Here is a 112,484-nt window from a genome sequence, read left to right as displayed (position 1 = left end):
TGGCCCGGCTCGGTTAAGCCTGAAAATGAATGGATCGGCCGGCGAGGGTGCCGATCTCGAGGCGAGGGGACGTGTCGCCGGCATCGATTTCGGCTTTGACGGGCGCGGCGAGTTCGGTGGCGATACGCCCTCTCTTGCGGGTCCGCTGACGCTTTCGGCCGACGATGTCGATCCTACCCTCCTTCTTGCCGGTGTGGCGCTGCCCGGGATCGGCGAAGGCCACGCTCTGGCGGCGAGCGGGCCGTTCAAGCTCTCGGGCGGCACGGCCGAGCTCGATCTCGAGAATGCGTCTTTCGATGGGCAGTCGATTGGCGGTGTTCTGACCGCTCAAGCGGATGGCGGCCTGGCGATCGGCGGCGATCTTCGTCTGCAGAACGTCTCTTTGCCATTTCTCCTGGCTGCGCCATTCGGGATCACGCCCACCTATGTGGAGGAGGCGTGGCCGACTCAGGCTTTCGCCCCGGCTCTGCCCAGTGGGATTTCTCTCGATCTCGCCGTCAAGGCGCAGGAGGGGGCGACGGGGCTCGCAATGCCTCTGCGCAATCCGGCCTTCAAGCTTCGTTACGATGGGGGACGTCTGCGCCTCGATCAACTCACCGGCGGTTTTGCCGGCGGCGAGCTCAGCGGCGCTCTGTCGGCAGGCGGCGGCGAGGGTGCCCAGCCGCTGACGTTGCAGCTGTCTCTCAAGGATGCGGTTCTCGCCGAACTCGTCTGGCACGAAGACGGCCGTCCTGTTGCCGCGGGGCGGCTTTCCTCGTCGCTCGAGCTGATGGGGCGCGGCCGGTCTTTCTCCGGCATGGTCTCCGCCTTGAACGGGAGCGGCTCCTTCACCCTGCGCGACGGTCTACTGCGGTATCTGAACCCGCAGGCTTTCGGCTCCGTCATTCGCGCCGCCGATGCCGGACTGAAGCTTGAACGTCAACCGGTTGCGGCCGCGTTTTCTGGCCATCTCGATGCCGGCACGCTTTTCTTCGATGAGGCGACGGGCTCGTTCTCGGTCACCTCCGGGACGGCGCGTCTGTCGACGCTGCAGGTGGAGGGGAGCGAAAGCGCGACCGTTCTCGGCAACGCTTCGATCGACTTGAACCGGATGCAGCTCGCCTCCGACTGGTCCTTGAAGGTCGATCCCGGCCAGGATGCGGTGACGGGCGCGCAGCCCGAAGTCGGGATCGTCTTTTCCGGGCCTCTTGCCGATCCGGGCCGTCATATCGACATCACGCCCTTCCTCGGCTTTCTGACGGTGCGCGCCTTCGAACAGGAGGTGGAGCGGGTCGAGAAGCTTCAGAACGAAATCCTGGAAGGCGAGAGGTTGCGTCGCGAGCTAAAGCGCCAGCGCGAAGAGAAACAGCGCCAGGAGCGCGAGAAGGCGGCCCAGGCTGCAGCAGAGAAGGAGGCGGCCGAGAAGGCGGCTGCAGAGAGGGCGGCGGAGGAGGCGGCTGAGCGGGCCGAAGAGGCGGCTGAGAAAACAGCTCCCGGCGTGCAGCAAGGCGAGGCGGACGCGGCCCGGCCCGACGCTCCATCAGGGGATGGAACGCAAGGGAATGGCACCCAAGAGCGCCCGGAAAAGCCCGAAGCGAGAAGTTCGGCGCCGCAGCCGCAGGGCTCAGAAACAGATCAGGAGACGTTCGGGCGTCGGCTCGGCCGCATTCTGGATGAGCCTGTTCCGGAGGCCCCCACCGTGATCACACCGGAACGTGGCGGCAGCGGCGCGCCGCTCGACCTCCTGCCGTCGCTGTCGGAATAAGCTTCAGCCGTTCTCTTCCAGCCGGTGCTGGAGATCCTCAAGAACGGCAATGCGCAGCGCGGAGGAGAGGTTGTCGGTCTCCCGCCGCGCATCGATTTCCTCGATCAGAGCGGCAAGCGGCATGTCGCGCGTTGCGGCCATCGCCTTCAGCTCGGTCCAGAAGGGATCCTCCAGACTGACGCTCGTGCGATGTCCGGCGATGACGACGGAGCGCTTTTTCACATCGTGACGACGGGCAGGGCCGTGCTCCGTTCAGTTCCCGGAGCCGGGCAGAGGCAGAAGGGCCTCAGGCGGGGGCGGCGGGGTGATGCGGATCGTCGGGTTCGGCTCCACCGAACTGTCGGGTTGCAGGGGTGCCGGGTCTTCCGAGGACGGCGGCACAGGCGTGGATGCCGGCTTCGTGCAGGCGGAGCGCATCGTACGCAATGCCGCTGCCGATCCCTTTAAGGTGAGATCGAGGCGCTGTTGACCGACCGCGACGTTGAGGCTGTCGCCGACGGACAGCGCGTAGAGGAGAGGGTCGCTCTCCTTGATCGTCACTTCCGGGACGAAGCCGCCATAGAGCTCGCTCTGGTGCAGGCGCCCGTCGCGGCGGAAGATATCCCGATCGACCTCGAACGCGACTTCGACGAGATCGCCTTCCAGCGCGCTCTCGATGGCAATGGTCGGGCGAACTGTGATGTCGCCGCCCGCAAGCGTGCAGCTGATGTCGAGCGGCACGTCATCGCACTGATCGCAACCCGCGATGAAGGCGGCGGCCCCACTGTCGGTAAGAGAGGAGCGCCAGGAATAAGAACCGCCACTCGGCTCAGTGGACTCTGATGCCGTCGGCGCCTGTGTGCCGCTCTGATCCGGGGTTCCGGTCTGAGGCTGCGCTTGCGGCTGCTGGCTGGGTGAAGGCTCTGTCTGAGGCGGCACCTGCATCGGGATTTGCCGGATGGTGCCGGGCGCCTGATCCTGCGCGAGCGCCGTCGACGGCGTGGCGAGAAGCGACAAAGCGAGAAGGCGAGACATCATCTGCATGGCAACCTCATGGTTTCTCCTCGCCCTCAGGCGGTCTGCTGCGGAAATGGCCGTCCAGACGATGCGCCTCCTGGGCGAGCTCGTCACGCTCTCTCTGCCGTTCGGCCGTGCTTAGCCCGTGCCGCCGGCGGTTTTCCGCAGCGTCTTTTTCCTTGGCCTGACGCGCCGCCCGTTTGCGGGCGGTGCGCAGATTGACGATCTCGGCCATGGGCTCCTGCTCAGCGCGGCCCGATCATGTTTTCCGGGCGGACGATCTGGTCGAATTCCTCCGGCGTGACGAAGCCGAGGCCGACGGCCTCTTCCTTCAAGGTCGTGCCGTTCTTGTGCGCCGTCTTGGCGACCTTGGTGGCGTTGTCGTAGCCGATCTTCGGCGCGAGTGCCGTCACCAGCATCAAGGAGCGCTGCATCAATTCCGAAATGCGCTCTTCATTCGCCTGAATGCCCACCACGCATTTGTCGGCGAAGGACCGGCAGGCGCCGGCGAGGAGATCGATCGACTGCAGCATGTTGTAGGCGAGGACCGGCTTGTAGACGTTGAGCTCGAAATGCCCCTGGCTGCCGGCAATGCCGATCGTGGTGTTGTTGCCCATCACCTGAGCGCAGACCATGGTCATCGCTTCGCACTGGGTCGGATTGACCTTGCCCGGCATGATCGAGGAGCCCGGCTCATTTTCCGGCAGGATCAGTTCGCCAAGACCGGAGCGCGGGCCCGAACCGAGAAAACGAATGTCGTTGGCGATCTTGAAGAGCGACACGGCGAGCGTGTTGATCGCGCCATGGGCCGAGACATAGGCGTCGTGGGTCGCAAGCGCCTCGAATTTGTTGGGCGCGGTACGGAAGGGCAGGCCCGTCGATTCGGCGACAGCGGCTGCGAATTTCTCGGCGAATTCCGGCTTGGTGTTGAGCCCGGTGCCGACCGCCGTCCCGCCCTGGGCGAGTTCGAAGAGATAGTCGACGCCTTCGCGCACACGGCGCAGACCGTAATCGAGCTGGGCGACGTAGCCGGAGAATTCCTGGCCGAGCGTGACGGGCGTCGCGTCCTGCGTATGGGTGCGGCCGATCTTGATGATGTCGGCGAAGGCGCGCTTGCGGTCGCGCAGAGCCTCGCGCAGATGTTCGACCGCCGGAATGAGGTGGTGCACGATCTCTTCCGCCGCCGCAATATGCATCGCCGTAGGGAAGGTGTCGTTGGAGGACTGGCTGCGGTTGACGTGGTCGTTCGGGTGGACCGGGTCTTTCGAGCCGAGCGTGCCGCCGAGCATCTCGATCGCACGATTGGCGATGACCTCGTTGGCGTTCATGTTGCTCTGGGTGCCCGAGCCCGTCTGCCAGATGACGAGCGGGAAATTGTCATCGAACTTGCCAGAGGCGACTTCCTGGCCGGCTGCGGAAATCGCGTCGGCGAGGCGGGGCTCGAGGTTGCCGAGGTCCTTGTTGACCTGCGCGGCCGCGCTCTTGATCAGGCCGAGTGCGCGGATGAGCGGCTTTGGCATCCGCTCATGGCCGATTTCGAAATTCTTGAGCGAGCGCGCGGTCTGTGCGCCCCAGTATTTGTCGGAAGGAACTTCCAGGGGGCCGAAGGAATCGGTCTCGGTACGCGTGCTCTCTGTCATGGTCGGGTCCGCCAGTTTTTCGGCCTTTTCCCATTGGCGGGCGCCGCAGGCAAGAGCCGGAGGCGGGAAAGAGGCTTTCAACCGACGGAGAACAGAAAAAGACGCGGACGCTCAGCCGTTTTTCTTGCGGAATGCGTCGAGAGAGACGACTTCGGCGCCCTCTTTGCCATCCTCGCCTTCGGCAGACGCCTCTGCGGTCTCCGCGCTTCCTTCCTTGCGCTCCATGACCGCCGGCGGAAGAGGGCTCGGCATCAGGCCGGGCTGTTCCTCTTCGCCAGGGAGCAGCCCTGGCATCGCCTCAGCCTCCGCGGCGGCGAGATTTTCGCCCTCCGTCTCCGGCACGTCGAACTTCAGGCCGAAGCTCGCATGCGGATCGACGAAAGCCTTGATCGCGCGGAAGGGGACGAGAAGACGTTCCGGTACGCCGTTGAAGGAGAGGCCGACCTCGAAGGTCGTCTCCGTGACGTTGAGGTCCCAGAACTGGTGCTGGAGGACGATGGTCATCTCTTCGGGGTACTGCGCCCTGAGGCGCGAGGAGATGCGCACGCCGGGATGACGGGTCTCGAAGGTCACGAAGAAATGGTGCTCACCGGGCAATCCGGTTTGCGCCACCTCGCCGATCACCTTGCGGATGACCTGCCTCAGCGCGTCCTGAGTGAGAATGTCGTAACGAATGAGGTCGCTTGCCATTGAGCAAAATTAGGTTGGCCGCGCGCGACGGGCAATATGCGCCAGGACGTTTCGGCCCCTCTGACACCGATTTGCAACGGCATGGAAAACGAAATGGAGGCTTCTGTTGCCAGGTGCCTCCGGACCCCGCCTGACGGGGCTAACCGCCAGGGCTTGAATCGAAGCAGTCAGGCTGCATTACGCAGCGAGACGAGCCTCAGCATAGTTGTCATTCGCAACTACAAGTTTTGGTCCGATAACGGTGGTACCATACCGAGCGAAAGTTCTACCTTTACACCCTCGTCGATCCTATTTCGCCCCCATCAACAGCGGCCCCTTGCAGGGAATCCGGCTTCTCCAGGCTCTCTGCCCTGGGCCGTTGATGGTGGAGGCGCCGGGTACCGCCCCCGGGTCCGATAGGCTTATTCCGTAGACCATTTATCGCCATAGTCGGCTTGCGCCGACGCGAGCCAATATAAGCGGTCCCTGCCGAATTTCAAAGGCTTGCCTGCACCGACTTCTGAGACGCGATAGGATTTCTCTGGAGCCCGGCCTCGCGATCGCCGAGTCTTCTCAGGTGTTTGCGCCTACCGGCTGCGAAAGCGATTCAGGATCTTCATCCGAAATTCGTGACGGTCCGGAAAGAGCGACGAGACAGCCGGCGAGAAGTCCCGCCACATGGGCGCCGAGATGCGGGGGCCAGGCGAGACCTGCTGAGAAGATCGGGCCGAAGGCCGCCTCCCACGCGATCTTCGCGACGTTTGCCGCCAGTGCGAAAAGCCAGATTCTTTCGCGCGTCTCTTTCCACAGGCCGAGGGTGAGCGCCGCATAGAGCGTATTGAGGACGGCCGAGAGGCCGCAATAGCGCAGTGTGTCGGGGAAGACGGCGAGGAGGGTGGCCGTGACCGCCAGACCGCCGAAGCCGAAAATGTGGAGGGCGAGCCGGCGCGGGCCGCCGAAAGGTGCGAGCTCGTAGGCGATGCCGAGCGCCAGAAGGGCACCCAGATTGTAGCCGAGATGGTGCAGGTCGAGATGAACGAGATGGCCGGTGACGAGCCGCCAGACCTCGCCAGCTTCGATCGCAGCCCGATCATAGACGAGGCCGGATGGCGTGCCGCCGGCGAGGGCGTAGAGAGCGGCGGTCAGGGCTGCGAGGCCGAGGGTGAACCACGGCAGGCGAGGCCTGCCGTGGAACGCGTTTGCGGGCGCATGCATCAGGCGGTCTCCCGCCGGCGCAAACGGAGCGTGCCGCAGAGAACGAGGATTGCGAGGATGAGGCCCGGCAGGCCAATGGCGCCGGAGCCGCCTGAGCCACCGCCCGAATGGGAGGGACGCGGGGCGTCGAACATCGGGGCCTGGGTATCGACCCGGGTCGACGGTGCCGGCGCGCTCATGCGCTTCTCGCGTGCCGTCTCCTCGACAGCGAGCCGATCACGGTTGCTGCGATCGATCGCCAGCTCCTCGAACCGCTCGTCGCGCACCACCAGCATGGAGGTGAAGGGGGAGAGGATGCCGTATTCCTTGGAGGTGTCGATGACCGATTGCTTGACGTCGGCGTCGCTGCCCAAGAGGTCGAGCTTGCGAAGCTCCTGCTCGATTTCGGCAAAGGCCCAAAGCCGCTCCAGCTCCGGGTTGAGGTTCGCCGTCTCGGGGAAGGCGAAGCTGGCTTCATAAGAAACCGGCTTGCCGGAAATCTCGCCGGAAAGCGTCAGCTCCGCGTCGCCGGCGCCGCGGTAATGGCCGAAGAGGACCATCTGTTCGCCGCGATAGAGGGTGCGGATGCCTTTGCGGCGGAGATCGTCGATGGTGAGGCCGCTACCGGACGGGTCGAGATCGAGCTTCACGCCATGAAGCGCCTCGTGGGTCACTTTTGCCGTCGCCTGCAAGAGGACGCCGATGATGTCGTCGGAATTGGAGACCGCGCTCGCGAAGCCGCCCGATTCCAATGTCATCGGCTCAAGCAGCGGGCGGTTGGCGCTGTTGCCCATGATGGCGGTGAAGAGACGCACATCCTGCTCTTTCACCAGAGCGAGAAAATCCTTCACCTCCGTGCGGCCGACATTGGCGACGCCGTCGGTGACGAGGACGAGGGCGCTCGTGCGGTCGGCGTCGGCCGCGTCGAGGCCGAGCTTGAGGCCGTCGTAGAGGTTGGTGCCACCCTCAGCGTCGACGTTCCGCACCCATTCGAGAGCCTGCGAAATGCTCTCCTCATTGGCATTCATGAAGCCGTGGGTGAGTTCGCGGGCGCTGTCATTGAAATAGACGATGCGGAAGCGGTCGTCGGGATTGAGCTGGCCGAGGGCGCGCGAGACGCCTTCCGTGAGGCTCGACATCTTGCCGCCCATGGAGCCGGAGCGATCGAGCACAAAGATGAAGTCGCGGCCTTCGGTGATCGGCTTTAAATCCATGCCGGGCGTCAGCGTCAGCATGAAGGTGCCGCGGCCATCGCTCTCCGGTTTGTAGGCGAGCATGTCGACGCGGGCCGGCTCGTTCTCGGCCTGGCGCCAATAAACGACGATGTCGGTGTCGAGTTTGAAGCTCGGTGTGGGCTGTGCGGTCGCCGGCGCGTCCTCGTCGGCAGGCGCGGCGTCGTCGACAGGAGCGGAATCCGCTTTGGGGGTGGCGGCCGCGTTGTCGATATGGACGCGCCAGCCGCCATCCGGATCCTTTGAGATGGCGGCGTCCGGATGGGCCGGGAGGCGCAGGGCCTCGACCGTATAGTCGGTGCGCAGGTGGAGATCGAAGCTGAAGCGGCCCGTGACGGTTTCGTTCGCGGTCCAGAAGGCGAGCTTGTCGTCGTCAACGCCGCCTTCTTCCAGCGGATAGACGAAGCGGCCGATGCCGGTGTCGAGCTTCGCCGGCTGGATGTAGGCGAGGCGGATCTTGACGTCCTTTCCCGCCCGCACGGGCCAGACGGTCATGTCGAAGGTCTTGTAGGCGTCCTGCTCGGCAATTGCCGTTTCACGACCGGCCGCCTTCTCGCCCTCGTAGATCTTTCGGGCCTCCTCCTTCTCCAGGACTTCGGCCGTCACCGGCTTGCCGTCGATCCAGTAGGTGAATTCCGACACGGCCGCGCGTTCCGGAACCGGGAAGGAGTAGATCGCCTCCATGTCTTCGGCGTTCGGATTGGCAAAGGTCTGTTCGACCGTGACGACGGCATAGCCGCCTTCCACCACCACATCGACCGCCTGGTCGCGCAGATCGAGGGCGGGCGTCCCGTCCTTCGGCGTCATCAGACCGGCCGCATCGGCGGCCGGGGCTGTGGCGACGACGCCGAGCGCCAGGCCGGCCGCGAGCGTGAGCCGTTTCAGGGTTTGCGTGATCATCCTCGTCTCCATCCTTGAACAACGTTCATGAACATTGTTCATCTCTAGCTGATATGTGAACATGGTTCAAGCCCGAGTGGCGGCATTGTGCGAACTGCGCTAAGCGGAAGTGCAGGAGGGTCGAATTTGGCCGAGGTTTCTGGCACGCGGCGGCGGAGCGCCGACATCAGGTCCGCCATGATCGACGCGGCGGAGCGCATCGTCAGCGAGGAAGGCGTGTCGGCCGTCACGGCTCGGCGCGTCGCCTCCGAAGTCGGCGTTGCCGTCGGCACCACCTATAACGTCTTCGAAAATCTCGGCGCGCTGATTGCGGCCGTGAATGCCCGCACATTTGCGGCACTTGCCGAGACGATGTCGGAGGTGGAGGTCGAAGGCCGCGCGACGCGCGAGGTGCTGCTCGACTTCGCCGATCGCTACGCCGACTTCGTCCATCGGAACGAGCGCCGCTGGCTCGCCGTCTTCGAGACGGAAATGCCTGCCGACGGAGCCGAGCCGCCGAATCAGCCAACGGTCGACCGTCTCTTCGCCACGCTGGAGCGGGCGATCCGCGCACATGACCGGCGCATCGACGACAAGCTTGCCAGCCAGTCGGCGCGGGGCCTGTGGGCGGCCGTCCACGGGCTTCTCATCCTTTCCGCCGCCGGCCGTCTCGGCGCCATCCGCCTCGACAGCGTGCGGCCGACCATCGAGCATCTCGTCCAATGCCACCTTGCCGGGCTCGAAGAGCTGGTGAAGCGGCGCAAGGACGGCGACCAGCTGCCAATGTTCTGAATTCTCTTGCGAACTGAGCCAATGTGACGGCCCGTGGAAGATCGACGCTCGGACGGGGCCTGAGAATCACGCTAGGTATTCTTGATGCAGCAATATCTCGATCTCCTCCGGCGCGTGCTCGATGAGGGCAGCGTCAAGGGCGACCGCACCGGAACCGGCACGCGCTCCGTCTTCGGCCACCAGATGCGCTTCGACCTCGCGGACGGCTTTCCGTTGCTCACGACGAAGAAGCTGCATCTGAAATCGATCATTCACGAACTTCTGTGGTTCCTCGCCGGCGACACCAACATCCGCTATCTGAATGACAACGGCGTGCGGATCTGGAACGAATGGGCCGACGAGAACGGCGATCTCGGACCGGTCTATGGCCGGCAATGGCGCTCCTGGGCGACCCCAGACGGGCGCCAGATCGACCAGATATCTCAAGTGGTTGAGACCATCCGTTCGAATCCTGATTCACGCCGGATGATCGTCACGGCCTGGAACCCGGCCGATGTCGATCAGATGGCGCTGCCGCCCTGTCATTGCCTGTTCCAGTTCTACGTCGCCGACGGGAAACTTTCCTGTCAGCTCTATCAGCGCTCGGCCGACGTGTTTCTGGGCGTGCCCTTCAACATCGCCTCCTATGCGCTTCTCACCTTGATGATGGCGCAGGTGACGGGGCTCGAGCCGGGCGATTTCATCCACACCTTTGGCGACGCGCATCTCTACGCCAACCATGTGGAGCAGGCGAAGCTGCAGCTGTCGCGCACGCCGCGGTCGCTGCCGCGCATGGACCTCAATCCCGCCGTCGGCTCGATCTTCGATTTCACCTACGACGATTTTCACCTGGAGGGATACGATCCTCATCCGCATATCGCGGCGAAGGTGGCAGTGTGACGGCGCGCAAAATCTCTCTCGTCGTTGCGGTGGCGCGCAACGGCATCATCGGACGAGATGGCGGGCTGCCCTGGCGCGTGCGCGGCGACATGAAGCGTTTTCGGGCCGTCACCATGGGCAAGCCCATCATTATGGGGCGGCGAACCTGGGAGAGCCTGAAGGGGCCGCTTCCCGGCCGCAGCAATCTCGTCGTCACCCGCCAGGAAGTTTATGAGGCGCCGGGCGCGACGACGGCTCGCTCCTTCGAGGACGCGCTTGCGTTGGCCGAAGATGAGGCGGAACGGCTCAACGCCGATGAAATCTGCGTGATCGGCGGGGCCGGGATCTTTGCCGCGGCGCTTCCGCACGCCTCTCTGCTCCACTGGACGGAAATCGCGGCAGAACCCGAGGGAGACGTTGCGTTTCCGCCTTTCGAGCGCACCGAGTGGCATGAGATTTCCTGCGATCGGCTGCCTGCGCATGAGGGCGACACGGCGGAAGCCGTCTACCGGCTGTTGGAACGGAGATGACGCAATTGCCTCGGCGACGCTTGCGCTGGCTTTCCCGCTATCCCATGTGGCCCGCGGCACCAGCATCTCTCTATGGCAAATCGGTTTCGGCGATCGCCCTAGCAGCATGACGGTGGCCAGCGGATTGGCGGTTCGCATCCGCAGACGGGCGGGCGTTGATGGGCGGGCAGGGCTCGCCTATAACCGCGCGCAAGGCGCGGATGGGGTCAAACGAGGAGGCTAAATGCCCTGGAGTAACAACAATAACGGTGGTGGCCCGTGGGGTAATCCCGGCGGTGGCAACCGTGGCGGACCTTGGGGGTCTGGGCCGCAGCCGTCCGGCCCACAGCAGCCGGATCTTGAAGATCTCATTCGACGCGGTCAGGACAAGCTGCGCGGCATGTTTCCGAATGGCGGCCGCGGCAATCTTGCGATCGCAGCGGTCGTTGCGATCATACTGGTCGCCATCTGGCTGACCAACGCGATCTACACGGTACAGCCGGACGAGCTTGGTCAGGAATTGGTGTTCGGCAAGCCGAAGCCGCAGGTCGAGGAACCGGGCCTGCATTTCCATCTGTGGCCGTTCGAGACCGTGGAAATCGTCACCATCCGGCAGCGCCGCGAGACGATCGGCACGAGTTCTGCGCGCAACAACGACCCCAACAGCCTCATGCTGTCGGGCGATCAGAACATCGTCGACGTGGTTTTCACCGTGATCTGGCGGGTGAGCAGCCCCAAGGATTTCCTCTTCAACGTCGCCGATCCCGAGGGCTTCGTACGCCGCGTCGCCGAGAGCGCCATGCGCGAATATGTCGGCCGCTCGCGCGCCGAAGAGGTGCGCACGGAACGTCGCGCGGAAGTCGAGGATCAGGTCCGCGCCCTTTTGCAGGGCACGCTCGACAATTACGGCGCCGGCATCACCATTGTGGGTGTTCAGCTCGAACGCGCCGATCCTCCGTCTGAGGTCGCGGATGCCTTCGAAGAAGTGCAGCGTGCCCAGCAGGATCTCGATCGCTACCAGCGCGAGGCCGAGCAATACGCGAACAAGCGGCTCGGTGAAGCGCGGGGTGAGGCGTCGAAAACCCGCGAGGCCGGCCGCGCCTTCAAGGAATCGACGATCGCCGAAGCTCAGGGTGAGGCTCAACGCTTCATCTCCGTCTTCAACGAATACCGGCTCGCGCCGGAGGTGACGCGCAAGCGCATCTATCTGGAAACGCTGGAGGGCGTGCTGCGGGACTCCAACAAGGTCATCATGGAAACGGACGGAAACGGCTCGGGTGTCGTGCCTTATCTGCCGCTGAACGATCTGCCGGCCAGCAATGCGCGTAGATCCTCATCGTCCAATTCAAGCAGCTCGCGCACGAGCCAGCAGGGGAGCAATCAATGAGGCGTTTGTGGATTCTCCTCGTCGCAGCGATCTTGATCCTGATTCTGGTCTATTCCTCCATCTTCGTCGTCAACGAGCGGCAGCAGGCCCTGGTCCTGCGTTTCGGTGAGATCAACCGGGTGATCAAGGAGCCCGGGCTCTACTTCAAGATCCCGACCAATTTCGTGGAGACGGTGCAGATCATCGAGGATCGGCTCCTGTCGTTCGATCTCGAAAACATCCGCGTGCAGGTGCGCGATGGCCGGCGCTATCTCGTCGATGCGTTCCTCGCCTACAAGATCGTCGATCCGCGCAAATTCCGGGAAAACGTTTCGGGTTCGCTCGAAGTCGCCCAGCAGAACCTGCAGACAAGGCTCGATGCCTCTCTGCGGCGGGTCTACGGTCAGCGCTCCTTCGAGGCTGCCCTGTCGGCAGAACGCGTCGCGATGATGGTGGAAGTACGTGATCAGCTCCGCCCGCTTGCCGTCGATCTCGGTATCGAAATCGTCGACGTGCGCATCAAGCGGACCGATCTTCTTCCCGAGGTGTCGCAGCAGACCTTCGATCGGATGAAGGCGGAACGTCTCGCAGAGGCGGCGGAGCTTCGCGCTCGCGGTACGGAGCAGGCGGCCCGCATCAGGGCCGAGGCCGATCGCGAGGCGCAGGTGACGGTCGCCGAGGCGAGCCGCGATGCCGATATCCTCCGCGGTGAGGGCGAAGCGCAGCGCAACTCAATCTTCGCGAACGCCTATGGTCAGGACGAAAACTTCTTCGAGTTCTATCGCTCGATGAGGGCCTACCAGAACGCGATCCAGGGCACCGGCACGACGATGCTCTTGAAGCCGGATTCGGAGTTCTTCCGCTATTTCCAGGATGCGGTGCCGAGCGGTTCATTGCCCGCACCCCAGCCTGGACCGGCGCAACCCGCCGCCACCCCGAATGGGGCCGGCGGGGCGGATGCGACCGGAACGGACGGGCCTCAGGATTCGGGGGCTGCCTCGGCTGATGACGAGAGCGGTGCCCAGAGCGAAGGCGAGGGGAGCAACACCTCGCCTTCGGGCGCGTCTGCGGGTGCCGCGGATGGGGCGTCTTCGTCTCCGTCCGACGGTACGTCCGGCACCGACGGGACGAGCCCCGCCAGCCCTGATTCCAATGGCGACGCCGGCGAGCCGGGTGTGCCGACGGGCGAACCGACGCCGACCGCCATCCCGCAATGAGCGACCTGTTCGCCGCCTTCGGCCTCGTTCTTGCCCTGGAAGGTGCGTTATACGCGCTATTTCCTGACTTCATGAAGCGAGTGGCCGAACAGGCGGTGGCTAGTCCGAGCGACATGCTCAGAACCGTCGGCCTGGTTTCGGCGGGTTTCGGAGTTGCCCTCGTCTGGTTGGCTCGAGGTTGAGCAAGCGAGGCGGGGGCATAACGTCGGCTTGAGGAGGTTGTTTGATGGGTGAGCGCAATTCGGTCAGCATGGTCGCGCGGACCGGCATCGGCCTTGTCCTTGCGGCGATGGTGACGCTGACAGCCAGCCTCGCCGCCGCCCGACCCGTGCCGGAGAGTTTTGCCGATCTGGCGGAAAGCCTCCTCGATTCCGTCGTCAACATATCGACTTCGCAACGGGTGCGCGCCTCACGCGGCATTCCGGTTCCGGAGGTCCCCGAAGGCTCACCCTTCCAGGAGTTCTTCGAAGATTTCTTCAATCGCAATCAGAGCGAGGGCGAGCAGCCCTCGCGACGGGTGCAGTCTTTGGGCTCCGGCTTCGTGCTGGATTCCTCGGGGCTCATCGTCACCAACAACCACGTCATCGCCGACGCCGACGAGATCGTCGCGAACTTCGCCGACGGCACGAAGCTCGAAGCCGAGGTCGTCGGACGTGACACCAAGACCGATCTCGCGCTTCTCAAGGTGAACCCGCCGCATCCGCTCAAGGCGGTCGAATTCGGCGATTCGGAGCATCTGCGCATCGGTGATTGGGTGATGGCGATCGGCAATCCGTTTGGATTCGGCGGCACCGTCACGGTGGGTATCGTCTCGGCGCTCGAACGCGACATCAATTCAGGGCCATACGACAAATTCATTCAGACCGATGCCTCGATCAACCGCGGCAATTCGGGCGGTCCCCTGTTCAACCTCGACGGCAAGGTCGTCGGCATCAACACGGCGATCATTTCGCCGACCGGCGGATCGATCGGCATCGGATTTGCCGTTCCGGCCGAAATCGCCATGCCGGTCATCGAGCAGCTTCGCGAATTCGGCGAAACGCGCCGCGGCTGGCTCGGCGTGCGGATCCAGGAAGTCACGGACGAAATCGCCGAAAGCCTCGGCATGGACAAGGCCGAAGGTGCGCTGATCGCCGGCGTGACCGATGGCGGGCCGGCGGCGGAAGCGGGCATTCAGCCCGGCGACGTCATCATCAATTTCGACGGACGTCAGGTTGCGTCGATGCGCGAATTGCCGGGCATCGTGGCCGATACGCCGGTCGGCAAGGACGTTGAGGTCACGCTTCTGCGCAAGGGCGAGAAACTGACGGTCACCGCGCGCCTGGGCCGGCTCGAGGAAGAGCAGACGGTTTCGACGCTTTCCGGTGACGACACGCCCGGCTCCGATATGGACACCGACGAAGCGGTCCAGACGCTCGGCCTGACGCTCGAGGTTTTGAGCGACGACGCGCGGAGCGAATACGGGATTGCCGACGATATCGAAGGGGTTCTCATCTCTGCGGTGGAGCCCGGGAGTGTCGCGGAGGAAAACCAGATCGCAGCCGGAGACGTCATCGTCGAAGTGAGCCAGGAGGCCGTCACCGAGCCCGAAGACGTTACGGCGCGCATCGAGCGGCTGCGGGCTCAGGACCGGCAGTCGGCTCTCTTTCTGATCGCCAGTCCAGACGGCGACCTGCGTTTCGTGGCGATCCGGCTCGACGATCAGCCGTCAGAAGATACCCCGGCCGAGGAGAGCCCTGAGCAATAATCTCAGGCTCTCTGGCGCTGCCGAGCCTCCCACGCGTCGCGCGTGATCGAATAGGCCACGTGCGGCCGCAGAGCGGAGTTCTCGCGCAAAAGCGGGTGGTCGAAATCCTTGGCGCGGTCGCGCAACATGCCGATCCGCTCCATGACGCGGCGCGATTTGACATTGGCCGGGACGGTGAAAGAGATCACCTCGTTGAGGGCAAGCGGACCGAAGGCATAGGCGAGGCTTTCGGTCGCCGCTTCCGTGGCATAGCCCTTGCCCCATTCGGCGCGTTTCAGCCGCCAGCCCACTTCCACGGCGGGCGTGAAAGGCGCCTCGAAATCCGTGTGCTGCAGCCCCGCGAAGCCGACCGGCTCTCCGTCCGTCTTCCGCTCCAGCACCCAGAAGCCGAAGGTATGGACCAAAAAATGGCCCTTCAGGTTCTCGAAGATGGCGTCGGATTCCGCCCGGCTGCGGGTCGTCTCGAAGAAGCGCATCACCTCCGGGTCGGCGTTGAGATCGGCCCAGAAATCGCGGTCGCTCTCTTGCCAGGGGCGCAGGATCAGGCGCTCTGTTTCAAGTCTGGTCATGCCTCACCCGCCTCTGCCTCATGGAATTCCTCACGCGTATAGCCCTGGAGATAAAGAAGGGCGGTGAGGTCGCCATGGCGAATGTCGGCATCCGCTTCGCGCACCAGGGCCGGCTTGCCGTGCAGGGCGACACCCAGACCTGCGAGCGCAATCATTCCGACATCGTTGGCTCCGTCACCGACGGCGATGACATCCTCTGCCGCGAGGTCGTGACGGGCGAGGGTCGCCTTCAGCGTTTCGACCTTGGCGTTGCGGCCGAGGATCGGTTCGGCGACCTTGCCGGTGAAACGGCCGTCTTCGTGGAGAAGGCGGTTGGCGTGGAATTCTTGGATGCCGAGCATTTTGGCGATTTTCTCGGCAAAAATGGTGAAGCCGCCGGAGACCAGAACGGTGTGAGCGCCCGCGGCGCGCATGGTGGCGACCAGCGTCCGCCCGCCTGTCTTCAAAGTGATGCGTTCCGCCAGAACGCGGTCTGCCACGTCGACCGGAAGATTTTTGAGAAGGCCGACCCGCTCTTTGAGTGCCGGCTCGAAAGCGAGTTCGCCGGCCATCGCGCGGGCTGTGATGTCGGCCACATGTTCTCCAATGCCCGCCTCGGCCGCCAACTCGTCGATGCATTCCTGGTCGATGAGGGTGGAATCCATGTCGGCGATCAAAAGCCGCTTGCGCCGGTTCGCCGCCGGCATGGCGGCCACATCGATGGCGCCCGGGCCGATCACCTGCCGTGCCGCGGCGAGGGCCGATGCGCTCATGCCGGCAAACGGCAGGTCGCAGGCTTCACCTTCACACAGCCATTTCGGGTTGCCCGCCGCAAGGCCGGCCCGGCCGAGCTCGGCCGTCACTGCGACGATCAGCTCCTCGGTGACAGGCGCTTTCCGTTTCGAGCCGATCAGCGTTAGGACGGACTGCATGAGAATTGATCCTGAACATGTGGCGGAAGGCGAGGTCGTGCTGATAGCGGGGCCTACGGCGAGCGGCAAGACACAGCTTGCGCTCGATTTGGCCGAGGGGCTTCACGCGCGGGGCCGCCGAGCCGTGGTCGTCAACGCCGATGCCATGCAGGTTTACCGCGATCTCCGGGTGTTGACGGCACGTCCGCAGCCTTCCGAGATGCGCGATCTGGAGCATCGACTTTTCGGGCATGTCGATGCGGCGGACCGCTATTCTGTCGGTCGCTGGCTGTCGGAGGTCGGTGCCGTCCTCTCTGCCGTGCAGGAGGAGGGAGCGACCGCCATATTCGTGGGCGGGACCGGCCTTTATCTAAAGGCTCTGACGGAAGGCCTTTCTCCGATCCCGGAGATTGCGCCCGAAATTCGCGACGAGGTGCGGGCGCGCGCCGAGCGGGAAGGCAGCGATGCCATGCTCCGCTGGCTAGAGACGCTCGACCCGCGGGCGGCGGGGACCGTCAGGCCCGGCGACACCCAAAGGGCCGTGCGGGCGGTCGAAGTGAAGCTTTCGACAGGACGCTCGCTCCTCGATTGGCAGAACGAGACGCGCGAGCCGGCGCTCGTGAGCGAGGCGAAACGCTTCATCCTGCTGCCGCAGCGCGAGGCGGTCTACCGGGCGATCGACAGGCGCTTCGGCGTGATGATCGACGAAGGTGCGCTTGAAGAAGTCCAGGCGTTGATGGCGCGCGATCTTGCGGCCGATCTGCCGGCGATGAAGGCGATCGGCGTGCGGCCGCTTTCCGCCTATCTGCGGGGCGAGATCGCTCTCACGGCTGCGGTCGAGCGGGGAAAGACGGAAAGCCGTCGCTATGCCAAACGGCAGCTGACCTGGCTGCGCCACCAATGCGGCGAGGGCTGGTGCGAGATCCACGCCTGATGGCGCTCCTCTGGTGGCAGCCGGTGCTCAGGCTGTCGCCGGCGGTGTGGCTTTCCGTGGAACGAACAGCCGATGTTTTGCGCCCGGGCGCGCTTCTCCCGGCGCCGCCGGCGTCGCCTCCATTTCGGCGCCGAGGCTGCGCGACATCGAGGAAACGATGACACGACCGAGGCCCGGCCCCTCGGTCTCGTCGAGCGCATAGCCGATGCCGTTGTCGACGATTTCGATCACGCAGCCCTTGGCCGGATCTTCGACCGCATAGGAGCGAATGAGGATTTCGCCGCGCTCGCCATCGGGAAACGCGTATTTGATGGCATTGGTGACGAGTTCGTTGACGATGATGCCGATCGACACAGCATCCTTGCTCGGCAATTGGAACGGTTCGGCCTCGAGTTTCAGCGTGATCGGCTTGCCCGCTGACAATTCCTGGAGGTCTTCCACGAGCGGCTCCAGATAGCCGTCGAGGCGAACCCAGTCGCGCCCGGCGAGAAGGTGCAGGCGACGCTGCGCCGAGGCGATGGCACCGATATGCTCGCGTGCGCCGTCGAGCACCGCTTTGGCCTCCTCGTTGTCGCTTTGACGGGCCTGCAAGGCGAGGATGGAGGACACCATCGACAGGTTGTTGCCGACGCGGTGATTGACGTCGCTCAACAAAGCTTCGGCGCGCTGGCGCTCGATTTCGAGCTCTGCCGTTCGTTCACGCACACGCGTCTCGAGCGACGCGTTGGTCTGGTTCAATTCGGCGATGTGCAAGCGCTCGACGCGCTGGATGGCGGTGGCAAGCCCCGCGGTCGCAAGCAGCGAGGCGGTGATGGCGAGAAGGAGCAGATTGCGGTTGCGCCGCTGCAGCGCCTGTCGCTGAGCGAGATGGCGGACTTCCTCCGCATCGAGCTCACGCAGCTGCTGCGCGATGCCATTGGAGATGGTGCGCCCCTGCTGTTCGACCTGGGCGCGGGCAGCGTCCCGCTGACCGGCCGCAAAAAGTTCGATCGTCTCATCCATCTGGTCGAGGCGCTGCCGGATAAGAGTGTTCGCGGCGTCGAGACGGGCGGTCTGGGGCGGATTGTCGGAGAGAAGATCGTGCAGTTTCTGGACCTGATCCGGCAACAGCGCCACGGCCGGCCGATAAGGGTTCAGATATGTCTGGTCGCCGGTGAGGAGATAGCCGCGTTGGGCGCCTTCCGCCTCCCGCAACGAGCCGAGAAGGGATTCGATCTCGCTGCGCACCCGCAAGGTATGTTCGACCCAGTCATCGGTGCGGTCGGCCCGTACGGTCAAAAAGAGAATCGCACCCACCGACAAGAGCAGCAGGCCGAAAAGCGCCATACGCGCGAGCATGATGCGGTTGCGGGCTCGGCCGAGTGCTGCGCGCCATTTGGAGTGGCGCTCGGGCGTCATGGTTACGTCCATCGTTCCGTCGATGCTCATCCGAGCCTGCCATCCCTCATCCTTGTCTGAGGCGGAACTCATCACGCATCGCGCCATTGGCAATAATGACAAGGAAAGATGACAGGGAAGGGGCGAGACAAATTGCGTTGTTTCCTAATGCTTAACCGCAGCAGGGAGGCAAAGGCAATCTCGCCGGTGTTATGATGGTGCAACAGGCTCGTATTCTTCTCGCAGAGAACCAGCCGCTGGTGGCACTCGATTTCGAATTCGCTCTTTGCGACGCGGGCTACGAGGTTCTCGGACCCGTCGGGGAGCTGACGGAAGGGCTGCGGCTCGCCGAGGAAACGAGGCCCGATGCCGCGGTTCTCGACGTTCAGCTTGCGGATGGGCACGTCTTCCCGCTGGCGCGAGCGCTGATGGCCGCGGGCGTGCCGATTATGTTCGTCACGGCACATGTCGCTGAAGAACGCATCTGGCCGGCGACCTTCCGGAATTGCCCGCGCCTTGGAAAGCCGGTCGATCCTGAGGTTTTCCGACGCACGGCAGCGGCGCTTCTCGCGTCCCGGGAGGAGGAGGCGCCGGCAGGCGTGGCTCTGGCATAAGATTCTTCCGCTTGACCTTGCGGTCGCATCACCCTAGAAGCCGCTTCATGTATATCTCGTCGCTTATCGTAATGTTGCGCGCCACCGGGGCGACCTCCTAGGTCGCCGCGATTACGGTGGTGCGTGCCAAGGCTCCTTCGGGGGCCTTTTTTATTGCCTCAAGACACGAGATAACGGTGAGCCCGAGCGGCCAGGCGGAGAGGATTGATGGGCAAGGAAATGACCGGCGCGGAGATGGTCCTGCAGGCGATGAAGGACCACGGGGTCAAGCATATCTTCGGCTACCCCGGCGGCGCTGCGCTACCGATCTACGACGAGATCTTCCAGCAGGAGGACATCCAGCACATCCTCGTTCGCCATGAGCAGGGCGCAGGCCATGCGGCGGAAGGCTATGCGCGTTCCTCCGGCAAGCCCGGCGTCGTTCTGGTGACCTCCGGGCCGGGGGCGACCAATATGGTGACGGCGCTGACCGATGCGATGATGGATTCCATCCCGCTCGTCTGCATCACGGCGCAGGTTCCGACCCATCTCATCGGCTCCGACGGGTTTCAGGAATGCGATACTGTCGGCATCACGCGGCCGTGCACCAAGTACAATTGGCTGGTGCGCGATGTGAACGATCTCTCACGTGTCCTGCATGATGCCTTTCATGTCGCGACGACGGGCCGTCCGGGCCCGGTGGTCGTCGACATCCCGAAGGACGTGCAGTTCGCGACCGGCACTTATCACACGCCCGACCCGGCCGGACGGTCGAGCTATCAGGGCTACGAGCCGCGCATGAAGGGCGACGAGAATGCGATCGCGCATGCCGTCGAACTGATGGCGCATGCCAAGCGCCCGATCCTCTACACGGGCGGTGGCGTCATCAATTCCGGTCCGGAGGCGAGCCAGCTCTTGCGTGAGCTGGTGGCGGCGACGGGCTTCCCGATCACTTCGACCTTGATGGGGCTCGGCGCCTATCCGGCATCGGGGCGAAACTGGCTCGGTATGCTCGGCATGCACGGCACCTACGAAGCCAATATGGCGATGCACGATTGCGACGTGATGGTGTGCATCGGCGCGCGTTTCGACGACCGGATCACCGGGCGCACGGACGCCTTCTCGCCCGGCTCGAAGAAGATCCATGTCGATATCGATCCGTCCTCGGTCAACAAGAACATCCGCGTGGACGTGCCGATCATCGGCGATGTCACCCATGTTTTGAAAGACATGCTCGCCATGTGGAAGGCGCGTGCGCCTGAGCCCGATCTCAAGGCCTGGTGGACGCAGATCGAAACCTGGAAGGGGCGGCGTTCGCTGGCCTATCGGACGAACCGTGACGTGATCATGCCGCAATATGCGATCGAGCGGCTCTATCAGGCGACGAAGGTCCGCGACACCTACATCACGACGGAGGTCGGCCAGCACCAGATGTGGGCTGCGCAGTTCTATCACTTCGACGCGCCCAATCGCTGGATGACCTCCGGCGGGCTCGGCACGATGGGCTACGGCCTGCCGGCGGCTCTCGGCGTGCAGGTCGCGCATCCCGACAGTCTTGTCGTGGATATCGCCGGCGATGCGTCCGTGCTGATGACCATGCAGGAGATGTCGACAGCGGTGCAGCACGACCTGCCGATCAAGATCTTCATCTTGAACAATTGCTATATGGGCATGGTGCGGCAGTGGCAGCAGCTTCTGCACGGCAATCGCCTGTCGAACTCGTACAATGAATCGCTGCCCGATTTCGTGAAGCTCGCCGAGGCCTATGGCTGCGTCGGGCTGCGCGCGGACAAGCCTGACGAGCTCGACGACGCGATCGAAGAGATGATTTCCGTGCGCCGGCCCGTCCTGTTCGACTGTCGCGTGGCCAATCTCGAAAACTGCTTCCCGATGATTCCATCCGGCAAGGCGCACAACGAGATGATCCTGCCGGCTGAATCTGAGGGAGCCGAAGAGGCTTTCGCCGGCGGCAAAGCACTGGTTTGATGGTGTTGGTTGGAGGGGCCCAGCCTCAAAGGCCCCTGGTTTGAGGTGACGGCGGCCCGTCAGAGGACCGCCAGGCGGATGACATTCGGCAGGTGCTTTTGCGAGAAGTGCCTTCGCCGTTCGATGAAGGATACGAAGGACAATGAACGATTCCTCGACCATGACCGGCAAGCCCGCCATGACGCCGCCGGCCTCGACCTATTTCATCGAGGATCGCCAGGACCCGGAGGAGGCGCATACCCTCTCAGTTCTCGTCGACAACGAGCCGGGCGTTCTGGCGCGTGTCATCGGGCTCTTCTCCGGGCGTGGCTACAATATCGAAAGTCTCACCGTCTCGGAGACGGAGCATGAGAAGCACCTGTCGCGCATTACCATCGTGACGCGCGGCAGCGTCACTGTTCTGGAGCAAATCAAGAACCAGCTTGGCCGGCTCGTGCCGGTCCATCGGGTGACGGATCTCACCGACGTGGCGGTGGCACGCAATCAGGAAAAGCCGCTGGAGCGCGAGCTGGCGCTGGTGAAGGTCGCGGGTCACGGGGAGATGCGGGTGGAGGCTTTGCGCCTCGCCGACGCCTTCAAGGCCGAGGTGATCGATGCGACCCGCGAGCATTTCGTCTTCCAGATGACGGGACGGTCCGCCAAAGTGGAGCAATTCATCTCCATCATGCAGCCGATGGGCCTCATCGAAGTCTGCCGCACGGGGCTTGCCGCGCTGTCGCGCGGACCTGAATCCTCTTAATATTGCCCGCGGGCGTAAGGCCCCGGGCACCTTTTGAAATCTGCTCGGGATCTGCGCCATGTCGACGGAAGTCGTCTCCGCCCTCATCGTCTTCGCCGTCGTTGCCTCGGTGACGCCGGGGCCGAACAACCTGATGCTTCTGGCTTCGGGCGTGAATTTCGGCTTCCGCCGGACGCTCCCGCATCTTCTCGGCGTTCTCGTCGGCTTTGCCATTCTTCTGACGGCCGTCGGGCTCGGTGTCGGCGCACTGGTGGAGCGCTTTCCCGCGCTCCACACGCTGCTCAAGGTCGTGGGCGGTGCCTACCTCCTCTATCTCGCCTGGAAGATCGCGATGTCGCGTGCGCTGCACGAGGAGAGCGCCGGGCAGGGGCCTCTCACCTTTCTCGAAGCGGCGCTCTTCCAATGGGTCAATCCGAAGGCCTGGATGATGGGGCTCGCGGCCATGGCCGCGTACACAGATCCGGACCATTATGCGCTGACGCTCGCCATCGTCGTTTCTGTCTTCTGCCTCGTGGGCATTCCGTCGGCGTCGATCTGGGCAGGTTTCGGGTCAGCCCTGAAGGATTGGCTCAATCATCCCGTCCGTATCAAATGGTTCAACATCGCGATGGGGCTCGCGCTCGTCGCCTCGCTCTGGCCGATGCTGAAGTAAGTGCGGTCATGTCACTCTGCAATTAAGTGTCATCCTGCACGCACGTGTCATCTTGAAAGCGGATTTCTTCGGCATCACCCTTGCCGCGATCGGCGCGCCCGACATGGGCGGTGGCTGTGGGGGAATGAGATGCGCAGTTCTTTCGTCAAGATCCTTTCGTCTGCCATGATCACGGGCGCGGTTGCGGCTGGCAGCATCGTTGCTGCCGCTCCCGCGCTTGCGGGCGATCCCTGCCTCGACATCGCTTTCACCTGCCGCGGCGCAGAGCCTTTTTGGAGTTTTACGACGGGTATCGACGCCGAGGGGCGCGAAGTGGTGCGCTTCTCCGATCCGGAGAACTCGGACGACCAGGGGAGCCCGCTGATGATCGAAGGCTGCGTGGAACAGGGCGCGCCGAACGATTTCGAGCTGACGACGGAGGCGCCTCTCGACCTCATCGCCAGTATCGTCGGCCAGAGCTGCACCGAACCGAGCGGCGAGACGACGGACTTTTCCGTGATGGTGTCGTTCAAGCAGGGGGCGCAGACGGCGACGCCGCGAGAGGTGACCGGCAAGGGCTGTTGCGTCCGTGAGAAGTGAGGCGCCGGTCTCTCGTGCCTTGCGCGTTCTTATTGTGTTCTTGTTGATGTCGGGCTAGCGTCTCGCCGTTGGGGTCGTTTTCTGTCCGATGGCATGCGAGTGTCCGCGGCAGAATCCCCCGAGATCCGCGACACCCGAAGGACGATGCAGTTTTCCCCGCAGCAGGAACGGGCGCTGAAGGCCGTTTCGAAATGGCTGAAGAAGCCCGACCAGCAGATTTACCGGCTGTTCGGCTATGCCGGCACCGGCAAGACGACGCTCGCCCAGCATCTCGCCGAAGGCGTCGATGGTGAGGTGCTGTTCGGCGCCTTCACCGGCAAGGCGGCGCAGGTTCTGCGCGCCAAGGGCGCGGAGAATGCGCGCACCATCCATTCGCTGATCTATCGGCCGCGCGGCGAAGAGACGGTCGAGGACGAGGAGAGCGGCAAGACGAAGATCTCGCCGACCTTTTCGTTGAACCGCGGCAGTCCGGTGGCGCAGGCGGCGCTCGTCGTCATCGATGAATGTTCCATGGTCGACGAGGCGCTCGGCCGCGATCTTCTCTCCTTCGGCACGCCGATTCTGGTGCTCGGCGATCCGGGGCAGTTGCCGCCGGTCAAGGCGGGCGAGGGAGGCGGCGGCTTCTTCACCGAGGCGGAGCCGGACATGCTCCTCACCGAGGTGCACCGCCAGGCGCGCGACAACCCGATCATCGATCTCGCGATGCGTGTGCGCGAGGGCGAGCGCATCGATTACGGCTCCTATGGCGAAAGCCGCGTCATCTCCAAAAACGATGTCGATCAGGACATCGTCATGTCGGCCGATCAGGTGCTCGTCGGGCGCAACCGTACGCGCCGCCTCTACAATCATCGCCTGAGGACGCTGAAAGGCTTTTCCGGTTCGCTGCCGGAGGCAGGCGACCGGCTCGTCTGTCTCAGGAACGATCCGAAGAAGGGCCTGTTGAACGGCTCGCTGTGGGACGTTGCCTCCGTCGGCACGCCGCGCGGCCCCGGTCTGCAGTTGATGGTGAAGGCGGTCGATGAAGTGCCGCGCTCGCCTACGGCGAAGATCAAGGTCTTGAAATCGGCTTTCGAAGATCCCGATTCCGATCCCGGCTGGCCGGTGAAGCGACGGTTTGACGATTTCGATTACGGCTATGTCCTGACCGTGCACAAGGCGCAGGGCTCGCAATGGGACGAGCTCGTGCTCTTCGACGAGAGTTTTGCCTTTCCCGATACGCGCGAGCGCTGGCTCTACACCGCGATCACCCGCGCGGCGGAGAAGATCACCATCGTGAAGTGACGGTGGCGGAAAGGGGACGGTGCCCGCCGGTGTGAGAGCTGTCGGCGGGGCGAGAGGTCGCTGCTATTGCGGCACTTTCTCCGAGCATGGCGGCAGACAGAAGCTCGTTTCCTTGTCCACCTTCTGGACGCCTTCGACCTTGGCAAGGCTCGCCAGCAGCGTCTCGTCGCCCGAGCCGTAGATGACGCCGATCTCAGGGACGATCGATTCCACGCGCATGCCCGCCTTGACGGCCGACCGGCTCACCACATCGGTCTTGCCGATATACGCCTCGTCGACAACGACTTTCAAGGCAATGTCCGCCATGGCGACCTCGCATCAGATGGCCGTCTCGCAACCTGTCCTTCGCTCTGCGCTAACATAGGGCGAAGGCGGCTCAGACGCCAGCTTGGCCCTGTGGCGCCTGAACGAGGCCCGCACCGACGTCGCGCGCCGGAGCGTCGAGCCCGCGGGCCGTCATGGTCAGCCTCTCCCACAAAGCCTGGCCGCGCAGTTTCGGGTCTGTCTCCGCCCACAGGGCCGCAACGCCTGCCACATGCGGGCAAGCCATGCTGGTTCCCTGCATCTTCCTGTAGAGCTCGGGCTGTGGAGCCGCGGACAGGATGCCGACGCCAGGGGCGGCGATGTCGACCTCGCCGCCACCCGGGTTGATGGCGCCGCTGGAGAATTCCGCCACGTCCAACGACTGGTCGACGGCTCCCACAGCCATGATCGACGGCGCGTTCGCCGGGGCGCCGACGGGTGCGATGAAGCCATAGCGGCGCGAACTTTCATTGCCCGCCGCGGCGATGAGGAGCGAGCCCTGCTGAAGCGCCAGCCGGCCGATGCGTTCGTATTCGGGTGCCGGTTCTTCGCCGGGCTGGACGGGGCGGCCGAGCGACATGGAAATGACGGCGCAGCGCTGCTGAATGGCCCAGACCATGCCGGCGATGATGTCGCGTTCGCGCCCTGACCCGGAATTGCTGAGCACCTTGCCAACGTAGAGTTCGGCATTGGAGGCAAGGCCATAGCGAAACCGGCTCTGTGCGGCCCGACCACCCGCCGCCGTGCCCGCACAATGCGTGCCGTGGCCATGGCCGTCCTGCACGCTCTGTCCTGGAACGAAGCTCCGCTGGACGATGTTGCGGCCGGCAAAGTCGGGGTGCGTCATATCAAGGCCGGTGTCGAGAACCGCGAGGCGCACATCTTGGCCCGTCTGCGGGCTGTCGAGGGCACCAACCGCGCGAACACCCCAGGTCGCTTCGGCCGTGTCCCCAAAGCTCTCGATTGCGAACATATAGAATTCCGGCCGCACGCTCTGCACGCATTCGGTGTCCATCAGCTTGGCCCGGATCGAGCTCGCCGCCTCCAGTCCGAAGCGCTCGGAGACGAAGGCGACGCCGAGTTCCTCGAAGACAAGGGCAGGCTCGCCGTCGAGTGCCTTGATCTCGGCTGCCTCCGACAGCCCGACGGAACGCACACCGGAGCCGACGGCATTCTCCAGGGCAGTCACCTCCTCGCGGCCGGCGCGCTCGGCAAAGGAGACGACGAGACCGCCCGTCGCCTTCGGTCGCAGAAGTTCGAGGACGGAGTTGCCATCGGTTGCGGGTTCATCCGTAGCTGCCATGTCTGCCCCCCTGGGTTATGGCTCGCGCTTGCTGCGCACAGGTTCACTGAGAGAAGTTTAGGATTATCCAAGCTCCAATCAAAGTATGAATAAAATAAATCCAGCTCCGGGGTGCGTCTTGTTGGGCTGGATATTGTATTTATTGCTATGCTTCGTGCGTGGGTTGGTTCGCCTGTTGGGAACGTCACTGGGGAGAAGATCTTCGGCCTGGGGTGAGGAAAGGCAGTCTCCGATCGGCTCTCCGCGCACCTGGACGTCAAACCCCTTTCACGCCGCCGCAAGGTTTTGATCCGCATGGTCTGAGCCGACCGATGCCGAGAAGGCACGCCGCTTTTTTTTCGTGGCGCTTTGTTCTATCCGGGGAGGGCGGTCGTTGGGCCGTCGCCGGTTCCAGACTCCATCACCGGGCCCCGTCTTGCCTTCGTCCTTTCTGCCAATCCCCCGGATGTCTTTGCCTGCCCTGAGAGGGCAGTGGCCGTGACGACTTTTCTCTTGTCCTGCGTTCTCGTATTTCTGGGGGGCGCTATCGGCGGCATCGGTCGTTTTTTCGTGTCGGGCCTCGTTGCCCGCCGTTTTGGCGAGACCTTTCCGTGGGGCACGCTCACCGTCAACGTGATCGGCTGCGGGGCGATCGGCATCCTCGCCGCGGTCATGTTGGATTCGGCGACACAGGGCCCGTCGAACCTGCCGCTCTGGGCGTTCTTCGTCACCGGCGGGCTAGGCAGCTTTACGACCGTTTCTTCCTTCGCGCTGCAGACCCTGGCGCTGGCGCGGGCGGGCGAGCCGCTCGATGCCGTCCTCAACATCGCGGTATCTCTTGCCGCCTGTCTTCTCGCGGTCGCCTCCGGCTTCGGTGCAGCGCATGCGCTCCTGGGGGCTTGAGACCATGCCGCGGCAGGCGCGTCTCCTCATGGCCGTTGCGCTTGGAGCCGCCAGCGGCTCGCTCCTGCGCTATCTCTCATCCTTGGCCGCGCTCGCGCTTCTCGGCTCTGGCTTTGCCTGGGGCACGCTTTTCGTCAACGTCGCCGGCTCTTTTCTGATCGGGCTTTATTCCACGCTGACGGAGCCTGATGGGCGCATCATGGCGGGGCCGATCCTGCGCCAGGGCGTGCTCACCGGTTTTTGCGGCGGCTTTACCACTTTTTCCGTTTTCAGCCTGGAGACGTTCCTCCTGCTTCAGGCGCATGCTTTCGGAGCTGCCGCGCTCAATGTTGCTGCGTCTGTCCTTCTCTGGCTCGTGGCCGTTTGGGTCGGCTACCGCATCGGCACGCGCCTCAACCGTCTGAAAGGAAGCTGAGCCATGCCTGCCACGAAGGATGCGCGCCTCCTGCGCCTTTTCATCGGCGAAAGCGACGAGCATGAAGGCCGCCCGCTCTATGAGGCGATCGTTTTGAAGGCGCGTGAGATGGGGCTCGCCGGCGCGACGGTCCTGCGCGGGCCGATGGGGTTCGGCCGGTCGAGCCGTCTGCACACGTCGAAGATCCTGCGCCTTTCGGAAGATCTGCCGCTCATCATCGAAATCGTCGACACGGCTGAGAAGATCGAGAGCTTCGTTCGTGCTGCAGAGCCGATGCTGGGCAGCGGTCTCGTCACGCTGGAGAAGGTCGAGGTCGTGCGCTACGGCCACGACGCAGGGCTCGAATAAGCCTCTTCTTTCCGTCATTTTCGGTTTGGCTCGAGCGCCCTTGCGACGTAAGGGAATGTTGGTTTTGCGGGGCTCTTCGCCGGTTTATTCGGCGCAGACCCGGCATCGGGCGCGCGCGTGGTTGCCCGCCGCCCTTCTGCCCGCTAGAACGCCGCGATTATCTTTTTGAGGCTCGCCGCGACGCGAGCCCCTCTCATCTTCAGGAAGGGTGCCGGAAATGCGCGTTTACTACGACCGCGATGCGGACGTGAATCTCATCAAAGACAAGAAGGTCGCCGTCGTCGGTTATGGCAGCCAGGGCCATGCCCATGCGCTCAATCTGCGCGATTCAGGTGTCAAAGACGTGGCCATCGCCCTGCGTGAAGGCTCCTCGTCGGCCAAGAAGGCGGAAGGCGCGGGCCTCAAGGTCATGTCGGTTGCCGATGCCGCCGCCTGGGCCGACCTCATCATGATGTGCACGCCCGATGAGCTGCAGGCCGACATCTACAACGAGCACATCGCCGCCAACATCAAGGACGGTGCTGCGATCGCCTTCGCCCACGGTCTCAACGTGCACTACAATCTGATTGAGCCGAAGGCGAGCCTCGACGTGATCATGATCGCGCCGAAGGGCCCGGGCCACACCGTGCGTTCGGAATATCAGCGCGGCGCCGGCGTTCCGTGCCTCGTCGCCGTTCAGCAGGACGCAACCGGCAATGCGCACGACGTTGCGGTTGCCTATGCGTCGGCGATCGGCGGCGGCCGTGCCGGCATCATCGAGACGACCTTCAAGGAAGAGTGCGAGACCGACCTCTTCGGCGAGCAGGCCGTTCTGTGCGGTGGCGTCGTGGAGCTGATGCGTGCCGGTTTCGAGACGCTGGTGGAAGCCGGCTACGCCCCGGAGATGGCGTATTTCGAATGCGTCCACGAGATGAAGCTCATCGTCGACCTCATCTATGAGGGCGGCATCGCCAACATGAACTACTCGATCTCCAACACCGCCGAATACGGCGAGTACATGTCCGGTCCTCGGGTGATCACCGATGAAGCCCGGCAGGCGATGCGCGCGGTCCTGAAGGACATTCAGACCGGCAAGTTCACCTCCGATTGGATGACGGAGTGCCGCGCCGGGCAGCCCCGCTTCAAGGGCACGCGCCGCATGAACGACGCGCATCAGCTCGAGGCGACCGGCGCCAAGCTGCGTGAGATGATGCCCTGGATCAAAGAGAACCAGCTCGTCGACAAGGCGAAGAACTGAGGCTGCGGCGAGGGGGATACACCTCGCCTTGCGTCACGGTTTCGAGGGGGTCGGCATGCCGGCCCCCTTTTGCTTTGGTCTCTCGTGCCTCAGTCGGCCTGTTCGCGGATGAACTGCACACCGACCTGGTCGCCCTTGCGCCAGATCACTTCGGCCTTCAGCATCACATTGTCCGATTCCAGGAGAAGCTCGAAGCTCTCCGGGACGGCGACCGGGTTGGTCACTTTGAGTTTTGCCCCGCCTTTCGACAGGTCCCGCACCACACAATCGATCGTGGAGTGGCGGTCGTTCAGTACGATTTTCGCGGATTTGAGGGCCCGTGCGCGGTGCTCGGACCGCTTTTCCTGATCTTCCATCCTTGTCAACCCAGGGTTTCTCCGGCCAAAAATACCTTTCACCCGTTCATCAGGCGTAACGCAAGCCCTCTCGCATGACGGTCGGAAAGGGATCTGACTGACCGGACCGGGGGGCGCGACTGCCAGGAAAGCCGATGCTCAGCCTTTTTGATATTTCTGCCCTTCTGCTCGTTCTGTCGGCCCTCTTCGGGTGGGTCAATGTGCGCTTCATTCGCTTGCCGCATACGATCGGAATGCTGCTGATGGCGTTGTTCGCCTCGCTCGCCATCGTCGCCTTCGACGTCGTGATGCCCGGCTCGCATGTGCGCGAAGCCTTTACGGAGACGATCCGCCAGATCGATTTCTTCGACACGCTGATGCACGGCATGCTGGCGTTCCTGCTTTTCGCTGGTGCCCTGCATGTCGATTTCGGGCTTTTGAAGTCGGAACGCTGGGCCGTCGGCCTGATGGCGAGCCTCGGCGTCCTCATCTCAACTGCCATCATCGGCTTCGGCTTCTATTTCGGGGCGAATTTCTTGGGGGTGGACCTTTCGCTTCCCTGGGCGTTGGTCTTCGGCGCGCTGATCAGCCCGACCGATCCGGTCGCGGTTCTCTCGTTGTTGAAGTCCGTACGCGTGCCTGAATCTCTCGAAGTCAAAATCGCCGGCGAGAGCCTCTTCAATGATGGTGTCGGCATCGTCGTCTTTACCGTGCTTCTCGCGATCGCGGCGGGGGGAGGCGAGATCGAGCCTCTCCATATCGGCGAGATCTTCCTTCTGGAGGCGGGCGGGGGTGCGCTTCTCGGCTTCGTCGGCGGATGGATCGCCGTCCGGCTGATGCAGTCGATCGACCATTATCCGGTCGAGATCCTCTTAAGTCTCGCTCTCGTAACCGGGCTTTATGCCGTCGCGCTCGCGCTTCACATGTCGGGACCGATCGCCGTCGTCGTGGCCGGTCTTCTCGTCGGCAATCGCGGTCAGCGCACGGCGATGAGCGAGGAGACGAAGACCTATCTGTTTCATTTTTGGGAGGTGATCGACGAGCTCTTGAACTCGGTCCTGTTCCTCCTCATCGGGCTCGAGGTTCTCATCGTCGCGATCGAGCCGGGGCTTGCGCTTTTCGCCGTGGCCACGATCCCTCTCGTGCTTGTGGCACGTCTCATCTCGGTCTTTCTCCCGATCACGCTTCTGTCCTTGAAACGCACCTTCACCTCCGGGTCGATCGCCGTGCTCACCTGGGGCGGTGTGCGCGGCGGCATTTCCGTCGCGCTTGCGCTGTCATTGCCGGACGTGCCCGCCAAACAGCCGATTCTCCTGACCACTTATGCGGTGGTGATTTTCTCCATCGTGGTGCAGGGTCTGACGATCAGAAGTCTCATACGTCGTGTCGTTTTCACTTAGGAGGGGATGTGGAACGCCGTTATCAGATCTACGACGTCTTTACCGACAAGGCCTTGGCCGGAAATCCGCTGGCGATCGTCCTCGATGCGGACGGGCTGGAGACCGACCGGATGCAGGCGATCGCGCGCGAATTCAATTTGTCGGAGACGGTCTTCATTCTCTCTGCGGACAATCCGGCGCATTCGGCGCGGGCTCGCATTTTTACGCCTTTCAGCGAATTGCCCTTCGCAGGCCATCCGACCGTCGGCGCGGCCGTCTGCCTCGCCTCGGCGCGTTTCGGGGAACAGCCTGCCGGCCAGGATGCCGTCGTCGTTCTGGAAGAGGGGATCGGGCCGGTGCGGTGCGGCGTGAAGCTTTCCGAGCAGGCAGGCTTCGCCGAGTTCGATTGTCCGAAGCTTCCCGTGGAAATGGGGCCTGCCCGTGAGATCGACGAAATCGCTGCGGCCTGCGGGCTGACGACCGCTGAATTGCTGTTCGAAAACCACAAGCCGATGGTGTGGTCGGCGGGACTGCCGTTTCATTTCGTGCCGGTGCAGGACCGCGCTGCGCTCGCGGCGATCGATCCGGCGCATCCGGCCTGGGCCGAAACCTTCAGCCAGGACGGCGTCTATCTCTATTGCCGCGATCCGGAGGGGCGGGACAACCAATTTCGGGCCCGCATGCTCGCGCCCTCGCTCGGGATTGCGGAAGATCCGGCGACCGGCTCAGCCGCAGCGGCCTTTGCCGGTCAGCTTCTGAAGTTCGACCAACTGCCCGATGGCGATCATGCCGTGCGCATCGAGCAGGGTTTCGAGATGAGCCGGCCTTCGATCATTCGCCTCGAAGTCAGCGTCACGCGTTCCACCATCACGGCGGTGCGAATCGGCGGGGCGGCCGTGCAGGTGATGGAAGGTGTGCTCCAGGTTTGACGGGGCCTCGCTTGTCGTACCGAGTGCGCGGCGCCAGGCGCAGCTTTGATGTGGGTGGTGCCGGCGGCGTCACCGGCATTTGCTTTTGCGGCGCGCCGAGGTTAAAAGGCGTGACGTGTTGACGTTGTGGAACGCCGCTCGAATGCGCTCGCCGACGAAGCATTGCGACATTTCTTTCTCCCGTGCCCCTTTGGACGCGGCGCTGTCGCTTACCCTTCTTCCCCTCGATCTTCTTCTCCTTAGGCGCCCCTGAGCGTCGACAGCCCGGGCCGGTTTCGACCGAGCCGCACAGGGCGGGCACTCAGGGGAGACGCGAACAAGCCGAAACGTTCAGCGCCTCGATGAGGCCAGCCGGGAGACCGGCAAGGAGAATTCAAATGACCATTACCGACGAAGTCCGATCCGAAGGCGACCGCGTCGTCATTTTCGACACCACTTTGCGCGACGGCGAGCAATGTCCCGGCGCGACCATGACGTTTGAGGAAAAGCTCGAAGTCGCTGCCTTCCTCGACCAGATGGGCGTCGACATCATCGAAGCGGGCTTTCCGATCGCCTCGCCGGGTGATTTCGAGGCGGTCTCGGAAATTGCCCGCCGCTCGAAGAATTCCGTCATCGCCGGTCTCGCGAGAGCCAATCCGGGCGACATCGACCGGGCCGGCGAGGCCGTGCGGCACGCGAAGCGCGGGCGGATCCATACCTTCATCTCCACCTCACCGGTGCATATGAAATTCAAGCTGCAGAAGGAGCCGGAGCATGTTCTGCAGCTCGTCACCGATTCCGTCGCCCGAGCGCGCAATCTGGTCGACGACGTGGAATGGTCGGCCGAGGACGGGACGCGCACGGAATTCGATTTCCTGTGTCGCTGCGTCGAAGCGGCGATCCGATCCGGCGCCGGGACGATCAACATTCCCGATACCGTCGGCTACACCACGCCCGACGAATACCGCGATCTCTTCATCCGCCTGCGCGAGGCAGTGCCCAATTCCGATCAGGCGGTCTTCTCCGTCCATTGCCACAACGATCTCGGCATGGCGGTGGCGAATTCACTCGCCGGCGTCGTCGGTGGCTGCCGCCAGATCGAGTGCACCGTCAACGGCATCGGCGAACGGGCCGGCAATGCGGCGCTGGAAGAAATCGTCATGGCGATCGAAACGCGCCGGGACGTTCTGCCCTATCACACCGGTATCGATACGAAGATGCTGACGCGCGCCTCGAAGATGGTGTCGTCGGCGACCTCCTTCCCGGTGCAGTTCAACAAGGCGATCGTCGGTCGCAATGCCTTCGCGCATGAAAGCGGCATCCACCAGGACGGCATGCTGAAGCATACCCAGACCTACGAGATCATGACGCCGGAATCGGTCGGCGTTCAGAAGACCTCGCTCGTCATGGGCAAGCATTCCGGCCGCAATGCCTTCCGCTCCAAGCTGAAGGAGCTCGGCTATGACCTGGGCGACAACGCGTTCGAGGATGCCTTTAACCGCTTCAAGGCGCTGGCCGATCGCAAGAAGCATGTCTTTGACGAGGACATCGAGGCGCTGGTCGACGAGAAGCTGGCGAATGCGGCCGATCGTATCCGGCTGGAAGCGCTGACGATCATTGCCGGCACGATGGGCCCGCAGGCCGCGACCCTGACGGTCAGTCAGGATGGCCAGCACCGCACCTTCCAGGCGACGGGCAACGGCCCGGTCGATGCCACCTTCAATGCGATCAAATCGCTCGTTCCGCATGAGGCGAGCCTGGCGCTCTATCAGGTGCATGCGGTGACCGGCGGCACGGACGCGCAGGCGGAGGTTTCTGTGCGCGTCGAAGATCGCGAGGGCCGGGCGGTGACCGGGCGTGCCTCCGATCCCGACACGCTGGTTGCCTCCGCAAAAGCCTATCTCGCCGCGGTCAACAAGCTGATCGCGCGCGGCGAACGGCTGCACGCGCAGGCCGGCTGACGCGGCTGCCCTTGGCACACGAACACACGCACGACAGTATCACCGGTCCGGCGGAAACGCCGGGCCGGAATGTTTTGGACGGGACGGGCGCTCCGCTCGGCGGAAAGGCCGGGCGTCTCGATCCGCCGGCCGCCGGGTCGCGGCTGCCGCGGCTGATCTGGATCGATGTCTTTCGCGGCATCGCGCTCGTGGCGATGGCGGTCTACCATTGCTCCTGGGATCTCGCCTTCTTCGGGTTTTCCGATGCGGGCGTGGCGAGTGCGCCGGGCTGGATCCTGTTTGCACGCATGATCGCCGGATCGTTTCTGTTCCTCGTCGGCGTGAGCCTTGCGCTTGCCCATCATTCCGGGCTTCGCTTTCGGCCCTTCCTCAAACGTCTTGCGATGGTCGCGGGCGGCGCGGCGGCGATTACCGTCGTCACCTATCTGGTCTTCCCGGAGGCCTATATCTTCTTCGGCATTCTGCACGAGATCGCACTGGCGAGCGTGCTCGGCCTCCTCTTCCTGCGGGCGCCGTTATGGCTCGTCGCAGCTGCGGCAGCGTTCTTCCTGTTCGGGGCGGGTTTCCTCGCAGGCCCTGCTTTCAACGGCCGCTATCTGCAGTTTCTCGGGCTGATGACCTACCGCCCGTTCACCAACGATTACGTGCCGCTCTTTCCGTGGTTCGGCGTCGTTCTCACGGGCCTCGTCGGTGGGCGTCTGCTTCTGAAAAATCAGCAGATTCTGAGACTCCTGGCAAATCCCGTGCGCGATCCGATCTCGCAGGCTCTCGCCTTCGGCGGACGCCATTCGCTGGCCTTCTACCTCATCCATCAGCCGGTGCTGTTCGGTCTCGTCTATGCGGCGGCGTGGGTGATGATGCGCTGAGCTCTTGGCCCTGCGCCTTGGACGGGAAGCGGAGCCGAGGCTCGCTTTGGTTTCGCCATCGGGGGCAGCATCACGGGCATCGGCCGAAGGGGATTTATCCGCGCTCCAGCCCCTAGACTTAAGAAGAACGCCCTGAAAAATCGGCGATCACCGCCACGAAGGCGCTGCCGTAGCGATCGAGCTTGGCCTCGCCGACCCCGGGAACATGGGCCATCTCGGCGCGCGAGCGGGGGCGCGCCGCCGCGAGCTCGATCAGCGTCTTGTCGTGAAAGATCACATAGGGTGGCACGTTCTGTTGCCGTGCGATCTCGAGACGTTTTTCTCTGAGCGCCTGAAAGAGATCCCGATCGGCTTCCGGCACGACGGACTGGGTGGTGCTTTGCCCGCCCTTGCCGCGCCGGCTTCGGCGAGGGGGCGGCACGCGCAGCTTGAGCGTCGGCTTGTCGCGAAGGAAGTCGCGACCGGCGGGCGAGATCGACAGGCCCCCGTGGCCCGCAAGGTCGACGTCGACGAGGCGCAGCGCGATCAGCTGGCGCAGGATCGCACGCCACAGGCGGCTGTCGTGCTCCTTGCCGATGCCGAAGGTGGAGATGCGGTCGTGCCCGAACTGCGCGATGCGCTCGCTCTCCACGCCGAGAAGAACATCGACGATATAGGCCTGCCCGAAGCGTTCGCCGGTGCGATAGATGCAGGAGAGCGCCTTCTGCGCCGCGATCGTCCCGTCGAAGAGCTGTGGTGGCGCGGCGCAGGTGTCGCAATTGCCGCAAGGCTCGCAATGGTCGCCGAAATAGGCGAGCAGCACCTGGCGGCGGCAACCCGCCGTCTCGGCCAGCCCCAGGAGCGCATCGAGCTTCTGCCGCTCCGTCCGCTTGCGCTCGTCCGGGGCATCCGATTCCTCGATGAAGCGGTTGCGCAGCGCGACGTCTTCGGGACCGTAGAGCATCAGCGTCTCGGCGGGCAGGCCGTCCCGCCCGGCGCGGCCGGTCTCCTGGTAATAGGCCTCCAGACTGCCCGGCAGATCGATATGGGCGACGAAGCGCACGTCCGGTTTGTCGATGCCCATCCCGAAAGCGATCGTGGCGACCATGACGACCGCCTCGCCATGCTGGAAGCGCTGCTGGTTCGCCTCGCGATCGGCCTTGTCCATGCCCGCGTGATAGGCGAGAGCGTCGTAACCCTCGCCACGAAGCCAGGCGGCCGTTTCCTCGCATTTGCGCTTGGAGAGGCAGTAGACGATGCCGCTCTCGCCTTGATGGCGCTTGAGAAAATCCTTCAGCTGGGCGCGGGGATTGTCCTTTTCGGCGATGGCATAGCGGATGTTGGGGCGGTCGAAACCGGCGATGAAGGCGTCGGCTTCGGCGATCTCGAGATGCGACAGGATCTCGGCGCGCGTCGGCGCATCGGCCGTTGCCGTCAGGGCCATGCGCGGCGTCTTCGGGAACTGGCGCACGAGCACGTCGAGCTGGCGGTAGGAGGGGCGGAAATCGTGGCCCCATTGCGACAGGCAGTGGGCCTCGTCGATGGCGATCAGCGACAGGGTCGTCTGCCCAAGCCGCTGCAAGACCCCACCGCGCAGAAGCGTTTCGGGCGCGACATAGAGGAGATCGAGCGCGCCGGCCTCAATATCGCTCCACAAGGCGCGCCGCTCTTCCGGCGGAAGATCGGAGTTGAGCGCGGCGGCTTTCACCCCCGCCTGGCGCAAGGCCGCGACCTGATCGGCCATCAGCGCCAGAAGCGGGGAGACGATCAGCCCCATGCCGGGGCGGGCGATCGCCGGGATCTGGTAGCAGAGCGATTTTCCGCCGCCGGTCGGCATCAGCACGAAGGCGTTATGCCCGCCGATCACATGCTCGATGATACGAGCCTGCGGGCCACGGAACGCATCATAGCCATAGACGGCCTTGAGGATTTCGACGGCGTTCGTGGGCATGTGAGGTCGCGTGGAGAATCGTGGGAGCGCTCTCCATAGCAGTTTCGCCCGGGTCACGATCAATGGGCCGTGTCGACGGCGGAGGATTCCTAGTAGGGCGCCTCCACCTTTCCGAGATTCACGTAGACGCTCTTCCGCTCGGTGTAGAAATCGAGCGCGGCGAGGCCGTTCTCGCGGCCGATTCCGGATTGCTTGGTGCCGCCAAAGGGCATGGCGATCGGCGTCAGATTGTAGGAATTGACCCAGATCGTGCCCGCCTGCAGCGCGGCCGCGACGCGGTGGGCGCGGGCGAGGTTCTGCGTCATCAGCCCGGCCGCGAGACCGAAGGGCGTCGCATTGGCGCGGGCGACGACGTCTGCCTCCTCGGAGAACGAGAGGACGCTCATGACGGGGCCGAAAATCTCTTCGCAGACGATCGTCATGTCGTCGCGTGTCTCGGCGAAGATCGCCGGGCGCATGAAGAAGCCGTCCTTGAACTCGCCTGTCGTCAGCCGCTCGCCGCCGGTGACGAGCTTTGCGCCTTCCGCGACGCCCTTTTCGACATAGGCGAGGACTTTTTGAAGATGCGCCTCGGAGATGAGCGGGCCCATCTGAGTGTCCGGATCGAGCGGATCGCCGAGACGGATTTTTTCCGTGCGCTCCGTGAGCCTTGCGAGGAATTCCTCGCGAACTGATTCATGCACGAAGACACGCGTGCCATTGGAGCAGATTTCGCCCTGCGTGTAGAAGTTTGCAAGGAGCGCCGCAGAAACCGAATCATCGATGTCGGCGTCCTCGAAGACGATGAGTGCCGACTTGCCGCCGAGCTCCATCGTGACGTGTTTGAGCGTCTCGGCCGCGGCCGCCATGATGCGCTTTCCCGTCGGTACGGAGCCGGTCAGCGACACTTTTGCGATGCCGGTATGGGCCGTCATGGCGGCGCCCGTTTCGCCGGCGCCGAGGACGACATTGAAGAGGCCTTTCGGGGCGCCGGCCTCTTCGACGATCTCGGCGAGTTTGAGCGCGGTGATCGGCGTCAGCTCGCTCGGCTTGAAGATCATGGCGTTGCCGGCGGCAAGCGCCGGCGCCGTCTTCCAGGAGGCGATCTGGATCGGGTAGTTCCAGGCCCCGATACCGGCGCAGACGCCGAGCGCCTCGCGGCGCGTATAGGCGAAGGCATCCTCGCCAAGCGGCATATGCTCGCCATGCACGATCTGGGTGAGGCCTGCGAAGAACTCGAAACAATCGGCGGCTGAGCCGATATCGGCCTCGGGGGCCTCCTGGATGGGCTTTCCGGTGTCGAGGACTTCGAGACGCGCGAGTTCGTCCGTACGGGCGCGCAGGAGATGGGCGACACGGTTGAGGATGCGACCGCGTTCGGCCGGCGGCATAGCCAGCCATTCGCGCTGTGCGGCTTTGGCTGCGGCGACGGCGTGGTCGATTGTCGCGCTGTCGGCGGCCGCGAAGCGGGCGAGGATCGTGCCGTTCGCGGGATTGATCGTGGCGATCTTCTCGCCCCCGCCGGCCACCTTTTCTCCGGCGATATGGGAGGCGAGGTCGGGCATAAGCGTATCGGGCGCGGTCATCGGCATCACATGGTCTTGGGGGTGGAAGGGCGCGAGCCGGCGCCGTCATCGTTCGGGCGGGTACCGGCAGGGGACGAATATCCTGACGAAAATCGATGCGTTGTGCAATTCTGCACCGATGCCGCGTCTGATGGCTTGCACAGCGCGTCTGGCGCCACTATACAGCGCCCACGCTTCGGGTGTGTAGCTCAGTTGGTAGAGCAGCTGACTCTTAATCAGCGGGTCCAGGGTTCGAGTCCCTGCTCACCCACCAATCTTTCAAAAACGACAGAGCGCGCTGTGGAGAGCCTTCTCCGGCTGGCGCGCCTCGGCACAAAAAACCCGGCCTCGCGGCCGGGTTTTCGCTTTTTGGGGTGTGAGCGACGCCGATCAGCTTGAGCGGGCAGGCGCCATCTCGCTGCGCAGCGCGCGTCCGTCGTCGAGCTTTGTGTAGATATTTGCCACGATCGCCCCGGCGATGTTGTGCCAGACGCTGAAGATCGCGCTCGGCACGGCGGCGAGGGGCGAGAAATGGGCGCTGGCGAGCGCCGCCCCCAGGCCGGAATTCTGCATGCCGACCTCGATCGAGATCGCCTTGCGCTTGGCCACCGGCATGCCGCTCATGCGCGCGAGCCAATAGCCGAGCGCCAGTCCGATGCCGTTGTGGAGGGCGACGACGGCGAAGATGAGAAGACCGGTCGTGGCGATTTTCTCCTGATTGACCGCAACCACGGCCGCGATAATGAGAACGATGCCGGTGACGCTGACGAGCGGCAGCGCGGGAATCGCGGCGCGCACCAGTGCCGGCGCCAGCTTCTGCATGGCGAAGCCGAGGCCGAGCGGTAGAAGAATCATCTTCACGATTGAGATGAACATGCTCACGGCATCGACCGGCAGATACTGGCTGGCGAAAAGCCAGACGAGGAAGGGCGTGACGATCGGTGCTGCCAAGGTCGTGACGCTGGTGCAGGCGACGCTCAACGCCACGTCGCCGCGGCACAGATAGGTCATCACGTTGCTGGCCGTGCCGCCCGGGCAGCAGCCGACCAGGATGACGCCGGCCGCCACTTCCGGCGACATCGGAATGATCGATGTGAGGACGACCGCAACGAGCGGCATGATGAGGAATTGCGCGCCGACCCCGATCGCCACGTCCTTCGGCCGGCGGACGACCTCGCGGAAATCCTTCAGCGAGATCGTCAGCCCCATGCCGAACATGATCATGCCGAGGAGCGGGACGATATAGGGGACAAGGGTTCGGAATACGTCGGGAAGGACGAATCCGAGGACCGCGAAGGCAATGACCCACAAGGCAAAGGTGCGCCCAAAGAACGCGGACACAAGCGCAATAGCTCTCACTTTTTCCTCCTGATGGCAGCGAATGCTGCGGGAGCTGCCAATGGCTTGCTTCTAAAAGCAAAATCCGGTGAGGAGCGGTCATGCACCCGCGCATGTGGTGCTGTCTACCGACGGGGCGAATTAGGCCGGATTCTGCCGGATCTCCGAAAAATCTGTTCTCCTGATGCCTGCAATTCCGCTCGCGACGGTGAAAATTTTTACAGATTGATGTCCTTCAGAAAAAGAATTGTCTTCGCCTTCGTCTCAGTGCGTGCGTTTCGGCCTCTCTGCAGAAAAACGCCTCTCTACAGGGGCTTCTGAAGTCTTCCTGCGTCTGGCACGGAATATGCAAAGAAGATCTGTAGAATGGCTCTATGGAAGACGCATGGCTCTTATGCAAAGCCTGTTTTCGCGGTTTTCTTTAGGGTCCGACAAAAGTCGAACCTGTGCGAGCCTTCGCATTGGTCTAACTATTTAGCAGATGCAACATAGGTAGGCGGAATCTTGGAAGGTTTGGGGGCCTTTCAGCCTGCGTATTCGATGCATGCGCATCGAGATCGTCATGGAGGGCGGAGACCGTGACAGTGCACAGCCCCGGCAACGGTACACATGGGCGGACAAGCCGCGCCGATATCGAGCTTATTGGGATCTATGAGATTTCAAAGCTCCTCAGCGCGCCGAACCGGCTGGAGACGACGCTCGCTGGCGTGCTCACGCTGCTCTCCAGCTTTCTCGATATGCGCCATGGTTTGATTGCGCTTCTGGACGGCGATGGGGAGCCGGAGATCGTCGTCGGTTCGGGATGGAGCGAGGAAAACGCCAAGCGCTATTTCAAGCGCCTGCCTGAGCAGGCGATCGGTCAGATCGTGGCCACCTGCATGCCCCTCGTGGTGCCGGATGTGCGCAGCGACCAGCTATTCGCCGGGACGGATCTCGACGGCTGGGGGTCGGAGGATGGAAAGCCGTTTTCGCTGATCGGTGTGCCGATCAAAAACGGCGAGGCGGTCGTCGGCACGCTGACGATCGACCGCAGCTACGAATTCGCCGATCAGACACCGTTCGATCAGGATGTCCGTTTTCTGACACTTGTCGCCAATCTCCTCGGCCAGACGTTGCGGTTGCACAAGGCGGTGGCGCGCGACCGCGAGCGACTGATGGCCGAACAACGGCGGCTCGAAAAGCAATTGTCGGCGGGGCGAGACGACGGCGTGGCCTCCGGCAAGATCGAAGGCATCGTCGGCGAGAGCCCGGCCTTGCGTGCGGCCCTCGACAAGGTGCGGATCGTGGCGCGCAGTCGTTCGACCGTGCTGCTGCGTGGGGAATCGGGCACCGGCAAAGAGCTCTTCGCCTCGGCGATCCACGATCTGTCGCCGCGCAGTTCCGGCCCTTTCGTCAAACTCAATTGTGCGGCACTGCCGGAAAGCGTGCTCGAATCGGAGCTCTTCGGCCACGAGAAGGGGGCCTTCACCGGGGCCATCCAGCAGCGCAAAGGCCGCTTCGAACTCGCCCATGGCGGCACGCTCTTTCTCGACGAAATCGGCGAGATTTCCGCCGCCTTTCAAGCGAAGCTCTTGCGGGTGCTGCAGGAGGGCGAGTTTGAACGTGTCGGTGGCACGCGCTCGCTCAAGGTCGATGTGCGGCTCGTATGTGCTACCAACCGGGATCTGGAGGCCGCCGTCAGCAAGGGCGAATTCCGCGCTGATCTCTATTATCGCATCAGCGTCGTGCCGATTTTCCTGCCGCCATTGCGCGAGCGGACCGGCGATATCCCGCTTCTCGCGCAGGAGATCCTGCAACGCTTCAACAAGGAGCACAGCACCGATCTCACCCTGACGAGCGAAGCGCTTCGCGCGCTCTCCGGCTGCTTCTTCCCCGGCAATGTGCGGGAATTGGAAAACTGCATCCGGCGCACGGCGACACTGGCGCGCGACCAGCAGATCGTGGCGCATGATCTTGCCTGTCAGAATGACGGATGCCTTTCCTCCGTTCTCTGGCAGGGAAGCCAGAGGGCTGCCCCTTCGCCCGGATTCCAGCCGCTGCCAGTCATCCAACCGCAGCCGCAGATGGGCGGGACGGTTTTTGCCGAGGGGGAAAGCCCTGCTTCGCCGCAATCCTGCCCGTCGCCCGGCGCCTGCCCGGTGCCCGGAGGAGATACGCGCTCGGAGCGTGACCGGTTGGTCGAGGCGATGGAGACGGCGGGCTGGGTGCAGGCGAAGGCAGCGCGCATTCTCGGCATGACGCCGCGCCAGATCGGATACGCCCTTCGCAAGCATTCGATTCCGATCAAGCGCTTCTGAGTAGGATGGCAGGCCCGCCAATGTCGGAGACCCGACACGATGTCGGAGCCGCGACAGGGTTTTGTCTCTGGCTGGATGATGCCAACCCCTTGTAAATACGCCATTTTCGTTTTGGCATGGGGCTTGCTGCACGGTTCCTGAAAGACGCTTTGGATGTGTGTCGCGGAGGGATCGATTGGCTCAGCTCATCTCGCTTGGCAGCCTGAAGGCGCCGACATCTGCCGCCAAAATGCGGGCCTCGCTCGCCAAGTCCGGCTGCGCCTCATCGAGCTGCGGCTCTTCTGACGGACCCGCCGATATGTCTCCGGAATTGTGGGAGCGGGTGAAGGATCACCCCTGCTATTCGGAAGAGGCGCATCATTATTTCGCGCGCATGCATGTCGCCGTCGCGCCCGCCTGCAACATCCAGTGCAATTACTGCAATCGGAAGTACGATTGCGCCAATGAAAGCCGGCCGGGCGTCGTCTCCGAGCGGCTAGACCCCGATCAGGCGTTCAAGAAAGTCATCGCGGTCGCCAACGAGGTGCCGCAGCTTTCCGTCCTCGGCATCGCCGGCCCCGGCGATGCCTGCTACGACTGGCGCAAGACGAAAGAGACGTTTGAGCGGGTTTCCAAGGAAATCCCGGACCTCAAGCTCTGCCTGTCGACCAACGGTCTGGCGCTGCCGGATTACGTCGACGAGATCGCCGAGATGGCGATCGATCATGTGACGATCACCATCAATGCGATCGATCCGGAGATCGGTGCAAAGATCTATCCCTGGGTCTTCTACGATCACCGGCGCTGGACGGGCGTGGAGGCCTCTCGGATCCTGCTGGAGCGGCAGATGCTCGGCCTGGAGATGCTCGTGGCCCGCGACATCCTGGTGAAGGTCAATTCCGTCATGATCCCCGGGATCAACGACGAACATTTGATCGAGGTGAACAAGGCGGTGAAGGCGAAGGGCGCCTTCCTCCACAACATCATGCCGCTCATTTCCGACCCCGCCCACGGCACGCATTTCGGGCTGACGGGGCAGCGTGGACCCACGCCGATGGAGGTGAAGGCGCTGCAGGACAAGGTGGAGGGCGGCACCAAGCTGATGCGCCATTGCCGCCAGTGCCGCGCCGATGCCGTCGGTATCCTTGGCGAAGATCGCGGCCAGGAATTCACCATGGATCAGCTGCCCGAGACGGTGTCCTACGATCCGGCGCGACGCGAGGAATATCGCTCGGTGGTCGCGACGGTGCGCGGCGAGCACGCGGCGACCAAAGAGGCGGCCAAAGCAGATCTTGCCGAAGTGCGGGATGCGCCGGCGCTTCTTGTCGCGGTGGCAACAAGAGGTGGCGGGCGTATCAATCTACACTTCGGTCATGCACAGGAATTCCAGGTCTTCGAAGTTTCACCTGGTGGCGTGACCTTCGTGGGGCATCGCAAAGTCGAGCAATATTGCCATGGTGGACACGGCGAGGAGAGGGCCTTCGACGGCATTGTCGAAACGCTGCAAGGCGTCTCCACGGTTTTGTGCGCGAAGATTGGCGAAGCCCCAAAAGATCGACTGGAGAAGGTCGGCATCAAGGCGAGCGACGCCCATGCTTTTGACTGGATCGAGGCAGGGATTGCTGCCTGGTACGCCGCCGAATACGGCACCCAGCCTGCAATGCTGACAGCCTAACCGAGAGGAGAAATCAAATGGCTTACAAGATCATCAAGTCCCAGTGCACCGTTTGCGGGGCCTGTGAATTCGAGTGCCCGAACGCGGCGATCAAGTTCAAAGGCGACACCTACATCATCGATCAGGACAAGTGCACGGAATGCGAGGGACATTTCGATGCCCCGCAATGCGTCGCCGTCTGCCCGGTCCCGGACACCTGCGTCCCGGCCTGAGTTGAATTGGCCGCCGGCGGGTCGGGTTCGGCCCGCCGGCGCTGTCTTTTGCGCCCCGGACGGATCAACCCCGACCTGACATTCGCCATGTCGTGAAGGAGACTGCGATGGGACTTGCCCGCGAAGAAGAGGTGGAGATCTACGATCAGCCTCTCTTCATGCCCGGCGCCAAGGTGCGTGCCCGCAAGGCCGTCAAGAACGACGGGACGATGCCCGGCTGCGAAATCGGCGAGATCGTCGTGCGCAAAGGTGACGAAGGATATGTGCGCGACGTCGGCACCTATCTGCAGCGGTTTTACATCTACGCGGTCGAGTTTTTCGATTGCGGCAGGATCGTCGGCATGCGTGGGCGCGAGCTGATCGCGGTCGACGGAGCAGTCGGCGACATTTCGGACGAGCAGGAGACAGCAGCATGAAGGTGATGATCCGCAGCACGCCCAAGGGGCTTTCCGCCTATGTCGCCAAGAAGGATCTCGAAGAGCCGATCGTCGAATGCGAGCACGAGGCGCTGTGGGGCGGCTGGGTGAAGCTGAAGAACGGCTGGATCCTCGAGCTGCCGGAGATGGAGGCCGACACCAAGCTCCCGATCACGGTCGAAGCGCGGCGCCGTCCGGAAAGCGTTTCATGAGTGCTGCTGCGGCTTTGGACGAGGTGGTTGTCCGCAACGCCGAGCCGATTCTTGACGATATCGTCCGTCGCCTGAAGGGCGGTGGCCTCATTCCTTATCTCGGTCCCGGTGTGTTGCCCGCCGATGCGGGCGTCCCGACAAGCTATGCGGCATTGGCCGAGTTCTTCTCCGCAAAAGTCGCCCTGCCGAGACGCGCCCGGGGCAATCCCTGGGCCTCCGCGCAGTTCATCGAGGGGCGCAAGCATCGCAAGACGCTCGACGCCCTGATGGCAGCGGCGTTCGCCGAACCGGTGGCACCGACGCCGCTTCACGAGGCGCTCGCCTCATGTTCGCAAATCCCGATGATCGTCGACAGCTGGTACGATGGGGCGATGCGGTCTGCGTTCGCCCAACGCCGCAATCGGGATGTCGGCCAGGATGCCGATTGGGGCGAGGTGCAGGGGATCACCCGCGCGGGTATCGGCGAGTTTTTGTGGTTCCGCTTTTACGATGCCGAAGGCGGGGAGGTGAGCGCGCCGCAAGATGAATGGCGGACGCTCCTCTATAAGCCGCATGGCGGGGTGGCGCCGGCGCACAATTATCTCATCGCCGATTCCGACTATGTCGAAGTGCTGACGGAAATTGATATCCAGACGCCGATCCCTGAGATCGTGCGCGCGCGACGGACGAATTGCGGGTTTCTGTTCATCGGGTGTCGCTTCGACGATCAGATGCTCCGGCTCTATGCCCGGCAGATCATGAAGCGTTCCAAGGGGCCTTATTTCGCGCTGGTGGAGCCCGAAGGGCTCACGCGCAACGAGCTGCGCTTCTTTGAGACGGAAGCGATCACGCCGCTTGCCGTTTCCCCGGCAAAACTTGCCGAACGCCTCGCAGAGCTCGCCTGAGCCTCTTCTTTTCCTCACATGACTTTTATGCGGCCGACAGCTTTTTGCGGCCGACCGCTCGGCGGCGCTTTGGCCTGTCGCTGGGCCAGGTCACGACGAAACGCGACATCCGCGATGTCGTGTCGGTTTTGTCGGTTGTTCGGCTCGCGTCCCACTGTCGTCTTTTGTCGGAGATCGGACAGCGACTGTCGGACGCTCGGCTCTCTCAAAAATCTCACAACCGATTAATAAATAAAGGAAATTCCGTTTTCTCCAAGTTGGCACGCCCTTTGCGTATCTAAGGGCACGCGGCCGAGAGCGCCCGCTGGAACAGTTTTGAACCGGACAACCTGGAGAGACACTATGAGTTCACTTCGCCAGATTGCGTTCTACGGGAAGGGCGGCATCGGCAAGTCGACCACTTCTCAGAACACCCTCGCGGCACTTGTCGAAATGGGGCAGAAGATTCTGATTGTGGGTTGCGATCCGAAAGCGGATTCCACCCGCCTCATCCTCAACACCAAGATGCAGGACACGGTTTTGAGCCTCGCGGCCGAGGCGGGCTCTGTGGAGGATCTCGAGCTCGAGGACGTTCTCAAGCTCGGCTACAAGGGCATCAAGTGCACGGAATCCGGTGGTCCTGAGCCCGGCGTCGGCTGTGCCGGCCGCGGCGTCATCACCGCCATCAACTTCCTCGAAGAAAACGGTGCCTATGACGATGTCGATTACGTCTCCTACGACGTGCTCGGCGACGTGGTCTGCGGTGGCTTTGCGATGCCGATCCGCGAAAACAAGGCGCAGGAAATCTACATCGTCATGTCCGGCGAGATGATGGCGCTTTACGCCGCCAACAACATCGCCAAGGGCATCTTGAAGTACGCCCATTCGGGCGGCGTGCGTCTCGGCGGCCTCATCTGCAACGAGCGCCAGACCGACCAGGAGCTGGAGCTGTCGGAAGCGCTGGCAGAGAAGCTCAATACCAAGCTCATTCACTTCGTGCCGCGCGACAACATCGTCCAGCACGCCGAGCTGCGTCGTCAGACGGTCATCCAGTACGCCCCAGATTCCAACCAGGCGAAGGAATACCGGACGCTGGCGGAGAAGATCCACGCGAATTCCGGCCAGGGCACGATCCCGACGCCGGTTTCCATGGACGAGCTTGAGCAGATGCTGCTCGATTTCGGCATCATGAAGACCGAGGAGCAGGCGCTCGCCGAACTCCAGGCCAAGGAAGCCGCAAAGGCCGCCGAAGCCGCGGCCTAATTGTCCCGCCCGGCCGCCGCGGGGCGGTGGCCGGGCTCATCTTCAACATTGTTCGATGAGGAGAGCGCTATGAGCCTCGACCACAAGAACGACGCCGAGTTCCACGCCAGCCTCATTGAGGAGGTGTTGAAGGCCTATCCGGACAAGGCCCAGAAGAAGCGGAGCCGGCATCTGAGTGTCGCCAAGCCTGCGGATGCGTCCGAAGAGGGCGGCGAGCAAAATCTGTCGGAATGCGCCGTCAAATCCAACATCAAGTCGATCCCGGGCGTCATGACGATCCGCGGCTGCGCCTACGCCGGATCCAAGGGCGTGGTGTGGGGCCCGGTGAAGGACATGGTCCATATCAGCCATGGCCCTGTCGGCTGCGGCCAGTATTCCTGGGCCCAGCGCCGCAACTATTACACCGGCACGACCGGCGTCGACACCTTCGTGACGATGCAGTTCACCACCGACTTCCAAGAGCGTGACATCGTCTTCGGCGGAGACAAGAAGCTCGAAAAGGTGATCGACGAGATCAACGAGCTGTTCCCGCTCGCCAACGGCATCTCCGTGCAGTCGGAATGCCCGATCGGTCTGATCGGTGACGATATCGAGGCCGTGGCGCGCAAGAAGAAGAGCGAAACCGGCAAGACTGTCGTGCCGGTGCGCTGCGAGGGTTTCCGTGGCGTGTCGCAGTCGCTCGGCCACCACATTGCCAATGACACGATCCGCGACTGGGTGCTCGACAAGAGCGAGCGCGAGTTCGAGGCGACGGATTACGACGTCACCATCATCGGCGACTACAATATCGGCGGCGATGCCTGGGCCTCGCGCCGGCTCCTGGAAGAGATGGGCCTCAGGGTTATCGGCAGCTGGTCCGGCGACGGCACGCTCGCCGAACTCGAGCAGGCGCCGAAGGCGAAGCTCAACCTCATCCATTGCTACCGGTCGATGAATTACATCTGCCGCCACATGGAAGAGAAGCACGGCGTGCCGTGGACGGAGTACAATCTCTTCGGCCCGACGCAGATCGCCCAGTCGCTGCGCCATATCGCCAGCTATTTCGACGATACCATCAAGGAAGGTGCCGAGCGCGTCATCGCCAAGTACCAGCCGCTCGTCGATGCCGTCATCTCAAAGTACAAGCCGCGCCTCGAAGGCAAGACGGTGATGCTCTATGTTGGCGGCCTGCGTCCGCGCCACATCGTCAATGCTTATGACGACCTCGGCATGGAAATCGTCGGAACGGGTTATGAATTCGCCCATAACGACGATTATCAGCGCACCGGCCATTACGTGAAAGAAGGTACGCTCATCTACGATGACGTGACCGGTTACGAGCTGGAGAAGTTCATCGAGCAGATCCGGCCCAATCTCGTCGGCTCGGGCATCAAGGAAAAGTACCCGGTGCAGAAGATGGGCATCCCGTTCCGTCAGATGCATTCCTGGGACTATTCCGGCCCCTATCACGGCTACGACGGTTTCGCGGTCTTCGCCCGCGACATGGACCTCGCCATCAACAACCCCGTCTGGGATCTGTTCGACGCTCCCTGGACCAAGACCGAGCCGCTGGCGGTCGCCGCCGAATAGCGCGCGCCGAGCCTCAAGAAGGAATGGACCCATGCCACAATCTGCAGAGAAAGTCCTCGACCACAGCCTTCTGTTCCGGGAGCCGGAATACAAGGAGATGTTCGCCAAGAAGCGCGCGGACATGGAAAATATGCCTGCCGCCGAGAAGGTGCAGGAAACTGCCGACTGGACGAAGAGCTGGGAGTATCGCGAGAAGAATTTCGCCCGCGAATCCCTTTCCATCAACCCGGCAAAGGCCTGCCAGCCGCTCGGCGCCGTCTTCGCGGCGGCGGGCTTTGAGAAGACGCTGAGCTTCGTGCACGGCAGCCAGGGTTGCGTCGCCTATTACCGCTCGCATCTCTCCCGCCACTTCAAGGAGCCGTGCTCGGCGGTCTCCTCGTCGATGACGGAAGATGCGGCCGTGTTCGGCGGCCTCAACAACATGGTCGAAGGCCTGAAGAACGCCTATGCGCTCTACTCGCCGAAGATGATCGCGGTGTCGACGACCTGCATGGCCGAGGTGATCGGTGACGATCTGCAGTCGTTCATCATCGGCGCCAAAGAAAAAGAGTCGGTGCCGCAGGATTTCCCGGTGCCCTTTGCCCACACTCCGGCGTTTGTCGGCAGCCACACGACCGGCTACGACAACATGCTGCGCGGCATTCTCGAGGGCTTCTGGGCCAATGCGGAGGTCACGAAGAACGAGACGATCAACATCGTGCCGGGCTTCGATGGGTTCGCGGTCGGCAACAACCGCGAGCTGAAGCGCATCCTCGACCTGATGGGCGTGGAATATACGATCCTCTCCGACGTCTCCGATCAGTTCGACACGCCTTCGGATGGCGAGTTCCGCATGTATGACGGCGGTACGACGCTGGAAGCTGCGAAGAACGCGGTCAATGCCAAGGCGACGATCAGCCTGCAGCAATATTGCTCCACGAAGACGCTGCAATACGCGAAGTCCTTCGATCAGGAGACGGCGAGCTTCCACTACCCGATGGGGGTGGCTGCGACCGACGAATTCCTGATGAAGGTGTCCGAGATCACCGGCAAGGAGATCCCGGAGGAGCTTCGGCTGGAGCGTGGGCGTCTCGTCGATGCGATGGCCGACAGCCAGGCCACCTTGCACGGCAAGACCTACGCCATCTACGGCGATCCGGACTTCGTCTATGCGATGGCCCGCTTCGTGCTGGAATTCGGCGGCGAGCCGCGCCACTGCCTGGCGACCAACGGCACCAAGCCGTGGGCGAAAAAGATGCAGGCGCTCTTCGATTCTTCGCCCTTCGGTGCGGAATGCAAGGCCTATCCGGGCAACGATCTGTGGCATATGCGGTCGCTTCTCGCCACCGAGCCGACGGATTTCCTGATCGGCAATTCGCATGGCAAGTTCCTGGAGCGCGACACGGGCGTGCCGCTCATCCGGCTGACCTTCCCGATCTTCGACAGGCACCACCACCACCGCTTCCCCGTCTGGGGCTATCAGGGCGGATTGCGGGTTCTGGTGACGTTGCTCGACAAGGCGTTCGACACGCTCGACGCGGCCGGTCTCGAGCCGGGCGGTGACATTTCCTTCGATTTGACCCGCTAAAAGGCGGGCGGCGCCGGGAGGCGATCATGGGCGAAGTCTTGAGGTCGAAAACAGCCGAACTCTTCAACGAGCCGGGCTGTGCGAAAAACCAGGCCAAGAGCGAAAAGGAGCGCAAGAAAGGCTGCTCCAAGCCTTTGGTGCCAGGCGCCGCCGCAGGCGGTTGTGCCTTCGACGGTGCCAAGATCGCGCTGGAGCCGATCGTCGACGTCGTGCATCTGACGCACGGGCCGTCGGCGTGCGAGGGCAACAGCTGGGACAACCGCCATGCTGCCACTTCGGGGCCGAGCACTTACCGGCTCGGCCTCACCACCGATCTCTCCGAGCTCGACATCGTCATGGGCAACGGAGAAAAGCGACTGTACCGGGCGATCAAGGACGCGATCGCCCGCTACGACCCGCCGGCCGTCTTCGTGTATCAGACCTGCGTGCCTGCGATGATCGGCGACGATATCGAGGCCGTCTGCCGCCACGCGGCCGAGAAGACCGGCACGCCCTGCATCCCGGTCCTGTCGGCCGGATTTTCGGGCAAGAAGAATTTCGGCAACAAGCTCGCCGGTGAGGCGCTCTTCAAGCACGTCATCGGCACCATCGAGCCTGAATATACGACGCCGACGGACGTCAATATTCTCGGCGAATACAATATCGTCGGCGAGATCTGGCAGATCAAACCGCTTCTGGAAAAACTCGGTATCCGACTTCTCGCCAACATCACCGGCGATGCGCGCTACCGCGATCTCGCTGGGGCGCACCGCGCCCGCGTCAACATGATGATGTGCTCGGCGGCCCTCATCAATCTGGCGCGTCAGATGGAAGAGCGCTGGGGCATCCCGTACTTCGAAGGTTCTTTCTATGGCATCGCCGATACGTCGGCGGCGCTGCGCACGCTTGCCCGGATGCTGGTCGAGCGCGGAGCTCCCGAAGATCTTTTGCAGCGCACGGAAGTGCTCATCGCGGCGGAGGAGGCGCGGGCCTGGGCGCGCATCGAACCTTACCGCGAGATCCTCAAGGGCAAGCGCGTCATCCTCTATACGGGCGGGGTCAAATCCTGGTCGATCGTCTCCGCGCTCCAGGAAATCGGCATGAAGATCGTCGCCACCTCGGTGCGGAAGTCGACGGAAGGCGACAAGGAGCGGATCAAGGAGATCATGGACGATCCGCATATGGTCGGCTCCGTGCCGGCCCGCGAGATGTATGCGAGGCTCGCCAATGACGAGGCGGACATTCTCCTGTCGGGCGGCAAGACGCAGTATGTCGGCCTGAAGGCGCGCAGGCCGTGGCTCGATATCAACCAGGAGCGCAATTACGCCTATGCCGGCTATGACGGCACCGTGGCGCTCGTCGCCGAGCTCGCGAAATCCTTGTCCAATCCTGTTTGGGAAGAAATCCGCCGGCCTGCACCCTGGGAAATCTCCGCTGATATCGTGCCGCTCGATTGCGGACCGCAATCGCGTTCCGGCCTTGGGGAGGCTTGAATGGCCACGCTTCTGCAGCCGAAAAAAAGCGGCTCGATCAATCCTTTGAAGTCCTCCGCGCCGCTCGGGGCGGCGCTTGCCTATCTCGGCGTCGATGGCGCCGTGCCGCTCTTTCATGGTGCGCAAGGCTGCACCTCCTTCGCTCTGACGCTCGCCGTCCGTCATTTCCGCGAGGACATGCCGATGCAGACGACGGCGATCGCTGAGGTCGAGACGATTTTGGGGGGCGCCGACAATCTGGAGGAGGCGCTCGTCAATCTGCAGTCGCGGATGAACCCGAAGTTCATCGGCATCGCATCGACGGCACTCATTGAGACGCGCGGCGAGGATATCACCGGCGATCTCCTGTCCATCATGCAGCGCCGCCACGAACTGGCACGTACGGCCATCGTCTACGCCTCGACGCCGGATTATGTCGGGGCGCTCGAAGACGGCTGGGCGAAGGCGGTGACGGCGATCATCGAAGGCCTCGTCGTTCCGGGGGAACGCCGGCAGAAAAGCCTACGGCAGATCAACATCCTGCCTGGCGTGCATCAGACGGCGGCCGATATCGACCAGTTGCGTGATATGGCGGCGGCCTTCGGTCTCGATGCTGTCGTCCTGCCGGACCTTTCCGGTTCTCTCGATGGGCATGTGAACGCCGAGTTCACGCCGATCACATCAGGCGGCACGAAACTCGAAGATATCGCCGACATGGGCGAGGGGCTCGCCACCATTGCGATCGGCCAGCATATGACCCCGGCGGCAGAGGCCCTCGAAGGGCTGACTGGCGTGCCGAGCACGGTTCTTTCGAGCCTGACGGGCCTTGCGGCGAGCGATGAACTCGTGGCGCTGTTGTCGCGCATCTCGGGCGTTGCGGTCCCCGAAAACCTCAAGAGGCGCCGCAGCCAACTCGTCGACGCGATGCTCGACTGCCACTTCTATCTAGGCGGCAAGCGGATCGCGATCGCGGCCGATCCGGACCTCATTTATCAGCTCGCCGTCTTCTTCAAGAGCCTTGGCGCGGAGATCGTCACGGCGGTGACGACCACCAATCATTCGCCGCTTCTCGAAAAGGTGCCGGCGAAAGACGTCGTCGTTGGCGATCTCATGGATTTCGAAGAACGGGCGGCCGCGGCAAAGGCCGATCTCCTCGTCACGCACAGCCACGGACGACAGGCTGCGGAACGGCTCGGCCTGCCGCATCTGCGCGTCGGGTTCCCGATCTTCGACCGGCTCGGCGTCCAGCACCGCGCGATGGTCGGCTATGCGGGAAGCCGTGACTTTCTCTACGAGGTCGGAAACATCTTCCTCAGCCTCATCAAAGAGAAAACGCCCGAGGATTTCGCCTCGGCCGAAGTGCCTCCCTTCAAGGTTCAGGAGAAGCGCGATGTCGGTCAGACACTTGCAATTGGTTGAACGGGAGGAAGTCATGTCGGTGACCGCTGAGAGCGACGAGCCGAAGCTGCGCGTGGCGATCGCAACGCAGGATATGAAGGGGCTCAACGCGCATTTCGGCTCGGCCCGCAAATTCGCGATCTACGACGTGACGCCGACGGCTTCGCGCTTCGTCTCCGCCGCCGCTTTCGACGACGTGTCCGATGAAAGCGGCAAACATCGCCAGGAGGGCGACGACCGCATCGGATCGAAGATCGAGGCCTTGAACGGCTGCCATCTTCTCTTCTGCCTGGCGATCGGCGGGCCTTCGGCCGCGAAAGTCATCAATGCGCGCATCCATCCCGTCAAATTGCCGGCGCCGGAGCCGATCGACGGCCTCATTGGGCGCGTGCAGACGATGATGTCGACCAATCCGCCGCCCTGGCTGCGAAAGGTCATGGGCACGGCGCAGCCGCGGTCGATGGATTTTCTCGACGAGGAGGATTGAGCATGGCGGAAGCGTTGATGTCGGCGGGCGACGCGGACCAGAAGGCCATGGGCTCGCCCTTCCTCAAATCGCTCGTCGCGCTCTACCGGGCGGAGGATTCCTACGGCGCCTGGGAGAGCAAGAGCGATGCCGAGCTTCTCGAGGAGTTCATCGTCACCGCCGAAGAGCGGCGGGCAAAGCCGATCATCGACGATCCCGACCCCGACCTTCTCGACCGGGTGGACAAGTTCTATCGCGCCGTCGGTCTGACGGTCGAGCGCGAGACGGGGCTCATGGCCTCGCCGATGATGAGCATGCATTGGGAAGGGTTCGGGCGCGTCATCCTGACGGCCGGCAAGCTCGTGATCTTCGCGAAGTCGCTGCGCGACGTGCACCGCTTCGGTTTCGAAAGCCTCAGTGACCTCGCCGAGGCCGGCATGAAGGTCGTGCGCCAGGCGCGCGAGACGATCGATACCTATCCAGACGTGGCCCGCGCCTGAGGCGTGGCCGATGAGAGGGGCTTGGGCGAGCCCAGGGGGACAAGATGAGCTTCGTGACACGTGACGGCCGGGACTGGACGCCGGAATATCTTCTTTCGATCGATCCGAAGAAATGCATCGGCTGCGGGCGCTGCTACAAAGTCTGTGCGCGCAACGTGATGACACTTCGCGGCGTCACCGAAGACGGTGATTTCGTCGACCTCGAGGATGAGGATGACGACGAGCTGGAGCGCAAGGTGATGGTGCTCGGCGATGCCGGAAACTGCATCGGTTGCGGCGCCTGCGCCAGGGTCTGCCCGACGGGCAGCCAGACGCACGGGGCCGAGGCGCTCGCGGCCTGATACGATGGACGCGGCGGAGGTCTACGATTTTCTGATGGAGGGCGGCGAGCGGCCGCTCTGCAATGCGTTCGACGCGCATGTCATTGCCTCCGTGCTGGCGCTCGCCATTTCGGAAAGCCGCAAGGAGGAGGTGTCTGTCGTCGAGACATTGGGCCTCGACAGCGACAATCTCAAAGACCTCGTCGACGCGCTCTTTCCGCATGCGGCGGCGGTTTTCGAGGGCCTTCCGGCCAATGTCGCGCCCCAACGCAGCGATGACGAGGCCTGCCTTCTCGACCTCTTGATGAGTGGCACGACCGAGGACAGCTCTCTCGAAATGCGGTTTGCTGAGATCATCGCGCGGCGCTGTCAGCGACCGAACCATCTCTGGCAGGATCTCGGTCTCCGCAACCGGCGCGAACTCGGCTGGCTGATGGAGCGGCACTTCGAGATGCTGTCGGAGGCCAACAGCCAGGACATGAAGTGGAAGAAGTTCTTCTACCGCATGATCTGTCGCGATACGGGCTATCAGATCTGCACCGCGCCGACCTGCCGCGAATGCGACGACTTCGAGACTTGCTTCGGCGATGAGAGTGGCGAAAGCCTGCTTGCCCGCGTCAAGCGTGATGCCGAGAAGGCGTCCTGAGGGCGCATCGATCCTTCCCGCTGTTGCGAAGGCGCCTGTCGGCTTTGTGACATTGGTGCGGAATGCGACATTCCTTCAATCTCTGAATATCCTTTAAAACAATACTTTATGGTTTGGCATGCGGCTTGCTGCGCTCCTGGCAACGAAGGAGCAAGGCATGATCCAGCTGACCGAGGCCGCCGTGGATGCGCTGCGCACAGCGATCGCCGGGTCTGAAGAACCGGTCGAGGGCCTGCGCCTGATGGTCGAGAGCGGCGGCTGTGCCGGCCTCAAATACATGATGGGCCTCGTCGGTGAGGCCGAGCCGAGCGATGTGCTGGTGGAGCAGGCGGGCATCAAGGTCTTCGTCGACCCGATGAGCATCGCCTACCTCGAAGGCACCACCGTCGATTTCGTCACCAGCCTGGAGGGCGCCGGGTTCACCTTCGACAATCCGAAGGCGACCTGGAGCTGCTCCTGCGGCAAGTCCTTCGGATGATGGAGAGCCCCATGACTGATTTTACCCCCCTTTATCAGGATGAGCTTGTGGAGACGGCTGCCGAAGAGCGAGAGGAGCGCTGCGAAGGCGCGGCCCGCCCGGGTGAGAAGCCGATGGTGCGGCTGACGCTTCTCAACCGCACGCAGATGCCGAAGAGGCCTGCGTCGTCGCCCGAGGCGCGCGTTGGGAGCGCCGAGGGCGAGACCGGCTCGCGCAAGGCGGCGGCGTTTGGGCTCGGTCTCAGCCGTGAGGAGAAATTCGCTCTCGTCGAAGAGGCGCTGGAGGATATCCGCCGCTACATTGCGGGCGATGGCGGCGACTGCCAGCTCGTCGATATCGAAGACAACAAGATCATGGTGCGGCTGACCGGTGCCTGCGTCGGCTGCCAGCTTGCCGGCGTGACCATCGGCGGCATCCAGATGCGGCTGATGGCGAAGCTCGGCGCGCCCGTCCGCGTCATCCCGGTTCACCCGAGACATTGAGGAGGCGGTGATGCGGCCCGTCTATCTCGATGCCAACGCCACCACACCCGTTGATCCCGACGTGCTGGCGGCGATGCTGCCGTTCTTCACGGAGCATTTCGGCAATCCCTCGTCACCGCACGGCTTCGGCTCGGTGGTTGCCGCGGCCGTGAAGCGGGCGCGCGGGCAGCTTCAGTCGCTGCTGGGCGCCGAATCGGACCAGGAAATCACGTTCACCTCCGGCGGAACGGAATCCGATACGACCGCCATCCTGTCCGCACTCGCCACACAGGAGGGCCGCAACGAGCTGATCGTCTCGGCGGTGGAACACCCGGCTGTCCTCGCGCTCGCTCAGGATCTGGCGAAACGCGCTGGTGTGGTCGTCCATGTCATACCGGTCGACGGGCGGGGCCGGCTCGACATTGATGCCTATGAGAAGGTGCTCGGTCGTCAGACGGCTCTCGTCTCCATCATGTGGGCGAACAACGAGACCGGCACGATCTTTCCGGTCGAGCGGTTGGCTGCGATGGCGCACGAGACCGGCGCGCTCTTCCATACCGATGCGGTGCAGGCGGTCGGCAAGATCGCGATGGATCTCCAATCCGGCGCGATCGATATGCTGTCGCTCTCGGGACACAAGCTGCACGGACCGAAGGGGATCGGTGCGCTCTATGTCCGTCAGGGCGTGCCGTTTCAGCCGCTCATTCGCGGGGGGCGTCAGGAACGGGGACGCCGCGCCGGCACGGAAAATGTGCCGGCCATCGTCGGCCTCGGCAAAGCCGCGGAGCTTGCCGCCTTCCATCTCTATGACGAACAAACGCGCGTGCGGGAGCTGCGCGACCACCTGGAAGCGGGCGTGCTGGCCGTGATCGACAAATGCATCGTGACCGGTGACGTGGACAATCGCCTGCCGAATACGAGCAACATCGCTTTCGATGGCGTCGAAGGCGAGGCGATCGTGCATCTTCTGTCGCGCGATGGCGTCGCCGTTTCGTCCGGCTCGGCGTGCAGCTCCGGCGGCATGGACGCCTCGCATGTGATCCGCGCGATGCGTCTTCCCTTTACGGCGGCGCATGGTGCCGTGCGTTTCTCCCTGTCGCGCGACAACGAGAAAGCCGATGTCGATCGGCTGATTGAGATCCTTCCCGACATCATCGAAGAGCTGCGCGCCGTGTCTCCGTTCTGGCGAAAGGCACGGCAGCCCGCAAAGCCACAGGAGCGTCTCTATGCTTGAGGAGCGCATCGTCCCCCGTCACATCGCCTTCAACGATTCGACGCTCCGCGATGGTGAACAGGCGCCGGGCGTCGCCTTCTCGATCGACGAGAAGGTGGCGATCGCGCGGGCCCTCGATGCGGCCGGTGTCGACGAGATCGAGGCGGGCACGCCGGCGATGGGGGAGGCCGAGATCGAGAGCCTTGCGGCGATCGGCGAGGCGGTGACGGGTTCGCGCGTCATCGCCTGGTGCCGGATGACCAAGGGCGATGTCGATGCCGCGCTGAAGACCGGTCTCAAAGAGGTCAATCTCTCCGTGCCGATGTCCGATCGGCAGATCAAGGCGAAGTTCGGCACTGATCGTGCGGACGTTCTCGACCGCATTCGCAGCGTCATCCCTTATGCCCGCGCGCATGGGCTCCGGGTCGCGCTCGGCGGCGAGGATTCAAGCCGCGCCGATCTCGATTTCATTCGTCGGGCCATTGGGGTCGCGCAGGAGGCGGGCGCCGTCAAATTCCGCTTCGCCGATACGGTCGGTATCCTCGACCCGTTCACGACCTTTGCCGTCTTTCAGCGGCTGCGGGCGATGAGCGATCTCGATCTGGAATTTCATGGCCACGACGATCTCGGCCTTGCCACGGCCAACACGCTGGCCGCGATCCGCGGGGGAGCCACGCATGCCTCCGTCTGCGTTCTCGGCATCGGCGAGCGTGCCGGCAATGCGGCGCTCGAAGAGGTGGCGACGGCGCTCGATCATATCAGTGCCCATAAGAGCCGGGTCGACCTTACGCATCTGACGGGGCTCGCGGAGCTCGTTGCGGGGGCGGCAGGCCGTCCGATCCCCGAATCGAAGCCGATCGTCGGGGCCGCCGCCTTCATGCACGAATCCGGCATCCACGTTTCCGGCCTTCTGCGCGATCCGGCAACCTATGAGGGTCTCAATCCGGAGCGGCTCGGGCGCGCGCGCACCATCGTTCTCGGCAAGCATTCCGGCATCTCCTCGATGCGCCATGCGCTCGAGACTCTTGGACTTGCCGCCGACGACACGCAGACGCGCACGCTTCTCGACCTGGTCCGCGCAGAGGCCGCCAAGGCCAAGCGCGCGGTCGGCCTTCACGAAGTTGCCGCTCTTCATGCGGCGCTGACGGCACGCGAACTCGCGGCCTGACCGGTTCTCAAGGGAAAGCGCGGCCCTGAGGCCGCCGCTGCGGAGGATATCATGGGCGTTCTGGACGAATTGCGGGAGCTGTCGGCCGCGGAAGAGTTTTTCGCGTGTCTCGACGTGCCGTACGATCCGAAGGTGGTGCATGTCGCGCGCCTGCACATTCTGCGGCGCATGGGCGAGTATCTCGCCGCCGACCATCTCGACGATCTCGATGATGAGGCCGCGCGCGAAGCGTGCCGCACGCATCTGGCGCAGGCCTATGAGGACTTCACACGGTCGTCGCCCCTCGAACAGCGCGTCTTCAAGGTGCTGAAGCAGGCCGCGGGTGGACCGAAGCCGAAATCAAAGCCCTTCGTGGCGCTCAACACCCTGACAGGGCGCGCCAACCAGTGACACTTCTGTCGGGTTTGCGACAGCTACCGTCCGCTTTTGGCCGTGTCGCGCAAACCCGACAATCCGTAAAAGCACATTAACATCATATAGTTACGAGATTTTCGAGATTGGCACGCTGCTTGCGAAAGACCTGATGAGGTCTTGAATTCGGCACCGGCCACCAGACGCAAGCTGGCTCCGGTGCGCATGAGGAAGGCAGGAACGATGCAGATCGTCGTGTGTATCAAGCAGGTTCCGGACAGCGCCCAGATCCGCGTTCATCCGGTCACCAACACCATCATGCGCCAGGGTGTGCCGACCATCATCAACCCTTACGATCTTTTCGCGCTCGAAGAGGCGTTGCGGCTGCGCGACAAGTCTGGCGGGGAGGTGACCGTTCTCTCCATGGGCCCGCCGATGGCCGAGGATTCGTTGCGCAAGGCGCTGACTTTCGGGGCCGATCGCGCGGTGCTCCTGACGGATCGCTTCTTTGCAGGCTCCGACACTCTGGCGACGAGTTTTTCCCTGTCGCAGGCGATCAAGAAGATCGGCGAGGTCTGGGGCGCGCCCTCGATCGTGTTCACCGGCAAGCAGACGATCGATGGGGATACGGCTCAGGTGGGGCCGGGAATTGCGACGCGCCTCAACCTCAATCAGCTCACCTATGTCGCGAAGATCGGGCCGATCGACCGCGAGGGCGGCACGATCGAGGTGGAGCGGCGCGCGGAAGGGGGTGTGCAGGTTCTGCAGACCAAGCTCCCCGTTCTCATCACCATGCTCGAAGGCACCAATGAGATGCGGCGCGGCTCGCTTTCGGCCGCGCTCTCGGCGGCCAAAGCCGATGTGACGGTGTGGAACGCCGCGGATATCGGCATCGAGGACGTCACCAAATGCGGCCTGCGCGGATCGCCGACGGTCGTCAAGCGCGTCTTCGCGCCGACGCCGCGCGAAGAGAAAGCCGAGCAGCTTCCCGTCAGCGGCAAGGGCCCTGACGAGATCGCGGACACGCTCATGAACGAGATTTTCAGCCGGCATCAGACGATCGAAGACGATCTGATGAATTTCGCGGCCGGGCAGTAGGAGGCAAAGCCGATGGCAAACGCGCCAAAGCAGCAAGCCCGCCCCGCAGGCGGTCGGGCCGGCATGAAGAAGGAACTGCCGGAGCATTTCAAAGCCTACCGGCATGTCTGGGTCTTCATCGAATACGAGCACGGGCACGTGCATCCCGTGTCGCTGGAGCTTCTGGGAGAGGGCCGAAAGCTCGCCGAGAAGCTCGACGTGGAGGTCGTGGGCGTCCTTTTGGGTGGCGACAAGAGCGAACTCGAGGCGGCCGCGAGGGAAGTCTACGAGCACGGTGCCGACGTCCTCTATCAGGTCGCCGATCCGATGCTCGCGCATTACCGCAACGAGACCTACACGAAGTGCCTGACGGATCTCGTCAACACCTACAAGCCGGAGATCTTGCTTCTGGGCGCGACGACGCTTGGCCGCGACCTCGCCGGTTCGGTTGCGACGACGCTGGCAACGGGCCTGACCGCCGATTGCACGGAGCTTGCGATCGACGACGATCGTTCGCTCGCAGCGACGCGGCCGACCTTCGGCGGGTCGTTGCTGTGCACGATCTACACGCTGAATTTCCGCCCGCAGATGGCGACGGTGCGGCCGCGCGTCATGGCCATGCCGAAACGCGAGCCGGGACGCACGGGACGCCTGATCGAGCATCCGCTCAACATGGCGGAGGAGGATGTCGTAACCAAGGTTTTGCGCTTCGTCGCGGACCGTGATTCCAACAAGGTGCAGCTCGCCTTCGCCGACATCGTCGTGGCCGGCGGGCTCGGGCTTCGCTCGGCTGAGAATTTTCAGCTGGTGAAGGATCTCGCCGAAGTCCTCGGCGCCGAATACGGCTGCTCACGGCCGCTCGTGCAGAAAGGGTGGGTGCCGGCCGAGCGCCAGATCGGCCAGACCGGCAAGACCATCCGGCCGAAGCTTTACATCGCCGCCGGCATTTCGGGCGCGATCCAACACCGTGTCGGTGTGGAGGGAGCGGATCTCATCGTCGCCATCAACAGCGACCCGAATGCTCCCATTTTCGATTTTGCTCATCTCGGCGTGGTGGCCGATGCCCTGGAAGTGCTTCCGGCGCTGACGCGGGCATTCGCAAAGCACCTCTCCGTCAACCGCCTGGCAGGCTAAGGAGGCAGCCATGGTCGAACAGCGTTTCGATGCGATCGTTGTTGGTGCAGGGCCCTCGGGCAACGCCGCCGCCTACACCCTGGCGAAGGAGGGCTTGAACGTGCTGCAGCTGGAGCGCGGGGAATATGCCGGCTCCAAAAATGTTCAGGGCGCGATCCTCTATTCCGACGCGCTCGAAAAGCTCATCCCGAATTTTCGTGAGGATGCGCCGCTCGAGCGGCATGTCATCGAGCAGCGTCTGTGGATGCTCGACGACGCGTCTTACACCGGCATGCATTACCGCTCGGAAGAGTTCAACGAAGAGAAGCCGAACCGCTACACGATCATCCGCGCGCAGTTCGACAAATGGTTCAGCCAGAAGGTTCGCGATGCCGGCGCGACCGTCCTTTATGAGACGACGGTCAAGGAGCTCATTCGCAACACGGCGGGCAAGGTGATCGGCGTGCAGACCGACCGCGAGGATGGCGCGGTGATGGCCGATGTCGTCATCCTTGCGGAAGGCGTCAACGGCCTCGTTGGCCAGCGTTCGGGGCTGCGCGATGAGCTGAAGCCGGACACCGTGGCGCTTGCGGTCAAAGAAATGCACTTCCTGCCGCGCGACGTCATTGAAAGCCGGTTCAACCTCAAGGGCGACGAAGGCGTCGTCATCGAGGCGATGGGCAGCGTGACGCTCGGCATGACCGGGACCGCCTTTCTCTACACCAACGAGGAATCCATCTCCGTGGGCATCGGCTGCCTCGTCTCCGACTTCACGGAGAAGCGCGAGGCACCCTACGAACTCCTGGAGAGGTTCAAGTCGCATCCGGCGATCGCGCCGCTTCTGGCGGGCTCGGAGGTGAAGGAATATGCCGCCCATCTGATCCCCGAAGGCGGCTACAACGCCATCCCTTCGCTCTTCGGCGATGGTTGGCTGATGGTGGGCGATGCCGGGCATTTCGTGAATGCCGTCCACCGCGAGGGTTCCAACCTTGCGATGACGACGGGCCGCGTTGCCGCGGAAACCGTCGTGCGGCTGCACCGCATGCGCAAGGAGATGACGAAAACCAATCTCGCCGAATATCAGGACCGGCTGGAGAAGACCTTCGTCCTCAAGGACATGCGCAAATACCGCAAGATCCCGGCCTTCCTGCACGGCAACAAGGAAACACTCTTCGGCCTCTATCCGCGTCTCTTGAGCAAGGCGGCGCAGACATGGTTCCGCGTCGACGGGCTGGACAAGAAGGCGAAGGAGAAAGCGATCGTCTCCTCGTTCCGCCAGGCGCGGACGTTGAGGGGCATGATTGGTGACGCGTTCAAACTGGCGAGGGCCTGGCGATGAGCACGGAAACAGATGCCGTGAAGGTTGAAGAGAAGCTTTACTACAACCGTTACGTGGTGGATGCGGGCCGTCCGCACGTCAAGATCCGCCCGCATGAGGTGCCGTCTCAGGCGCTTCTGGCGCTGACGAAGATCTGCCCGGCGGGCTGCTATGCCCTCAACGACAAGGGGCAGGTCGAGGTGACGCCCGACGGCTGCATGGAATGCGGCACCTGCCGCATCGTGTGCGCCGATACGCACGACATCGAGTGGAATTATCCGCGCGGCGGTTTCGGCGTCCTGTTCAAGTTCGGCTGAGGCTCGCCTCGGCCGGGCAGGCTGCCATGGACGGTGCCAGGGGGCTTTGGCCGGACATGCAGCCTGCCTATCTTTTCTGCGCGCGGCGCTGACACGAGCGGGCCCGAGAGGGTGGGGCGGCTGATTTTGCGGACCCTCACCCTATATCGCGGGCATGGCCTTTTTCTCCGCAGCACGCACTGACCCGCAACACGCCGTCCCAGACGGATGCCGCGTCTACGCGATCGGCGATATTCACGGGCGGTTTGATCTGCTTCTCGATCTTCAAGAGCAGATCAAAGCCGATCTCGCGGCGTCCCCACCGGAAGAGAGCGTCGAGATCTTCCTCGGCGATTACATCGATCGCGGACCCAATTCCCGCGCGGTCCTGGAATATCTGTTCGCGGGCGAAAAGCTCTGCGACCGCCGCGTCTGCCTCAAGGGCAACCATGAGGCGGTGCTTCTCGAGGTTCTCTCCGATCCGAGCATGCTTCCTTATTGGTGCGGGCAGGGCGGATCGGCGACGTTGCGCTCGTTCGGCGTTGCGCCTCCTTCGGGCGGAGATCAGCGCTCGCTCGTCACCTGCCATCAGGCTTTGCTGCAGGCGCTGAGCGGTGGCTTCGAACAGTTTTTACGTTCGCTCGCTCTCAGCGAGAGCGTCGGCGACTATTTCTTCGTTCACGCCGGGATCGATCCCAGACGCCCCATGCGGGCGCAGCGGGAGGAGGATCTCGTGTGGATCCGCGAGCCGTTTCTCTCAAGCGGACGGGATTTCGGCTTCTGTGTCGTGCACGGGCACACGCCTCGTGACGAGGTCGACATTCGCCCCAACCGCATCGATATCGACACGCGCGCCTTTGCCTCCGGCCGCCTGACCTGCCTCGTTCTGGAAGGTGGCGAGCGGCGGTTTCTGCAGACTCAGGATATCGCGGAGCCGGAAGCCGTCAGGCGGCGGTGAAGATCAGACCAAGGCTGACGGTGAGACAGAGCGCGGCCTGAACCGAGGCGGTCTGTCCGAGACAGCCGTTGAAATCGGCGGGCGTCGTCGCATTGCGGAAAGCCACGTGAGCCTTCCAGGCAAGCGGAATGCAGACGAGGCCGAGGAGAGCGCCGGTGAGGTGTTCGCCGACGAGGGCGAGAAGGGTGATCATCACAAAGCTTGCGGCGAGCAGACGGCCGTAAAGGCGTCCGGCGCCGAGAGGCCCGACGCGGATCGCGAGCGTCTGGCGGCCGGCGAGCGTATCGCTTTCGCGATCGCGCGTGTTGTTGACGAGGAGAACGGCGGCTGCCGGCAACCCGATCGCCACTCCGAGAAGGATGGCCGGGAAGTCGATGAAACCCGTCTGCAGATAGAACGTCCCGTCGACAGCGACGAGACCGAAAAAGGTGATGACGAAGGCCTCGCCCCAAGTGCTGCGCGAGATCGGCCAGGGACCGGACGAATAGGCATAGCCGGCGATCAACGACAGGATGCCGACGATGAGGATCGGGATACCGCCGGCCTGGATGAGATAAAGGCCGCCGAGGGCTGCGATGAAGAAGGCGAGATGCGTGGCGTGGAAGACCTCGCGCGCCGTCGCCCATCCCTTTTGCGTCACCCGAGGCGGGCCGATGCGGCCGGAATCGTCTGTCCCGTTCAAAGCGTCGACGGCGTCGTTGTTGAGATTGGTGCCGATCTGGATGGCCACGGCCGAGATCAGGGTCACCAGCGCCAGAAGCAGGTGAAAATCGCCGTTCTCGGCCCATGCCAGCGTCAGGCCGGCGACGACCGGCGAGACGGAGAGCGCCAGCGTGCGCGGACGGATGGCGTACCACCAAATGGCGAAAGGAGACGGTTTTTCCGGGGTCATCGCATCGACCATAACCATCATGCTGTCGCCAGGCTGTGGGCGGCGCCGATGGTATTTGTATTGCAAGATTGGCCCGGTGTAACGAGCCGTTGACACTTGGGTCAACGGCTCTTTCTGTCCTTCAGGGTGCGGCCCTTTGGAGCGCCGCGACAGTCTCCGCTCAGCTCAATCGGCCTTTCTGGCGCAGGTAAGCGATGATCTCGTCGGCCAGTTCTTCCGGGGAAGCCGAGGTCGTGTCGACGGTGATTTCGGCGTTTTCCGGCACCTGGTAGGGCGAATCGATGCCCGTGAAATTTTTCAGCTGCCCGGCCCGCGCCTTTGCGTAGAGCCCCTTCGGGTCGCGCTTTTCGGCAATGTCGAGAGGCGTGTCGACGAAGACTTCGACGAATTCCCCCTCCATCATCAACTGACGCGCCATCTGCCTTTCGGAGCGGAAGGGCGAGATGAAGGAGACGAGGACGATGAGGCCTGCGTCTGTCATCAGTTTTGCCGTCTCGGCGACTCGGCGGATATTCTCCACCCGGTCGGCGTCGGTGAAACCGAGATCGCGGTTGAGACCATGGCGGACATTGTCACCGTCGAGCGTGATCGTGTGCCGGCCGGCCGCATAGAGTTTCTTTTCGACCCAATTGGCGACGGTCGACTTGCCGGCGCCGGAGAGGCCCGTGAACCACAACACCGTGGGCTTCTGATTCTTCAGACGCGCACGGGCATTGCGGTCGACGTCGAGCGACTGCCAATGAATGTTGGCGGCACGTCTCAGCGAGAAATCGACCATGCCAGCGGCGACCGTCGAATGTGTGAACCGGTCAATCAGGATGAAGCCGCCGGTTTCGCGGTTCTCGCCGTACGGATCGAATGCAATCGGATGCGCCAGCGACAGGTTGGCAAACCCGATCTCGTTCAATTCCAGGACCTTGCCGGCCGTCTCTTCAAGCGTGTCGACGGAGAGGTGATGCTTCAGTTCGCTCACCTGCGCAGAAACCATGCGGTTGGCGGCTTTCAGCCAATAAGGCCGGCCGGGCAGAAGCGGCTCCTCCGCCATCCAGACGAGATGGGCGGCGATTTGATCCGTCACTTCCGGCCGGTTTTCCGCCGGCACCAGAACGTCGCCGCGGGCGATATCGACCTCGTCGGCAAGCCGAAGCATGATGGACTGGCCGGCGACGGCCTCCTCGAGTGAATTCTCGCCGATGTCGATTGCTGTCACGCGGCTCTTTTTGCCGGAGGCCGCCACCACGACTTCATCGCCAACGGCGATGCGCCCGGATGAGATCGTGCCCGCATAGCCGCGGAAGGTATGGTCGGGCCGGCACACCCATTGTACCGGAAAGCGCAACGGCGTTTCGACAAGACCCGGAGCCGATGGCGCTTCCTCCAGGAACGGCAGGAGGGCCGGACCCTTCCACCAGGAGAGGCGCGGGCTCGGGCCCGTGACGTTGTCACCTTCGCGCGCCGAGAGCGGGATCGGCGTGACGCTTTCGATGCGCGTGCGCTCGGCAAAGGCTGCGAAATCGGCCGCGATCTTCTCGAAAACGGTCTCATCGTAACCGACGAGATCCATCTTGTTGACGGCCAGCACGACCTGCTTGATGCCCATCAGCGAGCAGATCAGGGCATGGCGGCGTGTCTGTCGCGACAGGCCTTTTTCGGCATCGACCAGGAGAATGGCGAGCTCGGCGGTCGACGCTCCGGTCGCCATGTTGCGCGTGTACTGCTCGTGGCCCGGCGTGTCGGCGATGATGAAGCGACGGCGGGGCGTCGCAAAGAAGCGCCAGGCGACGTCGATCGTGATGCCTTGCTCGCGCTCGGCCTCGAGCCCATCGACGAGGAGCGCAAAGTCGATGTCGCCACCGGTGGTGCCGTGGCGGCGGCTGTCTCGCTCCAGATCGGCGATCTGGTCCTGCAAGAGCAGCTTGGAATCGTAAAGGAGGCGTCCGATCAGGGTCGACTTCCCGTCATCGACGGAGCCGCAGGTCAGAACGCGCAGGGTGTCGGGCGCGGCAAGCGTGCCGGCGAGCGTCTGCATGCTCGCGGGGTTGGTGCTGGCGGTATCCATCAGAAATAGCCTTCCCGCTTCTTGCGCTCCATGGAAGCCGAGGCTTCCCGGTCGATGGCTCGGCCGCCGCGCTCCGACTGGGTCGCGCCCATGGTCTCCATGACCACTTCGGCAAGTGTGGTTGCCGACGATTCCACAGCGCCGGTCAGGGGATAGCATCCGAGCGTGCGGAAACGGATGAGCCGCTGTTGGGGGACTTCGCCCGGCATCAGCCGCATGCGGTCGTCATCGACCATGATCCATTGGTCGTCGCGCTTCACGACCGGCCGTTCGGCCGCAAAGTAAAGCGGCACAAGCGGAATGTTCTCGCGCTCGATATAGGTCCAGATATCGAGCTCGGTCCAATTGGAGAGCGGGAAGACGCGCATCGATTCGCCCTCATGGATGAGGGTGTTGTAGAGCCGCCAGATCTCCGGGCGCTGATTGCGCGGATCCCAGCCATGGCTCTTGGAGCGGAAGGAGAAGATCCGCTCCTTGGCGCGTGACTTTTCCTCGTCACGGCGGGCGCCGCCGAAGGCTGCATCGAAATGGTGCCTGTCGAGCGCCTGCTTCAAACCCTCCGTCTTCATGACGCGCGTGTAATTGGCGCCATGATCGAAGGGGTTGAGGCCGGCGGCGACGCCTTCCTGATTGACATGGACGATGAGCTCCATGCCCGCCTCGGCCGCCATCCGGTTGCGGAAGGCGTACATGTCACGAAACTTCCAGGTCGTGTCGACATGCAGAAGCGGGAAGGGAGGCGGAGCCGGATGGAAGGCCTTGCGCGCGAGATGCAGCATGACCGACGAATCCTTGCCGATCGAATAAAGCATCACCGGGTTGCGGCATTCGGCTGCCACTTCCCTGAAAATGTGCAGGCTTTCTGCTTCCAACCGGTCAAGGTGGGACAGATTTGCGGACATGGGTCTTACAGTTCGAGAAATCTCAGGAGGATACAAGACGCGGACGTGACGGGCCCTTGGGCTCGGCAACCCGCGGTTTGCGGCCAACGCTGTGATAGTTGAAGGCGTGAGGTGCCACTTCTTCGGGCGGATAGATGTTTCGCAGATCGATTAACACATCGCCCCGCATCGTCCGCGAAAGCGTGGCGAGATTAAGGGCACGGTACTCGTTCCACTCCGTCATGATGACGAGGCCGTCGGCCCCTTCTGCGGCGGCATAGGGCGAAGCACACCAGGTCACGCCCGGAAGCAGCGGTTTTGCCGCCTCGGCCGCCTGGGGATCGTGGGCGCGAATGGTGGCTCCCGCGGCCTGCAGCGCGGGAATGGCAGTCAGGCTCGGAGCCTCGCGGATATCATCAGTGTTGGGCTTGAAGGCGATGCCGAGCACGGCGATCGTCTTGCCCTCGACGCTGCCGCCATGTGCCGCGACCACGCGATCTGGAATCGTGCGAATGCGTTCGTCATTGAAAGCGATCGTGGTTTCCACGAGGCGGATCGGGCTGCCGAGGCGACGAGCGGTCGTCGCGAGGGCCCGCGTGTCCTTCGGAAAGCAGGAGCCGCCATAACCCGGTCCCGGATGCAGGAATTTCGGGCCAATGCGGTTGTCGAGGCCGATGCCACGAGCGATGTCCTGGACGTTGCCGCCGACGATTTCGCAGAGGTCGGCGATCTCATTGATGAAGCTGATCTTCATCGCGAGGAAAGCGTTCGCCGCGTATTTCGTGATTTCCGCGTTCTCGAGCGAGGTGAAGACGATCGGCGTCTGACGCAGATTGAGCGGGCGATAAAGCGCCTTCAGGGTCTGTTCGCCGTGCGCATCTTCAACGCCCACGACGACGCGGTCAGGGCGGAGAAAATCTTCGATCGCCGCACCTTCGCGGAGGAATTCCGGATTGGAGGCGACGGAGAATTCCTTGTCCGGGGCCGTCTCCTCGATGATGCGGCGCACTTCGCGGCAGGTGCCGACGACGACCGTCGATTTGATGACCACGACAGAGCCAGAGCGCATGGCTTCGCCGACTTCGCGGGCTGCGGCGTAGACATAGGAAAGGTCCGCTTCGCCGTCGCCGCGTCGCGTCGGTGTGCCAACCGCGATGAAGATGACGTCGGCGTTCTCGACGGCCCCCGCGAGGTCCGTGGTGAAGGTCAGGCGGCCGGCGTTTTTGACCATCAGCTCCGCGAGACCGGGTTCGTAGATCGGCACTTCGCCCCGTTGCAGGGCTTCGATCTTCGCCTGGTCTTTGTCGACGCACGTGACGTCGAAGCCGAACTCGGAAAAGCAGACACCAGAGACCAAGCCTACATAGCCGGTCCCAATCATCGTGATGCGCATGGCGGTCTTCCTCGCGAACGCGGCTCTTAAGCCACGTCGAGGCGGTTATTGCAATTGCGAGAAAGACACAAAAAGGGCCGGCAGGAAGCCGGCCCTGAACTTGTTTATCCTACACCTCGACCGTCTTAGTGACGGGCGAGCCAGTCGTCGATTTCACGCTCGGCCTCGTCCTTGGCCACGCCGTAGCGTTCCTGGATCTTGCCGGCGAGTGCCTCGCGGTTGCCCTCGACCTGGTCGAGTTCGTCATCCGTGAGCTTGCCCCACTGGGCCTGAGCATTGCCCTTGAACTGTTTCCAGTTGCCCTGAACGCGATCCCAATTCATGACTTTCTCCTGTTGAGTTCGATGCCAGGAAAACGAGGATCGATGTCGCGGGGTTCCAGGGCCTCGCCGTCGGTGAAGAAAATTTCATACCCTGGCTAATGAAAGATCGCTATTTGATTTCCTCTTTTACCTGCGCGTAGGCAAGGAGGGCGAAAAGGGCCGTGCCGCCCAGGATGTTGCCTATTAATACGGGCAGAGTGAAGTGCCATAACATTGTGAAGATGCTGATATCGCCATGCGCGACGAGCAGGAATGCCTCGACGCTGCCGGCAATAATGTGGGTGAATTCGGCGATCGCGATGATGTAGGTGAAAATCACGATCACGAGGAACTCGTTGCCGGATGCGCTCGGCAAAATCCACACGATCGCAGCGATGAGAAAGCCGGCACCGACGGCGCGCACGAACATCGTGAACCAGCTCTTGTCCATCATCTCTCGGCTGATCTCCAGCATCGCCTGGAAGACTTCGGGATGGGTGCCGGGAAGAGCCGCATTGAAAACCCCGACGCCGAGCGTTCCGACCATATTGGCGACGAAGACGACGCTCCATAAGCGCAAGACGCACAAGACATTTTTGCGTGTGAACTCCGCTGCGAGCGGCAGGATCGGAGCGATGGTGTTTTCGGTGAAGAGCTGCTGGCGGGCGAGAATGACGAGCAGGAAGCCGACGCAATAGCCGAAGTTGTCGACAAGGGGGCGCCAGGGAGCGTCTGGCAGGTGGTAGCGCAACGCCGCCTCCGCCACGAGCGAGAAGCCGATCGACAAGCCCGCAGCGATGCCCGACCACCAGAGAGAGGAGGTGGGGCGCTGCATTTCCTCCTCTCCCTCCTGCCGCACCACTTCGTAGATTGCGGGTACAGAGAGGCGCAGTCTTTTCTCGACGGTCTTGGCTTCGCGCTGGGTGAGGCCGCGCGAATCCTGCGCCCGCTCGGCCCCTCTGTGCTCGCGTTCCTTGCTGCGTCTCGCCTGCCTGTCGCTTTGAAACTCGTTCATCTTCGCTCGATTCCGTTTCTCGCCATAATCCCGTCACCGCTGGATCAAGATTGCGCTGCAAGAGCGCGCTTCAAGGTGGCGTGGCCAATCCGCCACCAGGGAAGGGCCGTGCTATCCGGGTGGGAACTCACCAGCCTTCGGCACATTCACTGCTCAAGGAGGACGATATGACAAACCGTCTCGATGGGCCTGGAGTGCCTTTCTCGTCGGACTATGACGTCGGGGGAGATGCGGACGAGCCGGGCCTCGCCCAGCCGATCACCACGGACGATCTCGATGCACTTGCGCATTCTGCGCGTGGAACGGTCGAGGAGCGCCGCGAAGCGCTTCGCGGAGCGCTCGATGAACTCGAGGCGCGCCGTTCCATGGATGTTTCCCACGATGTCGACGGCGTCATCGCCTACGGCCGAGATCTGCTTCAGTCTCTTTCGGGAACCTCTCCGGTCTCCTCTGTCGAAACTGGAGATCCAGAGGGTTTCGGCTTTGCTCCAGAAGACCGGCTAGATCAGCCGGATGAAATTTTGGAGCGGGCGCAAGACTCGGTCAAGGAAGAAGACGCAGAACGCGAGTGAAGATGACCGCCATGCCGGCGGAGACGAAAGAGGTTTTGAAGAAGAAAATGGCGCAAACCTATCGCAAGGGTGAGAGCGTTGAGTGGCGGTTCGGTGGCTGGACCAGCCGAGGCCGGATCGTGGAAGTGTTCACGCGTCCCGTCGTGCGCAGCCTGGAAGGCCATGAAATCGTGCGCAATGCGGATGCCGAGAACCCGGCCTACCTGATCGAGCAGGACGACGAGAGCCGGGTGATGAAGTCGCATTGCGAACTGAGCGGCCTTCGCTGAGAGACAATTTGAGCGTCTCAGCAGACGCTGGCGTTGGGGGCGAGCGTCGCAATGACTGGGAATGAAAGAGATTCTGCCGAGGCGTCCGAACAGCCCGGACCCTCACGGGCGGCTATGCGTCTGGCGCTGGTTCTCAACAGCGATTCCGGGACTTTGCGGACGTGCGAGCCATCTGCAGGCGAAGAGATCGCGGATATTTTCCGGCAGGCCGGGCACGACGTGACCCTTCACTGGAAGGCGGGCAAGGAGGCGATCTCCGCCATCGAGGCGGCCTTCGCGGACGATGCTTATGACACGGTGATCATCGGCGGCGGGGACGGCAGCGTGTCGTTTGCCGCCTCGCAAGCATACCAGAACGGTAAAGTCCTGGGCATCCTGCCGCTTGGCACGATGAACCTTTTCGCCCGCGCGTTGGGCGTTCCGCTCGACATGTATGAGGCGGCGAGGGTGCTCGCTGCGGGTGAAGTCTCTCGCGTCGATATCGCGGATGTGAACGGGCGGCTCTTCGTTCACCATGTCACGCTCGGGCTGCATCCGAAAATGATCCGGCTGCGCCAGGAGCTCGATTACGGATCGCGTTTCGGCAAGCTCATGGCGAGCGCCAAGGCTCTCCGCCTTGCGTTGCGGCGGCCGCCGATCATTCGTGCGCGTCTCTCCCTTGCCGATGAGGAGATCGACGTTGAAACTGCGGCCCTCGTGGTCAGCAACGGACCTCTTGGGGATGGGCATCTGCCTTATGCCGATGATCCTTGCGCCGAGACGCTCGGCATCTATTTCGCCACGTCGCGCAAATGGACCGACCTTCTGGAACTTGCGGCGGCCTTCGCGCTCGGGCGCATGAGCGACAATCCGATTCTGTCGATGCGACGGTCTCAGGCCGTCACGATTTCCATGCAGCGCTCCGAAGCGCGAGCCTCGGTCGACGGGGAAGTGGTGACGCTCAGACCGCCGCTCAAGATCCAGCAATATCCCCGCGGGCTGACCGTGCTGGCACCCGCGGGGCATATCGCGAAGGACGCCTCAGGTCAGTAGCGGGTCAGCGCTGCGACAGGACCGAGGTTTTCGGCCGTCTCGCCTTCCATGCTGTAGATCGAGCCGCCTGCCTGGAGCGCTCTCACCGCCACGAAATCAATGAGGTCGAACTGTTCGGGGCCCGGTTCATCGACAACATGCACGGCGTGTTCGTCGGAATTGTAGCTTCCCCAAAGATGGGCCGAGCGGGCGATGAAGACGGCTTCCAGCCGCCCCTCGATCGACGCGCGAGCGATCTCGTTGATGTCGCGTAGCGCGCCGTTGGAGCTTTCGTCCTTGAGGCGTGCCTTGAGACGCTCCAGCGCATCACGCCGATCGCCCTCGACTTCCGGCTGCATTACCGACCAGGAGGCCTGGTGCAATTCCGCCTCGCTCTTGGAGGCTGGATCGACCTTCAGGTTCTCCTCCGAAACGCCCTTATAGTGCAGCTTGTTCTGCAGGTGGCCTAAGGTGCGCGGCTCGGCTGCGATCGCCAGAGGTGCGCCTGCACCTCCCAGCTTGTGATCGACGGCCTTGGCGATCTGCCCCAGATATTCGTCAAGCTCGACCTCGTTGTAATCGTCCGGGCTCGGCCCGAGCGAATGGTATTGCGGTACGCCGGCGGATCCGCCTTGCTGGCCGCCGGACGCGTTCGAATGGAAGCCGACATTGCCGTCAAACTCCGTCATGCCGCGGAATTTCGCGAGGCTTTTTGGCATGTTCGGAACGTCGACAGGGCGGAGGTCGTGCTTACGCACTTTATAGAGCTGTACGTCGTCACGCGTGACGCATAGAAGGTAGCCGTGGCCCGCGGATGAGAAGATGCGGATCAGCGGGCGGAGATAAAAGCGCTCGCCGACCAGCGAAAGCTCTTCGACTTCGCCCGGCAGCTTGATCCATTGCACGCCGCTTTCGTCGATGAGGACGGCAAGGGATTGGTCCTGGTGCTGCCAGAAGTCGAAATCGTCCAGACGTTCTTCCGCCGGCTGCAAGAGTGCGTCGACGTCTCGTCCTGCGTCTGCCGCCTGAAGACTGCGCCGTGCCTCTGAGAGAGCGTTTTTGAGGCGCGTCGGATTTTGCAGGGTTTCGGCGCTGCGCATCTCCATCGGCAGGTAGATGCTGATCTTGGGAAAGCCTGTGCGCTCCGCCAGGTCGCGTATCCAGTCGCGTTTCATTGTTATCTCCCCGTGGGTTGCAGCTTTCTGGGGAATGGTCGCCGCCCATCACGAGTTCCTTGGCGGACCGGCCCAGGTTGTCACATTTCTTTCGCAACGCATGCGCGCCTTCGCCGTTATGTCCTCAAACGGCAACGTGAGCAGAGCGATGGCGAAGAATCACGGAAACCAAGTCAAAGACGACAAGCTTTATGAGGATCTGCGCGAGCGCGGCGAATCCAAGGAGAAAGCCGCAAGGATCGCCAATGCGCGCGCCAATCCGTCCATGCATCCTTCCAAGAAGGGCGGAAAGAACCCCGCCTACGAGGAATGGAGCAAGGACGACCTTTACGATCGGGCGCAAGAGCTCGGCATCGACGGGCGCTCGAAGATGGACAAATCCGAGCTCATCGACGCCCTCCGCAATCACTAGTTTCGCACCGTACGAAAGGGCGCAGACGGAGAGGGCTCAACCCTTTGCAACCCACGGCACTTTTCAGGAGCGCGTATGCCCCGGGATGACATGAATGAAGTCGAAGTGACGCAGGCGGAGGAGAGAAACACCAACCGCCATGTCCTTGTCTGGGGGACCGTGTTGGCGATCGTTGCTCTCGGCGCGATTGCGCTGTGGTTCGGGCTTTAGTCCTTCCCTTTTTTCAAAGCTGGGGGTTCCATTCTCTGGCCAGACGCCTTTGCTGCAACGCCAAATTCGGCCGCATTTGTGTTTGACAAGCGGCGTGAAGTCGTGGAAGCCGAGGCGATAAACGGCCTGCTAACCTTGATCATGGTAAATGCCTTACAGGTTCAAGACTGTGGTTGATGTCGCTTTCCGACGGGATGCGACGCGGCCGTCCGGCACCCTTGCATCCGGCCCGAGCGTCGGCTGCGGCGTTTCGCACCAGAAATTGCTTTGCCGGAACAAAACCCGAGCATCCGAATTAACCTCGTGACGGAGTTGAAGTGACATGGATCAATCTGACCGGGAGGGCAGCGGTCGCTCGCAGGAGGATATGATGTTGGCGGACAGCAACGGCCGCGAAAATGGAATGCACCCTCTGGTTCAGTCTCAGATCGGGAAGCATTTGCGCGCCGTTTACGACGATGTGGTGAACGAGCCAGTTCCTCAGCGCTTCCTCGATCTCCTGGAGCAGCTGGAAGAATCCACAACCAAAAACCGTCGCAGTTAGGCCGAGCCCATATGGCCGTATCCGAGGCTCTTCGACAGGAGCTCCTGTCAGCAATTCCCAATCTTCGTGCTTTTGCCGTCTCGCTTTGCGGCAATGGCGAGCGTGCGGACGATCTCGTCCAAGAGACGCTCATGAAGGCATGGGCCAAGTTTCACACCTTCCAGGAAGGCACCAATCTGCGGGCCTGGCTTTTCACCATCTTGCGCAACGAATTCTATTCGCAGGTGCGCAAGAAGGGCCGAGAGGTCGAGGACGCCGAAGGCGCCTATGCCGCCAAGCTCGCATCGCAGCCGGCCCAGAACGGGCATATGGATCTGCGCGACTTCAACGAGGCGCTCTCGCAGCTGCCGGACGACCAGCGTGAAGCCCTGGTGCTCGTGGGCGCGTCCGGTTTCTCCTACGAGGAAGCTTCCGAGATCTGCGATTGTGCGGTCGGCACGATCAAAAGCCGGGTCAGCCGTGCACGCACGCGGCTCTCCGAACTTCTCGCTCTGGAGGAGGGGGAGACCTACGGCTCTGATCCGATGGCGACAACGGTGATCACGCGCAGTTTCAGCTGATCTTAAACGAGACATGTAAGAAGGGCCGCTCGGATCGAGCGGCCCTTCTTTTGTTTGCGGTCCGGCTGTGTGCCGCTCTGAAGCTGTCTAGAGAGCGACCTTACGGTTTTCGCCGAGATTGGGCTCCTCGCCCGACTGCTTCGCCTTGATCAGGTTCCAGCGCCTCTGCAAGGCGTTGAAGCCCTCCCAATATTCGCCGCTCGACGGCACCACTCGGATGACGGCGACGTCGGGGTCTTCTTTGCCGCCGGGAAACCAGCTTTCGGCATCGTCGAACCAGACAGCATCAATGAGCCGCTTGTCGGTGGTGAGGTACGCCTGTCCCGAAACCGAGACATATTCTTTCCGTCCAGGCCGCGCGAAAGAGAGATTGACCTCCGGATGCGCGGCAAGCTCATCCGCCTTGTGAGACGATTTCCGCGTCAAGAGATGAAACTCGTGCGTGGATTTGTCGACGTCGAAGCCCATCGGGCGAGAGCGCAGCTCGCCACCGTCCCGGCTTGTCAGCATGCAGACGGTCACGTCTTCGATAAGATCGAAGAACTCCTCGATCGGCGCATCTGTCATCAGCGTATCTCCTTGTTTCTCGGACGATTCAACGCCCGGCGGCCGGCTCATGTTCCGCCTTCATGCGTGCCTCTTCGGCCTCCAAAAATCGCATGAGCGCAGTCTCCGCCGCCGAGAGATGTGTGCGGTGCGGTCGGCGCAGAAGATCGGCGCGCAAGCGTTCCTCCTGGAACGCATGGACAACCAGCGGGTGCACGTAACTGGAACGGCATACGGCCATGGTATTGGCGAGCTTGTCGCTGACCTCGCGCATCACAGATGCGATGGCTCGTTTTCGTGCCGCCTCGCTTTCCGGTTTCTCGCTTGTCACGAAGAGTTCAAGGGCTGCCGCGCTCGCGGCAAAGGTGCGGAAATCTTTCGACGTCACCTGCGCTCCGGCCGCGTTCTTCAGATATTGATTCAAGTCCCGGGCGTTCAGGTAAGCCCGGCTTCCATCGCTCTCGCGATAGGCGAACAGGCGGCGTTTGCCGATTGCCTTAAGCTTACGAAGTCGCGAGGGGAGGTAGGTGTCTGGGATCACCTTGTGGATTTTCTTCCCCGATTTGCCTGTGAAATCGAGCGTCACGGTGCGGCCGTTCAGCCGCACATCCTTTTTCAGAAGGGTGGTTGCACCGCGGGCGCCTTCTCCGTCGCTCGGCTCGCCGCGATGACCCGACCGCAACAAAGCTCGGTCGACGAGGCGCGCCGCGACAGCTGCAGAAAAACGCCGGTCGGGGCGACGGCGGTCGAGATCGCGCGCGATACGCTCGCGGATTTTTGGGAGCGCCCGGCCGAACCGTAAAAGGCGCTCGGCCTTGATGGCGTTGCGCACCTCTGTCCAATCCTCGTGATAGCGGTATTGCAGGCGACCTTCCTGGTCGCGTCCGACGGCCTGCAGATGCGCATGCGGGTCCTCGGCGATGCAGACCGAGGTCCAGGCTGGCGGGATAACGAGGTCTTCCAGGCGCCGGCGCAGGCGGCGATCGCGGATGGTCTTGCCATCGCATCTATAGGTGAAGCCACGCCCGCTGCGGCGGCGCTCGATCGTGAGGTTCTCCGCGCAGATGTAGTTGAGCCCGCACAATTCGGCTCGTTCCTGAAGCGTGTCGGCCATCGTGCCTCCAAAGGACGGGCACGAAACGGGCAGGAGAGAGCCCTGGTTCCGCTCCTAAGGGCAGGGCTTCCTAAGCCGGCAACCCTATGTTTCTCAGAGGCTTGCGAAGGTTGGAGAGCTCTTGTCGCTCAGTTCGTATAGCCGCGGCCGGCCGGTGAACGCGCCAGCCTCTGGCCGCGTCTCGCTTCGCGATGGATGGTGTAAAGTGCGGCCGCGATGACGATGCCGGCGCCGATGAAGGTGCGCATGGCGGGAATCTCGCTGAAGATCAGGATGCCGAGGATCGTCGCCCAAAGGAGGCGGGCGTAATCGAGCGCCGCCAGCACGGTCGCTTCTCCGGCGCGAAATGCCTGTATGTTGCAGCTTTGTGCCGTGACCGAGACGAGCCCTATGGCGACGAGCAGGCCGAATTCCGTCCAGGTCGGCCACACCCATTGCCAGATCGCGAGAGGTGTCAGCAAAACACCCACGAAGACCGTCTGATAGGCGAGGATGGTGATCGCGAGGTCTGAGCGCGACAGGAGCCGAATGATCACCATGACGAGGGCCGCCGAGGCGGCGCCCGCTACGGCCAGAAGGCCATAGCCGTCGATGCCTGCGCCGGTCGGGTTGAGCATCACCATGACGCCGATGAAGCCGCAGATGATCGCGCCCCAGCGGCGAGGTCCGACCGCCTCTTTGAGGATGACGATGGCAAAGAGCGGGATGAAAAAGCTCTTGGCGAAAGCGATCGCGGTTGCATCAGCGAGTGGTAGATGAACAACCGCCGTGAAGCCGCAGAACATCGCAATGACGGCGAAGAGGATGCGTCCCGCGTGAAGGAGAGGGCGCCGCGTCGTCAGCGAACCCGGAAACCCCCGGATGATCAGCGGCAGAGCGGCGAGAAACATCACCGACTGACGCACAACCAGGATTTCAGCGACCGGCAGCCTCGTGCCGATGAGCTTGATCAGCGTCATCATGATGGTGAAGAGAATAGTGGCGACGATGATCCAGGCGGCCCCACGAAGATTGCCAGGCAGAGCCTGAAACCGTTTCGTCAATCCGGCAGATGTTTCGCCGAACCGGCCCGTTCCATCCATGGCGTCTATTGACGCTTCGTCGCATTCTCCGTCAAGCTGTGGGCGGTCTTTCGTTCGTCGGCGCAGGCTCCCCGCTTGCGCCTGTCTCTCCTGCTTTCACGACGGATAATTGCGCTAATGACCGATCTGGCACCGCCAAAGTTTGGCATGGGGGCGCGGGTGCGCCGTGTCGAGGATGAGGCTCTCATTCGCGGTGAGGGCCGCTATACGACCGACGTGAAGCCGGCCGGCACGCTGGTCGCCTTTGTCTTGCGTTCGCCGCTTGCGCATGCGCGCTTCGACCCACCGCGCCTTGAGGCGGCGCGAAAGGCAGAGGGCGTGAAGCTCGTGTGGACGGCCGCCGATGTCGCCGACATGGCCGCCATGCCCTGTCTCGGATCGGGGCCGGCCAAGGGCGAAATGCGCAAGGCCGAGGTGCCTATTCTCTGCGAAGGCGTGGTTCGGCATGTGGGGGATGCAGTCGCTTTCGTCGTCGCCGATACAATCGAGAATGCGTGCGCAGCGGCGGAGTTGATCGAGATCGATTACGAACCTCTGCCGGTTGCGGTCGGCACCGATCGGCTGCTCGAGGCTGACACGCCGCTCGTATGGCCGGAGCACGGGACCAACCTCGCCTTCGAGTATGAGGTGGGAGACGCGGCCGCGACGGATGACGCGTTCGCCAAGGCCGACAAGGTCGCCAGACTCAGCCTCGTCAACAACCGCCTCGTCTGCAACTATATCGAGCCACGCGCGATCGTTGCCGAATACGATCCGGAACAAGAACGCTGGACGCTGACGGTTGGCTCACAGGGCGTGCACGGCATGCGCAAGGCGGTCGCCAAAGCGATGCAGGTGGATCCGTCGCGTTTTCGTGTCGTCACTCCGGAGGTGGGCGGCGGCTTCGGCCCCAAAATCTTCGCCTATCGGGAATATCCACTCGCGGCCAAAGCGGCCGCAGTGCTCGGTCAGCCTGTGCGCTGGGTTTGCGATCGCAACGAGCATTTTCAGTCGGATGCGCAAGGCCGCGACAACATCGCGGAGGCGGCGATGGCGCTCGATCAAGACGGCCGCATCCTCGCCATGAAGGTCGATCTCACGGCCAATATGGGCGCCTATCTCTCGCAGTTCGGGCCGTATATTCCTTGGGTCGGGGTCTCGATGACGACTGGGCTTTATGACATCGACATCGCCCATGCGAGCGTCAAAGGCGTCTATTCGAACACCGTACCGGTCGACGCCTATCGTGGTGCCGGGCGCCCCGAAGCGGCGTTCCTGTTGGAGCGGCTGATCGACGAGGCCGCGCGCGTAGTGGGTCTGGCTCCAGACGAAATCCGGCGGCGCAATTTTATCCGGCCGGAGCAACTGCCGTACGGGACCGTCACCGGACGGCTGTATGATACAGGCGAATTCGCCGGGCACCTGGAACGGGCGCTGGAGGTCTCGGACCACGCCGGTTTCGAGACGCGTGCCGCAGAGAGCAAGGCGCGCGGACGGCTCAGAGGCATCGGGATGGCGAGCTATGTCGAGGCTTGCGCTTTTGCCGGCTCCGAACCGGCGAAAATCGTGCTCGAAGACGACGGCCATGTCGCGCTTTTCATCGGCACGCAGGCGACAGGGCAGGGACACCGCACGGCCTATGCCCAGTTCGTGGCCGAGCGCCTCGGCCTCGATCTCGATCAGATCCGGGTGCATCAGGGCGATACCGATGAGCTGGAAACGGGCGGCGGCACGGGCGGCTCACGCTCCATCCCGCTCGGTGGTCCGTCCGTGCGGATCGCATCGGACAATCTTGCGGAAAAGCTCAAGGATCTGGCGGCCGATGCGCTGGAAGCGGCTGCGGGCGATATCGAGCTTTCCGCCGGAGAGGCGCGGATTGTCGGGACCGACCGGGCGATTTCTTTCGCCGATCTCGCGGCCAGAGCGGGCGACCGCGCCGAGGTGACGGCGATCGGAGAGTTCAAGCAGGCGGAAGCGACCTATCCGAACGGCACGCATGTCTGCGAATTGGAGATCGATCCGGAGACGGGCAGCACGCGTATCGAACGCTACACCATCGTCGATGATTTCGGGGTGAGCGTGAATCCGCTGCTGCTCGAGGGCCAGGTGCATGGCGGTGTGGCGCAAAGCATCGGCCAGGTGCTTCTGGAGAACACGGTTTATGACGAAGACGGGCAGCTTCTGACCGCAAGCTTCAGCGATTATGCCATGCCGCGCGCCTGGGACACGGTTTCCTTTCATTTCGAGACGCGCAACGTGCCTTCGACGCACAATGCCCTCGGCATCAAAGGTGCCGGGGAGGCGGGAACGATCGGCGCGACGCCCGCGGTCATGAATGCCGTTGTCGATGCGCTTTATCGAGAGTACGGGATCCGCCATCTCGACCTGCCGGCGACACCGCTGCGGGTATGGAATGCCATTCAAGCCGCAAAGGCGGCGCTCCCCGGACAACGAGGCTAGGGTGACCAAAGACGTAGCGGACTGCCGGCGTAACGCGCGGCAGAGCCGAGGCGGTGGGCAATCGTGACCACAGCGACCCGCGCCATCATTCTCAAGGTCAGCTCGACCATTGCCTTCGCGCTGATGCTTTCCTGCATCAAGCTCGTCGGCGAGCGCGTGCCGACCGGCGAGATCGTGTTCTTTCGCTCCGCCTTTGCGCTCGTTCCGCTCCTCGGCATGCTCGCCTGGCAGAACAAGCTCAAGGAGGCCGTGCGCACCAAAGATCCCTGGAGCCATGCCCGTCGCGGCCTCGTCGGGGTGACCACGATGATGCTGTGGTTCGCCGGCGTCCAGCGCCTGCCTCTGCCCGAATCCATGGCGATCAGCTACGGCGCGCCTTTGATGATCGTCGTGTTGGGCGCCCTGATCCTGCACGAAACGGTGCGCATCTATCGTTCGACCGCCGTTGCCGTCGGTTTCGTCGGCATCATGATCGTGCTGTGGCCGCGCTTCGATCTACTCTCGAGCGGTGAACTCGGCGGGCGGGAATTCGTCGGTTCGCTCTGCGCGCTCGGCTCCATGGTGCTGACGGCGGTGGTCGCGATCCTCATCCGCAAGATGACGGCGACGGAATCGACCTCCGCCATCGTCTTCTATTTTTCCGTCACGTGCACGGTCGTGGCGCTTTTCACCATCCCGTTCGGATGGGTCATGCCCGATACGGAAGAGATGATCCTTCTCATCCTGTGCGGGCTTTTCGGCGGCCTCGGACAGATCACTCTGACGGCCGCCTACCGTTATGCCGAGACGTCGACGATCGCGCCTTTCGAGTATGCCTCGATGATCTGGGGCACGATCGCCGGTTATCTGCTCTTCAATGAAATTCCCGGAATCAACGTCGCCGTGGGCGGAGCGGTCGTCATCGCTGCCGGCATCTTCATCATCTACCGCGAGCATCAATTGGGGCTGGAGCGGCGAAAGATGCGCAAATTGTCGACGCCGCAAGGGTGAGGCGGATGAGCCTCAGAACGCCTTGAAGGTGGGAATCGTTTTGGTGTCCTGGATGCCTTCGATGACGTGCACCTTTTCCTGCACGAAGCGGCCGATGTCGTCGTCTGCGCTCAGATAGAACTTTGCCAGAAGGTCGTAATCGCCTGCTGTGGAATAGATTTCAGACGCGATCTCGGCGTCGGCCAGGGCGGTGGCGACCTGGTAGGCCTGGCCGAGCTGGCATTTGATGAGTACGAAAAACGGGGTCATGGCTGTCTCCTTGGCGCGGAGAAAACCGCAACTGTCCGGTCGCGGCAAGGGCCAAGCGGCCGATGCTTGCAAAGGGGTTCTGAGACCACTAGATCGGAAGACGTCTCAGGGGGTGCCGCTGCAATCTGTAGGCGGCTGAGAGGCGATCCGGCCAACCCCTCGAACCTGATCCGGTTAACACCGGCGGAGGGATGGGATGATGCCGAGAAATCCTCGTCGTTCATTTGCTTCCGCTTCGGGCCGGGTCCGAAGTGGGAGAATTTCATGCCTATGACGATCGACGAGGTCTTTGCGGCGTTGACGGATCTGCGGGCGCGCCAGCCTCTCGTCCAAAACATCACCAACTTCGTTTCGATGAGCGTCTCCGCGAATGCGCTTCTCGCCCTCGGCGCGTCACCCGCGATGGTGCATGCCGAGGAGGAGGTCGGCGATTTCGCCAAGCTTGCGGATGCGCTCGTCGTCAATATCGGCACGTTGTCGCCCGCCTGGCTGCGCGCCATGAAAAAAGCCGCCGAGGCCATGGGGGAGCAGCAGAAGCCCTGGGTGCTCGACCCGGTGGCGACGGGCGCGACGCCATTTCGAAGCGAAGCCGCGAACACACTTCTGTCCCTGCGGCCGACGATCGTGCGCGGCAATGCGAGCGAGATCATGAGCCTCGCAGGCGAGGCCGGGGCACTCGGCAGGGGGGTCGATTCTCTTGCTGCCTCCGATCAGGCCGTTGCGGCGGCGAAGGCGCTGGCACGGACATCGGGAAGTGTCGTTGCCGTGACTGGTGCGACCGATTACGCGACAGATGGCAATGAGGTCGTTTCGGTCACCGGCGGGCATGCGCTCATGCCGCGCTCAACCGCCCTCGGCTGTGCGCTTTCCGCCTGCGTTGCCGCGTTCTCGGCCGTGCGGCCACCGCTCGAAGCGGCAACCGCCGGGCTTGCCGTTTATGCCGCTGCCGGCCGGATCGCCGGTGAGCGATGTGGCAACGGGCCAGGGCATCTGCCCGCCGAGCTTTGTGACGCGCTTTTCCGCATGAACAAGGATCTGCTTGCCGCCCATTGCGGTATCGGCGCCGGAAGCGGGGAGGAGGAATGATGCGTCATCCCTTCGATCTTTCGCTTTATCTCGTCACCGATCCGAGGCTTTGCGGTCCGCGGGATTTTTTCGAGACGGTCGCTGCGGCCGTCAAAGGCGGCGTGACGCTGGTGCAGCTGCGCGACCCCGACGCCGGCACGCGCGAACTCGTTGCCATTGCGCGCAGCCTGAAGGCGCTGTTGGAGCCGATGGGCGTGCCGCTCATAGTCAATGACCGCATCGATGTCGCGCTCGCGGCCGGGGCTGACGGCGTGCATCTCGGCCAGAGCGATATGGACGGCGCCGATGCAAGGCGGCTGATCGGCGAAGAGCGCATCCTCGGCATCTCCGTCGGCAATGCGTCGGAACACGAGGCGTCCCGAGAGGCTCTTTCCGGCGCCGACTATATCGGGGTCGGACCGGTCTGTACGACGGCCACCAAGCCCAATGCCGGTGCGGCGATCGGCCTGGAGGGGCTTGCCACGGTCACGCGGGATGTCGGGCTTCGATCCGTTGCCATCGGGGGCATCGGCGCTGCCAATGCCGCCGCATGCATCGCTGCCGGGGCCGAGGGCGTTGCCGTCGTATCCGCCATCATGGGGGCCGACGATCCACAAGCCGCCGCCCAGGCGCTTCTTGAAGAAATTCGTACAGCGAAGGACACACAATGACGGCCATCGCACTTTCGATTGCAGGCACAGACCCGACCAGCGGCGCCGGCATCCAGGCCGACCTCAAGACTTTTTCAGCTCTCGGTGTCTATGGCGCGACGGTGATCACGGCTCTGGTCGCCCAGAACACATGTGGTGTGAGGGCCATTCACGACGTGCCCGCGGATTTCGTGGCAGCCGAGATGGATGCGGTCTTCTCCGACCTTGCCGTCGGCGCGACCAAAATCGGCATGCTCTCGAAGCCGGAGGTCATCGAAACCGTGGCGGAGGGGCTGACGCGGTGGGAGCCCGGTCCCGTCGTGCTCGATCCGGTGATGGTGGCGGCCTCCGGCGATCCGCTCATTGCCGATGAGGCCGTGACGAGCCTGCGGGAGAGACTTTTCCCGCTTTCCGCCGTGATCACGCCCAATCTGATGGAAGCAGCCCGTCTTCTCGACGAGGAGCCTGCGGACGATTCCGACATCATGCTGCGCCAGGCGCAGGCGCTTGCCGATTTCGGCGCAGGGGCGGTCCTTCTCAAAGGCGGGCATGGCAATGGCGACGAAGCCGCGGACCTGTTGTGGTTCGAAGGCGAGGCCCATTGGTTCAGCGCGCCGCGCATCGATACCAAGAATACACACGGTACCGGCTGCACGCTGTCCTCGGCGATTGCGGCGGGGCTTGCCAACGGGCTCGGCCTGCCGGAAGCGGTCGACGCCGCCAAGGCCTATGTCCACAACGCCATCGTCAATGCGGACCTTTTGGAGGTCGGCAAGGGGCATGGACCGGTTCACCATTTCTACCGGCAATGGAGGAATGGATGAGCTCCGGCCACAGCCTCAGCCGGCGCGGCCTTCTCACCGGAGGGGCGGCGGTCGCAGGCGCCGGTGCGCTTGCCCGACCGGCAGTCGCCCAAAGCCGCATCGAATGGTCGATGGTCACGTCGTGGCCGAAGAACCTGCCGGGTCCCGGCGTTTCGGCGGAACGGATCGCACGTGATATCGAGATCGCGTCCGGCGGACGCATGGTCGTGCAGGTGCATGCGGCGGGCGAGATTGTTCCGGCTCTTGCCGTGTTCGATGCGGTGTCGGAAGGGACCGCCGAGATGGCGCATACCGCCTCTCTGTTCTGGGCCGGCAAGGCGAAGGTCGCTCCCGTCTTCACCGCGGCGCCTTTCGGCCTGACCCCTCTGGAGCACATCACCTGGATCGACCATGGCGGTGGTCAGGAGCTGTGGGACGAGCTTTACCGGCCGTTCGGGGTGAAGCCGTTCATGGCCGGAAACACCGGCTTTCAGATGGGCGGCTGGTATCGCGGCGAGATCAACTCGCTCGACGATTTCAAAGGCCTCAAAATTCGCATGCCGGGCCTCGGTGGTGAGGTCGCGCGCCGGCTCGGGGCAACGCCCGTGTCGCTGCCAGCATCGGAGATTTTGCCGGCGCTCCAGTCGGGGACGATCGACGCGACGGAGTTTTTGGGGCCGTGGTCCGATCTTGCCATGGGATTCTGGCAGGTTGCGAAGAACTATTACTGGCCGGGCTTTCACGAGCCGAACGGAACCGGCGAGGGCCTCGTCTCGATCTCCGCGCGGGAGAAGCTGCCGGACGATCTCAAGGCGATCGTGCGGCATGTCCTTGCGGTGGAGAACATTCGCGGTCTCGGTGAGGCCGAATGGGAAAATGCTCGGGCTCTGGAACAGCTCACGCAGGAAAAGGGCGTGATGCTCAGACGGTTTCCCGACGATTTCCTGGCTGCGGCGCGCCAGGCGTCAGACGAGGTCTTCGACGAGCTTGCAGACGCCGGCGGCGTGCAGGCGGAGATCGTTGAAAGCTACCGCTCGGCGCGGGCACGGATGCAGCCCTGGTCGGAAGTGAGCGAGGCGGCGCTTCTCGCCGCCCGCCGTTGATCAAGTTTTATCGCGTCGACGGGCAGGGCGCGCCGCAAGGGGCGCAGGCGACGACGTCGCTCGTTCCCGTCTGATGCAGAGGCGGTGACAGGAGATGGTCGGCAAGAACGAGCAGGAGCCCGAGCGTCACGAAGCCGAAAAGAAGATAACGCGCCATCACCGCCTCAATTCGCCAGACCGAAGGCAGGCCGCAGCCGAATGCCGATCAGAGTGCCGAGAAAAGCCGAGGCGAACCAGATCCACCCGTGCAGGGAACCCGAGGCGATGCCGCCGAGGAAGGCCCCGATGTTGCAGCCGAAGCCGAGGCGGGCGCCGTAGCCCATCAAAAGGCCGCCGATGACGGCGGCAAGCGCGGATTTCGCACTCGGTAGAGGCGCCTTGGCGAAAGATCCCGCAAGTGCGGCGGCCGCCATTGCGCCCAGCACCAGGCCAATATTCATCACCGAGGTGACGTCTGCGAGAAGCGAGGTGTGCAGCGCCTGATCGCCTTTCGGCCATTGCCAGAACTCGTACGCCGACATGTCGATGCCGATCGCCTGTGCCGCCTTCGCGCCCCACAGAGCGAAACCATAGGTGATCGTCCAGGGATGGCCGGCGATGAGGAGCGTCAGGAGGTTGAGCACGACGAGTGCGCCACCGGCCCACAGAAGCGGCCAGGGTCCGCGCCAGAAATGCCCGGGCTTTTTGGCCGGGGCCATGAAGTTCGCCCGCTTTTCCATGGCGAAGGTGAGGGCGCCGACGAGCGCAAGGCCGATGAAGATCGCGATCAGCGCACCCGGCACGGTCAGGAACTCGGCGAGGTTGACCGGATCGAAGCCCGGCTGGTCGAGCCACCAGGGGAGCTGAACGGAACCGACGACCGAGCCGATAATGAACGCGACGAGCGTGATCAGCATCCGCCCCGAGCCGCCGCCGAGGGTGAAGAGCGTGCCAGACCCGCATCCATTGGCGAGCTGCATGCCGAGGCCGAAGAGGAACGAGCCGACAATGAGCGAAGTGCCGACCGGCGCGATTGCACCCTGGACGGTCAAGTCGGGCACCATCCCGTTGATCAACGGGATGAAAAAGAGTGCCGTGAAGGCGATGACCCAGAGCTGAGCTCGGAGCCCACGCCCATCGCTTTTCGTGACGCAATTTCGCCATCCGGCGGTGAACCCGAAGGCGCCGTGAAGGAGCGCCGCGCCAAGCCCGGCTCCGATCAAAAACAGCGAGGCCATCTTTGGCGAGACCTCGTAGCCGATGATCAGCGTGCCGAGGAGAAGGGCGGCCGCCGCGAAGGCGAGGGCGGAGCGGTCGATCGCGGCGACGATTTCGGCAGCGGATGCGGGAGCACCGCTCCCCCGCGCCGTTTCAGCTGAGACGGACATTCAATCTCTCAAGTTATGACAGGGACAGGAAACGGCAGGCTTAGCCGTTGCCGTTCCACCAGGCCTTGATGTCGTCGAGGCGGCTGCGCTCGCTCTCGACCGGATTGTCGGGATTTTCCGTCCAACCCACCATGGAATCGTCGTAGAGCGTCACGTTCTTGTGGCCGAGAACTTCCGACAGCACGAACCAGTTCATCGAGGCCCAGTGCCCGGTGTTGCAGTAGCTCACCACCTCGGCCTTCGACTGCGCCGCAGCCTCTGGCAGCAGCGATGTTGCGACCGTCTGCGGCACGAGCTTTCCCGTCGCCGGATCGAAGAAGACCGACTGGTCGAGATTGACGGCGCCCGGAAGATGACCGAAGCGCTTCGCGGCCGGATGCTTTTCCTTGCCCTTGAACTGTTCGGCCGGACGTCCATCGAGGAGGACGGTGGAGCCGTCATCGAGATGCGAACGGACGTCATCGCTCGAGACGAGCAGTTGCGGCCGCAGTTGCGCCTTGAAGTCGGCTGCAGCGATTTCCGGCGTATCCGTCGCAAGCGTCGTGCTCGGATCGGCATTCCAGGCGCGGTAGCCGCCATTCAAAATGGCGAGGTGATCGAGGCCCGCGAGCTTGAGCGTCCAATAGATGCGCGTCGCGCCGCCGAATTCGCTGGAGCTCGACGCGGCCGGGACAATGACGATGGTCTCGTCGCCGGAAATCCCCAGGCTGCCGATATGTTTCTCAAGAGCTGAAAGCTCCGGAAGCTGACCGGGAACGCCGTCACGCGTCGCGCGCCAGCCTCCCGGATAGGGTGCGTGGACGGCGCCCGGAATGTGGCCTTCCGCATAGGGATCGGATCCGTCCGCCTCGCCCCTCGTATCGAGAACGACGAGATCTGGCTGGTCGAGATTGGTCTTGAGCCAGTCGACGTCCACGAGAGGCCCGGGAACGTCGGTGGCGTGGGCGTGGCCGACAAAGCTGAAGCATGCTGCGGCCGTGAGAATGATGGCGGCTGCCAGTTCCACGGGAACCAGCCGGCCGAAAAGACGATGATGGGTCATGCGACCTCCGAAATGTGACGTGGCGCCGACCCGGGGGGAAGAGTGGCGCCACCAGCGTCATCCGTGATGACGAAAACTGAGAACGGTTCTCAATGTAGGGCGGAGACAGGCTGCTCCCAAAGCATGCCGATGCGCCTTGCGGCGACAGAGCGCATCTCTGTCCTGCCGAGTGGACGATCGGGAGAATGTTATTCGCTCGCGTCTGGCGAGGCATTCCGGGCGGCGCTTTGCCGGCACACTTCTGGCTTTTCGGAGCCCGGCTGTATGTGTGGGAAGTTTCCGGCCGCGATCTAGAGATCTGTGGAGCTCAAGGCGGAGATATCCAAGAAATACTGTTTCACTACACTTCCGCAACGGCAATCGTGGCGGTTTTGTCACAGTCGCTTACCGAAGACGCGGAGCACGTCCGGTGTCGGCGTTCCGCGATTGCTTGTCCTAAAGACGCATGGCTTAGTGCTGCCACATGTGAGCCAAACGAATCGGGGGAGGGAGCGAATGCACAAACTGAAGAGGCATCTCGGCCATAGCGTGGCCGCCGCCGCACTCATCGCTGTGACAACGAGCAGCATGGCGCATGCAGGCGCATTCGCGCTGCGCGAGCAGAGTGCTTATGGTCAGGGTATGGCCTTTGCCGGCATGGCAGCGGGCGGCAGCCTGTCGTCGATGTTCTGGAACCCGGCGACACTGAGCGCCGTCATGGGCTTCCAGAGTGAGAGCGTGATTTCCTATATCGCGCCGCGCTCGGATGTCGATATTCTCTCGCCCTTCCCGCAGAACGAAGGGGATATCGCCGAGAACGCGCCCGTGCCCGCTTCTTATTACGGCTACCGGGTGAACGACAACATCATCCTCGGCCTCGGCATCAATGCGCCGTTCGGGCTTGCGACGAAATACGATTACAATTCGCTCGTGCGCACCAGCGGTATTGCGGGAACGACGGAAGTCTTCACGATGGCGGCCAACCCGGTCGTCGCCTATCAGTTCAATGATTACCTCACCATCGCCGTTGGCGCGGTCGTGGAATACGCCAATGTTCGCCTGACCGGCCAAACGCTTCCGGTATTCGGTGTCTCGGCCCTCGACGATGCGGACGACGTCGGGTTCGGCATGACCGCCGGTATTCAGTTGAAGCCGATGGACGGCACGGAAATCGGTATTGGTTATCGCTCCCGCATCGACCACGATCTCGAAGGCCCGCTCGTGACCCAGATCGGGCGGTTTGATGTCGAGGCAGACGGCTTCGACCTGCCCGACAAAGTGAGTGTGGGTCTGCGTCAGCGCATCATGGATGGTTTCCGTCTGACGGCCGGCATCGAATGGGCGAACTGGAGCCGTTTTGAAACTGTGACGCTGAGTGGCGCGCCGGCACCTGTCCCGCTGGGCTTCGAGTATGAAGACAGCTGGTATTTCGCTCTCGGTGGCGAATACGACGTCAATCCGGACCTCACGGTGCGTGCCGGTGTGGCGCGTGAATTGTCGCCGAACGACAATGCCAACCGCTCCTTCCGCCTGCCGGACAACGATCGCTGGTGGTTCTCCGCTGGTGCGAGCTATCAGGCGACCGAGCGTTTCTCCTTCGACGTCGGCTATTCCTACATCACGGCCGATGACACCGATCTCATTCCGGCGGCTGCCGGAGGCCCGCTCTCCAACGGTCCTTTTGACGGCACCTCGGATGGCTCCGTGCACATCCTGTCCGCCGCTTTGAAGATGAAGTTCGGCGGCTCGCGTGTGGAAGAGCCGATCGTCGCCAAATACTGAGACTTCGTCGAAGTCCTGGAATTCGGAAGGGGCCGGGTGACCGGCCCCTTTTTTGTGGCTGCTGCTTTCGTGGTGGCGGCCGTTCAAAGCGGGGCCCTTGCCGACTATCCCTTCCTCCCCGAAACCGCCTTGAGGCAGGCCGTGTGGTCGCGCTCAAAAAGCGACCGGGAGGAGGCCTCCGTCGACTCGGAAATTCTGTCCCGTGATGTAGCCGGCATGCGCTGAGCAGAGGAAGGCTGCGAGCTCGCCGAATTCTTCCGGCGTTCCGAAGCGCCCGGCGGGGATTGCGGCGGCCTCGCGCTTTGCTGCCTCGTCCTCGCTGATCCCGGTCTTTTCGGCCTGCCAGGAGATCCCCGCACGTAGGCGGTCCGTGTCCATCTTGCCGGGCAGGATGTTGTTGATGGTGACGTTGTGGGGCACGAATTCGCGGCACACCCCGGCGAGGAAGGCCGTCAGGCCGGCCCGCGCGCCGGAGGAAAGGTCGAGCCCCGGGATCGGCATCAGCACCGACAGGGAGGTGATGTTGACGATCCGCCCGAAACCGCGGTCGACCATGCCATCGGCGACGGCCTGAATGAGTTCGATCGGTGTCACCATGTTCTGAGTGACGCCCTCCAACATGTCCTCACGCGTCAGCTCGCGGAAGCCGCGGCGGGGCGGGCCGCCATTGTTGTTGATCAAAATATCGACCGTCTTTGCCGCGGCAAGGACGCTCTCTTGTCCCTCACGGCTGCCGATATCGGCGGCGACCGCGGTGACGTCGGCGCCCAGACGGCGGAGATCGCTTGCCGTTGTCTCCAGGCTCTCCGCGTTGCGGCCATTGATGACGAGCCGGCAGCCGGCTTTGGCGAGCGCTTCCGCACACCCTTTCCCCAGCCCGCGGCTTGAGGCGCATATGACGGCAGTCCGTCCTTCGATGCCGAGATCCATGGCGTTCTCCTATGTTTGTTGACGTTTTCTAGGGGAGGCGGCTTTTCATTCCAGCGCGGGACGCCCTGCCGCAGCTTTGCGTCGGCCGATGTCACACAACTGATACCTGAATCGGGTTTTTCATGCTTGAAAGACATGGGAAGCACGGCGATGGCTCCGCCAAATCATTTCCGGACATTGTTTCTGTCGGACATTCATCTCGGCACGCGCGGGTGCCAGGCCGAGCTGTTGTTGGAGTTTCTGAAGGTGCATGACGCCGAGACGATTTATCTCGTCGGAGATATCGTCGATGGCTGGCGCCTGCGCCGGGGCTGGTACTGGCCTCAGTACCACAACGACGTGGTGCAGAAGCTTCTGCGCAAGGGCCGCAAGGGCGCCAAGCTCGTCTATATCCCGGGCAACCACGACGAATTCTTGCGCGGCTATCTCGGCAGCCATTTCGGTGGCATCGAAGTGTGTGACAGCGTCATCCACGAGACGGCCGACGGACGCCGCTTCCTGATCATCCACGGGGACCAGTTCGACGTCGTCGTGCGTCATGCCAGATGGCTCGCCTTCCTGGGCGACTGGGCCTATGTTACGGCTCTCGGCGTCAACACCTACGTCAATCAGCTGCGGCGCGCTCTCGGCTTTTCTTACTGGTCGCTGTCGGCCTGGGCGAAGCTAAAGGTCAAGAACGCCGTGAACTTCATTGGTGCGTTTGAAGAAGCGCTCTCGGCGGAGGCGCAGCGCCAGGGCGCCGACGGGGTCGTGTGCGGGCATATCCACCATGCGGCCATTCGCGACGACAGCAATGGCATCAAATACGTCAATTGCGGTGACTGGGTCGAAAGCTGCACCGCGGTGGCCGAGCATCACGACGGGCGGATGGAGATCATCCGCTGGTCGGAGATCATGCGGGCCGCCCCCATGAGTGAGCCGCATCACGCTCCGACACCGGTTGCTGCCTGAGCATGACCCGATGAGGCTCGTCATTGTCACCGACGCCTGGTTCCCCCAGGTCAACGGGGTTGTGCGCTCGCTCAAGCGGGTCGTCGATATTCTGACCGAGGGCGGCGACGAGGTCACGGTGATCGCGCCGGAGCGCTTTTCCACGTTGCCGATGCCGACCTATCCGGACATCCGCCTTTCCGTGACGACGAAGACGCGTATCGGCCGCATGATCGAGGCGGCGCGCCCCGATTGCATTCACATCGCGACCGAGGGTCCGCTCGGTTTTCTGGCGCGGCGCCATTGCCTGAAGACGGGGCAGCGCTTCACCACGAGCTACCACACTAAGTTTCCCGAATATGTGCGTGCGCGGGCGCCGGTGCCGCTTGGGGCGCTCTACGGCATGATGCGCTGGTTCCACAACGCCGCCGCCGGCTGCATGGTCGCGACGCCTTCTCTGGAGGCCGAGCTCACGGAACGCGGCTTCCGCAATCTGATGCGCTGGTCGCGCGGGGTCGATTCCCATCTCTTCCATCCGCGTGCCGGGGCCGACCTCGGATTGCCGCGCCCGGTATTCTTGAATGTCGGCCGTGTCGCCGTGGAAAAGAACCTCGCGGCGTTCACGTCGCTCGACCTGCCCGGTTCCAAGGTCGTTGTCGGCGACGGGCCGGCCCTTGCCGATCTGAAAGCGCGTCATCCGGATGTGCATTTCCTTGGAGCCATGGAAGGCGAGGAGCTTGCCCATGCCTACGCGGCTGCGGATGTTTTCGTCTTTCCGAGCCTGACGGACACGTTTGGCAACGTTCTCCTGGAGGCGCTCGCGTCCGGCCTGCCGGTTGCCGCATTCCCCGTCACGGGCCCGAGCGATGTGATCGTGGAACCCGAGATCGGGGTTTTGAGCGAGGATCTGCGGGCTGCGGCGCTTCAGTGCCTCGATCTTTCGGGAGAGGCGGCGCGGGCCTATGCGACGCGCTTTAGCTGGGATGCGAGCGTGCAGGAATTTCGCGAGAATCTCGTCAAGGCACAGGGACCGGACTGCCAGCTCGCCGCATGACGTCGTAGAATAGCGGATACGATACTTTTCTACCTCTTCAAAGCGGATGAAAAACGCCTTAAGGGCGATCCATGACCCTGCCGGTTTCTCTCAACGATATCGAGGCTGCTGCGACCCGCCTGCAAGGGCGCGCCATGCGGACGCCTCTCATTGCTGCGCCAGCCTTGTCGGAGCAATTCGCCGCCCGCGTCTTCCTGAAGCCGGAATGCATGCAGCGGACCGGCTCCTTCAAGTTTCGCGGAGCCTACAATGCGCTGATGGCGGCGGGCGACGCCGCTGCGGGCGGCGTGGTCGCCTGTTCGTCTGGCAATCACGCCCAGGGCGTGGCGGAGGCTGCGCGTCTCGCAGGCGTGCCGGCGACGATCGTCATGCCGGAAGACGCGCCAGCGGTGAAGGTCAATCGAACGCGCGCGGCGGGCGCCCGCATCATCACCTATGATCGTGCGCGCGAAGACCGCGAGGAAGTGCTTGCGGACCTCATCCGCCGCGAGGGCGGCTTTCTGATCCATCCCTATAACGACACCAAGGTCATCGCCGGGCAGGGAACGATCGGGCTCGAGATCGCCTCTGAACTCGCCAATATGCGGCTTGTCCCGGACATCGTCATGATGCCTTGCAGCGGCGGCGGACTGGCTGCCGGCGTGTCGCTCGCGGTGACCGAGCGTGCCCCGAACTGCCGCGTCCTTGCGATGGAGCCTGAAGGCTTCGACGATTATGGCCGGTCTCTGGCCGCCGACCAGATCGTCAGAAACGAGCGAACCAGCGGCTCCGTCTGTGACGCGTTGCTGGCGCCTGCACCTGGGGAGATCGGCTTCGCCATCAATCGCGAGCGTCTGTCGGGAACACGCACCGTGAGCGACGATGCGGCGCTCAATGCCATCGCCTTTGCCTATGAGCGTTTTCGGCTGGTGCTGGAGCCGGGGGGCGCGCTCGCCCTTGCCGCCTTGCTGTCGGGTTCGGTCGATGTGCGCGGAACCGTCGTCGTTCTGGTTCTCTCCGGCGGCAATGTCGACGATTCCGTCCTGGCGCAGGCGCTCGCTCGTTATCGCTCGGCGGCTTAGTGGTTTTCTTCCGACGCCCGGTCTCGGTCGTCCCGGCTTTCTTCCGACGCGGTGCCGAAGGGACGGAATTGCTTCAGACGCTCCAGAATGTCAGCCGTCTGTCCTGCGGTTGCCGCGGCATCGGGTGCTGCGTCGTGCAAACCCGCGGCAAGCACCATCAGATCCTGACGCGCCCGTCCCGGCGGCACATTGCCCGCAATTCGCGTCAATTCACGCGCGATCTGACTCGGCTTCAGCTGCGTGCGCAGTGTGCTGACATTCATCGCAAGCCGCGTCATCGCCGTCATCAGCGAACGGGTCTCGGTGCGACGCGAACGGCGCACATATTCCTCGAGGAAAGCGCGTCCCTTCGACGTGCTGGTCAGCGCCGACAGCATCGTCTCGTACTCGATGTCCGTCAGGCCCTTTTCGATCAGGCGCGCCATGCCTTTTCCTCTTCCAGAACGCAATCGCGTTGACGGGTCCGAAGATGGACCGGAAGAGCTTAGAAAGAGCTAATGGCGACGGCAAGCACCGCGCAAGACGCGTTTTCGGACTGAAGAGCGCGGGCTTCCTCGCAGCCGTCTTCTTTGCGCTCGGCGTTTATCTGCCCTTCTTCCCGGTGTGGCTCGAAGCGCAGGGGCTTTCCGACGGGCAGATCGGTGTGGCCGTTGCTTTGCCGTTGCTGGTGCGAGCGGTCCTGAGCGGGACGCTCGCCGCGGCCGCCGATCGTCTCGGCGAATTGCGGGTCGCCGCAGCACTTTATGCCGGCATCGCGACCCTCGTTTTCTTTGCTCTCAATTTTGCCGGAGGTGCTGCGGCGCTGCTTCTGATTTCTTCTGCCGCACTGATCTTCTGGAATGCGCTCGTGCCTTTGGGGGATGCTGTGGCGCTCACGGGCGTGCGTCGGCATGGCAATGATTACGGGCGGATTCGGCTTTGGGGATCGGTCGCGTTCATCGTCGGGAATTTCGCTGCCGGCCAGATCATCTCAAGCGTCTCGGTCGATGCCGTATACGGGCTGCAGCTTGCGGCTTTCGCCTTCGGGATCATTGCCGCGCTATCGCTGCCGCTGGTCGGGCGGGCCGCAAAGCTGGCCAAGGGTGGCGGGATGATCGGTTTCCCGAGGGATCGGCGGCTCGTTCTGACCATCGCTGCCGCCAGCCTCGTGACGGGCAGCCACGGCGCTTACTACGCCTTCGGCAGCCTCTACTGGCGCTCGCTCGGTTTCTCCGACCTCGTCATCGCGGCTCTCTGGTCGCTCGGTGTGGTCATCGAAATCGCGCTGTTCTGGTTCGCGCGGCATTTCGTCGGCTGGGGCGCACGACGTTTCCTCATCGCGGGTGCCACGGGCGCGCTGCTGCGGTGGTCGCTCTTTGCCTTCGCAACCGACGTCTCATGGGCCTTCGTCTTGCAGGTCCTGCATGGCCTCACCTTCGCGGCGACGCATCTCGGGGCGATGATGGCGCTCGCCGCAGTCGCTGAAGCAGGGCATACGGCGCGGCTTCAGGCCGCCTACCAGCTGAGCGCCGGGCTGGTGATCGGCAGCGGCACCCTGGCGGCCGGGGCGCTTTACGGGATTGCACCATCTCTGCCGTTCCTGCTCATGGCCGCGTTCGGCGCCTGCGCACTTGCGATTGCATGGCGCCTTCCGCGCGGCCTCAAAGCCTAGAGCAGTCTCTCAGAGCTTTTCTGAAGGCTCAGCCCCAGAGCTGCGGCGTCGGGGGTTCGACGAGCGAGCCCACATAAACAAGGCCGGGCTGGCGATCGCGCGCCAGGAGGAGAGGGCCGTCGAGATCGACGACATCGGCATCCTGGGCCAGGATGACGGCCGGCGCCATCGCAAGCGACGTGCCCACCATGCAGCCGATCATGATCAGATAGCCGCGCCGGCGTGCCTCGCGGACGAGCTCCAGCGCTTCGGTCAGGCCTCCGGCCTTGTCGAGCTTGACGTTGACGGCGTCGTACTTGCCGGTGAGGCCGTCGAGATCGGCGAGTGTGTGAAGGCTCTCGTCAGCGCAGATGGGCGCCACATGCGGCATCTCCCGCAGCATCTCGTCTTCACCGGCCGGCAATGGTTGCTCGATCAGCTGGACGTGAGATTCCGCGCAGGCGCGCATGTTTTCGAGGATGTTGTGCTCGCTCCACGATTCGTTGGCGTCGACGATGAGCGGCACATGCGGCATGGCCGCCCGAACGGCGCGGACGCGTTCCGCATCGCCTTCTCCGCCGAGCTTCAGCTTGAGCACATGATTGTGACCCGCACGGTGAGCCGCGCTTGCCATGTCGCTCGGGCTGCCGAGAGAGATGGTGTACGCGGTCTCGAGCGGGCGGGCGACCATGTGGCCGCAGCGATCCGCGGCGGACGTGCCGTCGCGCTTGGCCTCAAGGTCCCAGAGGGCACAATCGATTGCATTGCGCGCGGCACCGGCCGGCAGCCGCTTTCTCAGCGTTTCGCGGTCAAGCCCTTCAAGGTCGACGCCGCGAATCTGTTCTGCGACGCTTTCAACCGTCTCGCCATAACGCGGATAGGGGACGCATTCGCCCCGTCCGGTATGGGACCCGTCCTTCAGATGCGCGACGATGACCTTCGCCTCGGTGCGCGAACCGCGGGAGATCGTGAAGCTGCCGGCGATCGGCCAGGATTCGACGGCGAGATCGAGCGACAGGCTCATGCCACGAACTCTTTGAGAAGGCGGTCCACGAGTTTGGCGACACCGGTGCGGATCGGATCGCAGGCCGGCAGCCCATAGCGTTCTTCCGCCTCTGCGAGACAGGCTTTCGCCTCGTCGTCAGAGAGTGCCTGCGTGTTGATCGATATGCCGAGCGGGGCAATGTCCGGATTGGTGAGGCGCCCGAGCCGCATCGTTTCCTCGATCACCGCCTCGATCGTCGAAATCGGGGCTTCGACATTGCGCATCTTGGTGCGTGTCGGCTCGTGGCAGACGACGAAGACGTCCGGCTGGGCACCGTGCAGAAGGCCGAGGCTGACGCCGGCAAACGAGGGATGGAAGAGCGAGCCTTGGCCCTCGACGATCTGCCAGTGGTCCGGCTCGGTCGCAGGCGACAGCCACTCAGCCGCGCCGGAGATGAAGTCGGCGACAACGGCGTCGATCGCGACGCCTCGGCCGGAAATCATGACGCCGGTCTGGCCGGTGGCGCAAAAGGTCGAGTTGACGCCGCGTCCGTTGAGTTCGCGATCGATCGCGAGCGCCGCGTATTTCTTGCCGACCGAGCAGTCGGTGCCGACGGTCAAAAGCCGCTTGCCCGGGCGCTTTGTGCCCTTGCCCGTGGCAAAGCGACGATCGGCGTGGCGCGTGTCGTGGAGTTTGACGCCCTTGCGCTCGGCCGCCTCGCGGATCGCGTCGACGGAGGCAAGCCGCACATGCAGGCCGCTTGCGATATCCATGCCGGCTTCGATCGCCTCCACGATCGTCGACGTCCAATGCTCAGGCAACACGCCGCCGGGATTGACGGCTCCGATGATGAGGGTGCGGGCGCCAGCTTCGGTCGCCTCGGCAATCGTCATATCCTTCAGACCCGTATCGGCCTGGCAGCCGGGGAGACGCAGCTGACCGACACACCATTCTCGGCTCCAGTCGACGACACCATAGGCCGTCTTGGCCGCGAGCTTGTCCGGAACGTCGCCGAGGAAAATAAGATAAGGACGCTCAATCATTTGAAATGTGTGGCCTCGTTGCGCTTGTGATGCCTGGTCGGTGCGGGCAAAGTCCGCGCCATGAAGGCCGCACCGTTAGCACGCTGCAAGGGCAGCGTCAGCTGTTGTTACGTCACGTGAGGTTATGACGTCCGATCTCTCCTACGAACTGGTCGGCGAGCGTTTTGTCCTGCGGCCCAAGGGGGCGTGGGCGATCGACCAGGCCGCCAATCTCGACCGTTCGCTGCAGAAGGCGACGGGCGATCAGGAGAGCCGTGCGCGCCGTTTGGAAATCGATCTGTCCGATCTTGAGACGCTCGACACAGCGGGTGCTTTTCTCCTCGTGCGGCTGGAGAAAGCCTGGCGGGAATCGGGCCGGGACGTCACCTATGTCGGCGCGGAGGACGGACGCGAGACCCTGATCGAGCGGGTGCGCGTGGCGCTCAAAGACGGCGAGACGCTACCGCACCCCAAGAAGTCGAACGTTTTTGCCGATGTCGGGCAGACTGTCCTGTCGATCATCGCGGATGCGAGACGCATCGTCACCATGCTCGGCTCGGTGATCCTGGAAATCCTGCACGTCATCCTGCATCCGGGCTCGGCGCGGTTTTATGCGATCATCAACCAGATGGAGATGATCGGGCTTCGCGCCGTGCCGATCGTGGTGCTGATGTCCTTCATCATCGGCGCCATCCTCGCCCAGCAATCGGCCTTCCAGCTGCGCTATTTCGGGGCCGAGGTCTTCTCCGTCGATCTCCTCGGCATTCTCGCTTTGCGCGAAATCTCGCTCTTGTTGACCGCCATCATGGTTGCGGGCCGCTCGGGCAGTGCCATCACCGCGGAGCTTGGCTCCATGCAGATGCGCGAGGAAATCGACGCGTTGCGCGTGATGGGCATGGATCCGATCAATGTTCTCATCCTGCCGCGCATCCTGGCGCTGTTGATCGTTCTGCCGCTGCTGTCCTTCATCGCTGCGCTTGCCACTCTCGCAGGTGGCATGATGATGCTGTGGCTTTATTCGAGCATCACGCCTGATGCTTTCATCGCTCGCCTGCACGACGCCATCGATATGTCGAGCTTCCTCTCAGGCCTTTATAAATCGCCTTTCATGGCGCTCATCATTGGTCTCATTGCCTGCACCGAGGGCATGGCGGTCGGGGGCAGCGCGGAATCGCTCGGTCGCCGGACGACCGCCTCCGTGGTGAAGGCGATTTTCATGGTGATCGTCGTCGACGGTTTGTTTGCCGTCTTCTACGCCGCGATCGGCTTTTGAGGTCTTGATGGAGCAGACGACCAACAAAAGCGGGAACGGGTCCGACGGACGAACCAGCGGCAAGGGCAAAGAGCCGATCATTTCGGTGCGCGGCCTGACCGTCGGCTTCGGCGACAAGCCGATCCTTCAAAATCTCGACCTCGATATCTATCGCGGCGAAGTGCTTGCGATCGTCGGTGCGTCGGGCGCCGGCAAATCGGTGCTGACGCGTGCCATTCTCGGTCTTCTGCCGCGCCGGGAAGGCCGCATCACGGCTTTCGGACACGACCTGACGAAGGGGGGTAACCCAGAGCTCGAGCGCCGTTGGGGTGTTCTCTTCCAGCAGGGCGCCTTGTTTTCGGGGCTGAGCGTCGCCGACAACATCATGGTGCCGATGCGCGAATACCTCGACCTTCCTGAAGCTTTGATGGAATCTCTGGCGACGATGAAGGTTGAACTTGTCGGATTGCGGGCGGCCGACGGCATCAAATATCCGTCAGAACTTTCCGGCGGCATGATCAAGCGCGCGGCCCTTGCCCGCGCGCTGGCACTTGACCCGGAGATCGTTTTCCTGGACGAGCCGACGTCGGGGCTCGATCCCATTTCGGCGGCGGCTTTCGATCAACTGATTGCCGATCTTCGCGAGACTTTGGGTTTGACCGTCGTCATGGTAACCCACGATCTCGACACACTGCACGCCATCGTCGATCGCATTGCCGTGGTCGGAGAAAAACGCATTCTTGTCGAAGGCGACATCGCGACGATGGAGCGTTTCGACCATCCCTGGGTCCGTGATTACTTCAGCGGCGAGCGCGCGCGGGCGGCCGGTCTTTCGGAAGTGAGCCGATAAACATGGAAAGCAAAGCCAATACAGCCGTCATCGGTGCCTTCACCCTTGCTGTCCTGGTTGCGGCCTTCGGCTTCATCTACTGGATGGCGGCCGGGGAGGGCTCGCAGGAGCAGCAGCCGTTGCGCATCGTCTTCTCCGGCTCCATCACCGGCCTCACCAAAGGGGCGCTGGTGCTCTTCAACGGCATCAAGGTGGGCGACGTGAAGTCTTTGGAGATCGATCCGTCGGATCCCTCACGCGTCTATGCGCGCGTCTCTGTCGGTGCCAACACGCCCATCAAGTCGGACACCGAGGTCTCGCTTGGCTTCCAGGGTGTGACTGGCGTCGGCTATATCGAGATGGTCGGGGGCTCCGCCAACGAGCCGGACGTGTGGGAGCAGACGGAAGATGACGTCCCCGTGCTCGTGGCCAAGCAGTCCAACATGCAGGATCTCATGGCCTCTGCGCGCGAGATTGCCGGCCGGGCGGAATCCACCCTCGATGCTATCGACAAGATCGTCGCCGACAACCGCGACGGCATCAACCGGATCATCTCCAATGTCGACACCTTTTCCGGGGCGCTCAGCGACAACTCGCAGCAGATCTCGAGGCTGATCGATTCCGTCTCCAGCGCGGCCGAGGGTATGGCCGGGATGTCGGGTAAGCTCGATGGCATCATCGCCAAAGCGGATGCGATCGTTGCCTCGGTGCAGCCCGACAAAGTTTCGCAGACCGTCGACAATGTCGCCGAATTCAGCCAGTCGCTCGGAGATACGAGCGCGGAAGTGCGCAAGTTCGTCGAGAATCTCTCCGGCGTTTCCGACGATGTGCGCGAGTTCTCCGATCGCATGCGCAATGTCGGCGGGAAAGCGGACCTCCTGGTGAGCGAAGTTCAGGCGAAGACGGGTCCCATTCTCGAAGCCGTCGATCCGGAGAAGCTCGCCCGCACGCTCGACAATATCGACCGGGTGAGTGGAGCGATCGATCCGGAAGAGGTGCGCACGGTCGTCAAGGGCGCGTCCGATCTTGCGGCGACGCTGAGCGCCAGACAGGCCGATATCGATCAGTTCGTCACTCGGCTTTCCGCCGTCAGCACGCGCCTCGACGAGGTGCTGGCAGCGGTTGATCCGGAGCGCGTGCGCAGTGTCGTCGATCAGGCGGAAGCGATCGTGGCGAGCGTCGATCCCGCGAAAATTTCCTCAACCGTCGACAATGTCGACCGGATCAGCGCGGCCATCGATCCTGAGCGCATTCGCACCACCGTCGAAGGCGTCTCCGACCTCGCCGCAACGCTCAAGGCGCGGCGCGAACAGATCGACGAGCTGGTAACGCGCCTCGCTTCCGTCAGCACTCAGGCCGACAAGGTGCTGGCCGCCGTCGACCCGCAAAAGGTGCAGACGATGGTCAACGATGCGAGCGAGGTCGTCGCGAGCGTCGATCCGCAGAAGATCACCGACACGGTCGACAGCATCAACCGGGTCGCGACGACGGTCGACGAATCGCGCGAGGACATTCGCGTCATCCTCGCCAATGCGCGCCAGGTGTCGGACCGGCTCGGCATTCTGAGTGCCAAGGCCGAGGGGCTTCTCGGCACGCTCGACGACACCGCCTCGAGCGAGGAGGGGCAGGGGCTGATCGCCCAGGCGCGGGCAACGCTCGCCGAAATCCAGACGGCCGCGGCGACCTTCAACGAGCAGGCGAAGACGATCGGCTCCGGGGCTTCGGATTTTTCCAGCCGGGGACTTGCCGATATCCGCCAATTCGTGAACGAGGGCCGGCGAACCGTGTCACGGCTGGATTCGCTGATTTCCGATCTCGAACAGAATCCGGGCCGCTTGATCTTCGGCGGAGACAACGCGCCCACCTATCGCGGCCAAAGACGGTAATGGCGACGATGATGGCAGAGTCCGGTTGGGGCAGAGCTCGCAAGGGCGATTGGATGAACATGCGCAAGGACATCGGTAAGGCCAACTCTCGGCGCCGGCGCCGCTTCGGAGGCACGGCCGGGGCCGCGGCGCTCGTCTCGCTGTTGCTGCTCGGCGGCTGCGCCGTGCTGCCGAAGACACCCGATTCCATCTATGATCTGACCGCGCCGCAGGATGTTTCTGTGCGCGCCGGGACATCCGCGCAGATTCTGGTTCCAGTGCCTGCCGCGCTCGCAAGCCTCGACACGACGCGCATTGCCGCGCGTCCGACGCCCGCCGAGCTCGCCTACCTGCCGGGAGCGGCCTGGCCCGACACGCTGCCGCGGCTGCTGCAGGCGCGGCTCATGGAGACGCTGCAGAATACCGGGCGCGTGAAAGCCGTTGGCCTGCCGGGGCAGGGACTTTTGATCGACTATCAGATCGTCCTCGACGTGCGCGCTTTCGAGCTCAGAAACGGCGTCGCTGTCGCCGACTTCAGCGTCAAGCTTCTCAACGACCGCAACGGCCGTGTCGTCGCCTCGCGCGTCGTCCATGCGGAAAGCCCGGTCGGAAGCAACGACAACGCCGCGATCGTCGCCGGACTGAACCGGGCGATGGATCAGGCGTTCGCCGAGATCGCCAGCTGGACACTGACGAGCGTGTAGCTGGTCGCCGGGGCTCTCAATCCTTCCGGCGGGAGATCGCCGGTGCTGCCGCCGTGTGATTTTTCCTTCCCCGCGAGATTCGAAGCGTGACGGTCACCAAACAAGACGAACTGGATGGGCTGAAGGAAATCGGGCGCATCGTCGCCAATGCCATGCGCCTGATGGCGAAAGCGATGGAGCCCGGGATGACGACCAGAGAACTGGACGACATCGGCCGGGCGTTTCTCGATCGGCAAGGCGCCGTCTCCGCACCGCAAAGCTGTTACGATTTTCCCGGGGCCACCTGCATCAGCGTGAATGAGGAAATCGCCCACGGTATCCCCGGCGACCGGATGATCGCTCAAGGCGATCTGGTCAATATCGACGTTTCGGCTTCCAAGAACGGCTATTTTGCCGACACCGGGGCAACGTTCCGCGTCGGTCCCGTCGAGCCTTCGCTGGAGCGCCTATGCAAAGACGGTAAGCGCGCCATGCAGATCGGCATTGCACAGGTCGGCAGTGACCGGCCGCTCGCGGCCATCGGAGCTGCCATTGGGCGCTTCGCTTCGCAGCGCGGCTACACGCTCATCCGCAATCTTGCCAGCCACGGGGTGGGGCGTTCCCTGCACGAATATCCGGGAGAGATCGCGACCTGGCCCACGTTGAGCGACCGGCGGCGTATCAATAAGGGGCTCGTGCTCACCGTCGAGCCGTTCCTGTCGACAGGCGGTCTCTGGGCGGCCGAGGGTGACGACGGATGGACACTCTATAGCGAGCCCTCCGCCCCCGTGGTGCAGTACGAGCACACGATCGTCGCGACTGATCGAGATCCGATCATTGTGACGCTGCCGGGCTGACGGTCCTGCCGCGTGTCGGCGGTTCAAGCCCGGGCCGAGACCTTTGAGGCTCTCCCCAGCGTTCTCATGGCCATTTAGAGACAACAAAAAAGGGCGGCCCGCGGCCGCCCTTTCTTTTGTCCGTGATCGACTGGCTCAGCTCAGCCGGCCGGCCGCGTGCGCGAGCATGGTGTAGACCTTGCCCGTGTCCGAGGCGAGGTAGCTTTGCGCCATCGCCGGGTCCTTCTGGCGCTTCGCCAGCTGGTCGAGAAGCTTCTCGAAATCGGCGATGTAATGGTCGACCGCACGGCGGAATTCGCCGTCGCGCTCGTATTTGCGCCGGATCTCGTCGAACGTCTTCTGACCCTGGATCGTGTAGAGGCGCCGCGTGAAGACGTTGCGCTCGCCCTTGCGGTAGCGCTCCCATAGCTCGAGCGCGGCCTGATGGTCGATCGCCCGGGCGATGTCGACGGACAGCGAGTTGAGGCTCTCCACCATCTGCGAGGGCGAACGGCCCGGCGTCGCATTCTGCGTCGTGGGAGCGGGCTGCGGGGTCGGGGCGGAGGTGGGCTCCGGTCCCGTATCGTACTCGCTCTCGTCGCTCGATGCGCGCCGCAGGAGATCCGCCACCCAACCGCGACGCTCGCCTTGCGGGCGCGCTTCGGGTTTCGGCTCAGGCTGCGCTGCGGGACGGGCAAAACGCTCGCTCCACTGCGTCTGCTGGGCTGCGGGCTGTTGGGCCGGGGGCTGTTGGGCCGCCGGCTGCGGGGTCGGGGCAGGCTGAGGCGCTGCTGCAGGTGCCGAAGGGGCGCTGGCCGGAGCCGGCCCCGTCGAGCGCGGTGCGATCGGGGCGCGGTCGGAAGCGCTTTCCGTCTCCAGATTTGCCGCACGGGGCAGGCCACGCGGCTGCGGTGCTGCTTCGACGACTTCTTCCCGCCGGGGCGTCGCCGCTGCCGGCTGGGCGGGGCGCTTTGCTGAACCTTCGCGGCGCGAGACGATGTCGGTCAGAGCCGAGATCGCCTCGATCTGCTCGGTGATGGCGCGGCGCATCGCCTCCGAAGCGTGACGGGCTTCTTCCGGCATGTCCTTGACGCCGCGACGCAGATCCTCGCGTGCCGATTCGAGCTCGCTCTTCATGTCGCGAGCGGCATGACGCATTTTCTCGGCGGTTTCGGCGAAGCGCTCCGTGGCGCTTTCGACGGCCTCGGAGATTTCCGACATGAGCCGCTCGCTCGCCGCGCGGACCTTTTCGTCGGACCCGGTCGTCACGTCGGCGAGGCGTTCCGTCAGTTCGGCGCGGGCCTGTTCCACGCTTTCCACCGTCCGCTGGCCTTCGGCGATGGCGGCAAGGCGCATCGTCTCGAACTGGCTGATGGCGGCGCGGGCGGCTTCCTCGGCCCGACGACCAAGCGCCTGGGCGATCTGCGCCACACGCTGCTCGGCCGAGCTCAAGGTCTGCTCCAGCTCTTCCGAAGCGCCGGTGGCGGATTGTGCCGCGCGCGCGCTCAGGGCATCGGCGACCTCGTTGATCCGCTGCATGGCCGCGGTCAACGTGGTTTCCAGCTCCTGCGAGGTGGTCTGAACCGACATCGAGGTCTTGGCGCTCAACGACTCCGCGAGAGAGGCAACGCGCTCTTCGGCCGAACCAATCGCCCGATCCAGTTCCTCCGACGTGCTGCGGGCCGTATCGGAGGCCGCAGACGACAGGGAGCCGGTGAGGGCGGCAATGCGTTCTTCCGCCTGCGAAAGGTTCTCTGCGAGCTCCTCGACGGCCTGACGGGCCGACATGGCCGCGCGCGTGCTGAGCGAGCCGGAGATGGCGTTGATGCGCTCCTCCGCCTCCGCGAGGCTCGCGGCGAGTTCCTCTGCGGCCTGGCGAGCCGAATCCGACGCCGTGGAGGTGAGAGAGTTCGCGATGGCGCTCACCCGCTCTTCCGCCGCGCCGAGGCTCTGGGCCAGCTCTTCGGTTGCCCGCTGCGCGGACAGAGAAGCACGCGAGCTCAAGGAATCAGCGACCGAATTGATGCGCTCTTCGGCCGATCCAAGCGTATCGGAGAGCATCGCCGTGAGGCGCGTAAGCTGCTCTTCGACGGAAGAGGCCTGGCCGGTGAGGCCCTGCGCCATCGCTTCCAACGCCTCGGTGGAGCCACTGATGCGGCCTTCCATCGTGCGGTTGGCCTCGTCGAGCATGCGTCCGGCTTCCGACAGCGATTCGGACTGGCTGTCGAATTGCGAGGCGATGGCCGTGATGTCACGCAACACGTGGGTCGACACGTCGCGCAGCGTCTTGATCTGGTCGGACAGGATCGAGGTCGAGGTGGAGGTGTCCTGCGCTGCCGCCGAGAGGGCGTTGCGCAAGCTCTCCGCCTGGCCGGCGAGGTTGCTCTCGATCGCGGAGAGCTGCTCTCCGCTCGATCCCAGAACTTCGCTCAGCTGTGCGTTGGTTTCTTCCATCCGCGTCAGCAGCGAATCGATATCGGTGCGGAAGCGGGCGTTGGTGCCGGTGACCGCATCGATGATGTTGTGGGAATGCGTGCTGAGGTTGGACAGAAGCGCGCGGGCACTGTCGTCCAGGCGGGCAAGCGATTCCTCGCTCGTCGCGCGGATGGCATCGGCCGTGTTGCGGCTGCGATCCTCCATACCCTCGAAGAGGCTGTCGCGCTGCCGTTCGAGATCTTCCATGAGACCGGAGCGACGGCTGTCCAGCGCCTCGGTGAGGTCGCGGGTGCGTCCCTCCAGGCCTTCCACGAAGCTCTCCGTCTGCGTGCCGAAGGTGTCGGTGAGGATGCGGTTCTGGTTCTCCAGGCCGTCGATGACGAAGCGGCCGCGGTTCTCGATCGTTTCCACCAGGATCGACGAGCGCGAATCGATGACCGAAGCGAGTTCGCTCTGACGCTGGGTCAGCATGTTGTTCAGCGTTTCGGTCTTCTCGTTGAGCGCGTCGCTGGTGCCGGTGAGCGTCGCCTGCAGCGAGTTCGCCCGGTCGGCAAAACTGTGCTCCACCGCCATCAGGCGCTCGCCGAAGCTCGCATTGACGTCGATCATGCGGCTGGCGATCGTCTCCGTCAGCTCCTGCGTCTTGCTGGTCAGGGTTTCGCCGAGTTCGCCGAGGCGTGCGTCGAGGCTCGTCGTCATCTCCGACTGGCCTTCGTTGAAGGCCGTGGCGATTTCGCGGGTGCGCGCCACCAGCGTGTCGCTGATCTGGCGTGCCCGCGTGTCGAGCGCCGTATTGATGCGTCCGAGGCGGTCGTCGAGCGTCTCCGACAGGCCGTCGGCGCGTTCGCCGAATTCCTGGGTGACCTCGCCGATGCGCGCCGTGACGCGGTTTTCGAAGTTCGACAGTCGCGCCGATACGGCCATCTCGATCGTCTCGGCCGAGGAGGCGAGGCGGACCGCGACGTTCTCGGCGCTTTCCTTGAGGCGTGTCTCGAATCCGCCGAGGCGGCCGTCGAGGGTCTCTCCGACCTGAGCGACGTGACCGTCGATCATGGCGCCGAGAGCCTGGCCACGCTCGCCGAGCACGGTCGACAGCATCGCTGTCTTCTGGTCGAGCGTCTCCGAAATCGTATTGCCGCGATCGTCGAAGAGGACGTTCAAGCGTTCGACATTGCCGTCGACGCTACGCTGCAGACGCTCTGAGACGTGCTCGCCAGTTTCCTCGAGACGTCCGGCTGAGGCCCGCAGCGTGTCCTCGATGTCGGACAGGCGGCCCGTCAGGCGGTCGACATTGCTGTCGAGGCTGGAGCCGAGCCGCTCCGACACGCGCTCGCCGGCTTCTTCGAGCCGGGTTGCCGAGGAGAGAACGGACGTCTCCATCTCGGAAAGACGGCCGGCGAGATGCTCGACGTTGACGTCGATATTCTGACGCAGGCGTTGGCCCGCGCTGTCGCTCGCCTGCTCGAGACGGCCGGCGGAATTGCGCAGTGCGTCTTCCATCTCTGCAACGCGTCCGGCGAGGCGATCCGCATTGCCGTCGAGGCTCGCGCCGAGGCGGCGGGCGACATCGTCGCCGGTCTCCACCAGACGGTCGGCCGAGCCGCGGACCGAGCCTTCCATTTCGGAGAGGCGGCCTGCGAGACGCTCGACATTGACGTCGATGTTCTGGCGCAGGCGTTCGGCCACGCCGTTGCCGGCTTCTTCCAGGCGATCGGCAGAACTCCTGACGGAATCCTCCATCTCCGAAAGACGGCCGGCGAGCCGGTCGGCATTGCCGTCGATGCTGGCGCCGAGGCGGCGGGCGACATCGTCGCCTGTCTCGACCAGACGGTCGGCCGAGCCGCGCACCGAATTTTCCATGTCTGAGAGGCGGCCCGCGAGACGCTCGACGTTGACGTCGATATTCTGGCGGAAGCGTTCAGCCACGCCATTGCCAGCCTCTTCAAGCCGCTCGGCCGAGCTCTTGACGGTCTCTTCCATCTCGGAGAGGCGTCCCGAAAAACGCTCGACATTGATATCGACGTTCTGGCGCAGGCGTTCGCCGACATTGTCGCCGGCTTCTTCCAGCCGAATGGCGGAGCCTTTGACGGTCTCTTCGATCTCCGACAGACGTCCCTTGAGGCGATCTGCGCTCTGATCGAAGCCGGTTTCGATGCGGCCAACCTGCTCTTCCACGGTGCCGGCGACACGTTCGCCGGTCGTCGACAGCCTGCGCTCCGCATCCGTCAGGCGCTGCGTGACACCTTCGAGCTCGGTGTGCATGGCAACCGAAATCGACTTTCCGGTCTGGCCGAGCTGGTCGATGACATTGCGCGAACGGGTATCGAGTGTGTTGACGACGATGTCGCTCGCCCGTTCCAGCCGGCTCGCCGTTTCCTCGGTCTTTTCTCCGATGCGGTCGGCGATGGCATCGCCACGCGCGCCGAGCTGCTCGACGAGCTCGTCGCCGCGGATGGTGATGCGTCCGGCGATATCGGCTCCTGTGGTGCCCAGCCGGTCATTCAGAGCATCGGCGCTCGCCGTGATGCGGGCGGCCACATCCTCGCCGCCGGTCTCCAGGCGCGAGATGAGCTCTTCGCCAGTTGAAGAAATCCGGTCGGTGAACTGACGGCTCGACGTCGTAATCCGCCCGCTCAGCTCTTCGCTGCTGGAGAGGAGGCGGCCGGTCAGTTCTTCGCTGCTTGTGACGAGACGGCCGGTCATCGCTTCGCCGGTCTCCGTGAGCTGGCGGGTGAGGCGATCGCTGCTCGAGGTCATACGTTCGGCAAGCTCTTCGCCGCGGCTCGACATACGTTCGGCAAGTGCGGGCCCATCGACCAGGATGGCGTTTTCGATGCGCTGGCTCGATTGGCCGAGATTTTCAAGAAGGGCCGTGGAGCGTTCCGTCAGCGTATAGTTGAGCCGATCCTGAGCCTCGACGATGCGGTCGTTGAGTTCGCCGCCCTTGGAGGCGATGAGCTCGTTCAGCCCTTCGCTGGCGGCGCGGATGCGCTCCAGAAGCTCGCTGCCGCGTTCGGTGAAGCTCTCGGTAGCTTCCGACTGGCTGCGGTTCAGCCGGCCGACGAGTTCTTCGCCGCGGTGGTCGATCGTATCGCCGATCTGGCCGCTCACCTGATTGATGCGCTCCAGCAGGCTTTCCGTGCGGCTTGAAATGGAGGTGGCGAAATCGTCGCCCGCGCGGGAGAGATCGACGGTCACATTCTTGGTACGCTCGACGAGCAGGTCGGCAATGCGGCGCGCCGCTTCATCGGCGGTGGAAAGAATCTGGTCGCTGGTCTTGGCGAGATCGGAGGTCAGCGTCTCGTGCGCCCCGCCCATCGCCGCCTTGATGCGGTCGGCGTTTTGCAGAATCGCCTCGCGCTCGTTGACGAGCTCGTCGACGAGACGGCGGACGCGCATCTCATTGTCTGTATAGGAGCGCTCCAGCGATGCGACTTCGTTCTGTACCAGCACTTCGAGTTCGCTGGCGCGCGCCAGCGCCCGCTCGATGCCGTCCCCCATGGAGGCGACTTCACGGCGGATCGCCTGGCCGACGGTGACGATCGATTCCTTGGCGATGTTCTCTGGCTCAGCAAGGCGAAGCGCGACTTCTGTCATGGTGCGCGAGACGATGCGCATCTCCTGAGAGCGCCAGATCATCAGCGCCATCACCCAGAACAGGAGGACCGGGACGACGATCGCGACACCGAGAGCGACGAGATGCGGCGCCTCGCGGAGCTGTTCGATCGAATTGAGGGCTGCAATCTGGTCGCGCCAGAGCGCCATCCCGAAGGCCGTGCCGAGGCCGGCCCATACGGCCGACATGAGAAGCGCAGTCCAGAAAGGCGCGTAGGAAGGCCGTCGCTGCAGGGCATAAAGAAGATTGCCGATGGAACGAACGTCGTCATTGGCAGCGCGACGCGCCTTGCGCTCGCTGCTGCGGGACGATTCCGTCTCGGCACGCTTTTCAGCCTTGGTGGGCGCTTCCGACTTTTTGGAGCGGCCGTTGTTGGCGGGCACGGGCTTTGCCGCCGCCGCACCTCCTGAAGCTTTCGCAGGACTGTTGGCCGCGGCGCCGAAGTCGATCCTCAGCGCTTCTTCGACCGCCGACAACGCCGCTTCGGTCGATTCCGCTTTTGGTATTTTACCCATGACATTCGCTCCGGTCCGTACGCAACCACTCCAACGGACGCCGTGCCGGTCTCTGCCGGCATGCGAGGGTGACATATAAAGGGGCCACCCGTTCTGGACGATTCCTGCCACCCCCTTGGCTGTAGAACCGCCGCCGCCCGATACCGAACGCAGCCGTGTCGACCAGGACACAGCTGCGCCTTCCCATCAAAATGGGTGAATGCATCCTAATATTTATGTAACGGCCTGAGAAGCCGGAATCACCGGATTTCCCGTTTCTGTGCACTTGTTTCATGAATAATATGAATGTGCTGCAGCCTGTCGTGCATGTAGCGAGCTAAGATTCGGGCTATTTTGGGGCACATGCGTGGCGGAAGCGGACGCCACCCGGGCCTTGGGGGCAAAACCATCCGCTTCCACGAAGGAACAGGCCATGGCGGAGGATGCTGCGATCCTCAATGAGGCCCATCTCGATCGGCAGACGATGCACAACGAGGCCTTGAAGGTTGAGATCCTGGCGCTTTTCGTCAACGAGGCGGACCGGCTTTTCAATCAGGTCAAGGAGGCGACCACCTCTTCTGCACGCGGTGAGAGGGTGCACGCCCTCAAGGGCCTTGCCCGCAATGTTGGCGCCGAAAGACTGGCTTTGGTGGCCGCTCTCACTGAAGAACGGCTGAAAGCAGAGGGCTGCGACCTTGCGCCGCTCGAAGCCGCCGTGCAAGAGGTTGTGCGATATCTCGCCCGAACCTGAGCCACGGCTCTCTGCGACACGCGGGCACCTGTTTTGTGCCCTTCTTGACATCGCCCGCCGCGTCCCTAAACCCGTGCGGCGCAACACGGATCGATCATGCCAAAAATCACTTTTATCGGTTTGGACGGCGACCGCCACGAGGTGGAAGCCGAAAATGGCTCCACTGTGATGGAAGCCGCTCTCAAGCAGGGCCTTCCCGGAATCGAAGCTGAATGTGGCGGCGCCTGCGCCTGCGCGACCTGCCATGTCTTTGTCGCCGAGGAATGGTTCGAGCGCACCGGCTCTCCAGAGCCGATGGAAGAGGACATGCTGGATTTCGCTTACGATGTTCGGCCGACCTCGCGCTTGTCCTGTCAGATCAGAGTTCGCGACGAGTTGGACGGACTCGTCGTCACCATTCCGGAGCGTCAAGCATGACTGGAACGCTTGTTGAAACCGACGTCGCCATCATCGGGGCGGGACCCGTCGGGCTTTTCGCCGTTTTCGAGCTCGGATTGCTCGATCTGAAATGCCATCTGATCGACATTCTCGATCGCCCGGGCGGCCAGTGCGCCGAGCTCTATCCTGAGAAGCCGATCTACGACATTCCGGGCTGGCCGGAGATCTCGGCGCAGGGACTTATCGAAAAGCTCATGGAGCAGATCGCTCCGTTCAATCCGGAGTTCCATTTCGGCGAAATGGTCTCCGAACTTGAGCGCACCGAAGATGGCGGTTTCATTCTCAGGACCGATGCCGCGACGACGATCAAGGCGAAGGCGGTCGTGGTTGCTGCCGGCGGCGGGTCTTTCCAGCCGAAGCGTCCTCCGATCCCGGGCATCGAGGCCTATGAAGGCAGCTCCGTCTTCTACGCGGTGCGGCGCATGGAGGATTACCGCGACCACGATCTCCTGATCGTCGGCGGTGGCGATTCGGCCCTGGACTGGACCTTGAACCTCCATCCGATCGCAAAGAGCGTGACGCTCGTCCACCGGCGCCCGGAATTCCGGGCTGCGCCGGATTCCGTCAACAAGATGTTCGCGCTTCAGGAAAAGCACGAGCTGACGTTTCAGCAGGGGCAGGTGACTGCGCTCAAGGGCGGGGACGGAAGTCTGGAAGCGGCCGTTCTCAAGACGCCGGATGGGGAGATCGAAGTCTCCTGCACGCGCATGCTGCCGTTCTTCGGACTGACGATGAAGCTCGGCCCGGTCGCCGAATGGGGGCTCAATCTCCACGAGAACCTGATTCCGGTGGATACGGAGAAGTTCCAGTCCTCCGAGCCGGGCATCTTCGCCATCGGCGACATCAACACCTATCCGGGCAAGCTGAAGCTGATCCTCTCGGGATTCCACGAGGCGGCTTTGATGGCGCAGGCCGCAAAGCACTACATCGCTCCAGACGAGCGCGTCGTCTTCCAGTACACGACGTCCTCGTCGAAACTGCAGAAGAAGCTCGGCGTCATCTGAGACGGGCTGCTGGTTGCCGCTGCGAAACAGGTGATCAGCAGTTTTTGGATTGAAGACAATCGGCGGCTAAGGCCGCCTTTTTTGTGATCTGATCTCTGTTCCGCAGGATGGCTTTGCCGGCTGGGTGGGAAGCCCGCTAGAGGCGTAGCATCAGATTGGCCAGGCGCGAGCGCACCGGCAGAGGCAGGGCGTAATACAAGCGCTTCAGCCGCGGCTTGCCGTATCCCAGGACGGCGCGCAGGTAGAATCCGCCACGCCAGCTCAGCGGCACGCCGAAATCGTGCACGACGACCTCACCCGTCTCCCATTCGTGCTTGTTGCGGTAGCGTGGCGGCAGCATGTCGTAGCGCGTGATGCCGTTCTGACCGCACCAGCGCAGAACCATCTCCGTCAGCACGTTGCCGGGGCCGAAGCGACCATATTCCGGCGCGAAAGCTCCGAGAAAGAGAAGGTAATCGCTTCCCAGGCGGTAGGCGATCTCTGTGGCGACGGGGCGGCCTCCGACCGTCAGCCGCGAGGCGGTCATGCCGGTTTTCACGCCAGCTCCACCATGACGCTCGGCGAAGGCTTCGAGGCACTGATTGGTGCGCTCGTCCAGGAATGCGCGGCTTAGGAAGCCTTTCTCCGTCAGCCATGCGCGCTTCATCTCTGTCGCCTCGCGCAGCCATTGCCGCGTCGTCGGACCGTCGGGCGCCACTTCGAGGCGGAGCTCGCCCTCTTCGGCGAGGGCGACGATGCGCCTTTTCTGGTGGCGTTTGACTTTCCCCTTGCGGCTGGCAAGCACCTTCTCGATGTCACCTGAGGAGAGGTCGACGAATGGCGCGCCATCTTCCTCACCCAGTGCGACTGTCTGAGGCGGCAGCACCGAGGCAAGCGCGGAATCGGCCCGCACGCGCTCCATGAGGATGAGATCGATGCCGGCTCGCTCGACTTCGGCGAGGGCCGCAGCGAAGAGCGAGGTGGCCTCGTCGTTGTGCTCGACCAGAATGTCTTCGTATTGCGCGACGGGTGCGCCGGCGGTCTGCGCCAGCCGCAATGGGCCGATCTTCCAGAAGGCGAGAGGCCAGATCAGCTCGACCTTACCGTTGCGGCGAACAACGACGCATTTGAAACCGACCTTGGGATCGCTCGCAAAATGCTCCGCCCATATCGCCAGGTGCTGCGGGGTCTGGAAAATGCGGCCGCGAGGAGAGGCATCGATCAGCCCTTGCCAGTCGGACGCGAGCGACAGCAGCGCGGCCGCGCCTTCCACGATCGTCGCTTCGAGCGCTGGCGCTGCTGTTGGAGCGGAAGGCCCGGCCTGGTCTTCAGATTCCGACTTAACGACGCGTTCCGACGATTGTGCGGTTGACATACGGCTTCCCCCTCCGACGGTCCGAAGGTGAGGGTGAAACGTGAAGATTCCCGAAAAACCGGGCCCGCCGTCCGCTATTTGTTAGCGGGCTCGATCGATCCTGTGATGGCTGGATCATAGATCGGCAGCGAATCGGAGCCGGCTCTCGCAAATCCCATTGCGGCAACAGGAATAGAGCGTCGCGAGTTCGGATCATAGAGCGAAAGGAGGATGGTCATCTTGCCGTCGCCTGCCGGTTCGGCATCCAGCAGCCCCTGGAGTTCGCCGCGCATCAGCTTCAACATGAAGCCTTCGCCGTCGCGCTCGCCGACGATATTGGCACCGTCGCCTTCCGCGCCGTCCATGAAGGAGCCGAAAAAGCGCTTCTGATCGCCGTTGTAGCGCAGCTTTGCGTAGACCGGCGCGGAGAGCGAACCGGTCCAGCATTTTCCGGTCATACCGAAGGCCATCATGCTGCGGCTCGGATCACCGTTGAGCGCGCAATGGAAGCGGAGGCCGCTTTCCGGACCGATCAAAAGACGGCCGCTGCCGCGCCATTCGCCCCCGAAGCGCTCCATGAAGGCGACAGCGTCCTCGTCGGCCGCTGCGGCCGGCTGAGGGGCAAGCGCGGGAATGCAGATTGCAAGAGCTGCAACGAAAAAAGCGCGCAACATCAATGGCTCCGAATGTGGCGTGGCCTGAACTGATGATCAGCCTAGGAGCCAAATGCCAATCATTCGTTAACCCTACGAGCATTTCGTGGGGATGTTGCCACGACCTCCTGGCGGGAGGCGGAAAACGAAATCAGATCGCCCGCCAGATCCTTGAGGCGGGGCCGCGGCTGCGCCACGAAGGGCACCGGCCGACAAACGTCGAGTGCGGACAGACCGATGCGGGCCGTCATGAGCCCGTTGACGACACCTTCTCCGAGCCGCGCGGAGAGGCGCGCTGCAAGCCCCTGGCCCACCACCTGCTGGAGGAGCGTGTCGCCGATGGCGATCGTCCCCGTCACCGCGAGGTGACTGACGACGGCGCCCGTCAGGCGCATCAAGCCGATCACACCGGGTCGGCCGCCGTAAATGGCAGCAACGCGGCGAATGAGGCTGAGGCAGGCGATCAACACATAGGCGACGTCGATGAGGGCACGAGGGCTGACGGCCGTGACCACGGAGACGCGCTGAGACGCGCTCGAGATCGCCTGCTTGGCACGCTGGTCGAGGGTTGCGACGAGGTCGCGCTCTGCAAGGCGAATTAGGTCGGAGCCATCCATGACCGCGCCGAGATGCTCCTTGAGCTGTCGGCGACCCTGCGCCGTATCTGCCCGGTCGGCATATTGATGGATCAGCTCCTTAACGACTTTGCGCGCCTTG

111 protein-coding genes, 1 tRNA gene, 1 other RNA gene and 1 riboswitch (2 of these 114 cut by a window edge) are annotated in these 112,484 nt (G+C 63.4%); of the genes, 74 read left to right on the top strand and 39 right to left on the bottom strand.

What is annotated here, in order from left to right; all coding sequences use genetic code 11:
* Positions 1–1,744 carry the 3' portion of an AsmA family protein gene (locus tag NYQ83_RS09295; protein WP_314733305.1) on the top strand. It extends 2,144 nt beyond the left edge of the window, so the window shows 1,744 of its 3,888 coding nt (coding positions 2,145–3,888); its start codon lies off the left edge, out of view; its stop codon occupies positions 1,742–1,744.
* 3 nt (positions 1,745–1,747) lie between these two features.
* Here the strand turns inward: NYQ83_RS09295 and NYQ83_RS09290 are convergent, their stop codons facing one another.
* The 8 genes from NYQ83_RS09290 to NYQ83_RS09255 form a co-directional block, all read right to left on the bottom strand.
* A complete protein-coding gene (locus tag NYQ83_RS09290) occupies positions 1,748–1,966 on the bottom strand; it encodes a ribbon-helix-helix domain-containing protein (protein WP_261214285.1) in 219 nt (72 codons plus the stop codon).
* 30 nt (positions 1,967–1,996) lie between these two features.
* Positions 1,997–2,767, bottom strand: coding sequence for a hypothetical protein (locus NYQ83_RS09285; RefSeq protein WP_261214283.1), 771 nt, complete (start codon positions 2,765–2,767; stop codon positions 1,997–1,999).
* Between the two features lie 7 nt (positions 2,768–2,774).
* On the bottom strand, positions 2,775–2,975 hold the full coding sequence (locus NYQ83_RS09280; RefSeq protein ID WP_261214282.1) for a DUF4169 family protein: 201 nt from the start codon (positions 2,973–2,975) through the stop codon (positions 2,775–2,777).
* Between the two features lie 10 nt (positions 2,976–2,985).
* Entirely contained in the window at positions 2,986–4,380 is a 1,395-nt protein-coding gene (gene fumC / locus NYQ83_RS09275) for a class II fumarate hydratase (RefSeq protein WP_261214281.1), read from the bottom strand.
* A 111-nt stretch (positions 4,381–4,491) separates the two neighbouring features.
* On the bottom strand, positions 4,492–5,070 hold the full coding sequence (locus tag NYQ83_RS09270) for an SspB family protein (protein WP_261214280.1): 579 nt from the start codon (positions 5,068–5,070) through the stop codon (positions 4,492–4,494).
* Positions 5,071–5,162: 92 nt separating this feature from the next.
* Positions 5,163–5,554: a transfer-messenger RNA gene (ssrA, locus tag NYQ83_RS09265) on the bottom strand.
* Positions 5,555–5,622: 68 nt separating this feature from the next.
* Complete coding sequence (rrtA, locus tag NYQ83_RS09260; protein ID WP_261214279.1) at positions 5,623–6,264, bottom strand: rhombosortase; 642 nt, start codon at positions 6,262–6,264, stop codon at positions 5,623–5,625.
* Positions 6,264–8,375, bottom strand: a complete 2,112-nt coding sequence (locus NYQ83_RS09255; RefSeq protein ID WP_261214278.1) for a VIT and vWA domain-containing protein — start codon at positions 8,373–8,375, stop codon at positions 6,264–6,266. Before NYQ83_RS09255 ends, rrtA begins: the two co-directional genes overlap by 1 nt.
* A 126-nt stretch (positions 8,376–8,501) precedes the next feature.
* Between NYQ83_RS09255 and NYQ83_RS09250 the strand changes: the two genes are divergently transcribed.
* The 7 genes from NYQ83_RS09250 to NYQ83_RS09220 all read left to right on the top strand — a co-directional run bounded on the left by NYQ83_RS09250 (position 8,502) and on the right by NYQ83_RS09220 (position 14,843).
* Entirely contained in the window at positions 8,502–9,146 is a 645-nt protein-coding gene (locus NYQ83_RS09250) for a TetR/AcrR family transcriptional regulator (RefSeq protein WP_261214277.1), read from the top strand.
* 84 nt (positions 9,147–9,230) lie between these two features.
* Complete coding sequence (locus NYQ83_RS09245; RefSeq protein WP_261214276.1) at positions 9,231–10,025, top strand: thymidylate synthase; 795 nt, start codon at positions 9,231–9,233, stop codon at positions 10,023–10,025.
* Positions 10,022–10,534 carry a dihydrofolate reductase gene (locus tag NYQ83_RS09240; RefSeq protein ID WP_261214274.1) on the top strand — a complete coding sequence of 171 codons (513 nt, stop codon included), beginning with the start codon at positions 10,022–10,024 and terminating at the stop codon, positions 10,532–10,534. Before NYQ83_RS09245 ends, NYQ83_RS09240 begins: the two co-directional genes overlap by 4 nt.
* 223 nt (positions 10,535–10,757) lie before the next feature.
* Positions 10,758–11,900: an FtsH protease activity modulator HflK gene (hflK, locus tag NYQ83_RS09235; RefSeq protein ID WP_128291566.1), complete on the top strand. Its 1,143-nt coding sequence runs from the start codon at positions 10,758–10,760 to the stop codon at positions 11,898–11,900.
* Positions 11,897–13,096 carry a protease modulator HflC gene (gene hflC / locus NYQ83_RS09230; RefSeq protein WP_128291567.1) on the top strand — a complete coding sequence of 400 codons (1,200 nt, stop codon included), beginning with the start codon at positions 11,897–11,899 and terminating at the stop codon, positions 13,094–13,096. Before hflK ends, hflC begins: the two co-directional genes overlap by 4 nt.
* Positions 13,093–13,278, top strand: coding sequence for a DUF2065 domain-containing protein (locus NYQ83_RS09225; protein ID WP_092811084.1), 186 nt, complete (start codon positions 13,093–13,095; stop codon positions 13,276–13,278). Before hflC ends, NYQ83_RS09225 begins: the two co-directional genes overlap by 4 nt.
* Before the next feature lie 44 nt (positions 13,279–13,322).
* Positions 13,323–14,843 carry a DegQ family serine endoprotease gene (locus tag NYQ83_RS09220; RefSeq protein WP_128291568.1) on the top strand — a complete coding sequence of 507 codons (1,521 nt, stop codon included), beginning with the start codon at positions 13,323–13,325 and terminating at the stop codon, positions 14,841–14,843.
* 2 nt (positions 14,844–14,845) lie between these two features.
* Here NYQ83_RS09220 and NYQ83_RS09215 read toward each other — a convergent pair whose 3' ends face one another.
* Complete coding sequence (locus NYQ83_RS09215) at positions 14,846–15,412, bottom strand: GNAT family N-acetyltransferase (RefSeq protein ID WP_128291569.1); 567 nt, start codon at positions 15,410–15,412, stop codon at positions 14,846–14,848.
* Positions 15,409–16,323, bottom strand: a complete 915-nt coding sequence (gene serB, locus NYQ83_RS09210; protein ID WP_261214271.1) for a phosphoserine phosphatase SerB — start codon at positions 16,321–16,323, stop codon at positions 15,409–15,411. The genes NYQ83_RS09215 and serB overlap by 4 nt, the downstream gene beginning before the upstream one ends.
* On the opposite strand from serB, the gene miaA reads away from it, so the two are divergent.
* The gene (gene miaA / locus NYQ83_RS09205) at positions 16,322–17,236 is read left to right on the top strand and encodes a tRNA (adenosine(37)-N6)-dimethylallyltransferase MiaA (protein ID WP_261214270.1); all 915 of its coding nucleotides are present in this window, start codon (positions 16,322–16,324) and stop codon (positions 17,234–17,236) included. The genes serB and miaA overlap by 2 nt on opposite strands.
* 27 nt (positions 17,237–17,263) lie before the next feature.
* On the opposite strand, the gene NYQ83_RS09200 is transcribed toward miaA, so the two are convergent.
* Complete coding sequence (locus NYQ83_RS09200) at positions 17,264–18,706, bottom strand: sensor histidine kinase (RefSeq protein ID WP_261214269.1); 1,443 nt, start codon at positions 18,704–18,706, stop codon at positions 17,264–17,266.
* Between the two features lie 122 nt (positions 18,707–18,828).
* Here NYQ83_RS09200 and NYQ83_RS09195 point away from each other — a divergent pair, with 122 nt between their 5' ends.
* The 6 genes from NYQ83_RS09195 (at position 18,829) to NYQ83_RS09170 (ending at position 24,443) form a co-directional block, all read left to right on the top strand.
* Complete coding sequence (locus NYQ83_RS09195; RefSeq protein ID WP_261214268.1) at positions 18,829–19,227, top strand: hypothetical protein; 399 nt, start codon at positions 18,829–18,831, stop codon at positions 19,225–19,227.
* Positions 19,228–19,434: 207 nt separating this feature from the next.
* Entirely contained in the window at positions 19,435–21,192 is a 1,758-nt protein-coding gene (locus NYQ83_RS09190; protein WP_261214267.1) for an acetolactate synthase 3 large subunit, read from the top strand.
* 178 nt (positions 21,193–21,370) lie between these two features.
* Entirely contained in the window at positions 21,371–21,931 is a 561-nt protein-coding gene (gene ilvN, locus NYQ83_RS09185) for an acetolactate synthase small subunit (protein ID WP_092811391.1), read from the top strand.
* Positions 21,932–21,989: 58 nt separating this feature from the next.
* The gene (locus NYQ83_RS09180; RefSeq protein WP_128291575.1) at positions 21,990–22,583 is read left to right on the top strand and encodes a LysE family translocator; all 594 of its coding nucleotides are present in this window, start codon (positions 21,990–21,992) and stop codon (positions 22,581–22,583) included.
* 129 nt (positions 22,584–22,712) lie between these two features.
* On the top strand, positions 22,713–23,162 hold the full coding sequence (locus tag NYQ83_RS09175) for a hypothetical protein (protein WP_261214266.1): 450 nt from the start codon (positions 22,713–22,715) through the stop codon (positions 23,160–23,162).
* Between the two features lie 93 nt (positions 23,163–23,255).
* Positions 23,256–24,443 (top strand): ATP-dependent RecD-like DNA helicase, encoded by a 1,188-nt coding sequence (locus NYQ83_RS09170; RefSeq protein ID WP_409976986.1) that lies wholly within the window; start codon positions 23,256–23,258, stop codon positions 24,441–24,443.
* 63 nt (positions 24,444–24,506) lie between these two features.
* On the opposite strand, the gene NYQ83_RS09165 is transcribed toward NYQ83_RS09170, so the two are convergent.
* Together NYQ83_RS09165 and NYQ83_RS09160 are read right to left on the bottom strand one after the other, a co-directional pair.
* The gene (locus NYQ83_RS09165) at positions 24,507–24,749 is read right to left on the bottom strand and encodes a hypothetical protein (protein WP_261214264.1); all 243 of its coding nucleotides are present in this window, start codon (positions 24,747–24,749) and stop codon (positions 24,507–24,509) included.
* Between the two features lie 70 nt (positions 24,750–24,819).
* On the bottom strand, positions 24,820–26,049 hold the full coding sequence (locus NYQ83_RS09160; protein WP_261214263.1) for a S8 family serine peptidase: 1,230 nt from the start codon (positions 26,047–26,049) through the stop codon (positions 24,820–24,822).
* A gap of 477 nt (positions 26,050–26,526) precedes the next feature.
* Here NYQ83_RS09160 and crcB point away from each other — a divergent pair, with 477 nt between their 5' ends.
* From crcB to ilvC, 4 genes are all read left to right on the top strand, one after another.
* Complete coding sequence (crcB, locus tag NYQ83_RS09155) at positions 26,527–26,931, top strand: fluoride efflux transporter CrcB (protein ID WP_246008383.1); 405 nt, start codon at positions 26,527–26,529, stop codon at positions 26,929–26,931.
* The gene (locus NYQ83_RS09150) at positions 26,912–27,346 is read left to right on the top strand and encodes a fluoride efflux transporter FluC (protein WP_246008384.1); all 435 of its coding nucleotides are present in this window, start codon (positions 26,912–26,914) and stop codon (positions 27,344–27,346) included. The genes crcB and NYQ83_RS09150 overlap by 20 nt, the downstream gene beginning before the upstream one ends.
* A gap of 3 nt (positions 27,347–27,349) precedes the next feature.
* A complete protein-coding gene (locus tag NYQ83_RS09145) occupies positions 27,350–27,694 on the top strand; it encodes a DUF190 domain-containing protein (protein WP_261214262.1) in 345 nt (114 codons plus the stop codon).
* Between the two features lie 217 nt (positions 27,695–27,911).
* Positions 27,912–28,931, top strand: coding sequence for a ketol-acid reductoisomerase (ilvC, locus tag NYQ83_RS09140; protein WP_092811117.1), 1,020 nt, complete (start codon positions 27,912–27,914; stop codon positions 28,929–28,931).
* Positions 28,932–29,020: 89 nt separating this feature from the next.
* On the opposite strand, the gene NYQ83_RS09135 is transcribed toward ilvC, so the two are convergent.
* Positions 29,021–29,287 (bottom strand): PilZ domain-containing protein, encoded by a 267-nt coding sequence (locus NYQ83_RS09135; RefSeq protein ID WP_128291865.1) that lies wholly within the window; start codon positions 29,285–29,287, stop codon positions 29,021–29,023.
* Positions 29,288–29,421: 134 nt separating this feature from the next.
* On the opposite strand from NYQ83_RS09135, the gene NYQ83_RS09130 reads away from it, so the two are divergent.
* The 4 genes from NYQ83_RS09130 (at position 29,422) to NYQ83_RS09115 (ending at position 34,380) form a co-directional block, all read left to right on the top strand.
* Positions 29,422–30,666, top strand: coding sequence for a cation:proton antiporter (locus NYQ83_RS09130; RefSeq protein WP_261214261.1), 1,245 nt, complete (start codon positions 29,422–29,424; stop codon positions 30,664–30,666).
* Between the two features lie 8 nt (positions 30,667–30,674).
* Positions 30,675–31,574 (top strand): PhzF family phenazine biosynthesis protein, encoded by a 900-nt coding sequence (locus NYQ83_RS09125; RefSeq protein ID WP_261214260.1) that lies wholly within the window; start codon positions 30,675–30,677, stop codon positions 31,572–31,574.
* Between the two features lie 377 nt (positions 31,575–31,951).
* A complete protein-coding gene (locus NYQ83_RS09120; RefSeq protein ID WP_261214259.1) occupies positions 31,952–33,514 on the top strand; it encodes a 2-isopropylmalate synthase in 1,563 nt (520 codons plus the stop codon).
* An 11-nt stretch (positions 33,515–33,525) separates the two neighbouring features.
* The gene (locus tag NYQ83_RS09115; protein ID WP_261214258.1) at positions 33,526–34,380 is read left to right on the top strand and encodes a heparan-alpha-glucosaminide N-acetyltransferase; all 855 of its coding nucleotides are present in this window, start codon (positions 33,526–33,528) and stop codon (positions 34,378–34,380) included.
* 118 nt (positions 34,381–34,498) lie between these two features.
* On the opposite strand, the gene recQ is transcribed toward NYQ83_RS09115, so the two are convergent.
* Both recQ and betB read right to left on the bottom strand, forming a co-directional pair.
* Positions 34,499–36,310 carry a DNA helicase RecQ gene (gene recQ, locus NYQ83_RS09110; protein ID WP_261214257.1) on the bottom strand — a complete coding sequence of 604 codons (1,812 nt, stop codon included), beginning with the start codon at positions 36,308–36,310 and terminating at the stop codon, positions 34,499–34,501.
* 89 nt (positions 36,311–36,399) lie between these two features.
* On the bottom strand, positions 36,400–37,854 hold the full coding sequence (gene betB / locus NYQ83_RS09105; protein ID WP_409976995.1) for a betaine-aldehyde dehydrogenase: 1,455 nt from the start codon (positions 37,852–37,854) through the stop codon (positions 36,400–36,402).
* A gap of 198 nt (positions 37,855–38,052) precedes the next feature.
* Between betB and NYQ83_RS09100 the strand changes: the two genes are divergently transcribed.
* Positions 38,053–38,128, top strand: a tRNA-Lys gene (locus tag NYQ83_RS09100).
* Between the two features lie 116 nt (positions 38,129–38,244).
* Here the strand turns inward: NYQ83_RS09100 and NYQ83_RS09095 are convergent.
* Positions 38,245–39,213 carry a bile acid:sodium symporter family protein gene (locus tag NYQ83_RS09095; protein ID WP_261214256.1) on the bottom strand — a complete coding sequence of 323 codons (969 nt, stop codon included), beginning with the start codon at positions 39,211–39,213 and terminating at the stop codon, positions 38,245–38,247.
* Positions 39,214–39,770: 557 nt separating this feature from the next.
* Here NYQ83_RS09095 and nifA point away from each other — a divergent pair.
* From nifA to NYQ83_RS08970, 25 genes are all read left to right on the top strand, one after another.
* Positions 39,771–41,489, top strand: a complete 1,719-nt coding sequence (gene nifA / locus NYQ83_RS09090; protein ID WP_261214253.1) for a nif-specific transcriptional activator NifA — start codon at positions 39,771–39,773, stop codon at positions 41,487–41,489.
* 229 nt (positions 41,490–41,718) lie between these two features.
* Positions 41,719–43,143 carry a nitrogenase cofactor biosynthesis protein NifB gene (gene nifB / locus NYQ83_RS09085; protein WP_261215158.1) on the top strand — a complete coding sequence of 475 codons (1,425 nt, stop codon included), beginning with the start codon at positions 41,719–41,721 and terminating at the stop codon, positions 43,141–43,143.
* Positions 43,144–43,160: 17 nt separating this feature from the next.
* Complete coding sequence (locus NYQ83_RS09080; protein ID WP_092811139.1) at positions 43,161–43,355, top strand: 4Fe-4S dicluster domain-containing protein; 195 nt, start codon at positions 43,161–43,163, stop codon at positions 43,353–43,355.
* 107 nt (positions 43,356–43,462) lie between these two features.
* On the top strand, positions 43,463–43,771 hold the full coding sequence (locus NYQ83_RS09075) for a nitrogen fixation protein NifZ (RefSeq protein ID WP_261214251.1): 309 nt from the start codon (positions 43,463–43,465) through the stop codon (positions 43,769–43,771).
* On the top strand, positions 43,768–43,983 hold the full coding sequence (gene nifT / locus NYQ83_RS09070; protein WP_092811143.1) for a putative nitrogen fixation protein NifT: 216 nt from the start codon (positions 43,768–43,770) through the stop codon (positions 43,981–43,983). Before NYQ83_RS09075 ends, nifT begins: the two co-directional genes overlap by 4 nt.
* On the top strand, positions 43,980–44,867 hold the full coding sequence (locus NYQ83_RS09065; RefSeq protein WP_261214249.1) for an SIR2 family NAD-dependent protein deacylase: 888 nt from the start codon (positions 43,980–43,982) through the stop codon (positions 44,865–44,867). The genes nifT and NYQ83_RS09065 overlap by 4 nt, the downstream gene beginning before the upstream one ends.
* Positions 44,868–45,209: 342 nt before the next feature.
* The gene (nifH, locus tag NYQ83_RS09060; RefSeq protein WP_092811147.1) at positions 45,210–46,109 is read left to right on the top strand and encodes a nitrogenase iron protein; all 900 of its coding nucleotides are present in this window, start codon (positions 45,210–45,212) and stop codon (positions 46,107–46,109) included.
* A 69-nt stretch (positions 46,110–46,178) separates the two neighbouring features.
* Complete coding sequence (gene nifD / locus NYQ83_RS09055) at positions 46,179–47,678, top strand: nitrogenase molybdenum-iron protein alpha chain (RefSeq protein WP_261214247.1); 1,500 nt, start codon at positions 46,179–46,181, stop codon at positions 47,676–47,678.
* Positions 47,679–47,709: 31 nt separating this feature from the next.
* On the top strand, positions 47,710–49,245 hold the full coding sequence (gene nifK, locus NYQ83_RS09050) for a nitrogenase molybdenum-iron protein subunit beta (protein ID WP_261214246.1): 1,536 nt from the start codon (positions 47,710–47,712) through the stop codon (positions 49,243–49,245).
* 26 nt (positions 49,246–49,271) lie between these two features.
* Complete coding sequence (gene nifE / locus NYQ83_RS09045; RefSeq protein ID WP_128291595.1) at positions 49,272–50,717, top strand: nitrogenase iron-molybdenum cofactor biosynthesis protein NifE; 1,446 nt, start codon at positions 49,272–49,274, stop codon at positions 50,715–50,717.
* Positions 50,718–52,115, top strand: coding sequence for a nitrogenase iron-molybdenum cofactor biosynthesis protein NifN (nifN, locus tag NYQ83_RS09040; protein WP_261214245.1), 1,398 nt, complete (start codon positions 50,718–50,720; stop codon positions 52,113–52,115).
* A complete protein-coding gene (gene nifX / locus NYQ83_RS09035) occupies positions 52,087–52,581 on the top strand; it encodes a nitrogen fixation protein NifX (protein ID WP_409976985.1) in 495 nt (164 codons plus the stop codon). The genes nifN and nifX overlap by 29 nt, the downstream gene beginning before the upstream one ends.
* A 2-nt stretch (positions 52,582–52,583) precedes the next feature.
* The gene (locus NYQ83_RS09030) at positions 52,584–53,060 is read left to right on the top strand and encodes a NifX-associated nitrogen fixation protein (protein ID WP_261214244.1); all 477 of its coding nucleotides are present in this window, start codon (positions 52,584–52,586) and stop codon (positions 53,058–53,060) included.
* A gap of 44 nt (positions 53,061–53,104) precedes the next feature.
* The gene (fdxB, locus tag NYQ83_RS09025; RefSeq protein WP_261214243.1) at positions 53,105–53,401 is read left to right on the top strand and encodes a ferredoxin III, nif-specific; all 297 of its coding nucleotides are present in this window, start codon (positions 53,105–53,107) and stop codon (positions 53,399–53,401) included.
* 4 nt (positions 53,402–53,405) lie between these two features.
* Positions 53,406–54,026 (top strand): nitrogen fixation protein NifQ, encoded by a 621-nt coding sequence (locus tag NYQ83_RS09020; RefSeq protein WP_261214241.1) that lies wholly within the window; start codon positions 53,406–53,408, stop codon positions 54,024–54,026.
* A gap of 157 nt (positions 54,027–54,183) precedes the next feature.
* Positions 54,184–54,504 (top strand): HesB/IscA family protein, encoded by a 321-nt coding sequence (locus NYQ83_RS09015; protein ID WP_128291600.1) that lies wholly within the window; start codon positions 54,184–54,186, stop codon positions 54,502–54,504.
* 11 nt (positions 54,505–54,515) lie between these two features.
* Entirely contained in the window at positions 54,516–54,986 is a 471-nt protein-coding gene (locus NYQ83_RS09010) for a NifU family protein (RefSeq protein ID WP_261214239.1), read from the top strand.
* A gap of 10 nt (positions 54,987–54,996) precedes the next feature.
* On the top strand, positions 54,997–56,199 hold the full coding sequence (gene nifS, locus NYQ83_RS09005; protein ID WP_261214236.1) for a cysteine desulfurase NifS: 1,203 nt from the start codon (positions 54,997–54,999) through the stop codon (positions 56,197–56,199).
* A complete protein-coding gene (gene nifV / locus NYQ83_RS09000; RefSeq protein ID WP_261214234.1) occupies positions 56,192–57,346 on the top strand; it encodes a homocitrate synthase in 1,155 nt (384 codons plus the stop codon). Before nifS ends, nifV begins: the two co-directional genes overlap by 8 nt.
* Before the next feature lie 48 nt (positions 57,347–57,394).
* Positions 57,395–57,736 (top strand): nitrogenase stabilizing/protective protein NifW, encoded by a 342-nt coding sequence (gene nifW, locus NYQ83_RS08995; protein ID WP_261215154.1) that lies wholly within the window; start codon positions 57,395–57,397, stop codon positions 57,734–57,736.
* Between the two features lie 204 nt (positions 57,737–57,940).
* Entirely contained in the window at positions 57,941–58,795 is an 855-nt protein-coding gene (locus NYQ83_RS08990; protein WP_128291605.1) for an electron transfer flavoprotein subunit beta/FixA family protein, read from the top strand.
* 12 nt (positions 58,796–58,807) lie between these two features.
* Complete coding sequence (locus NYQ83_RS08985; RefSeq protein ID WP_128291606.1) at positions 58,808–59,908, top strand: electron transfer flavoprotein subunit alpha/FixB family protein; 1,101 nt, start codon at positions 58,808–58,810, stop codon at positions 59,906–59,908.
* Between the two features lie 10 nt (positions 59,909–59,918).
* A complete protein-coding gene (locus NYQ83_RS08980; RefSeq protein ID WP_261214231.1) occupies positions 59,919–61,226 on the top strand; it encodes an FAD-dependent oxidoreductase in 1,308 nt (435 codons plus the stop codon).
* Positions 61,223–61,522: a ferredoxin family protein gene (locus NYQ83_RS08975; protein WP_128291608.1), complete on the top strand. Its 300-nt coding sequence runs from the start codon at positions 61,223–61,225 to the stop codon at positions 61,520–61,522. Before NYQ83_RS08980 ends, NYQ83_RS08975 begins: the two co-directional genes overlap by 4 nt.
* A 154-nt stretch (positions 61,523–61,676) precedes the next feature.
* Complete coding sequence (locus NYQ83_RS08970; protein WP_261214228.1) at positions 61,677–62,459, top strand: metallophosphoesterase family protein; 783 nt, start codon at positions 61,677–61,679, stop codon at positions 62,457–62,459.
* On the opposite strand, the gene menA is transcribed toward NYQ83_RS08970, so the two are convergent.
* The 6 genes from menA to NYQ83_RS08940 form a co-directional block, all read right to left on the bottom strand.
* Complete coding sequence (gene menA, locus NYQ83_RS08965; protein ID WP_261214226.1) at positions 62,446–63,372, bottom strand: 1,4-dihydroxy-2-naphthoate octaprenyltransferase; 927 nt, start codon at positions 63,370–63,372, stop codon at positions 62,446–62,448. The two genes, NYQ83_RS08970 and menA, sit on opposite strands and share 14 nt — an antisense overlap.
* Positions 63,373–63,511: 139 nt before the next feature.
* Positions 63,512–65,380: an adenylyl-sulfate kinase gene (gene cysC, locus NYQ83_RS08960; RefSeq protein WP_261215152.1), complete on the bottom strand. Its 1,869-nt coding sequence runs from the start codon at positions 65,378–65,380 to the stop codon at positions 63,512–63,514.
* Between the two features lie 29 nt (positions 65,381–65,409).
* On the bottom strand, positions 65,410–66,312 hold the full coding sequence (cysD, locus tag NYQ83_RS08955) for a sulfate adenylyltransferase subunit CysD (protein WP_128291612.1): 903 nt from the start codon (positions 66,310–66,312) through the stop codon (positions 65,410–65,412).
* 22 nt (positions 66,313–66,334) lie between these two features.
* Entirely contained in the window at positions 66,335–67,684 is a 1,350-nt protein-coding gene (locus NYQ83_RS08950; RefSeq protein ID WP_261214222.1) for a UDP-glucose dehydrogenase family protein, read from the bottom strand.
* 125 nt (positions 67,685–67,809) lie between these two features.
* Entirely contained in the window at positions 67,810–68,007 is a 198-nt protein-coding gene (locus NYQ83_RS08945) for a CsbD family protein (protein ID WP_128291614.1), read from the bottom strand.
* A gap of 109 nt (positions 68,008–68,116) precedes the next feature.
* Positions 68,117–69,001, bottom strand: coding sequence for a formate/nitrite transporter family protein (locus NYQ83_RS08940; protein ID WP_261214219.1), 885 nt, complete (start codon positions 68,999–69,001; stop codon positions 68,117–68,119).
* 167 nt (positions 69,002–69,168) lie between these two features.
* Between NYQ83_RS08940 and NYQ83_RS08935 the strand changes: the two genes are divergently transcribed.
* The 3 genes from NYQ83_RS08935 to NYQ83_RS08925 are packed head-to-tail and all read left to right on the top strand — an operon-like array spanning position 69,169 to position 70,874.
* Positions 69,169–69,573 (top strand): hypothetical protein, encoded by a 405-nt coding sequence (locus tag NYQ83_RS08935; RefSeq protein ID WP_261214217.1) that lies wholly within the window; start codon positions 69,169–69,171, stop codon positions 69,571–69,573.
* 2 nt (positions 69,574–69,575) lie between these two features.
* Positions 69,576–69,842 carry a DUF2945 domain-containing protein gene (locus NYQ83_RS08930; RefSeq protein WP_234628375.1) on the top strand — a complete coding sequence of 89 codons (267 nt, stop codon included), beginning with the start codon at positions 69,576–69,578 and terminating at the stop codon, positions 69,840–69,842.
* A 51-nt stretch (positions 69,843–69,893) separates the two neighbouring features.
* Entirely contained in the window at positions 69,894–70,874 is a 981-nt protein-coding gene (locus tag NYQ83_RS08925; protein WP_261214215.1) for a diacylglycerol/lipid kinase family protein, read from the top strand.
* On the opposite strand, the gene NYQ83_RS08920 is transcribed toward NYQ83_RS08925, so the two are convergent.
* Complete coding sequence (locus NYQ83_RS08920; protein ID WP_261214212.1) at positions 70,868–72,028, bottom strand: hypothetical protein; 1,161 nt, start codon at positions 72,026–72,028, stop codon at positions 70,868–70,870. The genes NYQ83_RS08925 and NYQ83_RS08920 overlap by 7 nt on opposite strands.
* A 148-nt stretch (positions 72,029–72,176) precedes the next feature.
* On the opposite strand from NYQ83_RS08920, the gene NYQ83_RS08915 reads away from it, so the two are divergent.
* The 3 genes from NYQ83_RS08915 (at position 72,177) to NYQ83_RS08905 (ending at position 73,754) form a co-directional block, all read left to right on the top strand.
* Positions 72,177–72,440, top strand: a complete 264-nt coding sequence (locus tag NYQ83_RS08915; protein ID WP_261214211.1) for a Rho termination factor N-terminal domain-containing protein — start codon at positions 72,177–72,179, stop codon at positions 72,438–72,440.
* Positions 72,441–72,972: 532 nt separating this feature from the next.
* Complete coding sequence (locus NYQ83_RS08910; protein ID WP_234628371.1) at positions 72,973–73,194, top strand: NepR family anti-sigma factor; 222 nt, start codon at positions 72,973–72,975, stop codon at positions 73,192–73,194.
* Between the two features lie 11 nt (positions 73,195–73,205).
* On the top strand, positions 73,206–73,754 hold the full coding sequence (locus NYQ83_RS08905) for a sigma-70 family RNA polymerase sigma factor (RefSeq protein ID WP_128291621.1): 549 nt from the start codon (positions 73,206–73,208) through the stop codon (positions 73,752–73,754).
* 87 nt (positions 73,755–73,841) lie between these two features.
* On the opposite strand, the gene NYQ83_RS08900 is transcribed toward NYQ83_RS08905, so the two are convergent.
* The 3 genes from NYQ83_RS08900 to NYQ83_RS08890 form a co-directional block, all read right to left on the bottom strand.
* On the bottom strand, positions 73,842–74,321 hold the full coding sequence (locus NYQ83_RS08900; protein ID WP_261214205.1) for a pyridoxamine 5'-phosphate oxidase family protein: 480 nt from the start codon (positions 74,319–74,321) through the stop codon (positions 73,842–73,844).
* A 28-nt stretch (positions 74,322–74,349) separates the two neighbouring features.
* Positions 74,350–75,414 carry a DNA topoisomerase IB gene (locus NYQ83_RS08895; RefSeq protein WP_261214203.1) on the bottom strand — a complete coding sequence of 355 codons (1,065 nt, stop codon included), beginning with the start codon at positions 75,412–75,414 and terminating at the stop codon, positions 74,350–74,352.
* A 128-nt stretch (positions 75,415–75,542) separates the two neighbouring features.
* A complete protein-coding gene (locus NYQ83_RS08890) occupies positions 75,543–76,496 on the bottom strand; it encodes a DMT family transporter (RefSeq protein WP_261214201.1) in 954 nt (317 codons plus the stop codon).
* Between the two features lie 117 nt (positions 76,497–76,613).
* On the opposite strand from NYQ83_RS08890, the gene NYQ83_RS08885 reads away from it, so the two are divergent.
* Positions 76,614–78,935 carry a xanthine dehydrogenase family protein molybdopterin-binding subunit gene (locus tag NYQ83_RS08885; protein WP_261214199.1) on the top strand — a complete coding sequence of 774 codons (2,322 nt, stop codon included), beginning with the start codon at positions 76,614–76,616 and terminating at the stop codon, positions 78,933–78,935.
* A 63-nt stretch (positions 78,936–78,998) separates the two neighbouring features.
* Positions 78,999–79,925: a DMT family transporter gene (locus NYQ83_RS08880; RefSeq protein WP_246008386.1), complete on the top strand. Its 927-nt coding sequence runs from the start codon at positions 78,999–79,001 to the stop codon at positions 79,923–79,925.
* Positions 79,926–79,937: 12 nt separating this feature from the next.
* Here NYQ83_RS08880 and NYQ83_RS08875 read toward each other — a convergent pair whose 3' ends face one another.
* A complete protein-coding gene (locus NYQ83_RS08875) occupies positions 79,938–80,174 on the bottom strand; it encodes an Lrp/AsnC ligand binding domain-containing protein (protein ID WP_128291626.1) in 237 nt (78 codons plus the stop codon).
* Positions 80,175–80,272: 98 nt separating this feature from the next.
* Positions 80,273–80,383, top strand: a riboswitch (TPP riboswitch).
* Positions 80,384–80,438: 55 nt separating this feature from the next.
* Between NYQ83_RS08875 and thiM the strand changes: the two genes are divergently transcribed.
* From thiM to NYQ83_RS08855, 4 genes are read left to right on the top strand one after another with little or no spacing between them, the layout of a single operon-like run.
* A complete protein-coding gene (gene thiM / locus NYQ83_RS08870; RefSeq protein WP_261214192.1) occupies positions 80,439–81,260 on the top strand; it encodes a hydroxyethylthiazole kinase in 822 nt (273 codons plus the stop codon).
* Positions 81,257–81,910 carry a thiamine phosphate synthase gene (thiE, locus tag NYQ83_RS08865; protein WP_409976984.1) on the top strand — a complete coding sequence of 218 codons (654 nt, stop codon included), beginning with the start codon at positions 81,257–81,259 and terminating at the stop codon, positions 81,908–81,910. The genes thiM and thiE overlap by 4 nt, the downstream gene beginning before the upstream one ends.
* Positions 81,907–82,713, top strand: a complete 807-nt coding sequence (gene thiD, locus NYQ83_RS08860; protein WP_261214191.1) for a bifunctional hydroxymethylpyrimidine kinase/phosphomethylpyrimidine kinase — start codon at positions 81,907–81,909, stop codon at positions 82,711–82,713. The genes thiE and thiD overlap by 4 nt, the downstream gene beginning before the upstream one ends.
* Positions 82,710–83,795, top strand: coding sequence for a TRAP transporter substrate-binding protein (locus NYQ83_RS08855; RefSeq protein ID WP_261214190.1), 1,086 nt, complete (start codon positions 82,710–82,712; stop codon positions 83,793–83,795). The genes thiD and NYQ83_RS08855 overlap by 4 nt, the downstream gene beginning before the upstream one ends.
* Before the next feature lie 7 nt (positions 83,796–83,802).
* Here NYQ83_RS08855 and NYQ83_RS08850 read toward each other — a convergent pair whose 3' ends face one another.
* Genes NYQ83_RS08850 through NYQ83_RS08840 form a run of 3 tightly spaced genes read right to left on the bottom strand, consistent with a single transcriptional unit; the run spans position 83,803 to position 86,204 of the window.
* Positions 83,803–83,952: a hypothetical protein gene (locus NYQ83_RS08850; protein WP_164879583.1), complete on the bottom strand. Its 150-nt coding sequence runs from the start codon at positions 83,950–83,952 to the stop codon at positions 83,803–83,805.
* 7 nt (positions 83,953–83,959) lie between these two features.
* Positions 83,960–85,162, bottom strand: a complete 1,203-nt coding sequence (locus tag NYQ83_RS08845; protein ID WP_261214188.1) for a YeeE/YedE family protein — start codon at positions 85,160–85,162, stop codon at positions 83,960–83,962.
* A 40-nt stretch (positions 85,163–85,202) separates the two neighbouring features.
* Positions 85,203–86,204, bottom strand: a complete 1,002-nt coding sequence (locus tag NYQ83_RS08840) for a sulfurtransferase (RefSeq protein WP_261214186.1) — start codon at positions 86,202–86,204, stop codon at positions 85,203–85,205.
* Between the two features lie 495 nt (positions 86,205–86,699).
* On the opposite strand from NYQ83_RS08840, the gene NYQ83_RS08835 reads away from it, so the two are divergent.
* Positions 86,700–87,965, top strand: coding sequence for an OmpP1/FadL family transporter (locus NYQ83_RS08835; protein WP_261214184.1), 1,266 nt, complete (start codon positions 86,700–86,702; stop codon positions 87,963–87,965).
* A 153-nt stretch (positions 87,966–88,118) separates the two neighbouring features.
* Here the strand turns inward: NYQ83_RS08835 and NYQ83_RS08830 are convergent, their stop codons facing one another.
* Complete coding sequence (locus tag NYQ83_RS08830; protein ID WP_261214182.1) at positions 88,119–88,895, bottom strand: SDR family oxidoreductase; 777 nt, start codon at positions 88,893–88,895, stop codon at positions 88,119–88,121.
* Positions 88,896–89,045: 150 nt separating this feature from the next.
* Here NYQ83_RS08830 and NYQ83_RS08825 point away from each other — a divergent pair, with 150 nt between their 5' ends.
* From NYQ83_RS08825 to NYQ83_RS08815, 3 genes are all read left to right on the top strand, one after another.
* Positions 89,046–89,846, top strand: coding sequence for a UDP-2,3-diacylglucosamine diphosphatase (locus tag NYQ83_RS08825; protein WP_261214180.1), 801 nt, complete (start codon positions 89,046–89,048; stop codon positions 89,844–89,846).
* Between the two features lie 10 nt (positions 89,847–89,856).
* Positions 89,857–90,879: a glycosyltransferase family 4 protein gene (locus NYQ83_RS08820; RefSeq protein ID WP_261214178.1), complete on the top strand. Its 1,023-nt coding sequence runs from the start codon at positions 89,857–89,859 to the stop codon at positions 90,877–90,879.
* 71 nt (positions 90,880–90,950) lie between these two features.
* The gene (locus NYQ83_RS08815; protein WP_128291635.1) at positions 90,951–91,940 is read left to right on the top strand and encodes a threonine/serine dehydratase; all 990 of its coding nucleotides are present in this window, start codon (positions 90,951–90,953) and stop codon (positions 91,938–91,940) included.
* Here NYQ83_RS08815 and NYQ83_RS08810 read toward each other — a convergent pair.
* A complete protein-coding gene (locus tag NYQ83_RS08810) occupies positions 91,937–92,365 on the bottom strand; it encodes a hypothetical protein (RefSeq protein WP_128291636.1) in 429 nt (142 codons plus the stop codon). The two genes, NYQ83_RS08815 and NYQ83_RS08810, sit on opposite strands and share 4 nt — an antisense overlap.
* Positions 92,366–92,409: 44 nt before the next feature.
* Between NYQ83_RS08810 and NYQ83_RS08805 the strand changes: the two genes are divergently transcribed.
* Positions 92,410–93,591, top strand: coding sequence for an MFS transporter (locus NYQ83_RS08805; RefSeq protein ID WP_128291637.1), 1,182 nt, complete (start codon positions 92,410–92,412; stop codon positions 93,589–93,591).
* Between the two features lie 28 nt (positions 93,592–93,619).
* On the opposite strand, the gene dgcA is transcribed toward NYQ83_RS08805, so the two are convergent.
* Both dgcA and dgcN read right to left on the bottom strand, forming a co-directional pair.
* Positions 93,620–94,594, bottom strand: coding sequence for an N-acetyl-D-Glu racemase DgcA (gene dgcA, locus NYQ83_RS08800; RefSeq protein WP_261214173.1), 975 nt, complete (start codon positions 94,592–94,594; stop codon positions 93,620–93,622).
* Positions 94,591–95,598 (bottom strand): N-acetyltransferase DgcN, encoded by a 1,008-nt coding sequence (gene dgcN, locus NYQ83_RS08795; RefSeq protein WP_261214171.1) that lies wholly within the window; start codon positions 95,596–95,598, stop codon positions 94,591–94,593. The genes dgcA and dgcN overlap by 4 nt, the downstream gene beginning before the upstream one ends.
* A 124-nt stretch (positions 95,599–95,722) precedes the next feature.
* Between dgcN and NYQ83_RS08790 the strand changes: the two genes are divergently transcribed.
* The 5 genes from NYQ83_RS08790 to map all read left to right on the top strand — a co-directional run bounded on the left by NYQ83_RS08790 (position 95,723) and on the right by map (position 101,063).
* On the top strand, positions 95,723–96,850 hold the full coding sequence (locus NYQ83_RS08790) for an ABC transporter permease (protein WP_261214169.1): 1,128 nt from the start codon (positions 95,723–95,725) through the stop codon (positions 96,848–96,850).
* 7 nt (positions 96,851–96,857) lie between these two features.
* Positions 96,858–97,679 carry an ABC transporter ATP-binding protein gene (locus NYQ83_RS08785; protein WP_128291641.1) on the top strand — a complete coding sequence of 274 codons (822 nt, stop codon included), beginning with the start codon at positions 96,858–96,860 and terminating at the stop codon, positions 97,677–97,679.
* 2 nt (positions 97,680–97,681) lie between these two features.
* Positions 97,682–99,544, top strand: coding sequence for an MlaD family protein (locus NYQ83_RS08780; RefSeq protein WP_261214166.1), 1,863 nt, complete (start codon positions 97,682–97,684; stop codon positions 99,542–99,544).
* Between the two features lie 53 nt (positions 99,545–99,597).
* Complete coding sequence (locus NYQ83_RS08775) at positions 99,598–100,227, top strand: ABC-type transport auxiliary lipoprotein family protein (protein ID WP_261214163.1); 630 nt, start codon at positions 99,598–99,600, stop codon at positions 100,225–100,227.
* 86 nt (positions 100,228–100,313) lie between these two features.
* Complete coding sequence (gene map / locus NYQ83_RS08770) at positions 100,314–101,063, top strand: type I methionyl aminopeptidase (protein ID WP_261214161.1); 750 nt, start codon at positions 100,314–100,316, stop codon at positions 101,061–101,063.
* 135 nt (positions 101,064–101,198) lie between these two features.
* Here map and NYQ83_RS08765 read toward each other — a convergent pair whose 3' ends face one another.
* Positions 101,199–107,609, bottom strand: a complete 6,411-nt coding sequence (locus tag NYQ83_RS08765) for a hypothetical protein (protein WP_261214160.1) — start codon at positions 107,607–107,609, stop codon at positions 101,199–101,201.
* 412 nt (positions 107,610–108,021) lie between these two features.
* On the opposite strand from NYQ83_RS08765, the gene NYQ83_RS08760 reads away from it, so the two are divergent.
* The 3 genes from NYQ83_RS08760 to NYQ83_RS08750 all read left to right on the top strand — a co-directional run bounded on the left by NYQ83_RS08760 (position 108,022) and on the right by NYQ83_RS08750 (position 109,781).
* Positions 108,022–108,339: an Hpt domain-containing protein gene (locus NYQ83_RS08760; RefSeq protein ID WP_261214158.1), complete on the top strand. Its 318-nt coding sequence runs from the start codon at positions 108,022–108,024 to the stop codon at positions 108,337–108,339.
* 96 nt (positions 108,340–108,435) lie between these two features.
* The gene (locus tag NYQ83_RS08755) at positions 108,436–108,756 is read left to right on the top strand and encodes a (2Fe-2S)-binding protein (RefSeq protein ID WP_261214156.1); all 321 of its coding nucleotides are present in this window, start codon (positions 108,436–108,438) and stop codon (positions 108,754–108,756) included.
* Positions 108,753–109,781, top strand: a complete 1,029-nt coding sequence (locus NYQ83_RS08750; protein ID WP_261214154.1) for an NAD(P)/FAD-dependent oxidoreductase — start codon at positions 108,753–108,755, stop codon at positions 109,779–109,781. The genes NYQ83_RS08755 and NYQ83_RS08750 overlap by 4 nt, the downstream gene beginning before the upstream one ends.
* Before the next feature lie 136 nt (positions 109,782–109,917).
* Here the strand turns inward: NYQ83_RS08750 and NYQ83_RS08745 are convergent, their stop codons facing one another.
* The 3 genes from NYQ83_RS08745 to NYQ83_RS08735 all read right to left on the bottom strand — a co-directional run.
* Entirely contained in the window at positions 109,918–111,135 is a 1,218-nt protein-coding gene (locus tag NYQ83_RS08745; RefSeq protein WP_261214152.1) for a GNAT family N-acetyltransferase, read from the bottom strand.
* 74 nt (positions 111,136–111,209) lie between these two features.
* Positions 111,210–111,788, bottom strand: coding sequence for a hypothetical protein (locus NYQ83_RS08740; RefSeq protein WP_261214150.1), 579 nt, complete (start codon positions 111,786–111,788; stop codon positions 111,210–111,212).
* Positions 111,789–111,847: 59 nt separating this feature from the next.
* On the bottom strand, positions 111,848–112,484 hold the 3' portion of the coding sequence (locus NYQ83_RS08735) for a YcjF family protein (protein ID WP_128291650.1). Its footprint extends 413 nt past the window's final position; only the last 637 of its 1,050 coding nucleotides appear in the window; its start codon lies off the right edge, out of view; it ends in the stop codon at positions 111,848–111,850.

It is taken from the genome of Afifella sp. JA880, from assembly GCF_025379905.1.
Classification (GTDB): Bacteria; Pseudomonadota; Alphaproteobacteria; order Rhizobiales; family Afifellaceae; genus Afifella; species Afifella aestuarii.
This window is presented reverse-complemented; position numbering and strand designations above follow the sequence as displayed.

Coding starts and splice junctions, on each gene's coding strand:
- nifE (WP_128291595.1), top strand. CDS start 49,272: ATGGGCGAAGTCTTGAGGTCGAAAACAGCCGAACTCTTCAACGAGCCG.
- NYQ83_RS08945 (WP_128291614.1), bottom strand. CDS start 68,007: ATGAATTGGGATCGCGTTCAGGGCAACTGGAAACAGTTCAAGGGCAAT.
- NYQ83_RS08925 (WP_261214215.1), top strand. CDS start 69,894: ATGACTGGGAATGAAAGAGATTCTGCCGAGGCGTCCGAACAGCCCGGA.
- NYQ83_RS08950 (WP_261214222.1), bottom strand. CDS start 67,684: ATGCGCATCACGATGATTGGGACCGGCTATGTAGGCTTGGTCTCTGGT.
- NYQ83_RS09245 (WP_261214276.1), top strand. CDS start 9,231: ATGCAGCAATATCTCGATCTCCTCCGGCGCGTGCTCGATGAGGGCAGC.
- NYQ83_RS08935 (WP_261214217.1), top strand. CDS start 69,169: ATGACAAACCGTCTCGATGGGCCTGGAGTGCCTTTCTCGTCGGACTAT.
- rrtA (WP_261214279.1), bottom strand. CDS start 6,264: ATGCATGCGCCCGCAAACGCGTTCCACGGCAGGCCTCGCCTGCCGTGG.
- NYQ83_RS08810 (WP_128291636.1), bottom strand. CDS start 92,365: ATGGCGCGCCTGATCGAAAAGGGCCTGACGGACATCGAGTACGAGACG.
- nifK (WP_261214246.1), top strand. CDS start 47,710: ATGCCACAATCTGCAGAGAAAGTCCTCGACCACAGCCTTCTGTTCCGG.
- NYQ83_RS08790 (WP_261214169.1), top strand. CDS start 95,723: ATGACGTCCGATCTCTCCTACGAACTGGTCGGCGAGCGTTTTGTCCTG.
- NYQ83_RS08975 (WP_128291608.1), top strand. CDS start 61,223: ATGAGCACGGAAACAGATGCCGTGAAGGTTGAAGAGAAGCTTTACTAC.
- NYQ83_RS09215 (WP_128291569.1), bottom strand. CDS start 15,412: ATGACCAGACTTGAAACAGAGCGCCTGATCCTGCGCCCCTGGCAAGAG.
- cysD (WP_128291612.1), bottom strand. CDS start 66,312: ATGTCCGCAAATCTGTCCCACCTTGACCGGTTGGAAGCAGAAAGCCTG.
- NYQ83_RS09065 (WP_261214249.1), top strand. CDS start 43,980: ATGAGTGCTGCTGCGGCTTTGGACGAGGTGGTTGTCCGCAACGCCGAG.
- NYQ83_RS08850 (WP_164879583.1), bottom strand. CDS start 83,952: ATGGCGCGTTATCTTCTTTTCGGCTTCGTGACGCTCGGGCTCCTGCTC.
- nifD (WP_261214247.1), top strand. CDS start 46,179: ATGAGCCTCGACCACAAGAACGACGCCGAGTTCCACGCCAGCCTCATT.
- NYQ83_RS09200 (WP_261214269.1), bottom strand. CDS start 18,706: ATGAGTTCCGCCTCAGACAAGGATGAGGGATGGCAGGCTCGGATGAGC.
- NYQ83_RS09165 (WP_261214264.1), bottom strand. CDS start 24,749: ATGGCGGACATTGCCTTGAAAGTCGTTGTCGACGAGGCGTATATCGGC.
- NYQ83_RS08905 (WP_128291621.1), top strand. CDS start 73,206: ATGGCCGTATCCGAGGCTCTTCGACAGGAGCTCCTGTCAGCAATTCCC.
- NYQ83_RS08775 (WP_261214163.1), top strand. CDS start 99,598: ATGAACATGCGCAAGGACATCGGTAAGGCCAACTCTCGGCGCCGGCGC.
- NYQ83_RS08760 (WP_261214158.1), top strand. CDS start 108,022: ATGGCGGAGGATGCTGCGATCCTCAATGAGGCCCATCTCGATCGGCAG.
- NYQ83_RS08990 (WP_128291605.1), top strand. CDS start 57,941: ATGCAGATCGTCGTGTGTATCAAGCAGGTTCCGGACAGCGCCCAGATC.
- NYQ83_RS09255 (WP_261214278.1), bottom strand. CDS start 8,375: ATGATCACGCAAACCCTGAAACGGCTCACGCTCGCGGCCGGCCTGGCG.
- miaA (WP_261214270.1), top strand. CDS start 16,322: ATGAGAATTGATCCTGAACATGTGGCGGAAGGCGAGGTCGTGCTGATA.
- hflC (WP_128291567.1), top strand. CDS start 11,897: ATGAGGCGTTTGTGGATTCTCCTCGTCGCAGCGATCTTGATCCTGATT.
- NYQ83_RS08920 (WP_261214212.1), bottom strand. CDS start 72,028: ATGAAACGCGACTGGATACGCGACCTGGCGGAGCGCACAGGCTTTCCC.
- NYQ83_RS09195 (WP_261214268.1), top strand. CDS start 18,829: ATGGTGCAACAGGCTCGTATTCTTCTCGCAGAGAACCAGCCGCTGGTG.
- cysC (WP_261215152.1), bottom strand. CDS start 65,380: ATGCAGACGCTCGCCGGCACGCTTGCCGCGCCCGACACCCTGCGCGTT.
- NYQ83_RS08985 (WP_128291606.1), top strand. CDS start 58,808: ATGGCAAACGCGCCAAAGCAGCAAGCCCGCCCCGCAGGCGGTCGGGCC.
- NYQ83_RS09170 (WP_409976986.1), top strand. CDS start 23,256: ATGCGAGTGTCCGCGGCAGAATCCCCCGAGATCCGCGACACCCGAAGG.
- NYQ83_RS08895 (WP_261214203.1), bottom strand. CDS start 75,414: ATGGCCGACACGCTTCAGGAACGAGCCGAATTGTGCGGGCTCAACTAC.
- NYQ83_RS08785 (WP_128291641.1), top strand. CDS start 96,858: ATGGAGCAGACGACCAACAAAAGCGGGAACGGGTCCGACGGACGAACC.
- NYQ83_RS09030 (WP_261214244.1), top strand. CDS start 52,584: ATGGCGGAAGCGTTGATGTCGGCGGGCGACGCGGACCAGAAGGCCATG.
- NYQ83_RS08825 (WP_261214180.1), top strand. CDS start 89,046: ATGGCTCCGCCAAATCATTTCCGGACATTGTTTCTGTCGGACATTCAT.
- NYQ83_RS08745 (WP_261214152.1), bottom strand. CDS start 111,135: ATGTCAACCGCACAATCGTCGGAACGCGTCGTTAAGTCGGAATCTGAA.
- thiM (WP_261214192.1), top strand. CDS start 80,439: ATGCCTATGACGATCGACGAGGTCTTTGCGGCGTTGACGGATCTGCGG.
- NYQ83_RS08930 (WP_234628375.1), top strand. CDS start 69,576: ATGACCGCCATGCCGGCGGAGACGAAAGAGGTTTTGAAGAAGAAAATG.
- NYQ83_RS09270 (WP_261214280.1), bottom strand. CDS start 5,070: ATGGCAAGCGACCTCATTCGTTACGACATTCTCACTCAGGACGCGCTG.
- serB (WP_261214271.1), bottom strand. CDS start 16,323: ATGCAGTCCGTCCTAACGCTGATCGGCTCGAAACGGAAAGCGCCTGTC.
- NYQ83_RS08755 (WP_261214156.1), top strand. CDS start 108,436: ATGCCAAAAATCACTTTTATCGGTTTGGACGGCGACCGCCACGAGGTG.
- fdxB (WP_261214243.1), top strand. CDS start 53,105: ATGAGCTTCGTGACACGTGACGGCCGGGACTGGACGCCGGAATATCTT.
- NYQ83_RS08815 (WP_128291635.1), top strand. CDS start 90,951: ATGACCCTGCCGGTTTCTCTCAACGATATCGAGGCTGCTGCGACCCGC.
- dgcA (WP_261214173.1), bottom strand. CDS start 94,594: ATGAGCCTGTCGCTCGATCTCGCCGTCGAATCCTGGCCGATCGCCGGC.
- NYQ83_RS08830 (WP_261214182.1), bottom strand. CDS start 88,895: ATGGATCTCGGCATCGAAGGACGGACTGCCGTCATATGCGCCTCAAGC.
- betB (WP_409976995.1), bottom strand. CDS start 37,854: ATGCCCGACCTCGCCTCCCATATCGCCGGAGAAAAGGTGGCCGGCGGG.
- hflK (WP_128291566.1), top strand. CDS start 10,758: ATGCCCTGGAGTAACAACAATAACGGTGGTGGCCCGTGGGGTAATCCC.
- NYQ83_RS09280 (WP_261214282.1), bottom strand. CDS start 2,975: ATGGCCGAGATCGTCAATCTGCGCACCGCCCGCAAACGGGCGGCGCGT.
- ilvC (WP_092811117.1), top strand. CDS start 27,912: ATGCGCGTTTACTACGACCGCGATGCGGACGTGAATCTCATCAAAGAC.
- NYQ83_RS08980 (WP_261214231.1), top strand. CDS start 59,919: ATGGTCGAACAGCGTTTCGATGCGATCGTTGTTGGTGCAGGGCCCTCG.
- dgcN (WP_261214171.1), bottom strand. CDS start 95,598: ATGATTGAGCGTCCTTATCTTATTTTCCTCGGCGACGTTCCGGACAAG.
- nifB (WP_261215158.1), top strand. CDS start 41,719: ATGCGGGCCTCGCTCGCCAAGTCCGGCTGCGCCTCATCGAGCTGCGGC.
- NYQ83_RS09220 (WP_128291568.1), top strand. CDS start 13,323: ATGGGTGAGCGCAATTCGGTCAGCATGGTCGCGCGGACCGGCATCGGC.
- nifV (WP_261214234.1), top strand. CDS start 56,192: ATGCTTGAGGAGCGCATCGTCCCCCGTCACATCGCCTTCAACGATTCG.
- NYQ83_RS09145 (WP_261214262.1), top strand. CDS start 27,350: ATGCCTGCCACGAAGGATGCGCGCCTCCTGCGCCTTTTCATCGGCGAA.
- NYQ83_RS08885 (WP_261214199.1), top strand. CDS start 76,614: ATGACCGATCTGGCACCGCCAAAGTTTGGCATGGGGGCGCGGGTGCGC.
- NYQ83_RS08765 (WP_261214160.1), bottom strand. CDS start 107,609: ATGGGTAAAATACCAAAAGCGGAATCGACCGAAGCGGCGTTGTCGGCG.
- NYQ83_RS09160 (WP_261214263.1), bottom strand. CDS start 26,049: ATGGCAGCTACGGATGAACCCGCAACCGATGGCAACTCCGTCCTCGAA.
- NYQ83_RS08970 (WP_261214228.1), top strand. CDS start 61,677: ATGGCCTTTTTCTCCGCAGCACGCACTGACCCGCAACACGCCGTCCCA.
- thiD (WP_261214191.1), top strand. CDS start 81,907: ATGACGGCCATCGCACTTTCGATTGCAGGCACAGACCCGACCAGCGGC.
- NYQ83_RS09015 (WP_128291600.1), top strand. CDS start 54,184: ATGATCCAGCTGACCGAGGCCGCCGTGGATGCGCTGCGCACAGCGATC.
- fumC (WP_261214281.1), bottom strand. CDS start 4,380: ATGACAGAGAGCACGCGTACCGAGACCGATTCCTTCGGCCCCCTGGAA.
- NYQ83_RS09190 (WP_261214267.1), top strand. CDS start 19,435: ATGGGCAAGGAAATGACCGGCGCGGAGATGGTCCTGCAGGCGATGAAG.
- NYQ83_RS08940 (WP_261214219.1), bottom strand. CDS start 69,001: ATGAACGAGTTTCAAAGCGACAGGCAGGCGAGACGCAGCAAGGAACGC.
- NYQ83_RS08890 (WP_261214201.1), bottom strand. CDS start 76,496: ATGGATGGAACGGGCCGGTTCGGCGAAACATCTGCCGGATTGACGAAA.
- NYQ83_RS08875 (WP_128291626.1), bottom strand. CDS start 80,174: ATGACCCCGTTTTTCGTACTCATCAAATGCCAGCTCGGCCAGGCCTAC.
- NYQ83_RS09010 (WP_261214239.1), top strand. CDS start 54,516: ATGACTGATTTTACCCCCCTTTATCAGGATGAGCTTGTGGAGACGGCT.
- NYQ83_RS08835 (WP_261214184.1), top strand. CDS start 86,700: ATGCACAAACTGAAGAGGCATCTCGGCCATAGCGTGGCCGCCGCCGCA.
- NYQ83_RS08805 (WP_128291637.1), top strand. CDS start 92,410: ATGGACCGGAAGAGCTTAGAAAGAGCTAATGGCGACGGCAAGCACCGC.
- NYQ83_RS09150 (WP_246008384.1), top strand. CDS start 26,912: ATGCGCTCCTGGGGGCTTGAGACCATGCCGCGGCAGGCGCGTCTCCTC.
- NYQ83_RS09020 (WP_261214241.1), top strand. CDS start 53,406: ATGGACGCGGCGGAGGTCTACGATTTTCTGATGGAGGGCGGCGAGCGG.
- recQ (WP_261214257.1), bottom strand. CDS start 36,310: ATGCCCACGAACGCCGTCGAAATCCTCAAGGCCGTCTATGGCTATGAT.
- NYQ83_RS08845 (WP_261214188.1), bottom strand. CDS start 85,162: ATGTCCGTCTCAGCTGAAACGGCGCGGGGGAGCGGTGCTCCCGCATCC.
- thiE (WP_409976984.1), top strand. CDS start 81,257: ATGATGCGTCATCCCTTCGATCTTTCGCTTTATCTCGTCACCGATCCG.
- NYQ83_RS08780 (WP_261214166.1), top strand. CDS start 97,682: ATGGAAAGCAAAGCCAATACAGCCGTCATCGGTGCCTTCACCCTTGCT.
- NYQ83_RS08740 (WP_261214150.1), bottom strand. CDS start 111,788: ATGTTGCGCGCTTTTTTCGTTGCAGCTCTTGCAATCTGCATTCCCGCG.
- NYQ83_RS08855 (WP_261214190.1), top strand. CDS start 82,710: ATGAGCTCCGGCCACAGCCTCAGCCGGCGCGGCCTTCTCACCGGAGGG.
- nifN (WP_261214245.1), top strand. CDS start 50,718: ATGGCCACGCTTCTGCAGCCGAAAAAAAGCGGCTCGATCAATCCTTTG.
- NYQ83_RS09080 (WP_092811139.1), top strand. CDS start 43,161: ATGGCTTACAAGATCATCAAGTCCCAGTGCACCGTTTGCGGGGCCTGT.
- nifS (WP_261214236.1), top strand. CDS start 54,997: ATGCGGCCCGTCTATCTCGATGCCAACGCCACCACACCCGTTGATCCC.
- NYQ83_RS08820 (WP_261214178.1), top strand. CDS start 89,857: ATGAGGCTCGTCATTGTCACCGACGCCTGGTTCCCCCAGGTCAACGGG.
- NYQ83_RS09075 (WP_261214251.1), top strand. CDS start 43,463: ATGGGACTTGCCCGCGAAGAAGAGGTGGAGATCTACGATCAGCCTCTC.
- nifT (WP_092811143.1), top strand. CDS start 43,768: ATGAAGGTGATGATCCGCAGCACGCCCAAGGGGCTTTCCGCCTATGTC.
- NYQ83_RS08915 (WP_261214211.1), top strand. CDS start 72,177: ATGGCGAAGAATCACGGAAACCAAGTCAAAGACGACAAGCTTTATGAG.
- NYQ83_RS08750 (WP_261214154.1), top strand. CDS start 108,753: ATGACTGGAACGCTTGTTGAAACCGACGTCGCCATCATCGGGGCGGGA.
- NYQ83_RS09120 (WP_261214259.1), top strand. CDS start 31,952: ATGACCATTACCGACGAAGTCCGATCCGAAGGCGACCGCGTCGTCATT.
- ilvN (WP_092811391.1), top strand. CDS start 21,371: ATGACGCCGCCGGCCTCGACCTATTTCATCGAGGATCGCCAGGACCCG.
- NYQ83_RS08840 (WP_261214186.1), bottom strand. CDS start 86,204: ATGACCCATCATCGTCTTTTCGGCCGGCTGGTTCCCGTGGAACTGGCA.
- NYQ83_RS09180 (WP_128291575.1), top strand. CDS start 21,990: ATGTCGACGGAAGTCGTCTCCGCCCTCATCGTCTTCGCCGTCGTTGCC.
- NYQ83_RS09285 (WP_261214283.1), bottom strand. CDS start 2,767: ATGCAGATGATGTCTCGCCTTCTCGCTTTGTCGCTTCTCGCCACGCCG.
- NYQ83_RS09225 (WP_092811084.1), top strand. CDS start 13,093: ATGAGCGACCTGTTCGCCGCCTTCGGCCTCGTTCTTGCCCTGGAAGGT.
- menA (WP_261214226.1), bottom strand. CDS start 63,372: ATGATGGTTATGGTCGATGCGATGACCCCGGAAAAACCGTCTCCTTTC.
- nifX (WP_409976985.1), top strand. CDS start 52,087: ATGTCGGTCAGACACTTGCAATTGGTTGAACGGGAGGAAGTCATGTCG.
- NYQ83_RS08910 (WP_234628371.1), top strand. CDS start 72,973: ATGGATCAATCTGACCGGGAGGGCAGCGGTCGCTCGCAGGAGGATATG.
- NYQ83_RS08900 (WP_261214205.1), bottom strand. CDS start 74,321: ATGACAGATGCGCCGATCGAGGAGTTCTTCGATCTTATCGAAGACGTG.
- NYQ83_RS09175 (WP_261214266.1), top strand. CDS start 22,713: ATGCGCAGTTCTTTCGTCAAGATCCTTTCGTCTGCCATGATCACGGGC.
- NYQ83_RS09135 (WP_128291865.1), bottom strand. CDS start 29,287: ATGGAAGATCAGGAAAAGCGGTCCGAGCACCGCGCACGGGCCCTCAAA.
- NYQ83_RS09130 (WP_261214261.1), top strand. CDS start 29,422: ATGCTCAGCCTTTTTGATATTTCTGCCCTTCTGCTCGTTCTGTCGGCC.
- nifH (WP_092811147.1), top strand. CDS start 45,210: ATGAGTTCACTTCGCCAGATTGCGTTCTACGGGAAGGGCGGCATCGGC.